The following is a 115343-nucleotide window of genomic DNA, read 5'->3' on the forward strand; positions in this document are numbered from 1 at the left end:
CTAGGTAAAATATTTTTCTTTAGGTTTAAACCGTTAATTTCGTCCCAAATGGTTGAAGCGGTTTGGATCGCCTCCTGTTCCGATAGTTTGGAATAATGATGGAAATAAGAATCTGGATCAGAAAACGCACTACGGCGGAACTTTAGAAAACGGTGGATATACCATTGTTTAAGCAAATCTTCATCTGCATCGACATAAATAGAAAAATCGACAAAGTCCGATACAAAAACATTATGCGGACTGGATGGATAATTCATTCCACTTTGTAGCACGTTTAAACCTTCTAAAATGACAATATCCGGTTGATCAACTACGTTATATTGATCGGGAATAATGTCATAGGTTAAATGTGAATAAATAGGAGATTTAATATGACGTTTGCCTGATTTAATATCAGATACGAATTGAATTAACCGATGAATGTCATAAGATTCCGGGAAGCCTTTACGCTTAAGCAAATCTTTTTCTTGTAATTTTGCCAAAGGGTATAAGAAACCGTCCGTTGTGATTAAATCGACTTTACGTTCATTTGGCCATTGTGAAAGTAGAGCTTGCAAAATACGTGCGGACGTACTTTTACCAACTGAAACACTACCGGCAATGCTGATAATATAAGGAACTTTAGGCGATTCTACGCCAAGGAAACGATGTAATACCGTCTGACGTTTAAGATTTTCTTCAATATAGTAGTTGATTAAACGTGCGAGCGGTAAATAAATGGTGCTGACTTCATCTAAAGAAAGATCTTCATTAAAACCGAGAAGCGGTTTTAAATCTTGTTCGGTTAATTTTAACGGCACTGATTTGCGTAATTCAGCCCATTTTTGACGATCAAAAGTTAAAAAAGGTGTGATTTTATTTGATTTTTTGAGGCTCATTGCCAAATTCTCTAATTTTCCGATGCAATAGTATGCTTTTCCTAGGGAAAGCGTATATGTAAATATACAATAGAAATCTAAAAATAGGGCGTTTTATCTGCTTAAAACCGGTAAAAACATATAAAAAACAATCGTTTTGTTTATTAAGCAAGCGAAAAAACAGATTTTTTAATTTTTTTGAAAAAAAACACTTGCACGGTTTTAAAATTTCCCTATAATGCACCTCACTTGCTTACGACAACGCAACGCCGACTTAGCTCAGTAGGTAGAGCAACTGACTTGTAATCAGTAGGTCACCAGTTCGATTCCGGTAGTCGGCACCATAACTGCAAATCGTGATTAAGTATTCAATTATCGTGGAGGGATTCCCGAGCGGCCAAAGGGGGCAGACTGTAAATCTGTTGGCTCAGCCTTCGAAGGTTCGAATCCTTCTCCCTCCACCATTTCTCTTAATTGAATCGCACATCGGACAGACGAATTTAGAACAGCGGGCATCGTATAATGGCTATTACCTTAGCCTTCCAAGCTAATGATGCGGGTTCGATTCCCGCTGCCCGCTCCAAGCGCTGATATAGCTCAGTTGGTAGAGCGCACCCTTGGTAAGGGTGAGGTCGGCGGTTCAAATCCGCCTATCAGCACCACTTACTCTTCTAAATTTCATCTTTTCAATGTTTTAAATTTATTAACAATTTCTACATTTGGTTAATGTGGTTATGTACCATTTGTAACCGTGTTTGTTTAAGAGGCTTTTAAAATGTCTAAAGAAAAATTTGAACGTACAAAACCGCACGTTAACGTGGGTACAATCGGCCACGTTGACCATGGTAAAACAACTTTAACAGCAGCGATCACAACTGTATTAGCGAAACACTTCGGTGGTGCAGCACGTGCATTCGACCAAATCGATAACGCGCCGGAAGAAAAAGCGCGTGGTATCACCATCAACACCTCACACGTTGAGTACGATACAGAAACTCGTCACTACGCACACGTAGACTGCCCAGGACACGCGGACTATGTTAAAAACATGATTACCGGTGCGGCGCAAATGGACGGTGCAATCTTAGTAGTAGCAGCGACAGACGGTCCTATGCCACAAACTCGTGAGCACATCTTATTAGGTCGCCAAGTAGGTGTACCATACATCATCGTATTCTTAAACAAATGCGACATGGTAGATGACGAAGAGTTATTAGAATTAGTAGAAATGGAAGTACGTGAACTTCTTTCTCAATATGACTTCCCAGGTGATGATACACCAATCGTACGTGGTTCAGCGTTACAAGCGTTAAACGGCGTAGCAGAGTGGGAAGAAAAAATTCTTGAGTTAGCACACCACTTAGATACTTACATTCCAGAGCCAGAGCGTGCGATTGATAAACCATTCTTATTACCAATCGAAGACGTATTCTCAATCTCAGGTCGTGGTACAGTAGTAACAGGTCGTGTAGAGCGTGGTATCATCAAATCAGGTGAAGAAGTTGAAATCGTAGGTATCAAAGAAACTACGAAAACAACGGTAACTGGTGTTGAGATGTTCCGTAAATTATTAGACGAAGGTCGTGCGGGTGAAAACGTTGGTGCATTATTACGTGGTACAAAACGTGAAGAAATCGAACGTGGTCAAGTATTAGCGAAACCAGGTACAATCACACCACACACAGACTTCGAATCAGAAGTGTACGTATTATCAAAAGAAGAAGGTGGTCGTCATACTCCATTCTTCAAAGGTTACCGTCCACAGTTCTACTTCCGTACAACAGACGTAACAGGTACAATCGAGTTACCAGAAGGTGTTGAGATGGTAATGCCAGGCGACAACATCAAAATGACAGTAAGCTTAATTCACCCAATCGCGATGGACGAAGGTTTACGTTTTGCGATTCGTGAAGGTGGTCGTACAGTAGGTGCGGGCGTTGTAGCGAAAATTGTTAAATAATTAGGTTTTGACTTAACTATTTAAGCAAGCGAAAAGCTGAGAAGGCGTGTCGAAAGACACGCCTTTTTGTTTTTGTTATTTTAGGAAGTATGAGTTCTTTTCCATAAGATACGACAAATAAAATCTCGCTTTTCTGGAAGAAAAAGAAATAAAAAGACCGCTTATTTTTAAGTAAGCGATCTTGTTTTAGGTGATTTTTACCGCTTTATATTGACTACGAGGTGTCAGAATAAGCTCTCTTGCGGCGATAATTTGCAGTTCATAAACACCCGAATTAGCCGTGACTTCCATTACGTCATTAACCGCATTTGCGGTATGTTCAAAGGCTTCGATATCCGACTTACCATTCAGTAAATTCGCTAAGAATAAGCCGGCAGTTAAATCACCTACACCTACCGGTTCTTTAGCAAATGGATATAATGGTCGGCTGATATGCCACATCCCTTCACTACTTGCAAAAAGCATCTCAAATTTATCCGCTTGTTTCCCGACTTTACTAAGATGTTTAACTAACACTTTCTTAGGGCCTTTGGTCAGAATAGCTTTGACAGCTTCAATCGCCTGCTCAAAATTTTCTACGGTTAAACCGGTTAATTCACGTAATTCAACTAAATTTGGGGTAATAATATCGGCATGAGCCATTGCTTGTTTGATTAAGCCTTCCTTTACACCGTCAGCCACAATACAGCCTTTATCCGGATGTCCCATTACTGGATCGCATAAATAAATTGCATTTGGATTACGACTTTTTACCGTATGAAAAGCATTAACAATTTCTGTTACTTGTTCAGCAGAGCCGATATAACCAGAAAGGACCGCATCACATTTTGCTAATTCGCCAATCTCATCAATCCCTTGAACAATTTCACCGATTTGCTCTTTTGGCATAATCAGACCTTTCCATTTGCCGTATTGGGTATGATTTGAAAATTGGACTGTATTCAATGCCCACACATCGACACCTAACAGTTGCATTGGAAAGGTGGCGGATTTATTGCCTGCATAACCATAAACCACGTGAGATTGAATAGATAGAATGTTTTTCATTCAATTAACTCCTTTTCTATTTTGAATGTCTAAAAATTTAACAGAATGGGCTTGTAACTTTAGTTAAAAAAACTATAATGACGCCTCTTTTCAAGATATGCCGACTTAGCTCAGTAGGTAGAGCAACTGACTTGTAATCAGTAGGTCACCAGTTCGATTCCGGTAGTCGGCACCATTCTTCTTTACTTCCGAATATTTCCTAAAATAGTCAATTTCAGATTTTTGTGTATAAAAAAGCGATCAAATATTCGCAAAAACTTGCAAAAATTTGACCGCTTATTTTTTGTTATTTACTAAACGTAGCCGTAGCTCATTAAACGTTGATAACGGCGATCTAATAACGCTTCTGTGCTTAATGGTGCTAAATCTTGTAAATCAGCAAGAATTTGTTGCTTAAGATTTTCTGCCATTTGTGCAACATCACGATGTGCACCACCTAATGGTTCAGCCACAATACCATCAATTAAATTTAACTCTTTTAAACGCTGTGCAGTTAAGCCCATAACTTCTGCCGCAGTTGAGGCTTTTTCAGCACTTTTCCACAGAATTGACGCACACCCTTCCGGCGAAATAACCGAATAAGTTGAGTATTGGAGCATATTCACTTTATCGCCTACGCCGATAGCTAAAGCACCACCAGAACCGCCTTCACCAATCACGGTACAGATAACCGGCACTTTTAATTGTGCCATTTCACGCAAGTTACGTGCAATTGCTTCTGCCTGACCACGTTCTTCCGCCCCAATTCCCGGATAAGCTCCTGGTGTGTCGATAAAGGTAATAATCGGCATATTAAAGCGATCAGCCATTTCCATTAAGCGTAATGCTTTACGATAACCTTCCGGTGCCGGCATGCCGAAGTTACGTTTAACTTTTTCTTTAGTGGTACGACCCTTTTGGTGACCGATGACCATCACCGGACGACCATCAAGGCGCGCAATACCGCCTACAATGGCTTTATCATCTGCAAATGCACGATCACCGGCAAGTTCGTCAAACTCGGTGAAAATATGTTCGATATAATCTAAAGTGTATGGACGATTCGGGTGGCGTGCCATACGAGAAACTTGCCACGCATCTAAGTTAGCAAAAGTTTTTTTAGTGAGTTCTTCGCTTTTTTTCTGTAAGCGTTTGATTTCGTCATCAAGGTCGATTTTACCGTCTTGCGCACTCACAGCTCGCAGCGATTCGATTTTCGCTTCTAATTCGGCAATCGGTAATTCAAAATCTAAATATTCTTGGCTCATTGTCTAAGTCCTATTTTCAGAAAATTCTATCTATTCTACCAGTGATAACCGCTAAATAGGTGTTTAAGCAGTTATTTTTTTCAATTTTTTGCAAATTTTGCGACAGATCGGACCGCTTATTCGCTAACAATAAATTGTCCCATTGCACCACGGTCACGTAATATAAAATCAGATACGCCGAAGGTAAAAGGTAATTGTGGGCTTGATAAGTGTTCAAAGCGTACTAAAAGAGTCACTTCTTGGTTTTTTTCCAACCAAACCGTATCGTGCCATGCAAGCTGTTTATGCGGAAGGCGTTGACGATTACGAGTTTCAATCAGGAATTTTGCACCTTGTAGGGTAAATCCGACCGCTTCATCACTAGTAATATACCAACGCTCAACGCTGCCTTGTTTTATATTAAAATCAATACGTTTAGGATCAAAACGTTGTTGATTGATTAAACGATCGAGCGGACGAATAAGAAGACGGCGTTCTTGTGCAATTTTTAATTGAAAGTCTTCCGTGTTAAACGGCGGTAAACTCGGTTTATTCGTGAATACTGCTGCCATGCCTTCCGGACGAAGTTCTAAAATAACATTATCAGTTAACTCATTATCATCACTAAATAGGCTTTTCGCTTGGTAAAAAATATCTCGTTTTTGACCGCTTATGAGGGAAACAGTTTTACCCTCATTGAGATCAACTAAGACTTCCACACGTTCAGAAGGGGCTAAATTTATACTTTCTAACGGTACGGGTTCGGCTAACATTCCGATACCGGTAGCAATCAGATGTAATGGCTGATCGTTGTCTAAACGCAATTGATAAGAGCGAGAGAGCGATGCATTGACGATGCGTAAACGAACCCAACCTCGAGCTACTTGATGATAAGCCGATTCTTGTCCATTAACGAACAGGCGTTTTCCAAAGAACTGCTTTTGGTTGGTATCCAATACCTGTACGCCCTGTTTGTTGAGTTGTTGGTCTTGTAAAATAAGTGGAATGTCATTTACGCCGTATTTATTCGGTAAATCCGCTTGTTTGCTTTGATTATCTTCAATAATCCAAAGTCCTGCCAGACCACGATAAAGTTGGTATGCTGAATTAAGCATTGTGTCGGCGTGATACCAACAGGTGCATGCCGGTTGATGGATGGAAATAATCGGTGACCAACTGCTTTTGGCTTCTAATTTTCGATGAACGGAGCCAATCATTTCGGTCGGTGCTAATAAACCTTGGATATTTATTGAAACGGCTTGTGGTAGATTATTCACATAGGTCAATTTAACAAAGTCATCGGATTTCACTCGCACGGTTGGGGCGAGGTATTGACCGTTTACCCCCCATACATCAACCAATTTACCTTTCTCAAATTGTGTTTGTGCCGCACGTAAATCCAAACGCACGGGACGACCTCGACCGACATCAATAATCGGTGGGATTTTTAATGGTTGGCGCTCCATAGACCATACGGTTTTAGGCACAGAAAGCATTGCCGCCGTAATCGCCGAGCGAGAAAGTAATTGTCTTCTAGTCAGATTCATCATCTTTAATTAGTTTGTTTTCGTACTTGCTTCTAATGTAGCCACTTCAGCATCTAACGCTTCGATTTTTGCCGCCATAATCGCATAACTTTTTTCGATTAACTCTTTAATATTGTCACGGTTATAACCACTAGTATCAATCGGCTCTAAGGTTTCACAAATGACAACACCATTGTTCCAGCGGTTTAGATCAACTTTGTTATGTAGTGAAGAACAAACAATCGGCACAATTGGTACACCGGCAGCAATCGCAGTATGGAACGCACCGGTTTTAAACGGTAATAAACCTCTGCCACGGCTACGTGTACCTTCCAGGAACATCCAAATTGAAATGTGGCGTCCACGAATAATTTCGCCAACTTTATTCATCGTGCTGATTGCACTACTGCGTTTTTCACGGTTAATAAAAATATTACCGGTCGCCCAGTAGACTAACCCAAAAAACGGAATCCAAATCAGACTTTTTTTGCCGATAGTCACCGTGCGAGGCGGAACCATACCGGCAATAGTCAGCATATCGTAATTATTTTGGTGGTTAGCGATATAAATTGCAGATTGGTTAAATTCCGGGCGAGGACGATAAATGACTTTTAGTCCGACTAAGTGGTGCATCATTGAGTACATTTTAGCGACGATACTCACAGAACTTGGATGACGTAAACGCACGAAAGCATAAAGAGTCCCAAAGAGAGAAATAAGAATCGCTAGTGTTGCGATCAGAATAATACGAAGGAGTTTCAACATAGGTAACCTTGACTGTGAATAAAGATTGTACTTCTTAAAAATTTACCGAAGTATAGCAAATTTTACTTATTTTATTAAAAGGTTTAAATGAGGAATAAAAGTCGTTATATTAATCAAAGTTCTAACAAGAGGATGTTTAAGATGAGTAATGTAACTTTAATGGGTAATCCGATCACGGTTGCCGGTAATTTCCCCCAAGTAGGCGATACAGTCGCTGATTTCAGCTTAGTCAATAACGGCTTAGAAAATGTTGCCTTAGCGAGTTTTGCCGGTCAACGTAAAGTATTAAATATTTTCCCAAGTATTGATACCGGCATATGTGCAACTTCTGTGCGAGTGTTTAACCAAAAAGCGGCTGACCTAGCGAATACTGTGGTACTTTGTATTTCTGCGGATTTACCTTTTGCACAAGCTCGTTTCTGTGGTGCGGAAGGTATTGAAAATGTTCAAACTCTTTCAACATTCCGTAACAAAGATGTACATAGTGCATTAGGTGTGGATATTCAAAGCGGTCCGCTTGCCGGTTTAACGTCACGTTCTGTTATTGTATTAGATGAAAACAATCGTGTGTTACACAGCGAATTGGTTTCTGAAATCAAACAAGAACCGAATTACGAAGCGGCATTGGCAGTTTTAGCTTAATCACTGCTCAATCATAAAATGGAGCCCCTCTCATTTTATGGTATGATAAGACAATGACAAGCGGTCTGATTTGCAAATCTTTTTGCAAAAAAGACCGCTTCTTTAATAAGAAGGGATATCCAATGAAAGATACGATTGTTGCTCAAGCCACTCCGATTGGTCGTGGGGGCGTGGGCATTTTACGCATTTCAGGACCATTAGCTCAGACTGTCGCAAAAGAAGTATTAGGTAAAGAGCTAAAACCTCGTCTAGCTAATTATTTGCCGTTTAAAGATCAAGACGGCACGGTGTTAGACCAAGGTATTGCATTGTTCTTTAAAGCACCAAATTCGTTTACCGGCGAAGACGTGTTAGAGCTACAAGGGCATGGCGGCCAAGTTATCTTAGATATTTTATTGAAACGGATTTTAGAGATCAAAGGTATACGCATTGCCCGTGCCGGTGAGTTTTCCGAGCAAGCGTTTTTAAACGATAAACTCGACCTTGCCCAAGCGGAAGCGATTGCCGATTTAATTGATGCGACCAGCGAGCAAGCGGCACGTTCGGCATTAAAATCGCTACAAGGTGAATTTTCCAATAAAATTAATCAGTTAGTTGATTCGGTCATTTATCTGCGTACCTATGTGGAAGCAGCGATTGATTTCCCTGATGAAGAAATAGACTTTTTAGCAGACGGTAAAATCGAAGGGCATTTAAACGATATTATTCGCCAGCTGAACGGCGTACGCAAAGAAGCGAAACAAGGTGCGATTTTACGTGAAGGGATGAAAGTAGTGATTGCCGGTCGCCCGAATGCTGGTAAATCGAGCCTGTTAAATGCTTTAGCGGGTAGAGAAGCGGCGATTGTGACCAATATTGCCGGCACTACCCGTGACGTATTGCGTGAGCATATTCATATAGACGGTATGCCGTTACATATTATTGATACCGCCGGTTTGCGTGAAGCGAGCGATGAAGTGGAACGTATCGGGATCCAACGTGCGTGGGATGAGATCGAGCAGGCGGATCATGTTTTATTGATGATCGACAGTACCGAACAAACAGCCGAAGCCTTTAAGACCGAATGGGCGGACTTTTTAGCTAAATTACCGCAAAACATTCCGGTTACCGTGATTCGTAATAAAGTGGATTTATCCGGTGAGGCTGAGGGCTTGCAAGAGTTGGACGGTTTTACTTTGATTCGTTTATCGGCACAAACCAAAGTGGGAGTGGATTTACTGCGTGAACACCTCAAAAAATCTATGGGTTACCAAAGCTCGACTGAAGGTGGCTTCTTAGCTCGCCGCCGTCACTTACAAGCATTGGAAACTGCCGCAGAGCATTTAGAACGCGGTCATATCCAATTAACCCAATTTTTTGCCGGTGAATTACTCGCAGAAGAATTACGTATGGTACAAAATGCGTTAAGCGAAATTACCGGTCAATTTACCTCGGATGATCTGTTGGGTAATATTTTCAGCTCATTCTGTATCGGTAAATAAACCTAAGATAGTCAGATATAAAAAACAAGCGGTCAATTTCTCAGGAGTTTTTGCAAAATTCCTACCGAAATTGACCGCTTTGTTATAAGTGCTAAGGCTAAATAGCCATTAGTTTTTCATTGATTGAACCGGTGCCGGAATACGTCCACCACGATTCACGAATACTTCGCATGAGCCTTCTTTAACCGGCATAATCGGTGCATAGCCGAGCAAGCCACCAAATTCCACGCTTTCACCGACATCTTTACCGGTTACCGGAATAATACGAACTGCTGTAGTTTTGCTGTTGATCATACCAATTGCCGCTTCATCGGCAATAATACCGGAAATGGTGTGTGCCGGTGTTTTACCCGGTACGGCGATCATATCTAAACCGACCGAACAAACGGCTGTCATCGCTTCCAGTTTATCTAAGGTTAAAATACCGCTCTCTGCGGCTGCAATCATCCCTTCATCTTCTGAAACCGGAATAAATGCACCGCTTAAACCGCCTACTGAGCTTGATGCCATCATACCGCCTTTTTTTACCGCATCGTTTAATAATGCTAATGCTGCAGTCGTACCGTGTGTACCACATACGCTTAAGCCCATCGCTTCTAAAATACGTGCAACGGAATCACCGATTGCCGGTGTTGGGGCAAGCGATAAGTCTAAGATACCAAACGGAATATTTAGCATTTTTGACGCTTCTTGACCGATTAATTCACCGACACGGGTGATTTTAAACGCGGTTTTCTTCACTACTTCCGCCACTTCGGTCAGTGTGGTGGCATTTGAATTTTCTAACGCTTCTTTCACCACACCCGGGCCGGAAACGCCCACGTTAATAATCGCATCCGCTTCGCCTGAACCGTGGAATGCACCTGCCATAAACGGATTATCTTCCACCGCATTACAGAACACTACGATTTTGGCACAGCCGAAACCCTCTGGGGTAATCTCGGCAGTACGTTTAATCGTTTCACCGGCAAGTTTTACCGCATCCATATTAATCCCGGCACGAGTTGAGCCGATATTGATCGAACTACACACAATATCGGTGGTTTTCATTGCTTCCGGAATTGAGCGAATTAAAACTTCATCAGAAGGCGACATCCCTTTTTGTACTAAGGCAGAAAAACCGCCGATAAAAGATACGCCGATCGCTTTTGCTGCTCGGTCGAGTGTTTGTGCAATAGAAACATAAGAATCCGCTTTAGTTGCTGCTGCAATTTGTGCGATAGGCGTGACGGAAATACGTTGGTTAACGATAGGTACGCCGTATTTGGCGGAAAGGATTTTGGCAGTTTCGACTAAGTCTTTGCCGATGGTAGTAATTTTTTGATAAATATTTTGGTTTAATTGATCAATATCAGCACTAATACAATCGTGCAGATCAATACCGATGGTAATGGTTCGAACATCAAAGTTTTGGTCAGCGACCATTTTTATCGTTTCAATAATTTCGCTAGATTGAATACTCATTTCGCCACTTCCTTAAATACGGTGCATTGCTTTGAAAATTTCTTCGTTTTGAATACGAATATCTAACGCTAATTTTTTACTTTCTTGTGTGAAAAACTCGGCTAATTGTGGGAATGATTTTTCACATTTTGTCGTATCCACCAAAATTACCATCGTGAAAAAGTCATCCATTAATTGTTGGCTAATATTTACGATATTAATTTGATTTTCCGCTAAGATTTTTGATACATCGTACACGATGCCGACACGATCTTTACCGATTACGGTAATTACTGAATTGCTCATTGTTGCTTCCTCGAGTTTGCATATTATTAAATAGGGGCAAAGAGTATAGCGTTGTTTTGCTTATTTGACTAGTTGAGCCACGCAAACGTTTGCGTATTTATGCAAAAAAACCACGGAATAAATCCGTGGTCTCTTTTAGACTAAATCAAATAATAAAAACTCAACATCGCTATCGGTTTGAATCGTAAGTAATTGCTCGGCACGAATACCTAACGCATCGCTGGTTTCAATCTTTGTACCGTTTACACTTAATTGACCTTTTACCACTTGCAGCCAATATGAACGGTTACTATCCAATTCAATTTGTGCATTTTTATTTGCAATATATTGATAACGCCATAATTTCATATCTTGATAAATTTTAAATGAACCTTGTTCGGCTGTCGGCGATAAAATTAATGTACCGCCTTCACGATCGGCAAATTTATCTTGGCTATAACGAGGCGTTACGTCCTTTTGATTCGGCATAATCCAGATTTGATAAAGATGTAGCATATCTTCTAAGTCCGGATTCATTTCCGAATGGAAAATGCCCGTACCTGCCGACATAATTTGAAATTCGCCCGCTTTAACCTCGGTTTGGTTCCCCATACTATCCTTGTGAGCGACACGCCCGTTAAGTACATAAGTGAGGATTTCCATATTGTCGTGCGGATGCATACCGAAACCACGTGCCGGTGCAATAAAATCTTCGTTAATCACACGTAGATGTGAAAAATGGATATGTTTCGGATCATAATAATTGGCAAAAGAGAATGTGTGATAACTTTCTAACCAATCGAATGAGCCGTCGCCTCGTTCACTTGCTTTTCTAACTTGTAACATTTTAAATTCCTTAAATTTTGTGATTTGATACGGTAATTTGACCGCTTGTTATGATGGGGGGATTGTAAGTGAAGGAAGTGAGTGGATAAATACTTGGCTTATTGAATAACTATTTACCATGAGTAAATAATAATCTTATTGCAAATGAATTTCAGAATCATTAATAGAAAATAGCTATCATATAACGAATCTTGATTAGTTTTAACTATTAAAACCAATCACACTTATCTGTGATAACAATTAGACAAATTAATCATTTTTACTCATAATTTGCCCAGTTAAATGATGAAAAATAAAACAATAGGAGTATATGTTATGACAACTAAAACAATCACATTTCCTGTATTAAAACTTGATACCGAAACAAAAGAATTAAGTGCCGATATCCATAAAAATGCAACACATACCGTTCCTGGTTTAACCGTTTCTACCGGTCATTTAATTGCGGATGCGTTACAAACACGTTTACAAGGTTTAAATGAATTATCGATGATCTTAAAACACGCGCACTGGAATGTTGTAGGTCCTAATTTCGTTGCGGTACACGAAATGTTAGACAGCCAAGTTGATGAAGTCCGTGATTTTGTGGATGAAATCGCAGAGCGTATGGCGGCATTAGGTGTTGCACCAAACGGTTTATCAGGTAATTTAGTAGCAACACGTCAAACACCGGAGTATCCGTTAGGTCGTGCAACGGCACAAGATCACTTAAAAATGATTGATTCATATTATTCGCACAATATTGAAGCACACCGTGTGGTACTTGAGCATAATGGTCATTTAGATCCGATTAGTGAAGATTTATTAGTGGCTCAAACTCGTGCATTAGAAAAATTACAATGGTTTATTCGTGCACATTTAGATAACGGTAGTGGTAATATCTAATTTTAACTTAATCTTAATCATTTCTCCCTTAATAAGCGGTTGGTTTTCTTGTAACTTTTGCAAGTGAATTGACCGCTTAAATTTTGGTAAAAAACAAGTTCTTTTTCTCATTTTTGCGATCTAGATCGCAAAAATAGTGATTTTGGCGTGCATTAGACATTATTATCCGATATGGTTGGCAACTGATTTTTAATTGATTGCAATTTATGTTGCAGTGTTCATATGAGGTCAAAATAATGAAAGAAAAAAAGTTAGGAGACATCCTCAAACAAAATAAACTTCACCACCTTCAATCCTTTGCCGATGAAACAACGATGTGCTTAGATTTGAAGTTAAGTCATTTACGTGAAGAGCTTAGAATTACCCAGCAAGAAATTGCGAGTAAGTTACAAATTAGTCAGCCATCCGTAGTTGCGTTGGAAAAAAGAGGTACAGATATAAAATTATCTTCCATACAGCGTTATATTGATGCGATTGGTGGTAAGTTACAAATTTCAGTTGCCTTGCCTTCTGGTAAATCAGTTATTTATCAGCTCTAAATATAAAAGAAGCGATCTATTGTTTAGCATAGATCGTTTCTTTTTTATCGGTAAATCGTTAACCTCTTTCTGTATAGCGTTGCTCTTTACCGACTAATTCTTGTAGTTGTGGTAATAACTGGATAATCATTCGTAGCTGCTGAACTAAAACAAGCGCTCGTTTATCATTATTGTCTTGATAAGTTTGCTCAAACTGACCTAGTGTGGTATCAATTTCGGTTAGTTGTAAAGGTAATTCACTATTTTTTAGCCCAGCGATTGCTTCTAAAATATCGACAACCTGTTTTCCTTTACTGAAGAATACTGCTGAAAAATCAATATTATGGTTCAATTCTGAACTTTCTACCCGATAAGCACCCAATGCAGAAATATAACCAAGTAAAGTATAAGTTATCCCTAATAATTTAGGTGCAAATTCTAAGGCTTCCTGATATTTTTTCGGCTCACTGTGCATATTTGAAATGACCGCACTTAATGCTGAGATATGGTTATGCACGTCACGGCGAGCAACACGGTAGGCTAATTGGTCGTTATAACCAAATTGTAATTGTGCCAAAATATGCCGTAAATATTGTCCGCTGGCAGCAAGTGTATTTTGTAAATTACGATGGAGATTAAGGTATTTCCAGTCCGGATAAATAAATGAAACTGCAAACCATGCCAACGCTGTACCGATGAGTGTATCGAATAAGCGAGGTAATAAAGCATTTTCTGCTCCTAATCCGGATACATCTAAGCTCACGAATACTAATAATGTGATAAAAAAGGTCGAAAAACCGTAATTACTGACTCGGAAAAAGTAATACAGGCTACCGGTGATGCTGATTAATCCAAGTTGTGCTTCTAGGCTAGGTGAGAAGTATTGGAACAGGAATCCGATAAATACACCTAATACCGTGCCGATAATTCGTTGGATTAAACGTTTTTTGGTTGCGGAATAATTCGGTTGGCAGACAAATACGGCAGTCAGTAAAATCCAGTAACCTTTACCATCCAGATTTAATAATTGTACGACTAAACTGCAAGCAAAGACCACGATAGATAAGCGAATTGCGTGGCGAAATAACTGCGAAGATAAGGTACATTGGCTACGGATCGCTTTAAACATATTGCGTATGCCGGACACATTTTCGGCAATTAAGCGAGTTGATTTTATGACCTCTTTACGTAAATTATCTACGCTGTTTTGTTGTTCGATTTGAGTTAATTGTCCTTCAATATTCCGTAAATTTTCTGCGATAGATTGCCAACGATGCGCAGATTTTAGCCCTCTTTCACAATGAAAATTAAGCGAATTGAGTAATCCCTGTAATGCTTTTTCGCCCCTTATACTATGCTGATAGCTTTCGCCATGACGTAAGGCGGAAGCAACACGCTGACAAGCAATCGCCTGTAATTCCATTAGTCGTTGGAAGCGAAACATCAGGTCACTATTTTTTAATTGTTGGAATAATTCGTGATATTGGTAATGACTTGAACTTGCCCGTTCCCAAATATCTTGAGCGGTAAAATAGTAACGTAACAAACGGTGAGTACGTGTGTGGCGATTATGTCCTTGTAAACGGTAGAACAGAGAAATACGAGTTTGGTCGAAAGTTTGGATAATTTGTTGATTGGCTTTCGCTAAGGCGAGTTGTTTGGCGGCAAGATCATCGTCATCAGGATCGAAATATTCCGATTTCGCTTGTAGATAAGCTCCCAACGCGTCATAAGCTTTTGCCAAATTTTCCTGTACGATACGGTTTGGGAAACATAAGTGGACAATCAATGCAACTACACCGTAAAGTAATGCACCGGATAAAATCATTAACATATTGCCGTACCAAATATGTTCCAGGGTATAAACTAAACTGGTATAAACCGCTACCACTAATGAACCAAATGCAATGGTACTATAACGTTGCCCAATCGCACCGAGCATCACTAAAATAAAGGTACTTAACATCGCAGCCGGTAAAAACAGCCAGCCAAAACTCAATGAAAATTGAGCACCTAACGATGAAATTGCAAAGGCAATAAGGCTTAAGATCAGATTTTTAATTCTGCCTGACGGGCTATTATCCAAATCGACCAAACCACCGGCAATGACCCCTAATATTAGCGACATTGCCAAATGTGACATTTGTAACTGCCATACGACAAACGAAACAAGATTAATCGAAATAAAGATTGGTAACGTTTTAATCATATTTTCTGACAACCAATCGAATCGAAGTTTTTTGAGGAAGTTTTTCATGATAAGAAGCGGTCGAATTTGGGATAAATTTTGCAAATTTTAAAGCAAATCAGACCGCTTGAACAAGCGAAAAGCGAGAAACTAGCCTAAACGTTCGGCAAGATAGCCGTCATAATCCGGCACGTTAATCTCGATGTCTTGATGGAATAACGAAGCATTGAGTAAGAAATTGGCACTGGTTTCATTAATTGCGACCGGAATATTCCAAACCGTGGCAATACGCATTAACGCTTTCACATCCGGATCGTGCGGTGCGGCGTTCATCGGATCCCAAAAGAAAATCAGCATATCAATTTTTTTCTCTGCGATTAATCCGCCTAATTGCTGATCACCGCCCATCGGTCCGCTTAATAATGCGTGTATATTTAAACCGCTTTCACGTGCTAATAAATGTCCGGTTGTGCCGGTAGCATATAGCGTATGCGGAGCTAAAACCGTTTTATGTTGTAACGTCCATTGAATCAGGCTTTGTTTACAACTGTCATGAGCAACTAAAGCGATATGCTTTTGTGCCGAGATTTTTCGAATTGTGGTTTTCATAGCGAGTTCCTTCTTGTAAGAATTTGTGCAAATAATACCGCTTATTTACGCCTTTTGCATTGACTAACGAACGATAATAGCTAGAATCAGAAAAATCACTCTCAACAATAAAGGACTTTTCCTAATGAATTTATACAACATCAAACACCCCGAAGAACAAGTTAATTTTGCACAAGGCGTTCGCCAAGGTTTAGGTAAAGATCAGGGCTTATTTTTCCCTGAAGTGTTGCCAAAATTTGACGATATTGATGCTTTACTGGATCTACCTTTAGTTGAGCGTAGCCAAAAAATTCTTGCTGCACTGATTGGTGACGAACTTCCGAAAGAAATGGTAAATGCAATGGTAAAAAATGCGTTTACTTTCCCAGCACCATTAGCAAAAGTGAATGACGACATTTACGCACTTGAACTGTTCCACGGACCAACATTAGCGTTTAAAGACTTTGGTGGTTGTTTTATGGCACAAGCACTGGCAAGCGTGCGTGGTGACGGCAAAATTACTATTTTAACTGCAACTTCAGGCGATACCGGTGCAGCGGTTGCTCATGCATTCTATGGTTTAGAAAATATCAATGTGGTGATCCTTTATCCGAAAGGCAAAATCAGCCCGTTACAAGAAAAATTATTCTGTACTTTAGGTGGCAACATTCGTACCGTTGCGATCGAATCGGACTTTGATGCTTGCCAAGCGTTAGTAAAACAAGCGTTTGACGATGCAGAATTACGCCAAGCGATCGGCTTAAATTCAGCAAACTCAATCAATATCAGCCGTTTATTAGCGCAAGTGTGTTATTACTTTGAAGCAGTAGCACAATTACCAAAAGCAAAACGTTCTGACGTAGTGGTTTCAGTACCAAGTGGTAACTTCGGTAACTTAACCGCAGGTTTAATCGCAAAAACGCTAGGTTTACCAATCAAACGTTTTATCGCATCAACCAATGCGAACGACACCGTGCCACGTTATTTAAAATCAGGTAAATGGGAGCCAAATGCAACGGTTGCAACGCTTTCAAACGCAATGGATGTAAGCCGTCCGAACAACTGGCCACGAGTGGAAGAATTATTTAAACGTAACGGATGGGCATTAACCGATTTAGGTTCAGCAGCCTTAAATGATGCGGAAACCGAAGCGGCATTAAAAGCACAATATGCGGAAGGCTATTTATGTGAACCGCACGGTGCAATCGCTTACCAAGTGTTAAAAGATCAGCTTCAAGCAGGCGAAACCGGTATTTTCCTCTGCACCGCTCACCCAGCGAAATTCAAAGAAAGCGTGGAACGTATTTTAGACATTGAATTACCACTACCAGAAGCGTTAGATAAACACAATAAAATGGAATTGTTATCTGACACAATGCCAGCAGATTTCGCAAAATTACGTGAATATTTGTTAGCAGGTAATTAATTTTATTGATCGCAAAAGGCACTCAGAGATGAGTGCTTTTTTGTGCAACTGATACATAATGCCGAAGAAAATATCCCTCTTTGGTAAAGAGGGGTATGTGAGATTTGTTGGTGTAAAACTTGCAAGTTTTATACCAAAATCAACCGCTTCTATTTTTTATTATCTCAATATTTCCCGACAATTTTGCTCAACTTTTTGTAAGATGTCAGCATAATCTGTACTTTTTAGTCCAATATCGCCAAAGTAATGGATTCTGATGTCTTCAATACCGCAAAACTGAAAGATGCCGTTTCCTAAGGTATCATCAAGCGATTTTAAAAAGCCTTTTTGTGCATATTTTTCATTGCTATTACCAAGCGTCACAAATTGTTGGATTTTTTTGCTTTTGAGTAAGCCGATACTTTCAATTTCACCATTTTGATAAGCAAATCCATAACTTAACACGCGGTCTAAGTAACCTTTTAATATTGCCGGAAAGCCCATCCACCATAGCGGATAAATGAGCGTTATCACATCAGCTTGTTGCCAATATTGATGTTCGGTTTGGATTTCTGCCGGATATTGGCTCGTGAAACTATTCTGAAGTTCTTGCCAAGTTAAGTTCGGATTAAAATCTAGTTGATACAAATCTCGTACGATAACTTGATGATCTTGGCTGGCTTGAATAGCTTGCGAAAGAATCGCATGGTTAAAACTTTGCGGATTCGGATGTGCATAAATAATCAGATGGTTCATCTTATTTCTCAGCTAAATAATAACGGTTCCTAATTATCGCTAAAATCTTGCTTTACATACAAAACTTCCTTTAATTATTCTTTGATAATAATCAATTTTTCCTGCCGTTCCTCTGTAAATACCTCCTTTGAGTAATAAAAGCAGACCAGTAAAAATCGGATAATGCCGACCATTTAATTAGACTTGTAGTGGGGATGTTTTGTCCGATTTTAGCCAACAATCTTTACCTAGACGTAGTTTTTTACGTGGTCATTTTTTAAATGTGTTACAAACGGAACAGGTAAAACAACAAGGACATCATGCGATTCGCCCACCTTGGACAAATTTTGCAGATTTTTATCAAAAATGCACCGCTTGTAATAACTGCATATCTGCTTGCGAAACTCAAATTATCATCAAAGGTGCCGGTGGTTATCCGGAAATAGATTTTACCCGTGGCGAATGTACTTTTTGCCAAGCCTGTGTGCAAAGCTGTGAAGCAGATGTATTTTTGCCGATCACAGCAGAGCCTTGGACGCATAAAGTGGAAGTGCAAGACAGTTGTTTATTAAAACAACGTGTTGAGTGTCGTTCTTGCGGTGATAGTTGTGAAAGCCGAGCCATTCGTTTTCGTCCAGCATTGGGCGGAATTGCAAATTTATTGCTGGATTTGACCGCTTGTAACGGTTGTGGTGCTTGCTTGAGTGTCTGTCCAACCAAAGCGATAAAAATTTTTAGCCCCCCTCTTTGAAAAAGAGGGGCTGGGGGAGATTTTAAGGATCTTCAATATCGTACAAATCTCCCCTAACTCCTCTTTACTAAAGAGGGGAATAATGTAGAGATAATATATGAGTAATTTTGATTTAGATAAAAACTGGTATGTTTGTAGCCTTGTTGTGCAAGCAAAACCAGCGAAACTAGAGCAAGTGAAAGCGGAGATTTTAACGATTCCTTATGCGGAAATTCACGGTGAAAAAGCTGAAGAAGGTAAATTAGTGGTCACGCTAGAAAGTGACAGACAGCTTGCACTTGCCGATTTAATCGATCAGGTAAAAGACATTAGTGGCGTGATTGTCGTATCACTGATTTCAAATTACCTTGATGAAAAGTAAATAGACTCTCCCTCTTTACTAAAGAGGGGAATAGATTTTTTAATTTAATCATAAATGTGGGACATTAAATTATGGAACTCAATCGTAGAGATTTTATGAAAGCAAATGCAGCCATTGCGGCTGCGGCTGCGGCAGGAATGACGATCCCTGTCAAAAATGTGTATGCGGCGGATGACGGTATTAAATGGGATAAAGCACCATGCCGTTTCTGCGGTACGGGTTGTAGTGTACTGGTCGGTACTAAAGACGGTCGTGTTGTCGCAACCCAAGGTGACCCGGATGCGGAAGTAAACCGTGGTTTAAACTGTATTAAAGGTTACTTCTTATCCAAAATTATGTACGGTGCAGACCGTGTACAAACACCTTTATTACGTATGAAAGACGGTAAATTCCATAAAGAAGGAGATTTCACACCTGTTTCTTGGGAGCAAGCTTTCAGCATTATGGCGGAAAAAGTTAAAGCGACGTTAAAAGCAAAAGGCGGTAATGCGGTAGGTATGTTCTCATCAGGTCAAACCACCATTTTTGAAGGTTATGCGAAAGTAAAACTTTGGAAAGGTGGTTTACGTTCTAACACAATCGACCCGAATGCACGTCACTGTATGGCGTCTGCAGCGGTAGCGTTTATGCGTACCTTTGGTATGGATGAGCCGATGGGTTGCTATAACGATATTGAGAAAACCGATGGTTTTGTGCTTTGGGGCTCAAATATGGCGGAAATGCACCCGATTTTATGGAGCCGTATTTCTGATCGCCGTTTATCTGACGATAAAGTAAAAGTGGTCGTTATGTCGACTTTTGAACATCGTTCGTTTGAACTTGCGGATACACCGATTATCTTCAAACCACATTCAGATTTAGCGATTCTTAACTATATTGCAAACTATATTATCCAAAACGATAAAGTTAACTGGGATTTCGTGAATAAACACACCAAATTCAAACGTGGTGAAACCGATATCGGTTACGGTTTACGTCCGGAGCATCCATTACAACAAGCGGCTAAAAATGCAAAAACCGCAGGTAAAATGCACGATTCCGATTTTGAAGAGTTTAAGAAAATCGTTGCACCTTATACATTAGAAAAAGCACACGAAATTTCAGGTGTGCCGAAAGATCAGCTAGAAACTTTAGCGAAAATGTATGCGGATCCGGAACAAAAACTGGTATCGTTCTGGACAATGGGCTTTAACCAACATACACGTGGTGTATGGGTTAACCATATGATTTATAACGTACATTTATTGACTGGTAAAATCTCAACACCGGGTTGTGGTCCATTTTCATTAACCGGTCAGCCGTCAGCTTGTGGTACGGCACGTGAAGTAGGTACTTTCGTACATCGTTTACCGGCAGACATGGTGGTAACCAATCCGAAACACGTTGAAATCGTAGAAAAAGCGTGGAAATTGCCAAAAGGCACAATTCCAACCGTACCGGGCTTCCCAGCTGTACAACAAAGCCGTGCATTAAAAGACGGTAAATTAAATTTCTTATGGCAACTTTGTACCAACAATATGCAAGGCGGCCCGAACATTAACGAAGAAATTTTCCCAGGCTGGCGTAATCCTGAAAACTTTATTGTGGTTTCAGATCCGTATCCATCTGTTTCAGCGGTAGCAGCGGACTTAATTCTTCCAACTTGTATGTGGGTGGAAAAAGAGGGGGCTTACGGTAATGCGGAACGTCGTACTCAGTTCTGGCGTCAACAAGTGAAAGGTCCGGGTGAATCTCGTTCAGACTTATGGCAAATTGTTGAGTTCTCAAAATACTTCAAAACCGATGAAGTTTGGGGTGAGGAACTTTTATCTCAAATGCCGGAATACCGTGGTAAAACCCTTTACGAAGTGCTGTATAAAAATGGTGCGGTGGATAAATTCAGTACACCGACTAATGTGCCGGGTTATATCAACGATGAAGCGGATCACTTTGGCTTCTATTTACAAAAAGGTTTATTTGAAGAGTATGCACAATTCGGTCGTGGTCACGGTCACGATTTAGCTGATTTTGATACTTATCACCAAGTACGTGGTTTACGTTGGCCGGTGGTTGATGGTAAAGAAACCTTATGGCGTTACCGTGAAGGCTTTGACCCGTATGTCAAAGCAGGCGAAGGTGTAGCGTTCTACGGTTATCCGGATAAGAAAGCGATTATCTTAGGTGTACCTTACGAAGCACCGGCAGAAAGTCCGGATGAAGAATACGATTTATGGCTATGTACCGGTCGTGTACTTGAACATTGGCATACCGGTACCATGACACGTCGTGTACCGGAATTACACCGTTCATTCCCGAATAACTTATGTTGGATGCACCCAACGGATGCGAAAAAACGTGGTTTACGTCACGGTGACAAAGTGAAATTAATTACCCGCCGTGGTGAGATGATTACCCACTTAGATACACGTGGTCGTAATAAATGTCCGGAAGGTTTAGTTTATACCACCTTCTTTGATGCCGGTCAGTTAGCCAATAAATTAACTTTAGATGCGACAGACCCGATTTCAGGCGAAACCGATTACAAAAAATGTGCGGTTAAAGTGGTTAAGGCGTAATTATAGCCCCCCTCTGTGAAAAAGAGGGGCTGGGGGAGATTTTAAAGGACTTAAATATCGTACAAATCTTCCCTAACCCCCTCTTTACTAAAGAGAGGGACGAGATAGGCGGAAAAGTTTTGCATATTTTGGAAAAATTTAACCGCTTGCAAAAGGAAACTATGATGAAACTTGACCCGAATCGCCGTCAATTTTTGAAAAATGCGACCAGAACGGCAGCCGGTATTTGTGGTGTCGGTGTAATTTTTGGCTTACAGCAACAACAGGCGAATGCTAAAGAGGGCGTAGCACTTCGCCCACCAGGTGCATTACCTGAAAAAGACTTTTTAGCGGCTTGTACTCGTTGTGGTCAATGTGTGCAGGCTTGTCCGTATGATATGTTGCATTTGGCTAGCCTGATTTCGCCGATGGAAGCTGGTACGCCTTATTTCGTGGCACGTGATAAGCCTTGTGAAATGTGTGTGGATATTCCTTGTATGAAGGCTTGTCCAAGCGGTGCATTAAGCGAGGAATTAACCGATATCAATGATGCTCGTATGGGATTAGCCGTATTACTTGACCACGAAACCTGTTTAAACTGGCAAGGTTTACGTTGCGATGTTTGTTATCGAGTTTGTCCATTAGTCGATAAAGCGATTACGTTAGAACGTATCCACAACGACAGAACAAATATTCACGCTAAATTAATTCCGACAGTCCATTCCGATGCTTGCACCGGTTGCGGTAAATGTGAGCAAGCGTGCGTGTTAGAAGAAGCGGCAATCAAAGTGTTACCGATGGATCTTGCTAAAGGGTTACTCGGCAGACATTACCGCTTAGGTTGGAAAGAAAAACAAAATGCCGGTAAAGCATTATTGGAAGAGAAACATCCGGACGGTTTACGTCCAGCATTAGATGCACGTATGCCGGAAGGAATGAATGAGCCGACTTACCAATTTATGCAGGTTCAGCCGAATCAGAAAGTCGCAACACCAAATCGTGCCACTTACGATTATGTACCGAAATCAACCACTGTGCCGGAAGCGGAACATTTCCCTAACTTAGATTTAAACATTAAGGGGGTAAAATAATGGCTGATGTAAAATACGTACCGAATAAACCTAAGGATGCAGGGCTTGAGGCTCGACAAAAATTAGGTTGGTGGCGAGCTTATCGCTTTCTCATTCTGCGTCGTTTGAGCCAATTAAGTATTATCTTAATGTTTTTAAGCGGACCGCTTTGGAACGTTTGGATCTTAAAAGGTAATTATAGCGGCAGTATGTTGTTTGATAGCGTACCAATGAGTGATCCGCTGATGACAGCAGAAAGTTTGGTAACCGGTTATCTACCAGAATGGACGACTATTTTAGGCGCTTTAATTATCGTGGCATTTTATGCAATTGTGGCAAGTAAAGCCTTTTGTAGTTGGGTTTGCCCAATGAATATGGTGACTGATACTGCTGCATGGCTAAGACGTAAATTAGGGATTCGCCAAAGTGCGAAAATCTCTCGCAATTTACGTTATGCGATTTTAGCGATGATTTTGGTCGGAAGTGCTATCTCGGGAACGTTATTGTGGGAGTGGATTAACCCGGTTGCTGCATTAGGACGAGTATTTGTTTACGGTTTAGGTGCAACAATATGGTTAGTCGCCGTTATTTTCCTATTTGACTTATTAGTAGTCGAACACGGTTGGTGCGGACATTTATGCCCAATCGGTGCAACTTATGCCTTGATTGGTGCGAAAAGTGTCGTAAAAGTAAATGTCGTAGATCGTAACCGTTGTGACCGCTGTATGGATTGTTACAACGTATGTCCGGAACCTCAAGTATTAAGAGTGCCGTTACACGGTAAACCGGAAGACAGCACCGTTGTACTCTCGAAAGACTGCATTAGTTGTGGACGTTGTATCGATGTATGTGCAGAGAAGGTCTTTGCTTTTGGTACACGTTTTCAAGGCAGTATTGATGTGAAAAATGTTTAACAAAACTCCCCTCTTTGAAAAAGAGGGGCAGGGGGAGATTTAAAAATCTCAAATTTACAAAAATTTGGCGGAAATTCACCGCTTGTAAAATCTCCCCTAACCTCTCTTTACTAAAGAGGGGGATTTATAACCCTTTTTAATTTTTAAAACGGAGTGATTTAATATGAGAAAATATCTCGCCCTCTTATTGACCGCTTTGGCGGGTTTCGCTGTAGCGGAAACGCAAGTGGCAAAAAGTATTGATAGCACGGTGGAAAGTGTTGCCCCTGCTTATACTAATGCACAAAAAGATGCAGGTAATATTCCTGTGACTTTCCCTCATCAACCACCGCTTGTTCCGCACAGTATTCGTGGTTTACAAGTAACAAAAAATGCTAACCAATGTTTAGGTTGTCACAGCCCTGAAGTTGCAGCGACAACCGGTGCGACACGTGTGCCGGCAAGCCACTTTATGGATCGTGACGGCAAGCCGACTGAAGGGACTTCACCACGTCGTTACTTCTGCCTACAGTGCCACGTACAACAAACGGACGTAAATCCGATTATTCAAAACAAATTTGACACTATCCGTCAAACACAAGCTAAATAAGGAGAACGGTGATGATTAAGAAATTTTGGAACTGGTTCCGTACACCGAGTAAAATGGCTGTTGGTACACTTATTCTCATTTCTGCGATTGGCGGTATTCTTGCGTGGGGTGGTTTTAATAAGGGTTTAGAATATACCAATACCGAACAATTCTGTTCAGACTGCCATATGAATGACGTAGTACCTGAATATCGTGCTTCGGCTCACTATTCAAACCGTAGTGGTGTAAAAGCAATCTGTTCAGACTGTCACGTACCACATGAGTTTCTTGATAAATGGAAACGTAAAATTATTGCTTCAAAAGAGGTGTATGCACACTTTACCGGTAAAGTGGATACCAAAGAAAAATTTGAAGCACACCGTTTAGAAATGGCGGAACGTGAATGGGCACGTATGAAAGCTAATAATTCTCAAGAGTGCCGTAACTGTCATAACTTTGAAGATATGGACTTTACTCAACAGAAAACCGTGGCACAACAAATGCACGCAATGGCACAAGAGCAAGGCAAAACCTGTATCGACTGTCATAAAGGTATTGCACACAACCTTCCGCATATGGAAAAAGTTCAAAAAAGCTTTATTCCTGAAGATATGTTGAAAAAAGAACAAAAAACCGAAGGTAAATAAATCTAAAACAAAGAGCTGAAGTAAATACTTCAGCTCTTTTTTTATCTAAAGATCGAATTACCTAACAGCCATTTGGAATAAAACCACTTCCGCCTGACAACTAAATTCAATCTGCATTTGCATTAAAAAACCGTCTTCAATCGGGCTAATACTGTGCTGAATTGTACAGGCTTCAGTTTCCACCGATTTTGCTTTTTCCGTGAAAAATTTGACCGCTTGTTGTGCTTGATCTTCGCTGTCGTAGACTGCCTCAAAAGCAATTTGGCGATCGCTATTATCTAGCATTGAATCGCCTTTCAGTTTACACATATTATGGGCTTCTGCCGCTTTTTGTTGCATCGTTTTGTGCATAAATATCTCTCTATTGTTATCTATCTAACGGTTGCCAATCTTGACCTTTTACCGGTGGTAACCAAGCGCCACCTTGTACAGATAAATCCCATAAAATACCGTGGATACCATATTGATCCGCTTTATTCGGATCTAATTCGGTTACGATTTCCGCTTCACGGCCCTGTTTGATTAAAGTGGCAATAGCTGGGTTAATCATTACGGTTTTACCCAATGCAATAAATTCTGCCCAACCGGTATTAAACGCTTGTGCAATTTGCTCCGCAGAGAATAAGTTACCGACACCGATAAGTGGTAATTTACCGGCGATACGTTCGTGAATTAATTGCATACGGCTAAGATTCATATCAGCACCACGGCGTGCGTGTTTATAGAAATCCCATAATGAGATATGTAAATATTGCAATGGTTTGGCTGTAAGTGCATCAATTAACGCAAGAGTATCTTCCATCGTTAGACCTAACTCTTCCGGTTCTTCCGGCGAGAAGCGATAACCGATAATAAAATCCGATTTTGCCGCTTTTTGTTTTTCAGCAACCACTGCATCTACCACCGCTAATGGGAAACGCATACGTTTTTCACGTGAACCGCCCCATTCATCTTCACGACGATTAGAATGACCGGAATAGAACTGCTGAATTAAATAGTTATTCGCACCGTGAATTTCCACTCCATCAAAACCTGCTTCAATCGCTAATGCGGTGGCATTGGCAAACGCAGCAATTAATGATTCGATTTCAGCCACGGTTGCCGCACGTGTACCGGTTTCTTCATCGGCACTTGCTGAGATTTTATCTTTACCGTTCAGTAGCTCGGTTAATGCTAATTTACCGCCATGATGAATTTGTAGAATTGCCTTCGCACCTTGTGCTTTAATCAGATCGGCGGTTTTTTTCAAACTTGGTAATTGATCGGTATGAATTGCTTCCGGCTGACCGTGGAATGCTTTACCACCGTCTTGTACCAAGGTAGCGGCTAAAATAAACATCCCGATATCACCGGCACGGTTTTCGATAAATTTCTGTTCATTTTGACCTAAAGTCCCATCTGGATTTGAACCGAAGTGTGTCATCGGCGCAACGACTAAACGGTTTTTAATCTCAACGCCGTTATTTAATTGATAGCTTTCAAATAATGGGGAAAATTTAGGATTCATTTTGCTTTCCTTCTAGTTAATAAAATGGAATTAATAAAGTTTGTGTAAAAAATAGATCATAGTCCAAATAGGAGTAAAATCCAAATAACGAATGAAACTTACCCATAAGGAGTGAATATGCAACACGTTAATCTCAGCCCGACACTGACCTTTAGTCGTCTTATCCAAGGCTTTTGGCGTTTGGATAAATGGCAGCAGACACCACAACAAACTTTAGCCTTTATGGAACAATTATTGGAACTTGGTATTGATACCTTTGATCATGCGGCTTGTTACGGCGGTTTTACGACCGAGGAATCTTTCGGTAAAGCCTTAGCGTTAAAAAAATCGTTACGTGACAAAATGACCTTAGTGACCAAATGCGGTATTTTGTACCCTAATAAAGTCCTACCGGAAATGAAAAGTCACCATTACGATAACAGCTATCGGCATATTATTTGGTCAGCGGAACGTTCTCTGCAAAAATTACATACGGAACAACTTGATTTATTATTGATTCACCGCCTTTCGCCTTGTGCTGATCCGGAGCAAATTGCGAAAGCGTTTGAACAACTTTATCAGGAAGGTAAAGTGAAGCATTTCGGGGTATCCAATTATACGCCGGCTAAATTCTCAATGTTGCAATCTTATGTTAATCAACCGTTAGTGACCAACCAAATCGAAATTTCACCGTTACATTTAAAACCATTTGATGACGGTAGTTTAGATTTCTTGCTAGAAAAACGGATTAAACCGATGGCATGGTCACCGTTTGCTGGTGGACGTTTATTTGATCCGTTAGACGAAAGAGGCGTAAGAGTTTCGCAAGCCTTACTGGAAATCGGCGAACAAAAAGGCGAAAGCCGTTTAGAAGTATTGGCATTGGCTTGGTTATTGGCACATCCGGCAAAAATTATGCCGATTTTAGGTTCGGGTAAAATTGAACGAGTACGTAGTGCAAGCGATGCGTTGCAGCTTTCGTTTAGTGAAGAAGAGTGGATTAAAGTTTATGTCGCCGCCCAAGGCTTTGATATTCCGTAGATAAGCAAGCGGTCGGATTTTGTGAATTTTTAGCAAAATCCGACCGCTTGAAATTATTTATACATCGATTCAATCTGCTTACGATAACGTTCTAAAATCACTTTTCGGCGTAATTTTAACGTCGGTGTAATTTCTTCCATTTTTACACTGAATGCTTGCGGTAGCAGGGTAAATTTCTTGATTTGTTCAAAGTGTGCCAACTCTTTTTGTAATTCATTGATACGCTTTTCAAATAACTGCACAATTTCCGAATGTTTAACCAATTCCATCCGGTCTTGATATTTAATATTTAGCTGTTTAGCGTATTCTTCGAGGCTTTCAAAACACGGTACGATTAAAGCGGACACATATTTTTTCGCATCGGCAATAATCGCAATTTGCTCGATAAATTTATCTTTACCGATTTTGCCTTCGATATATTGTGGTGCAATATATTTGCCGTTTGAAGTTTTCATTAGTTCTTTGATTCGGTCAGTAATATATAAATTACCTTGTGCATCAAATTCGCCGGCATCACCAGTTTTTAAGAAGCCGTCTTCGGTAAAGGCAAGTGCAGTTTCTTCCGGGCGTTTATAGTAGCCTCGCATCACCATTCCGCCACGGACGAGAATCTCATTATTTTCACCGATTTTTACTTCAGCATTTGGCATTAAACGACCGATTGAGTTTGGTTCAAATTGGTCATCCGCCCAACAAGAAACGGTGGCAGTCGTCTCAGTCATACCATAACCCAATTTGATATTCACACCGATAGCTTGGAAAAATTTCCCAATGGTAGGTTCTAATTTTGCACCACCACACGGCATCATACGGATTCGTCCGCCTAATAAGGCACGTAATTTATTTAATACCAATTTATCTGCTAATTTATAAGATAACGTATTTTTCTGTTTTTTCTCACCAACGGAAATCGCCCATTTGAATAATGATCGGCGGTGAATCGGAGCTTTATTCACTTTATCCCAAATCGCACTATACATTTTTTCATATAAACGAGGCACGGCACACATTAAAGTCGGTTTTACTTCATTTAACGCATTACGTACTTCATTGGTATCTTCCAAATAACACACCGTTGCACCACGATAAAGGACATAAGCCACCCAAGCTCGTTCAAAAATATGTGAAAACGGCAGGAAAGATAACGATACATCATTTTCATCAATTTGTGGCAAGGCTAAATCGTGGGCGTGTAGCTGATGTGCAATATTGGCATAATCCAACATTACCCCTTTAGGCTCACCGGTCGTTCCGGAGGTATAAATGAGAGTAAATAAATCTGATAGATTTTTATCAGCAAGACGTTGATTTAGTTCCGCTTGCTTGTCTTGAGCAGCATAGGCAAGAAAATCCTGCCAGTTCTCGACTTTGGTATGTGCAAGCGATCGAATTTGATCAATTTCTTGCGATTTCATACAGACAATTTTTTCAAGCAATGGACAGTTATCCGCGACTTCTAATGCCGCTTCCAGCTGTTCGTGATCCCCCACAAATAGAATACGAATATCCGCATGATTAAGGATAAATTCCGCTTGTTTAGCCGTATTGGTTGCATAAATCGGCACGGTTACCGCTCGGATTTGCAATGTACCAAAATCGGCAATGGTCCATTGCGGCATATTATGTGAAAAAATGGCTATTTTTTGTTGTACATCAATACCGTGTGCTAATAAAGCCAATGAGAATTGATCGACAGATTGTTGAAAAGATTGCCACGAAATATCTTGCCAAATGTTTTGTGATTTATAACGTAAAGCGGTATTAGGAGCTAACTGTTCAGCACGTTGGCGTACTTGGTCAATAAGGTGGTAGTTTGGTTGATGAGTCATATTAAGTTATTCATTATTATTTCAGCTTACAACTGTTCGCTAATATAAAATGGAATACGTAAAAATGCCAGTAATTTGTGTACAGTTGTACGCTGAAATAGAGCGTTTGCTCAAAAATAAAGCGGTCAAAATTAAATGGAAATTTGCAATTTTTCCAACTATTTTGACCGCTATTTGATTAGTTGGAGAGAGCCAATGTGTTATCTACCGTTTGTTTTATCTCAGCATATAATTCCGGCTCGTTACGTAACGATTTTCCGTAAGATGGAAGCATTTGGCTGAGTTTTGTTTGCCATTGAGGAAGCTCGTCCGCAAAACAAGATAGCAAGACATCCAACATTGCTTTTACTGAAGTTGACGCACCAGGAGAAGCACCGAGTAATGCAGCAAGTGAACCGTCTTCCGCACGAATAATTTCTGTTCCGAAACGCATTTCACCGCTTTTAATCACTTGTACCCTTTGTCCAGCAACTAATAAATCCCAATCTTCGTCTTTCGCATTCGGCACAAATTCTCGTAAATCCGCCATACGCTGTGATTTGGTTAACATTGCTTGCTTCATTAAATAATGAGCAAGTGGTAAGTTTTTGATACCAGCTTTTGTCACGGAATAAAAATTGCTCGGTTTAACCGAAGTTGGAAGATCTAAAATACTGCCTTGTTTGAGGAATTTTAACGTAAAACCGGCAAAAGGTCCGAATAACAGCGTTTTTTTACCTTCGATAAAACGAGTATCCAAATGGGGAACGGACATAGGCGGAGCGCCTAATTTAGCTTTACCGTAAACTTTCGCATTATGCTTGGCGATCACATCAGGATTCTTACAGACCATAAATAAACCGCTGACCGGAAAACCGCCAACATTTTTGCCGTCTGTAATACCGGATTTTTGTAAGAGAGGCAAAGCACCTCCGCCACAGCCGATAAAAATAAATTTACTGCGATGAATACGCTGTTGACCGTTTGGATCAACGACGGTTAATTGCCATTCATTGTTATGCAAACGCTGAATATTTTTAACTGTATGATTTAAGTTCAGTTCTGCTTGATGATCAACAAGATAATTAAATAATTTTCGAGTAAGTTCGCCAAAGTTCACATCTGTACCATATGGAATATAACTTGCTGCGAGTTTTTCATCGGCAGAGCGATTTTGCATCATTAAGGGAATCCAGCGTGCAAGTTGCTGATGATCTTGACTGAATTGCATATCGGCAAATAAATGATTTTGAGATAAGTTTTGATAGCGTTTTTGTAAAAACGAAATATTTTGCTCGCCTTGTACAAAGCTGATATGCGGAATACGATGAATAAATGCTTGCGGATTCTCGATTTTGCCCGTATTGACTAAATAGCTCCATAATTGTAATGAAAGCTGAAAATCTTCACAGATCTTAATCGCACGCTCAACCGAAACTTCGCCGTTGGCTTTTTGTTCGGTATAGTTTAATTCACATAATGCAGAATGACCCGTGCCGGCATTATTCCATTCATTTGAACTCTCTAAGCCGACCGCAGAGAGTTTTTCAAAAATCGTAAGACTTTTTTGAGGGGCTAATTCGGTTAAAAATGCCCCTAAAGTGCCACTCATAATCCCTGCACCAATTAGTGTTACATCTGAATAACTTTCTAAAGCAGAGCCTGATTTTTGCATATCATTACCTTTTATTCATTTGTTAATTTTTTGTGAAATTATACCGTGAATAAGGTAACTGTAATGTGAACTAGATCACATTTCTTTAATGATTAGCAAATTTGAGTCTATTTGTAACGCCCTTTAAAAGCATTGATGGCAGCTAGCAGGAAGAATAGACCGAATAAGAAATCGCCGAAACCGTAGCTGGCGAAGAAACTAAACATAATCATGGATTGCCCGGCTAAAATATCTAATTTCTCTGGGGTAGTAGCAAGCCAATAGAGCCATGCAGCGGCATAAAGCATTTTTTCGATAAAAAAGACAATGACTAAATAAGGCACTTTCCAAAAGGATCTCGCAACAGATAAATAAGCAAGTCCCCATAAAATAATGGCAATTTGTCCTAACCACGAAAATACGACGGGGTCATTTTCCATTAACGTTGGATCGGTAAAAAATTGGGTAAAGCCTAAAATACCGACTAAGTTATATATACCGGCTAAAATAAATCCTTGTGTCGAAGATCGTTGGTTTAACATTAAAATTTCTCCATAAAATAGTTTATTTTATTCAGTATAATCTATTTTTTATTAAAAAGTTATACACTTATCCTTAAGTGAATATGAATTAGGTAGGATTGTCATTATGCCAATGAGCCGTTTAGAACGTATTTTCCACGCATCATTATTTGAAAGTTTTGCGATTCTTTTTACCGTAATTGGGATGAGTTTGTTTACTTCGCATCAAATGACTTTGCTTACCGGTACGATTGTTTCAATCTCTGTTGTGGCAGTGTGTTGGAATATGTTTTTTAATGCAATCTTTGATCGGCTTTTTACTGCACCGAGAGAAACAAGAGGAGTGATATTACGTATTTGCCATACTTTGGCTTTTGAGGGCGGTTTGCTTATTTTTACGATTCCTTTAGTCGCATATCTGTTAAATGTAGATTGGTGGACGGCGTTTGTGATGGATATTGGTATGACGCTATTTGTGGTGGTTTATACCTTCTTTTTTAATCTAGTTTATGATCATATTAGAGCTTGGATAATTGCTCGCAAAGCGATTTAAATAGTAAAAAAGCGGTACGATTTGCAAAAAATCTTGCAAAAAGCACCGCTTGGACAAGGACAATCTTTATTTTTTCTTCGCGTATTTGAGCGAGTCAATTGCTACTGCAAGCACGATAATGCCGCCTTTAATAATGTATTGCCAGTATGGGTTTACACCGATATAAGTTAAACCATAGTTGATAACAGTAAAGATAATTACCCCAGTAACTACGCCAATAATCGTACCGACGCCACCGGCGAATGAAACACCACCCACTACACAAGCTGCAATCGCATCCATTTCATACATAAAACCGAGGTTATTGGTTGCTGAGCCGATACGACCTGCTTCTAACATACCACCGAACGCATAGAACACACCGGATAACATATAAATACCCATTAAGTTAAGCGGTACATTTACCCCTGAAACACGTGCCGCTTCTGGGTTACCACCGATGGCAAAAATGTTTTTACCGAAACGGGTTTTATTCCAAAGTGTCCACATAATTAGGGTGGCAATCACAGCATAAATTGTAATGTAAGAGAGTTTAAAATCGCCTAAGCGGAAGAATCCCTGAGCAAAAGTAGAGAAGCTATCACTAAAACCAGCAATAGGTGAACCACCTACTGCGTCATAATAAAGTGAGTTAATACCATAAACGATGATCATTGTACCCATGGTGGCGATAAAGGGTGTAACGTTTAAATAGGCAATGACAAAACCGTTTAATAAGCCGATAACCGCACCTATTGCACATACGGCAAGAATAACTACTGGAATCGGAATTTCAGCTAAGTTTGGGAAAACGCGATTCATATTTTCCATGGATTGCATTAAGGTTGCAGTAATGACCGCTGCTAGCCCTACCTGACGACCAGCAGATAAGTCAGTACCTTGCGTTACAATTAGACCCGCAACCCCTAATGCGATAATTAAACGCACAGAAGATTGCGATAAAATATTACTGAAGTTACGTAAACTTAAGAAACTTGGATCTTGTGCAATAATGACAATTAAAAGAATTAATAATACAAAGTAAATCGCATTTTGCTTAAAAAAATCCATGGTGCGATTTTGTTTTAAAGCGGACATACATCACTCCTTGCTTTTATAAATATTTTGCAGCGAGCTGCAAGATTTCTTCTTGAGAAGTTTTAGCGGTTTCAACAATGCCCGCCACTTTCCCGTTACTCATGACTAAAATTCGGTCAGTTACCCCTAATAATTCCGGCATTTCTGACGAAATCATTATGATGCCTTTATCTTTATTGGCTAAATCGAGAATTAATTGGTAGATCTCAAATTTTGCACCAATATCAATGCCTCGAGTCGGTTCGTCCAACATCAAGATTTCCGGCTGGGTTAATAGCCAACGGCCGATAATTACTTTTTGTTGGTTACCGCCGGAAAGTGAACCGATACTGGTTTGATGAGATGGCGTTTTCACATTCATCGAATCAATTACCCATTGGGTATCACTTTTCATTTTTTTATTGCTGAGTAAGCCAAATTTACCTAAGTAAGATTTCATATTTGAAATCAATGAGTTAAATTCGATACTGAGATTTGCATAAATACCGGTTGAACGGCGTTCTTCAGTCACTAATGCAAAACCATTATTGATTGCTTCAAATGCATTACGGTTGTTTACCACTTTACCGTTTAAGGTAATAGTGCCGCTGGATTTTTCACGCACGCCAAAAATGGTTTCGACAATATCGGTACGTTTCGCACCAACTAATCCGGCAATCCCTAACACTTCACCTTTCCGTAGTTCAAAACTCACATCTTGAATAGACGGCTGATTTTTGGCGGTTAAATGTTCTACCACGAGTACGGTTTCTTTCGGTATGTTAGTTTTTTCTGGGAAACGTTGAGTCAGTTCACGACCTACCATCATTGAAACGATTTGTTCCATTGAGGTATCTTTAATTGCAACGGTGTTTACCCATTTACCGTCACGCAAGATAGTAATTTCGTCACAAATTTTGAAAATTTCGTCCATTTTGTGCGAAATATAAATAATACCGCATCCACGATCTTTTAATTTTTGGATGATTTTAAATAAATGTTCGACCTCTTTTTCAGAAAGCGAAGAAGTTGGCTCATCCATAATCACAATTTTTGCGTTGTACGAGAAGGCTTTGGCGATTTCAATCATCTGCATTTGAGATACAGATAATCTCGCCACTTTATCACGCGGATCAACATCAATATCTAATTCATCAAAAATCGCTTTAGTATCACGATACATTTTATCGTGATCGACAAACGGCCCTTTTAATGGATAACGACCAAGCCAAAGATTATCCATTACACTCACTTGTTTTACGAGATTTAACTCTTGGTGAACCATCGAAATCCCGTTTTCAAGTGCTTCTTTTGAGGTTTTAAAGTTAACCGGTTTGCCTAAAAATAAAATTTCGCCTTCATCCTTGGCATAAATCCCAAATAAACATTTGAGCAAGGTAGATTTACCCGCACCATTTTCACCCATTAAGGCATGTACGCTATGGGATTTTACGGTTAAGTTAGCTTTATCCAATGCTTTTACGCCAGGAAAGGATTTACTAACATTTGTCATTGTGAGCAGTACTTCACTTGTCATATCTCACTCCATAATACCGATAAAAAAGGCACGAGTAGCCTGCTCGTGCCTGATCGAGTTACTTATTTTAAGAATTTATCTAAATTATCTTTATCTACGCCAACATAAGGAATACGTACGACACGTTCCTCAATTTTCCAGTTTGTACCTTCGTTAGCAGCCTTACCGTCTGCAAGGTTTGCGGCTAATTGCACCACAGCTTGACCTTGACCAGCTGCATCGTTAAGTACTGTACCAGCTAATTCACCTTTTTTAATTAGCTGTAATGCTTCAGGTAATGCGTCCACACCAAAGATTGGTAATTTACGACCATGTGCTTTAGTTGCTTCTAATGCACCTAATGCCATACCGTCGTTATTTGAGATAATCATTTCAATATCTTTGGCTTTACCGCTTGATAACCAAGCATCCACTTTATCTTTTGCTTGTGCTGCATCCCACAATGCCGCATCCATAAAGATTTGTTCGCTTTGGATACCTTGTGATGCTAAACCTTCTACTACGTATTTAGTACGAGCTTCCGCATCAGGGTGACCCGGTTCGCCTTTTAATAACGCATATTGTACTTTACCGTCTTTATTTAAATCTAATGCCGGATTTGCTTTCCATTGTTTTGCAATTAAGTCGCCTTGGATTAAACCGGATTCTTTCGGATCAGTACCTACGTAATAGGCCTTGTCATAGCTTGCAATCGCTTTTGCTCCCGGGTCTTTATTAAAGAATACGATTGGTAAATCTTCACCTTTTGCTTTGTCGATAATAGTTTTTGATGCTGAAGGGTCAACTAAGTTAATTGCTAATGCTTTTACGCCTTTAGAGAGTAATACGTCAACTTGGTCATTTTGAATAGATTGGGTATTTTGTGAGTCATTCATTAATAACTTCACATCTTTTAATTGGTTTGCTTCTTTATCGATTTCTTTACGCATTAACGCCATAAAGTTATCGTCATATTTATAGATAGTCACACCAATACGTGTTTCAGCTTGCGCTGTACTGATACCTGCACCTAACGCAATCGCTAATGCTAACGTGCTTAATACGGTTTTTTTCATAGAATTGCCCTCGTTATCGAAATGATTAGAGATTCACTTAAAATAAGTGATTTCATAATAAGGATACAAAATTTCTTAATAAAATACTGTGATCGTTTTCACAATTCTGAAAAAATGAAGTGAATAAATCAAAAGAAATAAAGTAATTATGGAATTTTGCTTCGAATGGAGAAAGGGATATAAAAAAGCCGAACACTATAAAAATAGCGTTCGGCTTTCTTTTAGATCATAAAGTTCTAAAACTGACTATATTACATAGTTACGTTTTTAGCACCTTGTACTTGAACTTCAACACGACGGTCAGGTGCTAAGCAAGCGATTAATGCTTTACGACCTTTAACTGCGTCACATGTAGCACCAGTTACAGGGTTTGCTTCGCCGTAACCTACTGCAGTTACGTTAGCCGCGTTTTGACCTTTAGACACTAAGTAGTTAGCTACTGTTTCTGCACGACGTTGTGAAAGTTTTAAGTTTGAAGCTTCTTTACCGATACGGTCTGTATAACCGTTAACTTGGATAGCTGGAGTTGCTAAGCCTAAGTTAGCGATTTCAGTGTTAGCTGCATCTAAAGCTGTTGCTGCAGCAGGTTTTAAGCTTGATTTACCAAAATCAAATAAAACGTCTGAACTGAATGCGAAGTTTTTAGTTACCATTTCAGGCGCTGCTGCAACTGGAGCTGCACCTTGACCGAAACGATAGCTTAAACCTGCAGATACAGAGTGGATATCTGGGCTATATTGGTAGTTAGTACCTGGAAGATCTGTTGTTTTACGAACAGCTTTATCTAAGTTACCAACACGGTTTAAGTATTGGTATTCAACACGTGCTGCTAATTCAGGCGTGATTGCATACTCAAGACCTGCACCTAATAATAGAGATGGTTTTAAGTTGTGTGCTTTGATACGAGAATCTTTAGCTACATTTTGTTGTACATAGTAGTCGCTACGTACTAAAGCCACACCAGCTTTACCGTAAACATCTAAGTTTGGAGCAACTTCGTAGCTTGGTTTTAATGAAAGATGTGCACCGTGAGCAGAGTGTTTTGCAGCACGTTTATCTTTATTTTCGCCTGCAAAAGTTGTGTTACCACGTACACGACCAAAATAGTCGTAGCCTAATTCAGCGGCTAAACCAAAATTATTTTGGTTTAAAATTTGGTAACCACCGAATACACCGTAAGTTACTGAGTTACGGTTGATACCATAGCCATTACCATTATTGTCTTTCGCATCAAATTGGGTTAAACCGTCATGGAATGATGCCCAACCTGCTTTTGCACCTGCGTAGAAAGTGTTTTCTTGTGGAGCTGCTTGAGCTACTGAAGCTAATGCTAAGCCAGATACTGCTAATGCAATTACTGTTTTTTTCATTTTGATGATCCTCTGATTGCCATCGGTTAAATTTAAATTACTTTAATATCACTTACACTAAAGTATTGTTCTATTCCTTATAGTCATTGATAAAGAGATATGAATATAAGCAAGAATGGTTGATATTATCTAGGTTAGAAATGATAAAATCAAGCTCCATATTTATACAAAAACCATCATATTGTTTGTTTTTTAATCTTAAATATAATATGTATGATATAAATTTTCATTTTTAGCTTTCATTTTCAACTCTTGCTAAATATTGATAATATCGTTAGATGTGAATTTACTTACTTTCTAAGAACAATTAAATATGCTACCACAACTCTCAAAAATCCCTGATTTGAATCCAACGGTTATTCATTTTCTGGCGGAACTCAAACAACAACATTTTAGCGGTGATATTGCTTCTAATTATGCTGATCGCCTTTCTTTAGCCACCGATAACAGCGTTTATCAACAGTTACCTCAAGCGATTTTATTTCCTAAATCGGTTTCGGATGTGGTGATTTTAACGAAATTGGCACAACGTCCGCATTTTCAACATCTCACTTTTACCCCTCGTGGCGGTGGTACCGGCACGAACGGGCAATCGTTGAATAACAATATTATTGTTGATCTCTCTCGCCATCTGAATCAAATTCTCGAATTAAATGTAGAAGAACGTTGGGTGCGGGTGCAAGCTGGTGTGGTTAAAGATCAACTTAACCAATTTCTAAAACCGCACGGTTTATTTTTCTCTCCGGAGCTCTCCACCAGTAACCGTGCAACACTGGGTGGTATGATCAATACGGATGCTTCCGGGCAAGGTTCACTGCAATATGGTAAAACCTCCGATCATATTTTAGAGATCAAATCGGTATTGATGAACGGCGAAGTGTTGGAAACACAAGCGGTCAAATCTGACAATTTTTTTGCAGAAATTGACCGCTTAGGCTTAACTGCTACTGGTAAACAGCTCCACCGTGAAATTTTTAGCCGTTGTCGTGAGTTACGTCCGACCGTTCTTGCCGAGTTGCCGCAACTCAATCGCTTTTTAACCGGCTACGATTTAAAAAATGTATTTAATGCAGACGAGAGCGAATTCAATCTGACTCGTATTTTAACCGGCTCGGAAGGTTCGCTTGCTTTTATTTGTGAGGCGAAGCTCAATTTATTGCCGCTGCCGAAATTCCGTACCTTAATTAACATTAAATATAATTCGTTTGATGCGGCATTGCGTTCTGCGCCGTTTATGCTGAAAGCCAATGCACTGTCGGTTGAAACGGTCGATTCTAAAGTGCTGAATTTGGCGAAACAGGACATTATTTGGCATTCGGTGTCCGATTTATTAACTGAAGATCCGAATAACCCGATTCTTGGCATTAATATTGTGGAATATGCCGGCAGCGATCAGACACTAATAGAACAACAAGTCGCAGACCTCATTAAAGCGTTAGATAAAAAACTGGCGGATTCAACCAATGGTATTATTGGCTATCAAATTTGCAACGATATTGCCTCGATCGAAAAAATTTATGCAATGCGTAAAAAAGCGGTTGGCCTATTGGGAAATGCTAAAGGTTGGGCGAAGCCGATTGCGTTTGTGGAAGATACTTGCGTTCCCCCTGAAAATCTTGCCGATTACATCGCTGAGTTCCGCCAATTATTAGATGATCACGGTTTGGAATACGGTATGTTCGGTCACGTAGATGCCGGTGTGCTGCACGTTCGCCCCGCATTAGATTTAACCGACCGTACGCAAGTGCAAAAATTTAAAGCGATTTCCGATCAAGTGGTCGAGCTTACCGCAAAATATGGCGGTTTGATTTGGGGTGAACACGGTAAGGGTATGCGTTCGGTGTATGGCGAGAAATTCTTTGGCGAAACATTATGGCGAGAATTACGTTATATCAAACAGTTGTTTGATCCGCAAAACCGCTTGAATCCGGGTAAAATCTGTACACCGTTGGAAAGCAATGCGGCACTTTACCCGATCGACTCGTCAATGCGTGCCGATTTTGATCGCCAAATTCCAATTCAAGTGCGTGAAGAATTTAAAGGGGCGATGAACTGTAACGGCAACGGGCTGTGCTTTAACTTTGATGTACATAGTACGATGTGTCCGTCAATGAAAGTATCAGGCAATCGCCTTTATTCACCGAAAGGGCGTGCGACTTTGATTCGAGAATGGCTCAGATTGCTTGCTGAACAAAACGTATCACCGGACGATTTGATCTTCAAACCGGGTAAACAAGCGGTCAAATTAACCGATTTTGTGGCAAAAATTCGCAATACGCTGAATAAACAGAAAGAATACGATTTTTCGCACGAAGTAAAAGCGGCAATGGATACTTGCCTTGCTTGTAAAGCCTGTGCCAGCCAATGTCCGATCAAAATTGACGTACCGACATTTAGATCGCAGTTTAATGAGCTGTACCATAGCCGTTATTTGCGTCCGGCAAAAGATTATCTGGTTTCCAATCTTGAATTTGTTGCACCGATGATGGCGAAAGCACCAAAGTTTTTTAACTTTTTCAGTCGCTCAAAATTAGCGGAAACGCTGGCGAACAAAACGATCGGCATGACTTATTTACCGGCACTTTCTGTACCGAATTTACAACAACAGTTGGTAGAAATCGGCTATCAGGGCGTGACCTTAGAGGCTTTAGAATCACAAGCAAGCGGTCAAAAATCAGCGGAATTTTGCAAAACCGTACTGGTGGTGCAAGACCCGTTCACTTCGTTCTATGATGCAAAAGTGGTGGCGGATTTTGTTCGATTGCTACAAAAACTCGGTTTTCGTCCGGTCGTGTTACCGTTTAAACCGAGCGGTAAGGCACAACATATCAAGGGGTTTTTAAGCAAGTTTGCTAAAACTGCACGCAATCAGGCGGAATTTCTCAACCGTGTTGCTCAACTCGGCTTACCGATGGTGGCGGTTGATCCTGCTCTGACCTTAGTTTACCGTGACGAATATCGTGATATCTTAAAAGCAGTACGTGGCGATTTCAAAGTGCAACTGGCTCACGAATGGCTACGAGATGTGATTCAAGCTGGTGAACTGGAGCATTGCAAAAAATCAGTAAATTCCGACCGCTTGAGCTGGCATTTATTTGCACACTGTACCGAAGCGACCGAATTGCCGAATGCACCGAAAGAGTGGCAAGCGATTTTTGCCCATTTCGGTGAACAGTTGGTGAATGAAAATGTCGGTTGTTGCGGTATGGCGGGTACATTTGGACATGAAACCAAGCACCTTGAAATGTCGACGGCGATTTATCAGCAATCGTGGCAAATTAAATTGAAAAATAAACCGCTTGAGCGTTGCTTAGCGACCGGCTATTCCTGCCGTTCGCAAGTAAAACGTTTTGAGCATTATTCGGTTAAACACCCGATTCAGGCATTGCTTGAGGTGGTGTAGTACTCCCTAACCCCTCTTTACTAAAGAGGGGGATCTATATTGAAGGCAATAGAGATCGCGACTTTTTATTCATATCTTCTTTTATAAAGAAGACTAAAGATTTTTCATAAAGGAAACATAATGACTATTTGGAAGCAAACTGCAACTTGTGAACAATTAAACGCACTTAGCCAAAAATCGGCGGTAGCGCATTTAGGTATCGAATTTACCGCAATCGGTGAAGATTGGATTGAAGCACAGCTTATGGTGGACGAACGTACTCAACAACCGTTTGGTGTATTGCACGGCGGCGTGTCGGCGGCTTTAGCGGAAACTACTGCCAATGCCGGTGCGTTAATGGTGTGTGAATCGCATCAAATTGCGGTCGGAATGGAATTAAATATCAGCCATTTAAAATCAGTGCCGGCAGGTACAAAAGCGATTGCCCGTGCCAATCCGCTTAAATTAGGACGTGAAGTGCAGGTGTGGAATATCGAGATTAAAGACGAACAAGGCAATCTGTGTGCGGTGGCTCGTCTTTCGACTAAAACCTTAGATAAACGTTAGTTTCTTATCAACGACAAGCGGTCAAATTCTCCGAAAATTTTGCAAAAAATCTGGAAAATTTGCCCGCTTGTTCATTTAGGCATTTATTCAGCCGTTTGTCGGTTACTTTGGTAGATAAAATAGAGTGCAATACCTAGACAAATCACCGCTAATAGACGAGGGATTGAAAACGCAATCGCTTCATTATGAAACCAACCGAAGGTATCAATCAGTAAGCTCATTGCTAATTGCCCGAAAATCACGGCGACCGTTGCCACAGCCGTGCCGATTTTACCCACCGCAAGTACCATAATCACGATATAAGGTACACCAAGCAATGCACCCATAAGTTGCCATTTTGGCACGTCAAATAGGGTTAATTCGTGCTTTGGTTCAAAGAAAAACACCAATAAACCGGTCACTAAGGCGCCAATAGAAAAGGTTAAAAACGCACATTTAAATACGCCTACTTGTTCGCCTAATTTGCCGTTTACGCTTGCTTGAATGGCTAATGCAACACCACCAAGTAAGGCTAAACATAACATCACAAAAACCATTACATCTCTCCCCAAATAATAAAGCCCAACGCTAACACGATAAAACCGAGTGCAATTAAACGGTGTTTATTGATCTTATGATGTTGTGATCCGAATAACGCAAAATGGTCATTTAATAAACTTTGAAAAATTTGTCCGACCAAGACACCAATCATGGTCATTGCTACACCAATTACCGGTGTTGCAAGCGTTAAGATCACCACATAAACCGGCCCTAGGATACCGCCGGTTAATTGCCAACCGGGTAGTGAAAAATAAGACGGCGTATTGCGTGGCGAGAAAAATAACATCAGTAAAAAGGTTAAACAGGCTCCGACACCAAAAATACTCAAAGTTGCCCAAAGTTTGCCGACTTGTTGCCCTAATGGCCCAAGTAAACCGGCTTCCACTGATAATCCGGCACCGGCAAGAATGGTCGCTAAAATTAAAATGATTTGCATAATATTCTCAGTTGATAAAAAAGAGAGCATTATATTTGTACAAATTACCTTATCAATAGGTAAAATATGGCAATACTATCCATAAAACGGAATAATCAAATGAATCATATTCAAGCAATGCGAGCTTTTGTACGAGTAGTTGAAAGCCTTTCTTTCCATAAATCCGCCGAACAACTTGGGATTCCTCGTTCTACATTAAGCAAATGGATCAGCGATTTAGAGCAGCATTATACGGTGAAATTGTTGCATCGTTCGACCAGAACCGTGATGCCTACTGCTGAGGGGCAAGCGTATTATTTACAAGCGGTCCGATTATTAGCGGAATTTGACGAGTTAGAGCAGCAGATGCACGATAAGCATTGTTTGGTGCAAGGGCATTTACGGGTGGATATGCCGATGTTGTTTGCCGAGCAACTGTTTATTCCTAAATTACCTGATTTTTATCAGCGTTATCCGCAAATTAAACTGACATTAGGCATTAGCGATCGGGCGGTAAATATCGCTCAAGACGGGGTGGATTGTGTGATTCGGATTGGTGAAGTTCATGATCAAACATTGATCGGACGAAAATTTACCGATTTTGACTTTGTCACTTGTGCTTCACCGGCCTATCTAGCCGAATATGGAGTACCACAAACACCGAGTGAATTGGAAGATCATCGCCTAATCGGGTATTTTTCCGATATAAACGGCACGCGACCTTTATGTTTTCCGCAAATGGAAATAAATCAATTTCACTATTCAGCAAATGGAGCGAACGGGATTGTCGCAATGTTAAAAGCTGGTTTGGGTATCGGACAACCGTTACGTGCTTTGGTACAAACTTGGCTGGATAACGGTGAATTGGTTGAAATTTTAACCGATTACCCACGCCCGAGTTTGCCGGCTTATTTATTGACGCACGAACGTAAACAAAGTGCAAGATTACATGCATTTAGCGATTGGGTATGGGAACAGTTTGCTCATTCGTCATAAGCGGTCGACTTTGATCAACTTTTTACAAAATTCTTGCTAAATCCGACCGCTATTCGCAAAAGGCGGTTGGATCTAGTGCCAACCTATTATAAAATGCCTTTCTTTTTATCCATTTCATTCCTAACCAAGAGAATTTTCAAATGAATTCAAACCGTAGTTTATTGGTACTAGGGCTGTTATTGGTGTCTTTCCTCGTGTTCACTCAGTGGAAACAGGATTTTGACCCTGAAATTCAGGCGCAAAAACAGGCTCAACAGCAGGCTCAACAACAATCAGATGTTCCGGCAGCATCAAATTCAGCAACGACTATTGCAGATAGTGCGACAAAAGGTAAAACAATCACCATTCAAAGTGATGTATTACGTTTAACTATCGACACTTTAGGCGGTGATGTTATTGCTTCGGATTTACTTGCTCATCAAGCAGAATTAAATTCAGCAACACCGTTTAAATTATTAAAAACGGATGGTACGACTTATGTCGCTCAAAGTGGCTTAGTTGGTAAAAACGGAATTGATACCAATGCCGGTCGTCCTCAATATCAAGTAGCACAAGATTCATTCGTATTAGCTGACGGTCAAAATGAAATCAGCGTGCCGATGACGTTTGAAAAGGACGGCGTGCTTTACACGAAAACATTCGTATTAAAACGTGGTAGCTATGATGTGGCGGTTAACTTTAATGTTAAAAACCAAACATCAGCAGCCGTTGAAGTTCAACCTTATGGTCAAATTAAACATACTTTAGTTGAAAGCTCAGGCAGCTTAACTATGCCGACTTATACCGGCGGTGCGTATTCTTCATCGGAAACCAACTATAAAAAATATAGTTTTGATGAGATGGCAAAAGCGAACTTAGACATCAACACTAAAGCAGGTTGGGTTGCATTATTACAACACTACTTCGTTTCTGCGTGGGTTCCTAACCAAGATGCGGAGAATACGCTTTATTCACGTACTAATAATGGTATCGCAACCATCGGTTATCGTGGTCCGGTAACAAATGTTGCACCGAATAGCGAAGCAACAATTACTAGCCAATTATGGACTGGTCCAAAAGATCAAAAAGAGATGGAAGCAACCGCAGCAAACCTTGATTTAACCGTAGATTACGGTTGGGCGTGGTTTATTGCGAAACCGTTATTTGCATTACTCACTTTCATTCAAAGCATTGTGAGCAACTGGGGCTTAGCAATTATTGGTGTAACGATTGTTGTAAAAACCATTCTTTACCCATTAACAAAAGCACAATACACCTCAATGGCAAAAATGCGTATGTTACAGCCGAAAATTACGGAAATGCGTGAGCGTTTCGGTGATGATCGCCAACGTATGAGCCAAGAGATGATGAAACTTTATAAAGAAGAGAAAGTAAACCCAATGGGTGGTTGTTTACCGATTCTTATCCAAATGCCGATTTTTATCGCATTATATTGGACCTTTATGGAAGCGGTAGAATTACGTCACGCACCATTCTTCGGCTGGATTCAAGACTTATCAGCACAAGACCCATACTACATTTTCCCACTCTTAATGGGTGCGTCAATGTTCTTGCTACAGAAAATGTCGCCAAGTCCGGTGACTGACCCTGTACAACAAAAAGTGATGACGTTTATGCCGGTAATATTTACCGTATTCTTCTTATGGTTCCCATCAGGCTTAGTGCTTTACTGGTTAACCTCAAACATTATTACGATCGTTCAACAATGGTTAATCTATCGTAATCTTGAGAAGAAAGGTTTACATTCTCGTCATAAATAAGTGATAAGTCTAAGATAGTAAAAGGGGCAACAAATGTTGCCCCTTATTTTTTGGTTTATGATTTAACCACAGAAAACATAGACTGTACGGAATATGTTTCGTAATAATGAGTTCCTGTATAATCGGTATATTCCGTGGTTAGAAATAATTTAGCCTTTAAACATTGGTAACATTTCGTACATTGAAAGGAAATGGAACACGGCAGTACATACACCAAATAAAAATACCAACCCAATCATGAGTAGATTACCTTTTTTCGCTTTATAAGCTAATAACGCCGGAATCATACAAGTCCAAAGGGTTGCTACCGCACCAGCATATCCAATTGCTTTTAAAAAACCGAGTGGAGAAAGTAACGAGAAGATAAGCGGAGGTAAGAAGGTTACTGCCCATGCTTTTGTTCTGCCTGATTTACTCTCATCAAATTTAAAGAAATCCGCTAAGAAATCAAATGTGCCTAATCCAACTCCGATAAAAGACGACAGAATTGCTGCCATAGAAAACGCATTAATCGCTTGTTTCACATATGGAGATTGCACCACTTCACCAATCGTATTGAGTAATACGTCCAAATCACCGTTACTTGCAATAACTGGTGCAAATTGCATACGTGGTAAATTACCAAAAATGCTGATTACCCAAAGTAAATAAAGTACTAAAGCAATGAGTGTTCCGCCAGCAATGGCATATTTGGCTTTTTTTACTTCACCATAATAGGCACGCATTGAAGATACTGAGTGATGGTAGCCAAAAGAGGTTAACGCAATCGGCAACATCGCTAACGCATATTTGGCGTATTCACCGCTATCGTTTTGCTGATCGAATAAGATAGTGCTATCAATATGGCTGACTAATCCCGAAATACTGAATGTAAACGACAATGCCATAAAAATAATTAATAACACTGAAATACGATCAACTAGTCGAGTAGAGTGCCATACAAAGAATGAGAAAATCAGTACGAATAGTGTAGACCAAATACGAGATCCAAATTCACCGAAATCAATTGCTGACTTGGTTAGGTTTTCTAAAATTCCACCAGAAGCAGTGGTATAAGCATAAAGTAAAATGCCACCGACAAAATAAACTGCTACATTATTTAATACGTTAATCTTATTACCTAATAGGTCTTTAGTAACGGTATTGAAAGATGCACGCAAATCATAGTCTTTATAGACATCAAGAAGTAGCCAACCTGAAAACGTCATCACAAGCATAGTAAAAGCTAAAGCAAGTATTGACCAAATCGTCCAAGCTCCAGCACCAGAAGTTGGAAGCCCAAGCATACCTGCTCCTACGCAAACGCCTGCGATAATACAAGCACCACCAAAAAGTGTCGGCTGTTTCTTCATAAATCATCCTATTGAAGTAGTACATTAAAGTGATAGTATTGTGCCATAAACTAACTTATTAAAAAATAGTTTTATAGCTAAAAGTTGTATTCTATATTATAGAACATCATTTTTATCTAAATAGTGAATACTAAAACTTTACGCTTTTGAATAGATTGTCTAAAATAGATCCAAAATTAGATCTAAAGGAACTTATTATGTTGAAGATGAATGATCTTTCCAAATTAACCAATACACCTAAATCAACCATTCTTTATTACATTAAAGAGGGATTGTTACCGGAACCTTTGAAAGATAAACCGAACTTTCATTTATATGATGAAAGTAATATTCAATTAATTGAATTTATCAAATATCTTCAAACGAATTTCAATGCCAGTATTTCTCAGATTAAAAGTGTATTTGCTCAACCAGATTTTGAGCTGAATAACCCTTATAAAAGTTTAATGGGATCACTCGATATTTTAAATGGTATGGAAGATGCTCATTTACTGGCAAGTGAGATTTGTTCGGAGTTTGGTATTACAGAAGTTGAACTGGATGAATTTGTGGAAATGGGCTTAATGAATCCAACGAATGGAAAGTTTAGTGAGAAAGATCGTGATATGTTGGCAATTTTGAGCCGTTGTGATGCTCAGGAATTTCAATTATTAGAAAGCTATGCAGAAGTCGCAAAAAATTTGGCTCGTCAAGAAATGGCAATCGGTGGAGAAATTCTGATGCAAGAAGCAGAGCAAGAAGAACGTTTGAAACACTTTTTCAATATTTTATTGCTATTAAAGCCGTATATCTTAAACTCTCAATTAGTAAAGTATTAACTTTTACTTTTCACTATTTAGTGATGTTTTTCATATTACAAGCGGTCAAATTCGCAAAATTTTCTGCAAATTTGACCGCTTGATTTTTGATTAAGGCAGTTCAGGGAACAGCATTTTTAACACCGCTTTGGTTAAGCGACGAGATTTTCCTTGGTAAGGGAAAATATGCATCATCATCATCGGATTAAAGTTTGCTTCAATAACCCCCCATGAACGTAGAGACGGTTCAGCAGCTTTAGTTAAATCTGGAATGATTAAATCCACACCGCAGACTTTTGCCCCCATTGCTTTAGCAATACCGACAGCTAATTGTTTATAGCTGTCGTGCATTTGATCGGTCATATCGATTGAATCACCACCGGTACTAATATTAGAGTTGGCACGTAATTGTACGATTTGTCCTTCAGCTGGAATTGAATCAGGCGTTAAACCTTGCTCTTTGAGTTGAAGCAATTCAATGTCACTGAGGGCGATTTTTTTCAATGGCGAACGAGAGCCGTCTCCTCGTAGCGGATCGCTGTTTTTCGCTTCCACTAATTCACGCACTGTATGCGTACCATCACCTTTTACATTTGCCGGTACACGTAACAATACCGCTAGTGTTTCATCTCCTAACACAAAGAAACGATATTCAGTGCCGACTAAATAGTCTTCCACCATTACTTCTTTATCTTCACGGAAGGCAATTTCAATCGCTTTGGCAAAATCGGCTTTATCCGTCACGCCTTGTTGGAAAATCGTAATGCCCAAACCGTAATTGGTCGATTTCGGCTTAATCACCACCGCTTTACCTTCAAATAACGGATAGTGCGCCACTGCCTGTTCTACCGAGGTAAATTCAACGCTTTTCGGCACATTAAAACCGGCTTTTGCTAACACTTTTTTGGTCACAACTTTATTTTCCATAATTAATGGAGAAATATACTGATCGTGACTGGTCATATTGCCGTTTTTCACATATTCAAGGTGATCACCGAATTTGAGTGCGAGGAACTGATCGTTTTCATCCAGCAATTCGATCTGCAATCCTTGTTGGATCGCATCAAATAATAAAGCCTGTGTAGAAAGCTCCATATTATCGAAAGCGGAAATCGCATAAAAACGATCGAATGCTTGTGCTTTATATTGTTGTGCAAGTTTTGCACCGAGTGCTTTATAATTGCCGGCTTGTTCAATTGCAGATAATAAACGACCGTTTACTGTTTGGCTCGGATCGGCAAATTGTGCCAGTTTTTGTTGTAATAAATCTTTCTCGCGTTGTGGCGCTGAAAGATCTTCTAACATTGCCAGCATTAGGTTAAGAATAGCTTCACCCTCTGCTTGGAACGCAGTATGTGAGCGAGGATCTTCTAATGCAACTTGGTATAGTTTTTGTGTGCCAATTTCAACTTCTTTTTGACCGCTTGTTTCATCTATCCATAGCATAGCGAGTAAGAATAGATGAATAAATTTGGCATCGGCGAGCTCGATACCGTAAGGCGAGAACGGGTTGAGATCAAATAAACGGAATTCCGCATATTTAACCCCTTTCTCAAGCAATTCGCGTGCTTTTTTCGCACCACGTAAACGAACGTTTGAATAGAATTCTTTTTCTGCCAATAAATCACCAGTTGCAACAAAATGTTCTAAGGATTCGACATATTGTTGCAAGCTGTCGTGATTGATCACAATATGTGGTGCATTTACATAACCATAAGGGCCAGAACGTAAACTACGTACTAATTGCCCCTCTGCAAGAGGTGAATTTTTACCGAAATATTGCGATTCTACGGTTGGCGTTGCCGCAAGCAAATAGACCAGAATCCATTGATAACGTAAAAAGTTATTGGCTAATTTCATATATAATGCATTACGGAACGCAATTTTATCGTTGTATTCTGTTTGTAATGCAAATGCACTCTCGACAAACTCGTCAGAAATTTGGAAATTGTAGTGAATACCGCTTACCATCTGTTTGTATTTGCCATAAATCGCAGAAAGGTGTTCACGATATTTCACGTCCCATTCGTTATCTAATTGTGCTTCTTTGATCTCGGATTCCGGTGGTAAACCGGCAGGCATACTGAATGGGAAAATATATTCATCGTTAGGCAACGAGCGTAACGTTACCTCGTGAATAGCCGATAGCCAACGATATGTGTCTTCCAATTTATCGTTTGGCGGCGTGATTAATTCCAGTTGGCTTTCTGCGAAATCAGTTTGAATATATGGATGATAACTGCGATTACCAAAAACGGCTGGATGTGTAGTGGTAACAATATTTCCTTTATGATCAATACGTTGGCTTTCTTTCTCAATACCGAATTTGCCTTGTTGAAATAGTAAGCCAAGTTGATGTGTTTTAATAAGTTGTTGTAATTTCATTGTTTTCCCTTTCGCGATAAATGCGTTAGACGAAGTTTTGCTCCTAAAATAACATACTTTTTTGATTGGGTTTATAGCTGATTAGTAAGATAGTAGATGATTTGGTTATAAAAAAGCACGATGATTAGAATCGTGCTTCATTTATTTGGAATAGAATTATTTAATAATTTTCGCTAAACGTTCGCCCATTCGAGTTTCTACGCCAGCTTGTAGGTGTGCTGCTAATTCAACACAGTCTTTCGGGAAGAGATTAATCACGGTTGAACCTAAGCGGAAAGCACCCATTTCCTGACCTTTTTTCAGGTGTACGGCAGTTTCGCCGGTGGTCTCATAGTGATATACCACAACCTCTTTCGCACGAGGTGGATTAATCACGCCAGCCCAAACGGTACTCATACTTGCCGTAATAGTTGCACCGACAAGGATTTGTACCATCGGTCCAAATTCAGTTTCAAATTCACAGATAACGCGTTCGTTACGTGCAAATAAATTTGGTACGTGTTCAGCTAAGAACGGATTTACCGAGAATAATTCGCCCGGCACATAAATCATTTTAGTTAATGTCGCATCACACGGCATATGTACACGGTGATAATCACGCGGCGATAAATAAGTGGTAATAAAATGGCCGTCTTTAAATTTATTCGCCATGTCTTGATCATTTGCTAATAAAGTTTCAAGGGTGAAAAAATGACCTTTAGCTTGGAGTAAACGATCGTCTTCAATTTTACCTGATTCGCTCACTTTACCGTCTGCCGGTAAGCAAAGCGCTTGCGCGTCTTGGTTAATCGGACGAGCATTTTCTTTTAATGGACGAATAAAAAACTCATTAAAGGTTGCGTAGTCAGAGGCATTGCTTTTTTGTGCTTCCGATAAGTTCACATTATATTGTTTAGCAAATGCACGAATAATAAAGTGGGTCACGACACCCCATTTTTGTTCTGCCAGCCAACCCGCTAACTGCGTGACAGGTAATTGTGGGAAAATATACTGAAATGCGACTTTTACACGTTGCCAATAGGTAGGCATAGAGTATGGTTTTAAAGACATTAAATTGTATCCTTTTTGTTCAATTGCATAAATAGTGGCGAAGTATAACAGAAAGGAAAGTGAATTGCCTAATGTTATAAAGAATGCCGAACCGACATACGTGGAGATGATAGAGGAATTAGTTGTATGTTATTCGGTTCGGCAAATTTTAGTATGTTATTCTAATGTGATACGTTCACGATTTTTATCCAATGTTGCTTTACCGATACCGGATACTTCCGTGAGTTGTTCTATATTTACAAATGGGCCATTTTTCGTTCGATATTCGACAATAGCAAGTGCTTTTTTCTCTCCGATGCCAATCAGTTTGTCTTGAATTTCAGCCGAACTGGCAGTATTGATATTTACTTGATATTGATTAACGGCAGTATTTGTATGTTCTGTTGTCAGGTTTTGTATCACTGGCGTAGCTTCCATTGCCGTTGAATCGGTTTCAGCTATAACTGTATTCGTCGTAAATAAGCCTAGTAAGAAGCTAAAACTCATTTTTACAATTGTTCTCATAGCTACTTTTTCCATAGTACGTTTCTCCTTCTATTTAAGTTTAGTCGTTATTTTTTTACTTTACTTGAGTGGGTGGTCATAACACAATTTTTCAAATATATTTTTGCGATCTTGATCGAGAAATAAATAAAATTTGTTGTCATAAGCTCCTAGATATTGAGAGGAAATGGAACTTTTGTTGTAAAAATAGATGTATTTACTAGAAATTTTCCGAAAAAGCGTGTGCCGATCGAGTAGAAATACTTTAAAATATGAATAATTCATTTTGTTTTTATTCTAATTATTTGGATACTTTAAATGTCACATAACAATCTTCGTAAAGAGCCAACGTTTGGCGAGCCTTTAGAAATTAATAATCCCCCTCAGTCTGCAGAACAGGCTGCGGAAAAACTTAATTCGGAAACGACAAAAGTTATTAATAATCTTTCAGTATCATTACATTCAAACAAGGTGCCAGGCCATACATTCACTCCAATGATGAAACGTCCGGTAGATACAACGACTCCATTAAAATCAATCGAGGAAACTCAACAAGTGAAAACAGAAATCAATTCAACAGAATTAGTAAAGCAGCCATCTGTAGTGACTGAAAACACTGCAGAAGCCGAGTCTATAAAGCCTAAGTTGACGGCAGAACCTGAGCATATTAAATCAACGGCTAAAAGTGCTGGTTTTGCGTTCTCTCCGGTTACAGAAGCCGAAAATCTAGAAAAAAATGAATCGGTAAAAGAAGAAAAAACAGGAGCAGAGGAAAAACCTAAAATGAATACGAATGAGATGGAACGCGTAGTGCCTAGTTTAAATGCAACTAAGCCTGAAACTGTAGCGATAAAAGCAAAATCATCTTCTAAATATCAACGTTTAGGTTTAGTTGCTGCATTGGCGGCTATCTTAGCGGGCATCTTCTTTTGGTTAAAACCAAATGCACCCGAAACTGTGGAAGAATTGCAAGCTCAGCAAGGTGGCTCATTGCCGATTGAGTTCCGTCCGGTAGATGAAGAAGAAGCGAAACGTGCTGAAGCACAAGCTAAAGCCGAACAAGAAGCATTAGCTCAACAGCAGGCTCAAACCCAATCGGTAAATGGTGAAGTTGCAGCTACAGCTGTAACACCAGAACCATCTGCGACAACAGATATGGCTCAGAGTACGCCAACAACAGTATCGAGCGAGAATACATTGCCGGCAGTAAATGAGTCTACTATTCCTACAACGCAACCAGCTTCAAATACGGTTGTTGCTCCAGTTGTGAATAAGCCTGTTGTTAATAAACCGGTTGTTAATAAACCAGTTGTTCAGCCTCAAGTATCTAAACCTAAAACACAGGGCAGTGTTATTCATCAAGCTGAAACGAAAAAAGCTGAAATTAAGAAAGCTGAAGCTAAAGTAGAGAAAGTAAAAGCAATAACAGCTGATGAATTTAATGCGAAAAAAGCCAAAAATGCACAACTTGATCAGTTAGTAAAAAATGTAGAAACGGGTAAACCTGTTGTTACAGAAAAAGTGGTCGCAAAACCGGCAGAAAAACCAGCAGCTACAGTGGCTAGCAGCGGTGTGGTTGGTAGTAAAACTTTAACTGTGCCGAAAAGTACGTCTTTAATGCAAGTATTCCGTAATAACCAATTAAATATTTCGGATGTAAATGCAATGAGCAAAGTGAATAATGTCGTTAGTAACTTAAAAGTCGGTGAGCGCGTTACGGTTCGTTTAGATAAAAATAATCGTGTTGTAGAGATGAGTATCGGTTCTGGTGGGAAATTTACTCGTCAAGCCGATGGCAGTTATAGCTTTAAATAATGTTATATCAGTAGAGCAACGTGTGGTCGTTGCTCTTTTTTTCTCATTAGGTTGAGAAATAAAGGGGAGAGATTCAAATGGATTTAGCGAAAAAAAGCAAGCTGATTCTACCGATAAGTCTATTAATGCTTACTGCTTGTAAGCCTTTGGAAGCACCGATTGAACAGGTACAGAAAGCATTACCGTCTGAAAATACGAACGAGAAAATAAGTATCGTAAAAGGTCAAACGGCAACAGAGTTTATTTGTAAAGGCGATATTGCAATTAAAGTACAACGTTATCAACCTAAAAAAAATGACAATCCGAAGCCTAGGATATCTGGCACTCAGGCAATCTCGGTCACTTACGGGAATACCAAGCATACACTTTCACCGGTTGTGACGAAAAACGGTAATAAGTATAGTAATATTCGATGGATATGGTTTGAAGGATTGGACGGCATAGCCGTGCTTTCGGATAACAGCGGCAACGTGTTGGCAAGTGACTGTAAAGCTAAATAACAGTAAGCGGTTAAATTTACTTAGATTTTTGCAAGTTTCGAAGTAAAAATAACCGCTTGTTATTTTAGGGAAAAAGACTAATGAATATTTTAATTATTGGCCCGTCTTGGGTCGGCGATATGATGATGTCGCACGCACTGTATCAACAACTCAAAATTCAATATCCGAATTGCCAAATTGATGTGATGGCGCCGGATTGGTGTCGTCCGTTGCTCGCTCGAATGCCGGAAGTTCGAAAAGCGATTTCGATGCCGATCGGGCATGGTTCGTTCCGCCTGTGTGAGCGTTATCAATTAGGAAAATCGCTGCGAAATCAATATGATATGGCGATTGTTTTACCTAATTCGCTAAAATCAGCATTTATTCCACTTTTTGCCAAAATTGCGGTACGCCGAGGCTGGAAAGGCGAAAGTCGCTATTTCTTTTTAAATGATTTGCGTAATAACAAGCAAGATTACCCGATGATGGTACAGCGTTATGTTGTGCTGGCTTTTGATAAAAATGCCGTGTCGGATGCTAAAGCATTGCCAATGCCAGTCCCTTATTTACAAACGCAGACGGCTGAGATCACTGCAACCAAAGCGAAATTTGCCAAACAGTTTGAATATGCTGAACAGCGTCCGGCAATTGGTTTTTGCCCTGGGGCAGAATTTGGACCGGCAAAACGTTGGCCGCATTATCATTATGCTAAATTGGCGGAAATGTTGATCGAAAAAGGCTATTCGGTACATTTGTTTGGCTCAAATAAAGATAAAGAAGTCGGTGAACAAATTCGTGCAAGTCTAGCGGAGAATTTGCAGCGTTATTGTGTCAATTTAGCCGGGCAAACTGACTTGAATGAGGCAGTTGATTTAATTGCTGATTGTCGTGCGGTTGTTAGCAATGATTCCGGATTAATGCATATCGCAGCAGCACTTGGTAAACCGCTGGTGGCACTTTACGGACCAACTAGCCCACAATACACACCGCCACTTTCCGATAAAGCAGTGATTATTCGTTTAATTGAAGGCGGTTTGATTAAGATTCGTAAAGGCGAAGCCGCCGAAGGCTATCATCAGAGCCTGGTTGATATTGAGCCGAAAATGGTCATTGAGAAATTAGAGACACTATTAGGCTAATTGCAAGCGGTCATTTTTGGCAAAAATTTTGCAGATTTCGACCGCTTGTTCATATTCATCATGAAAGATAAAGAAATGAAAGTTTTAGTTGTAAAAACGTCCTCGATGGGGGACGTGATTCATACTTTGCCTGCGTTGACGGATGCTAAAAAAGCAATTCCAAATATTCAATTCGATTGGGTGGTGGAAGAAAATTTTAGTGAAATTCCGCATTGGCACTCGGCAGTAGATAAGGTTATCCCGCTAGCGATTCGTCGTTGGCGTAAGAACTTGTGTCAGCGTCAAACTTGGCTGGAATGGCAACATTACCTGAAACAACTTCGCTCTGAGGAATATGATGCGGTGATTGATGCACAAGGCTTAATTAAAAGTGCGGTATTAGTTACTAAGCAGGCAAAAGGAACAAAATACGGCTATGATAAATTTTCGGCACGAGAAGGGTTAAGTAGTCTGTTTTATGATCACAAGTTTAATATCACTTATCAGCAACACGCAGTAGAACGGATTCGTAAGTTATTTGCGATGTCACTGAATTACACGGTTCCTGAGAGATTGGGTGATTATGGAATTGTTTCGCATTTTGCAAAAAAATCTGAAAATTCAACCGCTTATCTGCTTGTGATTCATGCGACCACTCGGGCGGATAAACATTGGAAAGAAGACTATTGGCGAGAAGTGATTCGAGAGTTAAGCGTACAAGGTATTGAGGTACGTTTACCTTGGGGTAATCAACAAGAAAAAGAGCGAGCGATGCGTTTAGCGGAAGTGAATACCAATGTGACAGTATTACCGAGATTATCCCTAACTGAATTAGCTGAACAAATTGCCGGTGCTAAGGCTGTTTTATCGGTGGATACCGGTTTGAGCCATTTAGCTGCCGCATTAGATAAACAAAATGTGATTTTATATGGTGCAACTGATCCGAAATTAATCGGTGCTTACGGCAAAAATCAACATTATCTGACCGGAAACGGTATGGCAAATATTTTACCTTATCGTGTCTTGCAAACTTTAGAAATATTGATCACAGAATAATCAATTTATACTGTGTCGAATACTTGACTTTTAGTCTATATAACACTAGAATTTACCGTCCTTTCGTCTTTGAAAGGGTGTTTTTTTAATTTTATTTTTAATAATTTTAACTGGAGCTTTTAAATGGCAACTATCAACCAATTAGTACGCAAACCGCGTGTGAAAAAGGTTGTAAAAAGCAACGTTCCTGCATTAGAGGCTTGCCCGCAGAAACGTGGCGTGTGTACTCGTGTATACACTACTACACCTAAGAAACCGAACTCAGCATTACGTAAAGTGTGCCGTATTCGTTTAACAAATGGCTTTGAAGTAACTTCATACATCGGTGGTGAAGGTCATAACTTACAAGAACACAGTGTTGTATTAATCCGTGGTGGTCGTGTTAAAGACTTACCAGGTGTGCGTTATCACACTGTACGTGGTGCACTTGACTGTGCAGGCGTTAAAGACCGTAAACAAGGTCGTTCTAAATACGGCGTTAAACGTCCTAAAGCTTAATGGATCTCCGTTAAGTAAGGCCAAACGTCTAAATTAATCAAAAATTTAAACCATAAACTCCAGTCAATCGTGATGTGTTACACACACAATAGATGAGTTTTGGATTATCCTGAATATATAAACGGAGTATTTGCAATGCCACGTCGTCGTAGTGTTGAACCTCGCAAAATTCTTCCAGATCCGAAGTTCGGTTCAGAATTACTTGCAAAATTTATTAATGTTTTAATGGTAGATGGTAAAAAATCTACTGCAGAATCAATTATTTACGGTGCTTTAGAAACTTTAGCACAACGTACTGGTAAAGAAGCGTTAGAAGCTTTCGAAGCGGCGTTAGAAAACGTTCGCCCAACAGTAGAGGTTAAATCTCGTCGTGTTGGTGGTTCTACTTACCAAGTACCAGTTGAAGTTCGTCCAGCTCGTCGTAATGCATTAGCTATGCGTTGGATTGTTGAAGCAGCTCGTAAACGTGGTGACAAATCAATGGCATTACGTTTAGCTAACGAACTTTCAGATGCAGCAGATAACAAAGGTTCAGCTGTTAAGAAACGTGAAGACGTTCACCGTATGGCTGAAGCAAACAAAGCGTTTGCTCACTACCGTTGGTAATCGCTTAGCTTTATATCTTAAAGGCTTCATCCAAATGTGTGGTGAAGCCTTACCCTTATTAAGAATTTTAATTTAAATCCCCAAACAAGGTAATAAATAAAAAATGGCTCGTATAACTCCTATTGAGCAATATCGTAACATCGGTATTAGTGCTCACATTGATGCAGGTAAAACAACTACCTCTGAGCGTATTTTGTTCTATACAGGCGTAAGTCACAAAATCGGTGAAGTTCACGATGGTGCAGCAACAATGGACTGGATGGAACAAGAACAAGAGCGTGGTATCACGATCACATCTGCTGCAACGACAGCATTCTGGTCTGGTATGTCACAACAATACAAACAGCACCGTATCAACGTTATCGATACTCCGGGACACGTAGACTTTACTATCGAAGTAGAACGTTCAATGCGTGTTCTTGACGGTGCGGTAATGGTTTACTGTGCGGTAGGTGGTGTTCAGCCTCAATCTGAAACTGTATGGCGTCAAGCAAATAAATACCAAGTTCCACGTATTGCGTTCGTAAATAAAATGGACCGTACAGGTGCGAACTTCTTACGTGTTGTTGAGCAAATCAAAACTCGTTTAGGTGGTAACTCTGTAGCATTACAACTTCCTATCGGTGCGGAAGATAGCTTCAAAGGTGTAGTTGACTTAATCAAAATGAAAGCAATCAACTGGAATGAAGCTGACCAAGGTATGACTTTCACATACGAAGATATCCCAGCGGATATGCTTGAAGCATGTGAAGAACGTCGTGCAATGTTAGTTGAAGCTGCAGCTGAAGCATCAGAAGAGTTAATGGAAAAATTCTTTAGTGGTGAAGAGTTAACCGAAGAAGAAATCAAAACAGCATTACGTCAACGTGTATTAGCAGGCGAAATCATCCCTGTTTGCTGTGGTTCTGCATTCAAAAACAAAGGTGTTCAAGCAATGCTTGATGCGGTAATCGATTATTTACCGGCACCGACTGATATCCCAGCAATCAAAGGTATCAACGAAGATGAAACTGAAGGTGAGCGTCACGCAAGCGATGATGAACCATTTGCAGCATTAGCATTCAAAATTGCAACTGACCCATTCGTAGGTAACTTAACATTCTTCCGTGTTTACTCTGGTGTAATTAACTCTGGTGATACAGTTTACAACTCAGTAAAACAAAAACGTGAACGTTTCGGTCGTATCGTACAGATGCACGCTAACAAACGTGAAGAAATCAAAGAAGTTCGTGCAGGTGATATCGCAGCAGCAATCGGCTTAAAAGATGTTGGTACAGGTGATACATTATGTGCACAAGATGCACCAATCATCCTTGAGCGTATGGAATTCCCAGAGCCGGTAATCTCTGTAGCGGTAGAACCAAAAACTAAAGCTGACCAAGAGAAAATGGGCTTAGCGTTAGGTCGTCTTGCACAAGAAGACCCTTCATTCCGTGTTCACACAGATGAAGAATCAGGTGAAACTATCATCTCAGGTATGGGTGAATTACACTTAGATATCATCGTTGACCGTATGCGTCGTGAATTCAAAGTTGAAGCGAACATCGGTAAACCACAAGTATCTTACCGTGAAACTATCCGTACACGTGTTAACGATGTTGAAGGTAAACACGCAAAACAATCTGGTGGTCGCGGTCAATACGGTCACGTTGTAATCGACTTATACCCATTAGACCCAGAAGGTCCTGGTTACGAGTTCGTGAACGAGATCAAAGGTGGTGTGATTCCTGGTGAATTTATCCCAGCAGTTGATAAAGGTATCCAAGAACAACTTAAATCTGGTCCATTAGCGGGTTACCCAGTAGAAGACATCGGTGTACGTTTACACTTCGGTTCATACCACGATGTTGACTCATCTGAGTTAGCGTTCAAACTTGCAGCGTCATTAGCATTTAAAGCGGCGTTCGCAAAAGCTAACCCAGTATTACTTGAGCCAATTATGAAAGTTGAAGTGGAAACTCCACCAGACTACGTTGGTGATGTAATCGGTGACTTAAGCCGTCGTCGTGCAATGGTTAACGGTCAAGAAGCGACAGAGTTCGTTGTTAAGATCAATGCAGAAGTTCCATTATCAGAAATGTTTGGTTATGCAACAGACTTACGTTCACAAACTCAAGGTCGTGCATCTTACTCAATGGAACCATTAAAATACGCTGAAGCGCCAACAAGCGTTGCAGCAGCAATTATTGAAGCTCGTAAAGCTAAATAATTTATTTTTAACCTGAGCCATAGCAATAGGGTTATGGCTCCTTTTTTAGGAAGCTATCAAAGTGTCTAAAGAAAAATTTGAACGTACAAAACCCCATGTAAACGTGGGTACAATCGGTCACGTTGACCATGGTAAAACAACTTTAACAGCAGCGATCACAACTGTATTAGCGAAACACTTCGGTGGTGCAGCACGTGCATTCGACCAAATCGATAACGCGCCGGAAGAAAAAGCGCGTGGTATCACCATCAACACCTCACACGTTGAGTACGATACAGAAACTCGTCACTACGCACACGTAGACTGCCCGGGACACGCGGACTATGTTAAAAACATGATTACCGGTGCGGCGCAAATGGACGGTGCAATCTTAGTAGTAGCAGCGACAGACGGTCCTATGCCACAAACTCGTGAGCACATCTTATTAGGTCGCCAAGTAGGTGTACCATACATCATCGTATTCTTAAACAAATGCGACATGGTAGATGACGAAGAGTTATTAGAATTAGTAGAAATGGAAGTACGTGAACTTCTTTCTCAATATGACTTCCCAGGTGATGATACACCAATCGTACGTGGTTCAGCGTTACAAGCGTTAAACGGCGTAGCAGAGTGGGAAGAAAAAATTCTTGAGTTAGCACACCACTTAGATACTTACATTCCAGAGCCAGAGCGTGCGATTGATAAACCATTCTTATTACCAATCGAAGACGTATTCTCAATCTCAGGTCGTGGTACAGTAGTAACAGGTCGTGTAGAGCGTGGTATCATCAAATCAGGTGAAGAAGTTGAAATCGTAGGTATCAAAGAAACTACGAAAACAACGGTAACTGGTGTTGAGATGTTCCGTAAATTATTAGACGAAGGTCGTGCGGGTGAAAACGTTGGTGCATTATTACGTGGTACAAAACGTGAAGAAATCGAACGTGGTCAAGTATTAGCGAAACCAGGTACAATCACACCACACACAGACTTCGAATCAGAAGTGTACGTATTATCAAAAGAAGAAGGTGGTCGTCATACTCCATTCTTCAAAGGTTACCGTCCACAGTTCTACTTCCGTACAACAGACGTAACAGGTACAATCGAGTTACCAGAAGGTGTTGAGATGGTAATGCCAGGCGACAACATCAAAATGACAGTAAGCTTAATTCACCCAATCGCGATGGACGAAGGTTTACGTTTTGCGATTCGTGAAGGTGGTCGTACAGTAGGTGCGGGCGTTGTAGCGAAAATTGTTAAATAATTAGGTTTTGACTTAACTATTTAAGCAAGCGAAAAGCTGAGAAGGCGTGTCGAAAGACACGCCTTTTTTGTTTGAAGTAAGCGTAATTTATCGTATGAACTTTTAGGATAACTTGCCTAGCTTTCTTCTCATCTCATCTATTATCTATCTCAAGTAAGTATATTTTATGATTTCTGCCGAACTTGCCATCAAACCGATCGGAATTGTTTATAGTCCTTATGATGAAAAATTTTCTGTACCGCGTCAGCCAAATTTAGTTAATGAAGGAAAAGGTATATTAAAGTTACTACCGCCTTATAATTCGCCGGATGCCGTGAGAGGTATTGAGCAATTTAGCCATTTGTGGTTAATTTTCCAATTTCATCAAATCCATGAGAGAGAATGGCATGCAACGGTACGTCCGCCTCGTTTAGGTGGGAATGAACGGATAGGTGTGTTTGCTAGTCGAGCGACACATCGTCCAAATCCGATTGGTTTATCTAAAGTGGCATTAGAAGGTGTTGAAATTAATAATGGGGAAGTGTTGCTAAAACTGGGAAGTGTGGATTTAGTTAACGGTACGCCAATTCTAGATATTAAACCTTATATTGCATATGCTGATAGTGAACCCAAAGCTCTTTCAGGTTTTGCACAAGATAAACCACAAGTAAAGTTAGAGGTTGAGTTTTCTGAATTAGCATTACAAGCGGTGGAGTCTTGTACAAATTTTGCAAAATTCGGAATTGAGCAACCTATTAACTTTATTCGTAATGTGATTGAACAAGATCCTCGTCCGGCTTACCAACAAGGCAAAATATCCGATCGAATTTATGGAATGAGTCTTGCTGGCTATAATATTCGTTGGCAAATTTGCACACAAAATATTAATAAGGTGATTGTAGTTAGCATTGAAAATGAACTTAGTCGTGGAATCGTTCTCTAAGCTAACATTCAAATAATGATCCTTAACCGAGAAAATAGAATGAAATTCTTAAAAACCTTGCTCATCTTGCCTGTGATGTTTACCAATTCAGTTATTGCTTCAGAAGTTATATCTGATAAGGACTTAACAGCCGGTACACATTTTGAATTTTCAACCGAAGTGCGTCGAGAGGTTGATAAAGATATGATGCAAGTGAGTTTATTTAGTCGTAAAACAGGTAAATCTTTACCTGAATTAAAAAAAGCAGTTTCAGCTAATTTAAATCAAGTGCTTGAGAGTGCCAAGCAGTACTCTACGATTCAAATAGAAGCTGATGGAATCAGAAATTTAGTGAATTATACTCATGACGGTAAGGTCAATGGTTGGCTTGCTGAAGGTAGAATTTATTTAAAAAGTAAAGATTTTGATAGCATGGCAAAAATATTGGAGAACTTAGGGACAGATATTGCGATCGATAATATTTATTTTAGTGTTTCTCCTGAAAAAATGGCTTCTTTAGAAGATGAAATGACTTTAGAAATTATTAAGCAATTTCAGCATAAAGCTTCAGTAATTCAAAAAGGATTAAATCTTAAAAGTTACCGTTTAACTAATGTGAAACTGGATACGCCAAATGGTGAGGAACCCTATTTGCAAGCCAGACCTTTAGTCGCAATGGCAAAATCAGCGGAATCATTAGATCAAGCCCCCCTTGCTCTTGAAGCTGGGAAAGCAACGATTTCTGCTCGTGCAAGCGGTCAAATAACATTTGAATAATACAATTATTCATACAGCGATTCTAAAAGCATACATATTTAACGTGTTCACGCTATTAGGTATGTTTGGAGATAAGCTATCGTAAGATAGTGATTGGAAAGTACAGACACATCTGTGTCATTTTATTTTTAAGGAAAATATAATGAAAAAATATTTCGCCGAGTTTTTCGGTACATTTTGGTTAGTATTTGGTGGCTGCGGTAGTGCAGTTTTAGCAGCAGGTATTCCGGAGTTAGGTATTGGTTATGCAGGCGTATCACTGGCATTTGGTTTAACCGTATTAACCATGGCTTATGCAGTAGGTCATATTTCGGGCGGTCACTTTAACCCGGCAGTTTCGATTGGCTTATTAGTCGGTGGTCGTTTTAATGCAAAAGATTTAGTGCCTTATATTGTGGCACAAGTTGTCGGTGCGATTGCGGCAGCTACAGTATTATATACGGTGGCTTCGGGTGCGGTAGGTTTTGATGCCACGGCAGGTTTTGCAAGTAACGGTTTTGCGGAACATTCTCCTCACGGTTATTCAATGGTGGCGGCATTTGTGATTGAAGTGGTATTAACTGCATTCTTCTTAATTATCATTATGGGGGCAACCGACAAACGTGCTCCGGCAGGTTTTGCACCAATTGCGATTGGTTTAGCTTTAACTTTAATTCACTTAATTTCAATTCCGGTAACGAATACTTCGGTAAACCCGGCCCGTTCAACCGGTGTTGCGTTATTCCAAGGTTCTTGGGCGATTGAACAACTATGGTTATTCTGGATTGCGCCAATTTTAGGGGCAATTATCGGTGCATTAGCGTACCGCTTTATTGCTGAAGAAAAATAGGCTTTAGTATCGTATAATTATGCAGTGTTATTTCGGTAGCACTGCATTTTGTTTGTAAGAGAGATAGGATAAGTATGAAATCGTTCTTAAAAATTATAGTAATTGCTGTGGGTTGTAGTGCATTAAGTGGCTGTTTAGTTACTTCTGTGGTGAGCGGTGTTGTTGGAACGGCTGTTGATGTAGTTGATACGGTTACACCAGATATTACCGATTAGTTTGTAAATTTTGGATAAATTCAGACCGCTTATGTTAATCAAGCGGTCATTTTACTTCTATTCTTTGCAAATTAGCGATAAACCGCTACAATGAATCACATTTTTACCTAAATAGAAAAAGGAATCCTTAATGAAAATCGCAAAAAATGTTGTTCCAAGCATTGCTTATCAAGTTCGTACGCAAGACGGCGTGTTAGTTGATGAAGCACCGGTAAACCAACCGTTAGAATATTTACACGGTCATAATAATCTGGTTGAAGGTTTAGAAAAAGCACTTGAAGGCAAAGCAGTAGGTGATGTTTTTGAAGTGCGTGTTAAACCGGAAGAAGGTTACGGCGAATACAACGAAAATATGGTTCAACGTGTACCAAAAGATGTATTTATGGGCGTTGATGAGTTAGAAGTCGGTATGCGTTTTATTGCAGATACGGATTTAGGCCCATTACCAGTCGTTATTACTGAAGTTGATGGTGATGAAGTTGTGGTTGACGGTAATCATATGTTAGCCGGTCAAGAGTTACTTTTCTCTGTTGAAGTAGTTGCGACACGTGAAGCAACGTTAGAAGAAATCGCACATGGTCATATCCATTCAGGTCACGAACACGGCGGTTGCTGTGGTGGTCACGGTGAAGAAGGCGGTTGCGGATGTGGTGGTCACGATCATGATCACGAACATCACCACCATCATGATCACGGTGGTTGTGGCTGCGGCGGTCACCACTAATTTAATTAATTTCTTATTGGCGCAAGCGGTTATCGCTTGTGCCTTTTTAGTTTTTTTAAATCAAACTGACGTACCTCTCAATACGCCGATAGTCAAAATATAATAAAATACAGAGCAGTGTTATGAGTAATCTAACCATTCAATCCGGCACCGATTATCTTCGTGCTATCCTCAGTTCAAATATCTACGACCTGGCACAAGTGACGCCACTCCAAAAAATGGAAAAACTTTCCGAGCGTCTAGGCAATCAAATTCTTATCAAACGTGAAGATCGACAACCCGTACACAGTTTCAAACTGCGTGGTGCGTTTGCGATGATCTCAAATCTTTCAGCTAGCCAAAAAGCGGCGGGCGTTATTACCGCGTCAGCAGGAAATCACGCTCAAGGTGTTGCACTTTCGGCAAAACATTTAGGACTTCGTGCCTTGATTGTAATGCCACAAAATACACCGGCAATTAAAGTGGATGCAGTAAGAGGATTCGGTGGTGAGGCGTTATTATTTGGTGCTAATTTTGATGAAGCAAAAGCGAAAGCGTTGGAGCTTGCCGAAGAACTTGGTATGACTTTTGTACCACCTTTTGATCACCCGATGGTAATTGCCGGACAAGGCACGATTGGTATGGAATTAGTTCAGCAACGTTCCGATTTAGATTATGTGTTTGTACCGGTCGGCGGTGGTGGTTTAGCTGCTGGTATTGCGGTATTGATCAAACAAGTTTTACCGAATGTGAAAGTGATTGCGGTTGAGTCAAAAGATTCTGCTTGTTTACAACATGCTTTAAAAGTCGGTAAACCGGATAATTTAGAACGTGTCGGCTTATTTGCAGATGGGATTGCGGTTAGACGTATCGGCGATGAAACTTTCCGCTTATGTCAGCAGTATATTGATGAAGTGGTGTTGGTCGATAATGATCAAATTTGTGCGGCAATGAAAGATATTTTTGAGAACGTACGTGCGGTGGCAGAGCCTTCCGGTGCAACTTCATTAGCTGGCTTAAAAAAATATGTTAAAGAACATCAGCTTGAAGGTAAAAACTTAGCTTGCGTGCTTTCCGGTGCGAATTTGAATTTCCATACGTTACGTTATGTTTCGGAACGTTGCGAAATCGGTGAAAAACATGAAGCTTTATTAGCGGTAACCATTCCGGAGCAAAAAGGCAGTTTCTTAAAATTCTGTGAAATTTTAGGTAATCGAGCAGTAACCGAATTTAATTATCGTCATTCTGATGATCATAAAGCGTGTATTTTTGTCGGCGTTCGTATTAGCGGTAGTGCGGAAAAGGCAGAGATTATTCGAGATTTACAGCAACATGGTTATGATGTCACCGATCTTTCCGATGATGATATTGCAAAAACACATATTCGCTATATGGTAGGTGGTCGTCCATCAACTGTTCGCCACGAGCAACTTTATAGTTTTGAGTTCCCTGAACAAAAAGGGGCATTATTAAAATTCTTACAAACATTAACCGATTGGGATATTTCTTTATTCCATTATCGTGCACATGGTGCTGACTATGGCGATATTCTTGCAGCATTTACACTATCTGAAAATGATGTATCTCGTCTTAATCAACATTTAGATCACTTGGGCTATCGTTATCAAAATGTAACGGATAGCCCGGCATATCAATATTTTCTAAAATAGTAGTCAGAATTATTGATTAGAATGACTGCTTCGTTGGCAGTTTTCATTTTTCTTTTAAAGGATATAAAACAATGGCAGAGCGTAAATATTTTGGTACGGACGGAGTCCGTGGTAAAGTCGGTCAATTCCCTATCACACCTGATTTTGCCTTAAAATTAGGTTGGGCAGCAGGTAAAATTCTTGCAACACAGGGGACTAAACAAGTTTTAATCGGTAAAGATACACGTATTTCCGGTTATATGTTGGAATCCGCATTAGAAGCAGGTCTTGCGGCGGCTGGTTTGTCAGCTGCATTTGTCGGTCCAATGCCAACGCCTGCAATTGCTTATCTTACCCGTACTTTCCGTGCTGAAGCAGGTATTGTGATTTCTGCATCACATAACCCATATTACGATAACGGTATTAAATTCTTCTCAAATGTTGGGGAAAAATTACCGGATGAAGTTGAAGAAGCGATTGAAGCACTTTTAGATCAACCGATGGATTGCGTTGAATCGGCACAATTAGGTAAAGCGACTCGAATCAATGATGCAGCCGGTCGTTATATCGAATTCTGTAAAGGCACATTCCCAGCAAATGCGAGTTTAAAAGGCTATAAAATCGTAGTGGATTGTGCAAACGGTGCAACTTATCACATCGCACCTAATGTAATGCGTGAACTGGGTGCTGAAGTGATTGAAATCGGCACGAAGCCAGACGGTTTAAATATCAATGAAAAATGTGGTGCAACCGATATTAAAGCGTTACAAAAAGTCGTGGTTGAATCAGGTGCGGATGTTGGCCTTGCTTATGACGGTGATGGCGACCGTATTATGATGGTGGACCATTTAGGGAATAAAGTAGATGGCGACCAAATTCTGTTTATTATTGCCCGTGAAGCATTACGTTCAGGCAAATTACACGGCGGTGTAGTCGGTACGTTAATGAGTAATATGGGCTTAGAAGTGGCATTAAAACACTTAGCGATTCCATTTACTCGTGCGAATGTTGGTGACCGTTATGTCCTTGAACAATTAAAAGAAAAAGGCTGGAAATTAGGCGGCGAAAACTCAGGCCATATTATCGTGTTAGATAAAAATACGACTGGTGACGGTATTATCGCTTCACTTGAAGTGCTTGCTGCGATGGAAGCGCATAAAATGAGTTTAAATGATTTAGCACGTGCCGTGCCATTGTTCCCACAGGTACTCATTAATGTACGCTTTGAAGGCGGTAAAAATCCATTAGAGAGTGATGCGGTAAAAGCGGTGGCGGCAGACGTGGAAAAACGTTTAGCCGGCAAAGGACGTATTCTGTTACGTAAATCTGGTACAGAGCCATTAATTCGTGTAATGGTGGAATGTGAAGACGGTGTGTTAGCACAAAGTTGTGCTGAAGAAATCGTTGAAGCGGTTAAAAATAACTAACTAATGACAAGCGGTTGAATTTTTGCAAAAATTTGCGGAAACTCGACCGCTTTTCTTATAATGGTTTCTGTGGTATTACTTGCCGGAAAGCCTGTATAGCGTCTTATTCTTATCTGAATATAATACTTATAAAAAGGATTCACTATGAACCAACAAGAAATGAAAAAAATTGCTGCTCAAGCTGCACTTCAGTTTGTCAAACCGGATACTATCGTAGGTGTCGGCAGTGGTTCGACTGTAAACTGTTTTATTGATGCGTTAGCTTCAATGAAAGATGATATTAAAGGTGCGGTAGCAGCTTCAAAGGCTTCGGAAGAACGTTTACGTGCGATTGGGATTGAAGTCTTTAATGCAAATGAAGTGACCGAATTAGATGTATATATTGACGGTGCTGATGAAATAACCCCTCAAGGTGCAATGATTAAAGGTGGTGGTGCAGCTTTAACCCGTGAGAAAATCGTTAGCTCGCTGGCGAAAAAATTTGTTTGTATCGTAGATAGCTCAAAACAAGTGGATGTACTAGGCACAACCTTCCCATTACCGGTGGAAGTGATTCCAATGGCTCGTTCTTATGTCGCGCGTCAATTAGTTGCGTTAGGCGGTTCACCGGAATATCGTGAAGGTGTTGTTACGGATAATGGTAACGTGATTTTAGACGTACATAATTTCCAAATTCTTGAGCCATTAAAAATGGAACATACCATTAATAATATCGCCGGTGTTGTCACAAATGGGATTTTTGCTCAACGTTATGCCAATGTCACGATTGTCGGCACACCTGAAGGTGCTAAAATTATTGAATAATCGTATTCTTTAACACACGGAATAGCATAACAAAACTTATAATAATAAGTTCTGTTAAATTAAAAAATATTCCGTGTGTTTAGTTAGGCGATGTGATAAAAGTAAAAGCAAACACAACACATAAGGACCTAAAATGACAACTTCTATCGATAAATCTCAAATAAAATTTCTCTTACTTGAAGGTGTACATCAAAATGCGTTAGATGTATTACAAGCGGCAGGTTATACCAATATTGAATATCATAAAAAAGCGTTAGACGGCGATGACTTAATTAATGCGATTAAAGATGCGCATTTTGTCGGATTACGTTCTCGTACTTATCTGACTAAAGAAGTCCTTTCACACGCAAAAAATCTAGTTTCAATCGGCTGTTTCTGTATCGGGACTAACCAAGTTGATTTAAAAGAAGCAAAACGTCTTGGTATCCCGGTGTTTAATGCACCGTTCTCAAATACTCGTTCAGTCGCAGAATTAGTGTTAGCGGAAATTATTCTCTTAATGCGCCAAGTACCGAAAGCGAATGCGGAAGTACATCGTGGCGTATGGAATAAATCGGCAGCCGGTTCAAATGAAGTACGAGGTAAAAAATTAGGGATTGTAGGTTACGGTCATATCGGTTCGCAATTAAGCGTAATGGCGGAATCTATCGGTATGCAGGTTTATTTCTATGATATTGAAAATAAACTGCCGCTAGGTAATGCACAACAAATTGCAAGCTTAGATGAATTGCTTGCTAGTTGTGATGCAATTTCGTTACATGTACCGGAAAACGCTTCAACTAAAAATTTAATGAATGTGGCTCGTATTGCGCAATTAAAAGAAGATTCAGTGTTGATCAATGCGGCGCGTGGTACGGTGGTTGATATTGACGCTTTAGCGGCACGTTTAGCGCAAGGTACTTTACGTGGGGCAGCGATTGACGTATTCCCAGAAGAGCCGGCTTCAGTTAATGATCCGTTTGAATCACCGCTATGCCAATTCGATAATGTGATTTTAACTCCGCATATCGGTGGATCAACCGCAGAAGCACAAGCGAATATCGGTACGGAAGTGGCAAGTAAATTTGTGAAATATGCGGATAATGGTTCAACTCTTTCAGCGGTTAACTTCCCTGAAGTATCATTACCGATTTTGCATAGCGATGCGAAACGTTTGTTACATATTCACGAAAACCGCCCTGGTATTCTAAATAAGATCAACCAAGTGTTCGTAGATGGTAACGTGAATATCGCCGGTCAGTATCTACAAACTGATCCAAATATCGGTTATGTGGTTATTGATGTGGAATTAGATGATGCGAGCGAAGCACTTGAACGCTTACAGCAAATTGACGGCACAATTAAAGCCCGTGTGATTTCATAATATTTATATCAAATGAAAAGCGGTGGAATTTGCAGAAAATTTTGCAAATTCTACCGCTTATTTTTTTATCTTTCACTTATTTCAAACATTGACTAAATTCATCGGCAATCGCTTGTAAGAATTGCGGATAAGCGGTTTGGCTTAATTCGATTTTTGCACCAAGCGGATCTAATTGTCCCACTTTAACTTGCGTACCTTTGCTGAGGCTTTCAATCACTTTCGGTGTGAATTGAGGTTCGGCAAATAAACATTGTGCTTTGTGTTCAGCGATATTGTTCTTAATCACGCTTAATGTTTTCGCACCTGGTGCTACACTTGGGTTAATCGTAAATGAACCTAATGAATTTAAGCCGTAAGCACGTTCAAAATAGCCGTAAGCATCATGGAAAGTATAATAACCTTTACCTTTTACTTGTGACAATTGATTACGGATTTGTTCGTTTTTAGCGGTTAAATTTGCTTTAAATGTTGCAAGATTTTCTGCAATTTTCGCTTTTTGCTCCGGTAATTGTACGCTTAGGCGTGCTGCGATCTGTTCTGCTGCGGCAAGGCTTGCTTCAGGCGAGAACCAAATGTGCCAGTCTTTATCATGGCTGTGACCTTCGTGATCGTGTTCGTGATGCTCATGCTTATGGTAGTGATCATGTTCATGTTTTTCATCGTCATCATGATCATCATCATCATGTTTTTTAGTCGCATCAACAATCGCTTTAATTGCCGGTACATCATCTAAACTAAGCACTTTCTCTTTCGGTAATTTGTCGATACTTTTTTCTAAAAACGTTTCTAAATCTTCACCGACCCACACCACAAGTTGCGCAGATTTTAACTGTTCTACATCAGACGGTTTTAAGCTGTAATCGTGCGGAGATGCGGTCACAGGCAATAATACCTTGCTCTCTGTCACGCCTTCTGTGATTGCACTTGCGATAAAGCCTAATGGTTTGACGGTAGTAAGTACATCTGCATTTGCGACTGCGGTTGTGCCTAGCATAGCGAATGCTAAAGCGGTTTTCTTAAACATAATATTCTCCTTTGAGATTAAAGTTAGGAAATTCTATCAAACTTCCTTAAGTTTTCATAATTTTTTTATGGGTATTTTTCGTTTGCCGTTTTCTATATACTAGCGGTTAGATTTTTCTAATTTTTTACCAATATGAAATATAAAGATTTACGTGAATTTTTAACGCTATTGGAAAGTCAAGGTGAATTAGTGCGAGTTAAGCAAGAGATCGATCCTTATCTTGAAATGGCGGAAATTTCCGATCGCACGTTACGCAAGGGCGGACCGGCGATTTTATTTGAAAACCCAAAAGGCTACCAAATGCCGGTACTGTGTAATTTGTTCGGCACACCGAAACGTGTTGCGTTAGGTATGGGGCAAGAAGATACACACGCCTTGCGAGAGCTGGGGAAATTATTGGCGTTTCTCAAAGAGCCAGAGCCGCCGAAAGGTTTTAAAGAGCTGATTGGGCAATTACCGCAATGGAAACAAGTGTTGAATATGCCGAGCAAAGTTTTGGGTAAAGCGGATTGTCAACAAGTGGTATTGAGCGGCGATGAGGTTGATTTGTATAAATTACCGATTATGCATTGTCACGAAGGGGATGTGGCACCGCTTGTTACTTGGGGATTAACTATTACCCAAGGACCTTATAAAAAACGCCAAAATCTTGGGATTTATCGCCAACAGCTGATCGGCAAGAACAAGCTGATTATGCGTTGGTTATCGCATCGTGGCGGTGCGTTGGATTTTCACGAATGGAAGGAAGCTAATCCGGATAAACCGTTTCCGGTTTCGGTGGCTATCGGTGCTGATCCGGCAACCATTTTAGCCGCGGTTACACCGATTCCCGATACCTTATCGGAATATGCGTTCGCCGGTTTATTACGCGGTCAGAAAACCGAGGTAACTAAGTCCATTAGTAATGATTTAGAAGTGCCGGCAAGTGCAGAAATTGTGTTGGAGGGTTATATTGACCCGAATGAAACGGCATTGGAAGGCCCGTATGGCGATCATACCGGCTATTACAATGAACAAGAGTATTTTCCGGTATTTACTGTTACGCATATCACCATGTGTCGTGATGCGATTTATCACTCGACTTACACCGGTCGTCCGCCGGATGAACCGGCAGTTCTCGGTGAAGCATTAAACGAAGTGTTTATTCCGATTTTGCAAAAGCAATTTCCGGAAATCGTGGACTTCTATCTACCGCCGGAAGGATGTTCTTATCGCCTTGCGGTGGTAACGATTAAAAAACAATACGCCGGCCATGCAAAACGGGTAATGATGGGCGTTTGGTCGTTCCTCCGTCAATTTATGTACACCAAATTTGTGATTGTCTGTGATGACGATGTAAACGCAAGAGATTGGAAAGACGTGATTTGGGCGATTACTACACGTTGTGACCCGAGCCGAGATACGACTTTAATCGATCATACACCGATTGATTATCTGGATTTCGCTTCACCGATTGCGGGCTTAGGCTCAAAAATGGGGATTGATGCCACCAATAAATGGCCGGGCGAAACTAATCGAGAATGGGGAACACCGATTAAAAAAGATCCGAATGTTGTGAAACGTGTTGATGAAATTTGGGATCAATTAGGGCTATAAATTTAACAATACGGTGAAAAGTTTGCTGAAAATCACAAGAGCAAGCGGTTAAATTCCCTTAAAAATTTACCGAATAAAAACAGCTTATTTCAGCAGCTTTTGCCGTGTTTGATTTTTTATTTTCTATTACCATTTATTAAAGGAGAACTTATGTTACTGGTAAATCTTACATTTATTAGCTTTTTTATTGTTCGTTTGTATAGTTTGAGCATTTCGATTAGAAATGAGAAAGCGCTTATCCAAAAAGGTGCTACGCAACACGGCAGTAAAAATTCAAAACTATTATCTATTGTGCATGTCCTGTTCTATTTTTCGGCATTATTTGAAGCGAATTATTTTGCCCATCATTGGGACTATCTCAGCACGATCGGCACAATTACCTTGTTTTTCGCTTATATTGCACTCTTTTGGGTGATCAATGAATTAAAAGAAATTTGGACGGTGAAACTCTATATTTTACCGAACCATAAAATTAACACTTCAACCTTATTCAGAACGATTAAACACCCTAACTATTTCCTCAATATCATTCCGGAATTAATTGGCGTGGTGTTACTGTGCCATGCGTGGAACACATTGATGTATTTATTCCCTATTTACCTCGTTGTATTAGGTATTCGCATTTATCAAGAAGAAAAAGTGATGAAGCCGTTATTTGAGCAAGTTAAATAAGTAAGGGGACTATATGTTCCCTTACTTATCACGCTTTATTATTTATATGCAATAAGCGATTACTTAGTTCATTTTTTTCTTCAAGTAATAAATTACGGATAAAACGTACGAGAAACTCCGTGTTTTCATAGATGCCTTTAGCGAGATTATTATAGTTTGCTCTTACCAAGGCATTACGGAAATACCACGCATTTTCGGCAAAAATATCATTAGTTGCATTGAAGCCCAAAGTGTGAAGGTATTTGATAAAGAATACGGCGGTAGTTCTAGTATTTCCTTCTTCAAAGCAGTGAATTTGCCATAATTGTGCGATAAATTGTGTTAAATGTTCGATAACTTGGTCGATTGATAGCCCTTTATAGCTGAATTTACGTTCTTGAACTAAATCGTATTCTAAGGTTGTCAACAATTCGGAAGCCATCCCATAAGTTACTGTTGCGCCGTCTAATACCCACTCTTTTTTCGTGATGTTATAAGTTCGCAATTGTCCGGCATGTGGATAAATACCCTGAAACAGATATTTGTGAATAGCTAAATATTGATTCGTATTAAATGAGAAAGCTGGTTCTGAGAGTAATTTGGCAATACGTACCGAAACTTTATCCGCTTCTTCAGTACGATTTTCAATTTCTTTTGTCGGATTTGCTTGGTAATAACCTTCGATCCACTGTTCTGCCATTTCAAACGAGATTTCGCCTTCAATATGTTTAATTGCCGTTTCTCGTAAATAAGAAGAAGGCTTTAGTCCGTCGACATCTTGTAAACCGATAGCGGTTTGCCAAGCATAGCTTTTCTCTCGTTTGGACGGTTCAAGATGGCGGATATATTCAGCGAAGGGATCTTTGGTCATATCAGATTCTCATAGGTTTGAATAACGATATTTTAATTGGAATAAGAGTAAAGACAAGCGGTGAAATTTGCAAAATTTTCTGCCAATTTCACCGCTTGTTTGTGTAGCTTAGTTACTCATTTTCCGCTTGGATATGATCCGGAGCTAAATCATAACCATCTTTCGGTTTACGTTGATATTCCGGATTGAGTAACTGATTAATTTCGTACCAAGGTACGGTAAGGCTAATTTCCCCTTCAGCGAATGGACCTAACGCATACGGTGGGTAGACGAATTTCACGCCCTCATCAGTAAATAGAAATTCTTCCGAGATATAAAAATCAGGTTTCGCTGTAAAAGTTTCACGCTTACCGTTTACATCCGGTTCGCTACGCTGTTCGTAATAGCTCCATAAAATAGCGGATAGCTCCACTTGTTTGGCTGCTGAGAATAGATCATCAATTAAGATAATCCGTTTTTTATTCACATCAATATTAAAATATTGCGTATAGTAATTATTATGTGCACCACCGGTATAACTATCATAGTTTTGGAAAAAGGTTACGATATTATGGCGTTGTCCTAAATAAATTGTTTCTGCCGTTTGGGTAATACCTAAGGTTTCCCCTTCTTTTAAAGTTGCCAAATTTTCCTGATAATCTTGTTCCAATACAGTTTTTAATTGGCTTAATTCATTGCCGGTAATGGCATTGCGATCAATTTTACTATTAGCATCGGCAGTTACTGCTTGATAATTAATGAGTATTTGCTTCGCCAATAAATGATCCAACCAATCAAAACCAGTTTTTGCCAAGCTAACAAAATAGTATTGTTCTGCCGACATAATCGCTTGTTCCTGATCGGCTTGCGGCTTAAATTTGATGCGTTCTTGTTTGGCAAAAAACGGATAAATTTCAACATTGAGGGCAGGAATCGTTTGAGAGGTGATCGTTTTTTCCGCTACAGTTTGCTGTAAAGCGGTCAATTTTTGTTGAGAATCTGCAAGTTGCTGATTTAATTGCGTAATAGTTTGATCCGCTTGTTGCAATTTTTCGGTTAACACTTGGTTGTTTTTATCATCGCAAGCTGTAAGCATTAATGTTGCGGCAATTAATAGGCTAAGTGCTGTTTTATTCATAAAAGTGCCTTGATAAGAGAGAGAAAATTATAGCTAAAAATAGCAAAATCAGTATAAATTGCAATCCATTTCAGATTTTTTATCTTGCATAGGTTATGATATTTGCCTTGCCTATAACAGTATGAAAATGCGATAATAAAACGCTTTTTTGTCCGGCAAAATTGCCAGTTTATTTGTAACAAATAAGCAAAAAAGTACCGCTTGTTGATAATCTAAATTGCAAGCCTAAGTGATTGATTTTGCGGTTAATTCGAGACAAGAAGATGCAACGTAAGACAAAAACATCGCTGTTTACACCCTCCGATTTTAATTTGCTTTAGACAGTCGGGAGACTGCCCCTAATCCGTTAAGGAATACAAAGGTATTCCGTTTTATATAAAGGATTTCATTTAGTCGTGTAATTTACACCCAAAAGTAAATTGAATCGGGCGGTAATTTAAAAGTAAAAAATGAATAATGAGAAAACACAATGAAAAGAATGTTAATCAATGCGACTCAAAAAGAAGAGTTGCGAGTTGCACTCGTTGATGGGCAACGTTTGTTCGATTTAGATATCGAAAGCCCAGGACACGAGCAAAAAAAATCGAATATCTACAAGGGGAAAATCACCCGTGTTGAGCCAAGTCTTGAAGCCGCTTTCGTTGATTACGGTGCAGAGCGTCACGGTTTCCTTCCTTTAAAAGAAATTTCACGTGAATACTTTCCTGCGGATTATGTATTCAACGGTCGCCCGAATATCAAAGATATTATCAAAGAAGGGCAAGAAGTTATTGTCCAAGTGAATAAAGAAGAGCGTGGTAACAAAGGTGCGGCATTGACCACTTTTATCTCACTAGCTGGTAGTTATTTAGTTTTAATGCCAAATAATCCACGTGCCGGTGGGATTTCTCGCCGTATTGAAGGTGATGAGCGCTTAGAGTTAAAAGAAGCGTTAGATTGTCTAGATGTACCGGAAGACGTAGGTTTAATCGTGCGTACTGCTGGTGTAGGCAAATCGCCAGAAGAGCTTCAATGGGACTTAAAAGTGTTGTTACACCATTGGGAGGCAATTAAAAAAGCTGCGGAATCTCGTCCGGCTCCATTCCTTATCCATCAAGAAAGTGATGTGATTGTTCGTGCGATCCGTGATTATCTCCGCCGTGATATCGGTGAAATCTTAATTGATAACAAAAAAATCTTCGAAAAAGCGAAAAACCATATTCGTCTAGTGCGTCCAGATTTCATCAATCGAGTACGTCTATATGAAGGTGAAGTGCCGTTATTCAGCCATTATCAAATCGAATCACAAATCGAATCGGCGTTCCAACGTGAAGTGCGTTTACCGTCAGGCGGTTCAATCGTGATTGACGTAACTGAAGCATTAACGGCGATTGATATTAACTCATCACGCTCAACCCGTGGAGGTGATATCGAAGAGACTGCGTTAAATACCAACTTAGAAGCGGCGGACGAGATTGCTCGTCAATTACGTTTACGTGACTTAGGTGGTTTGATTGTCATCGACTTTATCGATATGACTCCGGTGCGCCACCAACGTGAAGTGGAAAACCGTATCCGTGAAGCGACACGCCAAGACCGTGCGCGTATTCAGTTCGGTCGTATTTCACGTTTCGGTTTATTAGAAATGAGCCGTCAGCGTTTAAGTCCATCACTCAGCGAAGCATCAAGCCACGTTTGCCCTCGCTGTCAAGGTACGGGTAAAGTGCGTGATAACGAATCGATTGCACTTTCCATTTTACGTTTATTAGAAGAGGAAGCGATTAAAGAAAATACTGCACAAGTTCATACTATCGTGCCGGTGCAAATTGCGTCTTATTTACTCAATGAAAAACGTAAAGCAATTTCAAGCATCGAAAAACGTCACGATGTACAAGTGATTGTTGTACCAACCGAGAGTATGGAAACACCACATTTCAGCGTATACCGTTTACGTGAAAATGAAGTATTACCGACACTTAGCTACGATTTAGCGAAGCACTATCATACTCACGAAGAAGATGCTCAAATGAATATTCATACGGTTTCAGAAGAAGCATTAGTGACACGTAATGAACCGGTAATTACCGTTGAATCTGTATTACAAAGTAGCGAGCTAAATCTTCAACCGGCGCCGACACCGGTGGAGCCGGCTAAACCGTCATTACTTAGCCGTTTGATTGAGAAGGTGAAAAGTTTCTTTGCATCAGAAGAACAAGTTGAAGAGAAACCGAAGCCGAAATCTCGTAACCAACGTGATCGCCGAAATCGTCGCGAACGAGCAAATCGTGCGGAACGCCAAGAGCGTAAACAGACACAGCAACAACAGGAAGAGCAAAAAGCACAACGTCAGGAACGTAATCAAGAACGTGTGGAAGCGAAAAAAGCTCGTCGCCAAGTAGTTGAAGAAGTGGCTGGTGGGCAAGAGGCTCAAGCGGAATCACGTTCAAACAATAAAGAAACCGCAGTGACGGAGCGTCGCCAGCGTCGTGATTTACGTAAAAAAGTGCGTGTGGACAACGTGGAAAATACGGCTGTTACTGCTCAAGTCGTGGAAGAAAAAGTTCAAACTGTAGAGCAAATTCAACCGCTTATTACACAATCTGAACAACCGTTAGTGGCTGAAGATCGCCAAGACGTACGTGAAAACGGGCGTCAACGTCGTCTTCCTCGTCATCTTCGTGTTGGTAACCAACGTCGCCGTGAAAACAATAATCGTAAAGAGAACGCGGTTGCGGCAATGCCTTTAGCGGCAGCTGTTGCTTCTCCGGAAATGGCAAGCGGTAAGATTTGGGTGAAATTTAGCGAACCAGCATCAACTAGCAAATCGAATAGCAAAGCGGAAGAAAAACTGCGTTTCTTATCGGTAGATGAAATGCTCGAACAACAAACTAGCGAGGCGGTAACTGAACCTGCTATCGAAATGAATATTGAGGATAATGCAAGTTCTGTTGCACCGATTGTCGGCTTTATTAAACAATCTTCCGATCGTGATTTAGTGAAAGAAAATAAAGAGCGTTTACATCATCACGCTGAAGAAAGTGAACAAGCGGATGAGCAATTAGTCGAAAAAGCAATGGCAAAACATGTTGCTCCGCTAGGTGGCTTTGTGTCACAACATTCTGATCGTGATCTTGTTAAAGAAAAGAATGAACGAGTACAAAAATACCAAGCTAAAGCGACACCAGCTCCTGCTGTTGAAGGTATTAATGTAGAAGTAATTAAAGTGCCGGTATCGAATTACCAAAGTGAGTACAGTTTTAATGGTAATTTAGGTACATTTTCTCGTGTAGCACATACTAAGTCAGCAATGACGGTCGCTTCTGCACCGGATAGAGTGTTAGAAATGGCAACGGTAACAGAATGGACACAATCCAAATATTATTTCTATGGAAAAGGGTTTGGCGGGCATTCTAGTGCAGTGAGCCATGTTCATTCAGCTCCACGTGTTGCAAGTATAGATAATGAATAACGTTTAATATTTTGAATCGAAAGCCAATTGATGTTTCAATTGGCTTTTTTTTAATCAAAAAGAAATATTTTTGGAAACTTATTTAATAAAGCATACTCTAAAGAATATATGTTTGCTTAATTAAAAGCAGACATCATTTATTTTTTACATAAGGAAACACAAATGAAAAAATCTCTATTAGCGTTAGTATTAGGTGCAACATTAACTTTAGCTGCTTGTGATCAAGCAAACCAAGCAAAAGATGCAGTAGCAGCTAAAGCTCAAGAAGCAAAAACTGCAACACAAGATGCAGCGAAAGCGGTAGCAGACAAAGCAACTGAAGCAAAAGATGCAGTAGCAACTAAAGCGACAGAAATGAAAGATGCAGCAGCGGCTAAAGCTGAAGCAGCAAAAACTGCAACACAAGATGCAGCGAAAGCAGTAGCGGACAAAGCAACTGAAGCAAAAGATGCAGTAGCAACTAAAGCGGTAGAAATGAAAGATGCAGCAGTGGCTAAAGTTGAAGCAGCAAAAACTGCAACACAAGATGCAGCGAAAGCAGTAGCGGACAAAGCAACTGAAGCAAAAGATGCAGTAGCAACTAAAGCGACAGAAATGAAAGATGCAGCAGCAGCAAAAGTTGAAGAAGCAAAGACTGCAACACAAGATGCAGCGAAAGCAGTAGCGGATAAAGCAACTGAAGCAAAAGATGCTGCAGCAACTAAGGCGACAGAAATAAAAGATGCAGCAACAACTAAAGTTGAATCAGCAGCCGAAGCTGTAAAAGAAAAAGCAACTGAAGTAAAACAAGCAGTTGAAACTAAATAATTCTTGCTAAGGTATCTCCGAACCAAAGTAAAACGCCCGCAGTTCGAATTGCGGGCTTTCTTTTTAGGTAATGGATGTAATCCGATAAAAAAGCGGTCAAATTTGACCGCTTTTTTACTACTTACTTCGATTAAAGATTTTCAATCGCTTGGTATTGCGTTTGAAGTTTCTCTAAACCATTTTGGTACTCTTGCATTTTTTCACGTTCTTTAGTGATTACCGCTTCCGGTGCTTTTGCCACAAAGGCTTCGTTGCTGAGTTTGTTTTCAATGCGAGTGATTTCACCACGCATTTTCTCGATCTCTTTGGTTAATCGAGCTAACTCTGCTTCTTTGTTGATAAAGCCAGCCATTGGGATTAGCACTTCCACGTTACCCACTAATTTCGCTACTGAAAGTGGTGCAGTTTCGTCCGTACTTAGTACTTGTACGCTATCTAATTTCGCCATTGCTTTTAACAAGCGGTCGTTTTCCGCAAGAATTTTGCGTTGCTCGTCAGATACGTTGCGAACAAGGAATTCTAAGCCTTTGCTCGGTGCAATATTGCTTTCCGCACGAATGTTACGCACAGCGATGATTAACTCTTTAATCCAGCCGATTTGCATTTCTGCAACTTCGTCTAACTCGCTTTCCACCACTTTCGGGAACGGTTGTAACATAATCGTATCCGCATTAATACCTGCAAAGCCTTTTACTTTCTGCCAAATTTCTTCGGTAATGAACGGCATAATTGGGTGAGCTAAACGTAATAATTTTTCAAGCACACGCACAAGCGTTTGGCTTGTGCCACGTTTTTGCGCTTCGGTACCATTTGCAAATACTGGTTTGGTTAATTCTAAATACCAGTCGCAGAACTCGTTCCACGTGAAGTCGTAAATTGCATTTGCTGCTAAGTCGAAACGATATTGGCTTAATGCCTCACGGAATGTACCAACTGTGCGATTAAATGCTGATTCAATCCAGCGATCCGCCAAACTGTATTCCACTTCGCCTGCTGATAAATCTAATTTATCATTAGTTAATACGAAACGACTTGCATTCCATAATTTATTACAGAAGTTGCGGTAGCCCTCTAAACGTTTCATATCCCAGTTGATATCACGACCGTTACTTGCTAATGCAGCTAAAGTGAAACGTAATGCGTCCGTACCGTGTGCAGCGATGCCGTTTTCAAACTCTTTGCGAGTTGCTTTAGCAATTTTCTCTGCAAGTTGTGGTTGCATCATATTGCCAGTACGTTTTTCGAGTAAATCTTCAAGTGAGATACCGTCAATCATATCGATCGGGTCAAGTACGTTACCCTTCGATTTCGACATTTTTTGACCTTGCTCATCACGAATCAAACCGGTTACATATACGGTTTTGAACGGAACTTGCGGTTTGCCGTTTTCATCTTTCACAAAGTGCATTGTGAACATAATCATACGAGCAACCCAGAAGAAGATAATGTCGAAACCTGTAATTAACACATCGGTCGGGTGGAACATTTTCAGCTCTTTGGTTTGCTCTGGCCAGCCTAAAGTTGAGAACGTCCATAAACCTGATGAGAACCAAGTATCTAACACGTCTTCGTCTTGGCGTAATGCAAGATCTGCTGGTAAGTTGTGTTTTTGACGCACTTCTTCTTCGTTGCGTGCTACATACACATTACCTGCTTCGTCATACCATGCAGGAATACGATGTCCCCACCATAATTGACGAGAGATACACCAGTCTTGAATATCACGCATCCAAGAGAAGTAAAGGTTTTCGTATTGTTTCGGTACGAATTGGATTTCGCCATCTTCTACCGCTTTAGTTGCTACTTCCGCAAGTGGTTTCACGCTCACATACCATTGGTCGGTCAGCATTGGCTCGATTGGCACACCACCACGATCGCCGTAAGGCACTTTCAAATCGTGCGGTTTGATTTCATCTAATAAACCTAACGCTTCAAAATCCACCACCACTTTTTTACGTGCAGCGAAACGCTCTAAACCTTGATAGTCCGCAGGGATTGTCGCTTCGTAAGTCGTTAGTGGTTTACCGTCAGTACCGATAATTTCCGCTTCCGCACGAATATCCGCATTCATCGTCATCACGTTTACCATTGGCAAGCTGTGACGTTTACCTACTTCGTAGTCGTTGAAATCGTGTGCTGGGGTAATTTTTACTACACCCGTACCAAATTCACGATCAACGTAATCGTCCGCCACGATTGGGATTTCACGGTTTGCAAGCGGTAATACCACCGTTTTACCGATTAATGATTGATAACGCTCGTCTTCAGGGTGAACCGCCACCGCCGTATCACCTAGCACGGTTTCAGGACGAGTAGTTGCTACCACTAAATAATCTTTACCGTCTGTAGTTTTCGCACCGTTTGCTAACGGATAGCGGAAATGCCAAAGCGAGCCTTTGCTCTCTTTGTTTTCCACCTCTAAATCTGAAATCGCGGTGTGAAGTTTTGGATCCCAGTTTACAAGGCGTTTACCACGATAAATTAAGCCTTCTTCGTGTAAACGAACGAACACTTCTTTTACCGCATTCGATAAACCTTCGTCCATGGTGAAACGTTCACGATCCCAGTCGATTGAGTTACCTAAACGGCGCATTTGTTGGCTGATTGTGCCGCCTGAATACGCTTTCCAATCCCAAATTTTATTAATGAAAGCTTCACGTCCATAATCGTGGCGAGTTTTGCCTTCTTCCGCTGCGATTTTACGCTCTACCACCATTTGGGTTGCAATACCCGCATGGTCTGTACCGGTTTGCCAAAGGGTGTTATTACCTTCCATACGGTTAAAACGGATTAAAGTATCCATTAACGTTTGTTGGAAAGCGTGCCCCATATGCAATGAACCGGTTACATTCGGCGGTGGAATTGCGATACAGTAACTTGGAACGTTAGGATTCTCAGTCGGCTTAAAATAGCCCTGTTCTTCCCAGTGTTTATAAAGTGCTTGTTCTACTGCAGACGCATCGAAACGGTCTGCCATTTGGAGGTTTTGGGTCATTGTTTTACTCTTATTTAATATGATAGTTTTTGTTGTACATTACTAATTCTGTTTCTTAACTCTATACACAAATTAGAATTAACCTGATAACTAGAGTTACAGCTATTATTGTCGTATTTATTTTGCCAATACTTGATTTCCCTTGATATGTTAGTTTGTCCCTGCATTGCTCTTATCGACTGCTGATTTTCTTTAATTACATTTTTGATATCTAATATATTTGTATCTAACTTTGATTGTAAATTATTAGTTACACTAGTGAGCTCTGATTTTAAAGCATATTTAGAAGTATTGTTTTGCAAATTTTCCAAGTCTTTTTTATATAATTCTAAAGTGTTTTTAACTTCTTGTATTGGCGTTATAATCTTTACTCCTGATGATTGTGAGAAATTATATAGCCAATTTTTAGGTTCGATTAAACCAAAGTGAGAACATAATAAAAAAATTAATGCTGCAGAATTAAAGTAAGATAAAAGAGATGGTTTATTCATATAATTCTCCGATAGACTCTATGTTACCTCTTATTTATTGAAACTCCGATAGTACCCATCAGGAGACGAGCGTTAGCATTTGGAATTGCAAATTTTTGCAGAAATCCAACCGCTCGTAATCCACGCACGGCAAGCCGTACGTGGTTACGATCAGCCTTTGGCTGAATGAGCTACTCTGTAGCTCGGTTTTCAAATCTCCCCCAACCCCTCTTTGCTAAAGAGGGGAGTTGCCTTGTGGCAATGTGGAGATCGCTATTCTTTCTCTAAACTAGTCCCCCTCTTTAGTAAAGAGGGGATAGGGGAGATTTGTCCAACACCATATTCCAATGAGGTATGCTGTTTTTCCAGTAAATCGCCGAAACAGCTTAAAATTCTCAGCCCTAGCGGGGCTGAACTATGCTTAACTCTTAGTACATGCTAGGACTTTCCAATGCTGTTTTGACTTCTTCACACCACTTCGGCAATTCATCAACCCATTGCGTTAATTCATTTTCACTAAGGTGAAAAACTAGGTTCGGAGCTTCTCCTGAATTATCGTAGATAAACACTTCATCGCAAAGCGGTACGATTTTGGTTAAATTCTGTAAGCTGATGTTGTATCGATTTCGGATAGTTTCCTCATCAATAAAATGCCCGCCACTTGCAACTCTCGCTTTTACTCTCTTGATGTTAATAGAAACACCATCAACACCAACATAATTTAACCGCACAAAAAAACCGTTTTCTTTCGCAGTTTTGATTCGTTGCAAAATGGAATTACCTGATAGGGTAGATTCCATAGAAAACGAAATTTGCTGACTAATCGCAAACTTAAATAACTCAATCGCTTTCCTACCAGCTTGGCTATCCACTGCACGGGGATTTTCAGGGCTAATTTGCATTGCGATATGGTCTGAATCAATTACAATTTGTACGGTATCTTTGTTAAAACCACGCAAGGTTGTTTTGCCAGCTCCATTTGTACCGCAATAAAAAATCGCTAGATTATTTTGCTTTTGCATATTCAATGACTATTTCTGTACCGTCTGGATAATGATCAACGATATCACCATTTGGACGTTTAAATGTTAGCACCTCACGCTTTTTCTTATCATCCATCCACGCTTTAAATTGAATTTGCAGTTGGCGTTGTTGTTCTCTAATTTGTTCAATTTTGGTCATTTTCTTTCTCCAAAATTTGTAGATTTTTGCGGAAATCTGACCGCTTGTACCCCGAAATCTAGCTCGCTATTTTAATTGCAGTAATGAACTATATTCCTCTTGCTCTGTTATGGTTTGTTGATAGAACCTTTGAATTTGTTCGGTCAGTTTATCCGAGAGTAAGATTTCTTGTTGTATATCGAGATATTTACGTTTGTCAGCATTGAGGTAGCAAGTAATCACCACGACATCACATTCAACTTTTGCACTCAACTGTAAGTTTTTATACACAATTCGCTGTTCGTTTAGGCGTTTTTGTATATATTGTTCTAAATATTCACTCAGCTGTCGGCTAAATTGCTCAAACAGTTGGTAGTGATTAATATAATCGTGATAATTAATCTCGAAAATAGCTTCACCATCAAAACGAAAATACATTTTTTCTTTGTCTGTATAGCGATATACACAGACTATAGCGACTAATAGCAGTATAACGGTAAGAAAGTAAAAAATATCCATTTTAACAACAAACCAACTGCATATCTAAATGTGGAATACCGTCTTCTAAGTATATATCCGAGATAGCTATAAAACCGAGCGATTCATAAAAAGATTGTAAATATGCCTGTGCCTGAATTTTGATTGGCTGATCATATGAGCTAGCAATTTCGACCGCTTGTAACATCAATTCACGAGCTAAACCTGAACCACGGTATTCTTTTGCTACCAAAACTCGACCGATTTGGACATAATCTTGATTAGGAATAATACGGGCATAAGCGGTTAGATTTTCACAATTTTTTGCAAACAAATGTGTAGCGATCAGATCTAAATTATCCACTTCCTGATAAGGACAATTTTGTTCTACCACAAAAACTTCAGTACGCAGTTTATAAATTTCAAATAATTCAAGCGTTGATAAGTCTGTAAATGTTTTATTAATCCACATTTATGCCTGTTCCGTTGTTAATTGCCAGCCTAGTTGACGATATTGCTTATAACGTTCTCGAGCTTGGGCTTTTTCTGCTTCATCTGATGGTACAAAATCAATAATCTGATTAAAACTATTGATAAAATCCGGCACAGTTGTTTGTAAGGAAATTAATAAATCTCGTCGTTGTGCATTGCGTTTTCCTTTCCAAGCAATTTCTATCGGCGTGGCATATTGCGTCACTTCGCCGGATAGATTATGTGGCACAAATGAGTCCGGATCTCTTGCCCATAAGGCTTCGTCAATATTCAAGGCCTGCTGTTCGGTTTCACAAGCAATAAGTACCCGTTTTCCTAAACGCCACGCATTAGCGGCTAAATCGCACGCCATTGCTTCAGTAGCGGAAAGAGTTTCCTGCCCTGTCTGACTCAATAGGTAAAATTTAACTTGTTTCATTGACTAGCCTTGAAGAGAGAAGAATACAAAAAGGTTAAGATTTTATCTGAAAATGAAGAAAATTTGAAATGTAAGCGGTCAGTTTTATTTATTTTTTTACATATTCAGTCAAAATAATGCTGATTTTTATCATTCCTGAGAATTGAACTTATTTTTTCAATGTATATCTAACGCAACGATTCGGCTATTTCAATCATCAGACAATGATGTAAAATATAGCTTTTATTAGACCTAATTTTTAGAGGACTTTACTATGGGTTTATTTGATTTTGCAGCGAATATCGGCAAAAAACTTTTTAACAAAGAAGAAGAGGCATCACAAGCCGTAACGGAACATTTAAACGAAGATAATCCGGGCGTTGAAAATGTACAAGTAACCGTTGAAAACGGTGTAGCGAATTTAACCGGTATTGCAGCAACAGCAGCAGCGGTAGAAAAAGCGGTATTAATGGCAGGTAATATCGAAGGGATTTCAGAAGTGAAAATCGACGGTGTTGAGATTGCTAACGGTGAACAAATTGCCGGCGATGATGAGTTTTATGTGATTGAAAAAGGCGATACTTTATGGGAAATCGCAACTAAAGCATACGGTAACGGTGCGAAATATAAAGCAATCGTTGAAGCAAATAAAGAAGTGATCAAAGACGAAAACAAAATCTTCCCAGGTCAAAAAATCCGTATTCCAAAAGGTTTATAATCTTTTAGAAAAGAAAGCGTGACGCTCGTTATTATAAAAAATCAGTAAAATCGCACCGTTTGTTCGGTAAATTTTGCTGATTTTTTCATTTGTTCGCCATCATTTGGCGATGTTCCGCTCAATATTCCTCGACAGCCCATTGACATAACGTTACAATGGAAGTCTATTTTTATATCTTTTATATACCCCCAACTTGAGGTTTAAGAATGTCAATTTCTATTGAAACTTTAGAAGGCTTACAACGCCGCGTAACTATTACTGTAGCTGCAGATAAAATCGAAGCAGCTTATAAAGAGCAATTAAAAGGCTATGCGAAAAATGCTCGTGTAGATGGTTTCCGTAAAGGTAAAGTACCACACGCAATTATCGAACAACGTTTCGGTTTAGCGGCTCGCCAAGATGTATTATCTGATGAAATGCAACGTGCATTCTTTGATGCAGTAATCGCTGAGAAAATCAATCTTGCAGGTCGTCCTACATTTACACCTAACAACTACCAACCAGGCCAAGAATTTAGCTTTACTGCAACTTTTGAAGTGTTCCCGGAAGTTGAATTAAAAGGCTTAGAAAACATCGAAGTTGAAAAACCGGTTGTAGAAATCACAGAAGCTGATTTAGACAAAATGATCGATGTTTTACGTAAACAACAAGCAACTTGGACGGAATCACAAGAAGCTGCACAAGCGGAAGACCGTGTTGTAATCGACTTCGTTGGTTCTGTTGACGGTGAAGAGTTTGAAGGCGGTAAAGCGACAGACTTCACTTTAGCAATGGGTCAAGGTCGTATGATCCCTGGTTTTGAAGAAGGTATCGTTGGTCACAAAGCTGGCGAACAATTCGATATCGATGTTACTTTCCCTGAAGAATATCACGCTGAAAACTTAAAAGGTAAAGCGGCGAAATTCGCAATCACACTTAAGAAAGTAGAAAACATCGTATTACCTGAATTAACTGAAGAATTTGTGAAAAAATTCGGTTCAGCAAAAACGGTAGAAGATTTACGTGCAGAAATTAAGAAAAATATGCAACGTGAACTTAAAAATGCGGTAACTGCACGTGTTAAAAACCAAGTAATCAACGGTTTAATCGCACAAAACGAAATTGAAGTGCCAGCTGCAGCGGTAGCGGAAGAAGTTGATGTATTACGCCGTCAAGCGGTTCAACGTTTCGGTGGTAAACCTGAAATGGCTGCACAATTACCGGCTGAATTATTTGAAGCAGATGCAAAACGTCGTGTTCAAGTAGGTTTATTACTTTCAACTGTAATCGGTACTAACGAATTAAAAGTTGATGAAAAACGTGTTGAAGAAACGATCGCAGAAATCGCTTCAGCTTACGAACAACCGGCAGAAGTTGTTGCTCACTACGCGAAAAACCGTCAATTAACCGAAAATATCCGTAACGTGGTATTAGAAGAACAAGCTGTTGAAGCAGTACTTGCAAAAGCGAAAGTCACTGAAAAAGCAACTTCTTTCGATGAAGTAATGGCTCAACAAGCTCAGGGCTAATTCTCAAATCTAAAGCTCTCTGTTTCGGGGAGCTTTTCATTAGCATTTTATAAGCGGTTGATTTTAGGAATAAGTTTGCAAAAATTTCTCTAAAAATAACCGCTTTTATTTTAATTTAAAGAGAATTTAGTTATGGATTTAACCTTTACTCAACAACTTCAACAATTTGTTAGCGCTCACCCGATTCTGATTTTTGCATGGATTGCGGTGTTTGTTGCAGTATTATTTAGCCTCTATAAAGGCGCTACCAGTAAATTTAAAACAATTGAACACGCACAGGCTACTCACCTTGTAAATAAAGAAGACGGTGTATTCCTAGATTTACGTTCAGAAGATGAGTTCTACTCGGGTCATATTGTAGATAGCCACCATATTTTACCTAGCGAAATTAAAGCTAAAAATATTCATACTATCGATAAATATAAAGATCGTCCGGTCATTTTAGTCGATAGCAATGGTTTCTCTGCCGGTTCAAGTGCGGATTTACTTGCCAAACAAGGTTTTAGTAAAGTTTATGTACTAAAAGAAGGTATTTTAGGCTGGCGTTCGGCAAATCTTCCAACCGTTAAGAAACACAAATAATTAGGTCAATTAAAGGAAATATTATGGCTGAAGAAAATCAAGCAGTAGCTCAAGAAGAAGAGCAATCACAATTTGAACTTCAAATTCAACGTATTTATATCAAAGATGTTTCGTTTGAAGCACCGAATTTACCAACTATTTTTCATCAAGAGTGGAAACCGCAGTTAGGCTTCGAGCTTGATACTGAAACTAAACAATTAGATGAAGATCTTTATGAAGTAGTCTTACATATTAATGTTTCAACTACATTAGAAGACAGCGGTGATACCGCATTTATTTGCGAAGTAAAACAAGCGGGTGTCTTCACTATCAAAGGTTTAGAAGGTATTCAATTAGCACATTGTTTAGCATCACAATGTCCTAATGTGCTTTATCCTTACGCTCGTGAGTTAATCGCTAGCTTAGTGAACCGTGGTACATTCCCAGCATTGAATTTATCACCAGTAAACTTCGATGCCTTGTTTATGGATTACTTACAACGCCAAGAAGCAGAGCAAAACGCAGAAGCACCAACAGTAAACTAATCTTTTTAAAGGTATGCGAGATCTGATCTGCATACCTTTTCTTTTTATTTCCTTTCAAACTAAAATTTGCATAGCTGAATGAGCCGCAATTGACGGATTTATATCAAGTGGTATATTGAGCCTTTCTATTTTTATCAGCCGATTGAATACCAATCTTAAAATCTTTCATCTTAAAGGATAATACTATTAATGAGTGAAATGTATTCCGCCCCCGTTACGGTTTTAGGTGCAGGTTCTTATGGTACGGCACTTGCAATTGCACTTGCCCGTAATGGTCATAAAACCTATTTATGGGGACATCAGCCGGATAAAATGGCAGTTTTAGCGACTGAGCGTATGAATAATGCCTTTTTACCGGGTATTGAATTTCCTGAAGCCTTAGACATTGAAAGTGATTTGACAGAGGCTCTAGCAAAAGCACAGGATATCTTAATTGTAGTGCCAAGCCATGTATTTGCTGATGTATTAATGCAAATTCGTCCCTTATTGAATGCCCATCATCGCATTATGTGGGCAACAAAAGGGCTGGAACGTAATACCGGAAGATTATTACAAACGGTCGCTGAAGAAATTCTTGGCACTCAATATCCGCTAGCGGTGCTTTCCGGCCCGACTTTTGCAAAAGAGTTAGCACAAGGTTTACCGACAGCAATCACTTTAGCTTCAAATGACCACCAATTTTCTGATGAAATGCAGCAGCGTATCCATTGTTCTAAGGCTTTCCGTGTTTATTTGAATAGCGATATGATTGGCGTACAATTAGGCGGTGCGATTAAGAATGTAATTGCCATTGGAGCTGGTATTTCTGATGGAATGGGCTTCGGTGCAAATGCACGCACAGCACTTATCACCCGTGGTGTAGCTGAAATTAGCCGTTTAGGTGCATCATTGGGTGCAAATGCCAATACTTTTATGGGAATGGCTGGACTAGGCGATTTAGTGTTAACCTGTACTGATAATCAATCGCGTAACCGCCGTTTCGGTCTAATGCTCGGGCAAGGAAAATCTGCTGAGGAAGCCATGGCGGAGATCGGGCAAGTGGTAGAAGGTTTTTACAATACCAAAGAGGCGTATTTACTGGCTCAAACCCAAGGGGTTGAAATGCCTATTGTCGAACAGATCTACCAAATGCTATTCTGTGGTAAAAATGCACATGATGTTGTTGCAACCTTATTAGGGCGTGAACGCAAAGGCGAATAAAGAGGTTTTATATGAACGAAAGCGAACTTAATCAAATTTGGCAGAATATCCGAGAAGAAGCACAGGAATTGGTTGATAGTGAGCCGATGCTTGCCAGCTTTTTCCATGCGACTATTTTAAAGCATAGTAATTTAGGGGGCTCACTGAGTTATATCTTAGCCAATAAACTGGCTAACCCAATTATGCCAGCGATTGCGTTAAAAGAAATTATTGAAGAAGCCTACCAGGCTAATCCTCAAATTATTGCTAGTGCTGCCTGTGATATTGATGCGGTTCGTACTCGAGATCCTGCTGTAGATAAATGGACAACTCCGCTGTTATATTTAAAAGGATACCATGCTATCCAAAGTTATCGTGTGACACATTATCTTTGGCAACAAGGTCGTAAGGCTTTGGCAATTTACCTACAAAATGAAATCTCAGTAGCGTTTGATGTGGATATTCACCCGGCAGCAAGATTAGGCTGCGGCATTATGTTTGACCACGCAACTGGTATTGTAGTTGGTGAAACGGCAGTAATTGAAAATGATGTATCAATTTTACAAGGCGTAACGCTTGGTGGTACGGGTAAAGAACACGGTGATCGTCACCCGAAAATCCGTGAAGGGGTGATGATTGGCGCCGGTGCAAAAATCTTAGGTAATATTGAGATTGGACGTTATTCGAAAATCGGGGCGAATTCGGTTGTGTTACAACCGGTACCGGATCACGCAACCGCTGCAGGTGTGCCAGCTCGTATTATCGGACAATCTTCCGTACAAAAACCGGCTTTTGATATGAACCAATATTTTGAAGATATAGAAGGGACTTATGGTGATGGGATCTAAAATTTGAAGAGTGACCAGTTAAATTAATAGGATAAGGATTAAGCGTAATCTAGATGTTAGGCTTAATCCTTTTAATTTTTATCAAACTTACGGTGGTTAAGATCTAATCCTTAGGTTCTCCATACGCAGAATAACAAAGGATTGTGGTAAAATTTATATGACACACACTTTTATCTAAGAGTATTGGGTATAGTAAAAAATTTAAATTTTTAGTTAAAACAGGAAGAGATTAATTAATGGATAAACATTCCGCTTTTTCGATTTGGTTCATCACTGCACGACCGAGAACATTACCTTTAGCTTTAGCTTCTATTATTGTTGGTTCGGCATTGGCATACTGGGCTGGGCATTTCGATTTGATTACTACATTGCTTGCCTTTATTACCACCATTTTATTACAAATTTTATCTAATTTTGCGAATGATTATGGCGATCACGTGAAAGGATCTGATACTAAAGAACGAATTGGGCCGCTGCGTGCGATTCAACATGGTGCAATTACGGGTAGTCAGTTAAAAAATGCGGTTATTTTACTCAGTATTTTATCTTTTATTGCCGGTGTAGGACTGACGGTTTATGCCTATCAATCTATTCAAGATCTGGTTGTGTTTATTAGCTTAGGTGTTATTTCGATCGTGGCAGCAATTACTTATACGGTCGGCAAAAAAGCCTATGGTTATTTAGGTTTAGGCGATTTATTCGTACTGATTTTCTTTGGTTTTGTGGCAATAATCGGTACATTCTACTTACAAGCCCATAGTATTCCAGCGATGATTTTTGTTCCTGCCTTTGGATGCGGTTTATTATCGGTTGCCGTCTTAAATATCAATAATTTACGTGATATTAATCAAGACAAACAAGCTGGGAAAAATACCTTAATTGTACGTATCGGCAGTCAAAACGGACGAATTTATCACGTGATGCTATTGGTACTCGCGGTCGTTTCTTATCTGATTTTTGCAATGAGTGAATTTCAGCATTGGTATAGCTACTTATTTTTACTTGCCGTCCCATTACTTGCTAAACACGGCCTATTTGTCTATTGCCACAAAGACCCGATTGAACTACGTCCGATTTTAGGACAAATGGCAGGATTGGCTTTGATTACCAATTTATTATTCAGTTTAGGGATTTTCTTAGGATAGGGTAAATTCTAAATAAAAAAAGACCGCTTGTTGGATGAAACATCGCAAACAAGCGGTCTTTTTTACAAAAATCTTTCAAATACTGAAAGAGGAACCACAGCCACAAGTTGAACTTGCATTCGGATTTTGTACTACGAAACGGGAACCGTCCAAACCTTCGGTATAATCTACAGTACCACCGATTAAGTATTGTAAACTCATCGGGTCAACCACTAAACCAACGTTTTGGTTCTCAATCGTTAAATCACCTTCATTTACTTGGTCATCAAAGGTAAATCCATATTGGAAACCACTACAACCGCCCCCCGTAATATACACTCGTAAACGAAGATTCGGGTTATCTTCGCCCTCAATTAAACTCTTAACTTTTTTCGCCGCAGCATCAGTAAAGATAAGAGGGATTTGAATATCGTTCATTTTTTATTCTCAGTTTGAATCTAAAAATTCTGAGTATTATCCCCCAATATTAGCTTTGCATCAATAACATTCTTTGCTTAAGCATAGGCTTTTTCATATAATATACAGTTAATATTAGCTATTATTTTGAGAAAACTTCATGGAAACATTTAAACAAAAGGCACACCAAATTAATGAGGAAATTGATCTTATTGAATTAGTTCGTGTGCTTTGGAAGAAAAAATTACTCATTGCTGTTGTTACCTTTATTTTTACAGCATTGGCTGCAGTTTATTCTTTTACGGCGAAAGAAAAATGGACCTCCCAAGCAGAGGTAATTACCCCTAGAGTGACGGATATCTCTGAATATTTATCGTTACGAAAAGAATATAATTTAATTATGGGTTCGGAGTTTAAAGAGAATGATATTCGTAATGAACTTAGTGATCTTTTTGGTCGTTACGTGCTTTCTTATGATGAGGCAATCTCTTTTTTTAAAACAACGGATACTTATAAAAAACTTTCAGAAACGGAAAGTGAAGCGACTTCACAAAGAGCGATTTCTGAATTTGCAACAGAATCGCTGAAAGTGACAAAGCCGGATGTTAAGAAAGACCCAAATGCTTTAGGTAGTAAGATTGCGATTTCGTCTGATACAGCATTATCTGCACAAACTACATTGAATGACTTCATTCGTCATATTAGTGATACTTCTTTTAATTTCAGTAAAAATGAATTTATTTACTGGATAAAAGAGAGCATATCTAGCCTAAATTATGAGAAAGAAAGGATAGAGCAAGATCAGCGTATTCAACGAAAAGTTCAGATTCAAAACTTAGAAACTGCACTTGAAATGGCAAAAAAAGCAGGTATTAAAGAGTATAGTTCTGCATTGTCATCAAATAGTTCTGTCGCTAATTTAGCGGTAAGTGATACAAAAATTCTGTTATCAGACTCTAAATTAGCAGATGGAACCTATTTGTTTATGCTTGGTGAGAAAAATCTGCAAGCACAATTAGATATTGCGAAAACTAAAGAAATTGTATATTCGCCAAGATATTATCAAATTCAGGAGCAACTTTTAAAGTTAAATACTTTATTGCCTAAAGTAGAGAAAGTAGTAGGACAAACTTATAGTTATGTCTCATCTCCGACATATCCTGTTATCAAAGATGCGCCTAAAAAAGGAATTATTTTAGTTATAGGTTTCTTGGTAGGATTGTTGCTGAGTTTATTCACTGTTTTGATTTCTGTATTAGTGAGAAATAAGAAGAGCTAATTATGAGGTATGAAGAGGAATATTAACCTCTTTATGTGCCTTTTGATGATCCAATTTACTGAAGTGCTTAGACTATTCAGGTAATAAAATATAGGGATAATAATGAAGCATAAGATATTACATTTTAGTCAGGTTCTTGGCGGTGTCGGTCGATATTTAGAGTTATATGATAAGTACATCGATAAAGATTCATTTGAAAATATATATATCTTACCTATAGGTGCTTGGGAGGTGGCGGAAGCTCAAGATAAACGGTATATATTAAATATTGAACAATCATTTTCACCAATTAAATTGATCTCTAATGTTATAAAAATTAGAAATATCTTAAAAAAAGAAAGACCGGATATTTTTTATTTACATAGTTCATTTGCTGGTGTTATTGGACGTTTAGCTGCCATTGGAATGAGATGTAAAGTAATTTATAACCCTCATGGTTGGTCATTTAAGATGAATGTATCTAAGCTAAAGAAAACTTTTTATAAGATTATCGAAGGTGGTTTAGCTTTCTTAACCGATAAGTTTGTTCTAATTTCAAAATCGGAGTATGAGGCAGCACGTTCAATCGGTATTTCAGAGAAGAAATGTTGTCTTATATATAACGGTATTGAAACGACAAGAAAAACAGATATAGCAACAATACCTAGTTTAGATAATAAATATGTCATCGGAATGATTGGGCGTATAAGTGAACAAAAAAATCCAATGTTTTTTGCTCAGTTTGCAAAAGAGATTCTTAAACAACATCCGAATACTTATTTTATTTTAGTTGGTGACGGCGAACAGCGAAAGCAGTTAGAAGAGTATTTAGAACGTAATAACTTGAATGATGCTTTCTATATTACGGGTTGGGTAACTAATCCTGAAAGTTACTTAAATTTATTTGACCAAGCGGTATTATTTTCAAAATGGGAAGGACTATGTCTTTCAGTCTGTGAGTATATGTTATATGAAAAACCTACATTAGTAAGTAATATTGGTGGTATTAACGATCTTATTCAGAATGAAGTTAATGGCTTTACTATTGTTGAAGGCGATCTTAAGGAGGCGGTTAATAAGTCTAATAGATTAAGAAATGAGCCTAAAACTGTAGCTAAGTTTATTGAAGCCTCAAACATACTTATTCAAGAGAAATTTAATGCTCAAAAAATGGTAAATAGTTTAGAAAAACTTTTTATCAAATTATCAGAGAATAAATAATGAAAGAAAAATTTAGTTGCATTGTTGTTTGTTATAACCCCGATAATTCGGTGCTTGACAATCTCAAAAGCTATATTAGTTATGTGGGAAAAGTGATTGTAGTTGATAATTCAAATGTAGATAATTCTCAATTATTTTCTTCCCTTTCAGAAGACTTAATTTATATACCATTGTATAAAAATACGGGTATTGCCTATGCACTAAATATAGGAGTAGAAAAGTCCAAAGAATTAGGATATGAATATATCATTACTATGGATCAAGATAGTTCTTTTGCTACTAATCTAGTGGATGTATATTCACATTATATAAGTAATTATCCTATAGATCAGATAGGAGCATTATCCCCAGTTTATATTACAGACAGGGGATTTAATCGAACAAGTAAAGAAGAATTTGAACAAATAAAAATTACTATGCAATCAGGTTCTATGTTCTTTGCTGATAAATTTGATGTAATTGGTTTTTTTGATAATGATCTGTTCTTAGATGTGGTTGATTGGGAATATTTCTTTAGAATTTATACATTAGGATATAAAACGATTCAATGTAATAAAGCAATACTGAAACATGCTCCAGCGGAAACGCTAACGTTATTTAAAATAAAAGGAAAAACAATTGGCGTTGGAGTAGCTTCTCCAGTAAGGTATTACTATCAAATTAGAAATCTGCTTTGGTGTGTTTTACATAAAAAGAGTTTTTTTATGGTAAAAACAATAGCTTATAAATTTATTAAAATTCTATGTTTATTTAATAATAAAAAGCAATATTTATCATTTGCTTATATGGCTATTAAAGACGCCTTTAATAATCGTTTAGGGGCATATGATACACTTTATTTAGAGAAATCTCGTAATGAAAAATGATTTACCATTAATTAGTATTATTATTCCTATCTATAATGTTAAGCCTTATCTTGAAAAATGTATAAATAGTGTCTTAGAACAATCATATTCTAATCTTGAGATTATTTTAGTTGATGATGGTGCAACTGATGGGTCTTCGCAAGTGTGTGATGAGTTTTCCGAGAAGTATGAAAATATTCAGGTAATTCATAAACAAAATGGTGGGCTATCCTCAGCAAGAAATGCTGGAATTGAAGTTATGAAGGGAGAATATGTATTTTTCTTAGATAGTGATGACTGGATTGCTCATGATATAATTTCTCAATTATATAACGATATGATTGAATATCATGCAGATATAACAGGAACTAGTTGTTATCAAGCATTTTCAAATGGTAACTTAGTATTAAATACAAACCTTGCTGAAAGACAAATTCTTTCAAAAAAAGATGCCTTACGTAGTTTCCTCTTTAATAATTATCTTACTCCTTGTGCATGGGGAAAATTGTATAAAACGAGTTTGTGGAAAGATGTAAGATTTCCAGAAGGTCGTTTATTTGAAGATCAACTTACTATTTATAAAGTTATCGAATTAGCAGAAACTATTATTTTTAATCCTATTCCAAAATATTTTTATTTTAAAAGGGCAGGCTCTATTGGCCATTCAGCTTTCTCTAAAAAAACCTATGACCTTTATGAGGCTATTAATGAACAATATGATGAAATAACTAAGCATCATCCTGATATTGAATCTGATTTGGCGGTTGCTAAAATTACTTGGGAAATTGTATTTATTAATATGATGCTCAATTCAAATTATTCAGATCAAACGATAGTTGATAAAACACGAGCTTTTGCAAGAAAGCGTATTTTAGATGTAATGAAATGTGAGTTTATCCCTAATTTACGAAAATTTCAGATTACTTTATTTGCATATAATTTTAGTTTATATAAAGTTTTATATGCAAGATATAAAAAGAAAAATCCATTATCTTAATTATTGATTTTAGCGGTTGTTACAATGATACCTAAAAAAATTCATTATTGTTGGTTTGGTGGAAATCCATTGCCTAAAAGTGTGAAAAAATGTATTGAATCTTGGAAAAAATATTGTCCAGATTACGAGATTATCGAGTGGAATGAATCTAATTACAATGTGCATAAGAACCTTTTTATAAAAGAAGCTTATGAGAAAAAAAAGTTTGCATTTGTTTCAGATTATGCTCGTTTAGATGTGGTTTATTCTGAAGGTGGGATTTATTTAGATACTGATGTTGAGTTGATAAAACCTATAGATGATTTATTAGCTCATAGTTGTTTTTTAGCATCTGAATCCATTGATGATGTTGCTACAGGATTAGGTTTTGGAGCAGAAAAAGGACATTGGTTTATTGCAGAAAATATGAGTGTCTATGAAAATATGCACTTTAATATGGAAAATATTATTACCTGTGTAGAGATTACTACTAAATTATTAATAGAAAAAGGTTTTTCTTCTAGTGACGAAGTCCAACAAATAAATGATATTGTAATTTACCCAACAGAGTATTTTTGTCCATTAAATTATAAGACTCATGAATTGCATATAAAACAGAATACTTATTCTATACACCATTACGATGCAACTTGGCAAAGCCCTCTTATGAAATTTAAAACAAAAATTAAGTATATATTGTGTTTAGCCGGAATAATAAAATGAACTCCTTAGTATATAGAATAGATATTAGAACACTTATTTTTTCTATTTTTTATTTTACTTTTTTAGTATCAGATTTTTTATTATTAGCTCAAGATGGCACTATTACAAAAGATATCATCAAATGGGTTAAATTATTCTCATTATTGCCATTGTTCTTATTAATATTTAAATTGCCTTTGAATCTCTTGATTTTAGGTTTTTTTACTATAATGATAAGTGCTTTTTATTCTATTTATACAGGAGATTCGTTTTTATTATATATATGTTTGCTGATGTCTTTTTCTTATAAAGTTAATTTTAACTTTTTATTCAAGATAGGATTATATCTTACTTCAATTCTAGTTGTTCTAATACTAACTTATTTCTTTTTTGAATATTTTCTGATTGGTGACAGTCATTTTGTATATGATGCGACCTATTGGTTTAAACGTTATACATTTAATTTTGATAATCCTAATGCATTTCCTATGAGAATATTCATTTTTTTTATATTTTATATATTGCATGTAGGTAAGCTACGACTTTTTGATACATTTCTATTTGTTATACTATTTGGAATAGTTTTCTATTTTTCAAATTCTAGAACTGCATTTTATATTTTTATTTTATGTGTCCTTACTATTCATTTTAACCAAGTTTTTAATGTGCTAAATAATACTTTTATTAAATTACTAATTAATAATTCAATTATATTTATAACTATTTTTTCAATTTGGTCGGCTATATATTATCAAGATTATTATTCCTATTTAGAACCGATTAACCAAGTTTTATCTAAAAGAATATACTTTGCTAATGAGGCTTATAAGAGTTTAGGATTTGAATTTTACCCTAGGAATATTAAATGGTGGATAGAAGAATCTGATTGGCATATTATAGATAATGGATATGTATATTTATTTATTTCTGGTGGTCTTTTAGTAGGAAATTTATTTATATTTTCCATAACTTGGCTTATGTATAGACTAAATAAACTTAACCTAAGTAATGAGGTAATATTATTAATGTTTTCTATGTTATATCTTTTATCTGAGAGTCATTTTATAAATATATTTTACAATATACCTATTTTATTATTAGCTATTTTTATTAATAAAACTAATATTGTACGCTATTTGGAATGTAAAAAATGAATAAAAACCTTGTAAATAATAGTATTATGAGTTTTTTGCTTACAATATCTAATTTTATTTTTCCATTAATTACTTTTACTTATGCAGCAAGAATTTTGCAACCTGATAATATGGGAAAGTTTGCATTTTCTCTATCGGTTGTAGATTATCTATCTCTATTTGCTACATTTGGTGTTGTAGGTTATGGTGTTAGAGCTTGTGCAGAAGTAAGAAACAATAAAGAAGAACTAACTAAAACGGTACAAGAAATTTTATTTATTAATATTTTTTTAGCTATTATTGCCTATCTTGTGATATTTCTTCTAATTAGCTATCAGCATGAATTTAGAGAAGATATTTTGTTATTCTTAATTATGTCTTCTTGTATTATCTTTAATGTGATAGGAATAGAATGGTTATATAAAAGTCTCGATGAATATAGATACATTACAGTAAGAAGTATTCTATTAAAAATAATTTCATTAATAATGGTTTTATGTTTTGTTAAAGAAAAGGATGATTATCTACTTTTCGCATTGTTTTTTGTTCTACCAATTTGTCTATCTTCATTGTTAAATATTATAAATTCAAGAAAAATATTGCTTTTTAAATTATTTAAACTTGATTTATTAAAGCATATAAAGCCGATGTTTATTTTATTTTTAGTGACATTGTCTTATACATTATATGCTAATGTTAATGATGTACTATTAGCTACTGTAACTAATACAGAACAAGTTGGTTACTATAGTGTTGCTTTTAAAATAAAAGGTGCATTATTAGCTTTCATTACTAGTGCAAGTATGGTGTTTTTGCCACGATTAACAGAATATATTAAAAATAATCAAGATGCTGAATTTGTTAGTTTATTGAGAAAGTCTTTTGATCTAATCTTTTTTCTAGCTGTACCAATAACATTATTTTTCTTCTTATATGCTAGAGAAACAATGTTTTTATTATTTGGTGAAAAATATAACGCTTCAATTCTATTGTTAAAAGTTATGATATGGTCGGTATTCTTTGGTAGTTTAAATAGCATATTAAGTGTTCAAATCTTATTACCTTTAAAAAAAGACAAACAGTATTTATTTTCCATACTAAGTGGTGGGTGTATATCATTATTAATAAATTTTGTTTTTTTAGAAGAGCTTCAATCATTGAGTGCTTCTATCGCTGTTTTAGCCGCAGAAGTAACTATTTTAATTATTCAAATAATTATTTTGAGAGAATATTTTATAAAAATTTTTAGTGTTCTAAATTATTTGAAGGTGATTGTATCTGCGTTATTTGCTATTTGTTTTGTTGATTGGATATCTGTTAATTTTATTACTGAAGTTAATTTTTTGATAGGTTATATTATGTCTATTTTGCTATTTTCTATTCTTTATTTAGCTTTTCTTTTTTTGAGCAAAGAACGATTTTTTAATGAAGTTGTTTTGTATCTAAAAAGTAGATTTGTTTAATATAGTAAAGTGTTTTTATTTGACTCTCTCGATAATTTATCTAATGTTTTTAAAATTAGACAGAAGATTTGGGGTTGTTATCTGTCTAAGAGTTAGAAGATAGTATTTATTTACATAATGTTGATAAATATCTTAATAGATTTAAATTGTAAGGTTGATTTTTAGTCTAGGATTTTAGTATGAGTAAGAAAAATATAGTTGCACAAACTTTGTTACTTAGCTTAGATTTGTTGCTAATTAGTATGGCAATTCTTTTATCTGTATTTATTCGAAATAATATTCTACCGAATATTATGTTATTTGATTCTGTATCATATATAGAATATCTGACATATCCATTCCCTTATGTAGTTATTGTTGTATTGTTTATGTGGTTTGGTTTATATACAAGAAGATATGATTTATGGCAAGAATCATTATTTATTATTAAAATATGTTTTATCTCTTTTATTATTATTTTTGCAACCTTGGCATTAGGTAAGAATATAGAATATTATTCTAGAGCAGTATTATTGTTTTCTCTATTTTTATCGGCAATATTTTTACCTTTGGGTCGTTATTTTCTTAAAAAAACGTTATTTAAATTAGGATTTTGGAGAAAAAAAGTTAAGTTTATTGGTAATCTAAATGATAGTGAATTTGCACTTTTTAATTCGTCTCATATAGGATATGTTTTATCTGAAGATGATAAATATGATGTCGTATTTCTATCAAGTAATGATAAAAATGTTGCAGAGTTAAATGAATTAATTGAAAGTAATAAATTATTAAATCGTGAAATTCTATTTATTCCTGTTTTGAATCAATATGATTTCACTCAATCAGTTTTATATAATAACTTTGATACAAGAGTAAATTTATTTACACTTGAGAATAAATTGCTTGGAAGAAAAAGTAAGGTTTTAAAGCATTTATTGGATTATGCTTTAGTATTATCTACTTTGCCTTTTTGGGGGATGTTAATTTTAGTTGTTAGTATAAAATTAAAATTAGAAGAACCTACAGGAAAGATATTTTTTTTACAAAAGCGTTTAGGTAAAAATGGCAAGGTGTTCCATTGCTATAAATTTAGAACAATGGTTTCAGATCAAAGTTTTATGGAACAATGGCTTATTGATAATCCTGAAGAAAAAACATATTACTCTGTGTATCATAAGTACATTAATGATCCTAGAATTACTAGATTAGGGCACTTTTTGCGAAGAACATCTTTGGATGAGTTACCCCAATTATTTAATGTACTTAAAGGGGATATGAGTTTAGTTGGAAATAGACCTTATATGCTTGAGGAACAACAAAAAATGAAAGATGCTGCCAGTATTATTTTGATGTCAAAACCAGGAGTAACAGGTTTATGGCAAGTAAGTGGGCGGAGTGACGTTTCATTTGAAGAACGTTTACAGATTGATTCTTGGTATATTAAAAATTGGTCTATTTGGAATGACATCGTTATCTTATTCAAGACAATTGGTGTTGTATTAAGAAAAGATGGAGCATCTTAGTAATAATGGGTCATGATAATGTAATTAGATTAGCTATGTTATAGGTAGAGGTCATTAATGAAAAAAATTTTAGTTACTGGCGGTGCAGGTTTTATTGGTTCTGCAGTGGTACGTCATATTATAAATAATACTCAAGATAGCGTAGTAAACGTGGATAAATTGACTTATGCAGGGAATTTAGAGTCTTTGCAAATGGTAGAAAATAATTCTCGCTATGTTTTTGAACAGGTGGATGTTTGTAATCGTGCGGGACTTGATCGCGTATTTACCCAACATCAGCCTGATGCAGTTATGCACTTAGCCGCAGAAAGCCACGTAGACCGTTCAATCGATGGACCGGCTGCTTTTATCGAAACAAATATTGTCGGTACTTACACTTTGCTCGAAGCTGCTCGGCATTATTGGAATAGTTTAGATGCTGATAAAAAATCATTATTCCGTTTTCATCATATTTCTACGGATGAGGTATATGGTGATTTAGAAGGTACAGAAGATTTGTTTACGGAAACGACGCCGTATTCTCCGTCTAGCCCATATTCTGCCTCTAAAGCGTCAAGTGATCATTTAGTCCGTGCTTGGCTTCGTACTTATGGATTACCTACGATTGTGACCAATTGTTCGAATAACTATGGTCCGTTCCATTTTCCTGAAAAATTAATTCCTTTAATGATTTTAAATGCTTTAGAGGGCAAACCATTACCAGTTTATGGTAATGGCCAACAAATCCGTGACTGGTTATTTGTGGAAGATCATGCGAGAGCGTTGTACAAAGTTGTAACGGAAGGTAAAGTTGGAGAAACCTATAATATAGGCGGACATAATGAAAAAGCGAATATTGATGTTGTTCGTACTATTTGTAGTCTATTAGAAGAACTTGTACCAAATAAACCAGTTGGCGTGAAAAAATATGAAGATTTAATTACCTATGTGACGGATCGCCCAGGCCATGATGTTCGTTATGCAATTGACGCTACAAAGATCGGACGTGAATTAGGCTGGAAACCAGAAGAAACATTTGAAACCGGTATTCGTAAAACGGTTGAATGGTATTTGGATAATAAAGTGTGGTGGAGTCGTGTGTTAGATGGTTCTTATAATAGAGAGCGCTTAGGCTCTAATTAAGACGTTTACAAGCGGGTCAATTTTTTAAAAGGTTTACAAAATGAAAGGTATTATTCTTGCGGGTGGTTCAGGTACTCGCCTTTATCCTATTACTCGAGGCGTATCAAAACAGCTCTTACCGGTATACGATAAGCCAATGATTTATTATCCCCTATCAGTGCTGATGCTTGCGGGTATCCGAGAGGTATTAATTATCACAACGCCTGAGGATAATGAGAGTTTTAAACGTTTATTAGGGGATGGTTCGGATTTTGGTATCCAGCTTTCTTATGCCGTTCAGCCTAGCCCAGATGGTTTAGCACAAGCCTTTTTAATCGGTGAGAAATTTATTGGCAACGATAGTGTGTGTTTAGTACTTGGCGACAATATTTTCTACGGACAGCATTTTACCCAATCTCTCCAAGAGGCAGCAAAATCGGTAGAAACGAAAGGTGCAACCGTATTTGGTTATCAAGTAAAAGATCCGGAACGTTTTGGTGTTGTAGAATTTGATGAGCATTTCCGTGCATTATCTATTGAGGAAAAACCGGCTAAACCTAAATCAAATTGGTCGGTAACGGGCTTATATTTCTATGATAACCGAGTAGTAGAATTTGCTAAACAGGTTAAACCATCAGCACGTGGCGAGTTAGAGATTACTACACTCAATGAAATGTATCTAAATGATGGTTCGCTCAATGTACAATTATTAGGGCGAGGCTTTGCTTGGCTAGATACCGGTACACATGACAGCTTACATGATGCGGCTGCATTTGTGAAAACAGTACAAAATCTACAGAATTTACAGGTAGCGTGCTTAGAAGAAATTGCTTATCACAATGGCTGGTTATCACTTGAACAACTTGAAGCATTAGCAAAACCGATGGCGAAAAATGAATATGGTCAATATTTGTTACGTTTAGCAAAAGGAACAAAATAATGGCTCGTTTTTTAATTACCGGTGCAAAAGGGCAAGTTGGGGATTGTCTAACTAAGCAATTGCAAGGAAAAGTGGATATTTTAGCGGTGGATCGTGATGAGCTTGATATAACAAATCGTGATGCAGTATTTAAAATCGTTAGAGAGTTTAATCCCGATGTTATTATTAATGCTGCAGCACATACTGCGGTGGATCGTGCTGAGAGTGAAATCGAACTCTCGGAAGTGATTAACGTGAAAGGTCCACAATATCTTGCAGAAGTAGCCAATGAGATTGATGCAATCATTTTACATATTTCAACGGATTATGTCTTTGAGGGGACAGGTTCTGGAGAATATAAAGAAAATGATGAACCTAATCCACAAGGCGTATACGGCAAAACAAAACTTGCTGGAGAGATAGCAGTTCAACAGGCTAATAAAAAGCACATTATCCTACGTACGGCTTGGGTATTTGGCGAACATGGTAATAATTTTGTTAAAACAATGCTCCGTTTAGGAAAAGAAAGGGAATCTTTAGGGATCGTAAGCGATCAATTTGGTGGACCGACTTATGCAGGAGACATTGCTAAAGCACTGATTCAGATTGCTAATGCCATTATGTGTGGTAGAACGGATGTATTTGGGATTTATCATTTTACGGGTAAACCCTATGTAAGTTGGGCTGATTTTGCCAATGCAATTTTTGATGAAGCCGTATTGCAAAAAGTATTAGAAAAAGCACCGCTTGTTAATTTTATTTCGACGAGTGATTATCCAACACCAGCAAAACGACCAGCAAATTCCCGTTTAGATTTAACTAAAATTGATGCGGTTTTTGGTATTAAGCCAAGTGATTGGCAACAAGCATTAAAAAATATTAAGGCATATGCGTAATGAAAATTATTGAAACAAATATTCCCGATGTAAAACTCTTAGAACCTCAAGTGTTTGGTGATGAACGTGGTTTCTTTATGGAAACTTTTCGAGATGAATGGTTTAAACAAAATGTTGCTGATCGTACTTTTGTGCAAGAAAATCATTCAAAATCTATTAAGGGTGTTTTGAGAGGTTTACATTATCAAACGGAAAATACACAAGGTAAGTTAGTGCGTGTAGTACAGGGTGCAGTATTTGATGTAGCGGTAGATTTACGTAAAAGTTCTCCAACTTTTGGGCAATGGGTTGGTGAAGTATTATCTGCAGAAAATAAACGACAGTTATGGGTACCGGAAGGCTTTGCCCATGGCTTTTATGTATTAACAGAAACCGCTGAATTTACCTATAAATGTACAGATTACTATAATCCAAAAGCGGAACATTCTTTGCTTTGGAATGATCCGACAGTAGCGATTGATTGGAATCTTGATGGTGAGCCGAGTCTATCTGCGAAGGATTTAGCTGGTAAAGTGTTAAATGAAGCTGTTTTATTTGAATAGTAAATTCTCTATTTACTTTTTATCTTGACTACGATAGAATTAGACACCTTTTTTTAGTTCTATGTCGCCAAAAATTGTGTGCGACTTTATTTAAACATATATTTCCTGAGGTGATGGCATATGCCAGTAATTAAAGTTCGTGAAAATGAATCATTTGACGTTGCATTACGTCGTTTCAAACGCTCTTGCGAAAAAGCAGGTTTATTAGCAGAAGTTCGCGCTCGTGAATTCTATGAAAAACCAACTACAATTCGTAAACGTGAAAAAGCATCTTTAGCTAAACGTCACGCTAAACGTAATGCACGTGAAAATGCACGTAACACTCGTTTATACTAATTAGCAGTCTTGCTATTTAGCTTAAATTAACTAAAACCGTGAAACCTTTTGGAATCACGGTTTTAGTGTTTCTAGTGAACCCTCTATCTAACCTATAGTAAATAAGCGGTTAAATTTTGATGATTTGTTGCAAAATTTAGTGTAAATCTTACCGCTTGCCATTATGACAAGGAGAATCAATGAAAGGCTCAATTCCTCGTTCGTTTATTGATGATCTTGTTGCACGTACCGATATCGTTGAGCTTATTAATAGCAGAGTTAAACTTAAAAAAGCTGGGCGAGATTATCAAGCCTGCTGTCCATTTCATCATGAAAAAAGTCCTTCATTTACTGTAAGTCAATCTAAACAGTTTTATCACTGTTTCGGCTGTGGAGCACATGGTAATGCGATTAGCTTTTTGATGGATTATGATAAATTAGAATTTCCGGAAGCGATTGAAGAATTGGCGGCGATGCAAGGTTTGGAAGTGCCTCGCGAGAATGTGATAAATCGTGATGGTAAGCCTCAGGCAAGTTATAAAACTAAACGTAATTTATATGAGCTGTTAGAAGCAATTAGTCACTTTTATCAACAAAACTTAACCCAAGATATTCCTAGTCAAAGCTACTTGCAGAGTCGTGGTCTTTCGCCGGAAATTATCGAGCGCTTTGAGATTGGTTTTTCACATAATTCAATGGATTCAGTGCTACGTAAATTTGGTACGAATCGTGAGGAAGTGCAGAAGTTACTTGATACGGGTATGGTTACGCAAAATGATAGCGGTCGAGTTTACGATAAATTTCGCAACCGTGTGATGTTTCCGATTCGTGATAAGCGTGGACGTGTGATTGCTTTTGGTGGACGAGTAATGGGCGATGAGCGTCCGAAATATATGAATTCACCGGAATCGGTAACTTATCATAAAGGCAGTGAGTTATACGGCTTATTCCAAGTTTTAAAGCAAAATGAAAGCCCGGAATCTTTAGTTGTGGTTGAGGGCTATATGGATGTTGTGGCTCTTGCTCAATTTAGTGTAGATAATGCGGTTGCGTCATTAGGTACAGCAACTACTGGAGAGCAAATTCAACAAATGTTCCGTGTTACCGAACAAGTGATTTGTTGCTATGACGGTGATAGAGCTGGACGTGAAGCAGCGTGGCGAGCTTTTGAAAATGCGTTACCTTATTTACACGATGGTCGTCAGTTGAAATTTATTTTCTTACCGGATAGTGAAGATCCGGACAGTTTTGTCCGTGTTCATGGTAAGCAAGGCTTTGAGGCATATTTGCAAAATGCAATGTCACTCAGCGATTTTCTATTTGATTCTTTAATGGCACAAGTCGATCTTTCTAGTAAGGAAGGAAAATCAAAATTAGCGGCATTAGCGATACCATTGATTAATCGTATTCCTGGAGAGATGTTACGAGTATATTTACGTAATATTTTAGGACAAAAGTTAGGGATTTTAGATCCAGCACAGCTAGAAGCAATGTTACCAAGTAGTGTGTCAACATCACAAAACACTGTGCTAAAAACGCCACAAATTAAGCGTACGCCAATGCGATTATTAGTCGCTTTATTATTGCAAAATCCGGCGTTAGTCAAATTTGTGCCGGATATTTCCGCTTTGAAAACACTTGATGAGCCGGGATTTGAATTGCTAATTGAATTGGTTGATGTTTGTCGACAAAAAGTAGGCATTTCAATGGGGGCGTTACTAGAACATTGGCGAGATAGAGCGGATTTTCGTACGCTGGAGCTGTTAGCCAATTGGGATCATTTAGTTATTCCCGAAAATATTGAAAGCACTTTTATTGAAACGCTCGATTTTCTTTATGCTAAATTAGTGGAAAAGCGAATTGAAACATTGATTGCTAAAGAGCGGACAATGGGGCTTAATACAGAGGAAAAACAAGAATTAGTGATGTTGATTGCACAGTAATTAAGCGGTCATTTTTAAGAAATTTCTTGCAAAACTATCAAGAAAATTGCAATTAATGGTATAATCCAACACTATTTTTGCTCGCACAAAACGGAAACGAATTATGGAACAACAATTAGAACAGCAATCCCAATTAGAACTTCTGATTGCCCAAGGGCGTGAACAGGGGTATTTAACGATTTCGGAAGTACACGACCACTTACCGGAAGAGTTGGTTGATGCGGAGCAGATTGAAGATATTATTCAAATGATCAACGATATGGGGATCAAGGTTTTAGAAACTGCCCCAGATACCGATGATCTGATGCTTGCAGAAAATATCGCAGATGAAGACGTGGTTGAAGAAGCAACAAAAGTGCTTTCGACAGTTGAATCGGAATTAGGACGAACAACTGATCCGGTACGTATGTATATGCGTGAAATGGGAACAGTCGAATTACTTACCCGTGAAGGCGAGATTGATATTGCAAAACGTATTGAAGAGGGTATTAACGAAGTACAGTGTGCCGTTGCAGAATATCCAGAAGCCTTGACCGATTTAATCGGTTTCTACGCTCAAGTGGAAGAAGGTACAATGCGTTTATCAGATCTTGTAACAGCTTTCGTGGATCCAAACGTTCAAGCGGATGAAATGTTAGCAGACTTAGATGTCGATTTAGATGATGAAGAAGCTGAAGATGTTGCTGATGTTGATGATGAGAACGAAGAGGAAGAAGGCGATAGCAGTGCGGATACAGGTGATGATAACTCTATTGACCCTGAGCTTGCACGTGAAAAATTCTATGCGTTACGTGAACAGCATGAAAAAGCGTTACAAGCGATTCAAAAACACGGTCGTAGTCATAAAAAATCAAGAGAACATATCCAAGCACTTTCAGATATTTTCCGTGAGTTCCGTTTAGTACCGAAGCAGTTTGATTTACTTGTTGAATCTATGCAAAAAATGATGAAACAAGTGCGTGCGGAAGAACGCCAAATTCAACGTTATGCGGTGGAATATGCACAAATGAAGAAAGCGGATTTCTTGAAATTGTTCCAAGGTAATGAAACCTCGGAAGAATGGATTGAAAAAGCAATCAATGCGAAAAAAGGTGCTGCACCAAAACTAGCGAACTATATTGACCAAATTCGAGTTAATATCGCTAATTTACAACGTATGGAGCAAAATACCGGTTTAACGATCGCACAAATTCGTGAAATCGGCGGCCGTATTGCAAATGGTGAGTTAAAAGCTCGCCGTGCTAAAAAAGAGATGGTGGAAGCAAACTTACGTTTAGTAATCTCGATTGCGAAGAAATATACCAACCGTGGTTTGCAATTCTTAGATTTGATTCAGGAAGGTAATATCGGTTTGATGAAAGCGGTAGATAAGTTTGAATATCGCCGTGGTTATAAATTCTCTACTTATGCGACATGGTGGATTCGTCAGGCGATTACTCGCTCAATTGCTGACCAAGCTCGTACGATTCGTATTCCTGTACATATGATCGAAACGATTAATAAACTGAATCGTATTTCTCGTCAATGTTTACAAGAAATGGGACGTGAGGCAACGCCGGAAGAGTTAGCAGAGCGTATGGGCATGCCGGAAGATAAGATTCGTAAAGTATTGAAGATTGCGAAAGAACCAATTTCAATGGAAACCCCGATTGGTGATGATGATGATTCACATTTAGGTGACTTTATTCAAGATGAAAGCCTTGAATTACCGTTAGATTCAGCAACCGCAGAAAGTTTACGTATCGCAACCAATGAAGTGTTAGAAGGTTTAACACCTCGTGAAGCAAAAGTTTTACGTATGCGTTTCGGGATTGATATGAATACTGACCATACCCTTGAGGAAGTCGGTAAACAATTTGATGTAACACGTGAGCGTATTCGTCAGATTGAAGCGAAAGCGTTACGCAAACTTCGTCATCCGAGCCGTTCGGAAACGTTACGTAGTTTCTTAGATGACTAGCGATTAGATAAAAATGCCCAAGTGAGTTTAATCCTTGGGCATTTTTTTATCTATAACAAGCAGTCGCATTTGCAATAAATTCACAAATTTGACCGCTTGTTCAGAACATAAAAAAAGGAAGCATGAGCTTCCTTTTCGTTTATATCAGGCTTATTTAACCGTTACACGAGCAAATTTACGTTTACCAACTTGATAAACAAATGTACCTTGTTGTGCATTTTGACGAACATCTTCCACTTTTTCGCCATCAATTTTTACGCCGCCTTGCTGTGCTGAACGAATCGCTTCAGAAGTTGACGCAACTAAACCAGCTTCTTTTAATAAAGTTGCTAAGCCAATTTCGCCTTCAAAAGTAAATTCCGGCATCTCATCCGGGATTGCACCTTTTTGGAAACGGTTGATGAACTCTTGTTCCGCTGCATCTGCCGCCGCTTGATCGTGGAAACGAGCAATTAACTCTTTCGCTAAAAGAATTTTCACATCACGTGGATTTTTACCAGCTGCAACGTCCGCTTTTAATTGTGCAATTTCATCTAATGGGCGGAATGAAAGTAAATTATACCAATCCCACATTAATTCGTCTGAAATCGACATCACTTTACCGAACATATCGCTTGGTGCATCAGTCACACCGATATAGTTACCAAGTGATTTTGACATTTTTTTCTCGCCGTCTAAGCCGACAAGTAGAGGCAATGTCATTGCCACCTGCGGTTTTTGACCCGCTGATTTTTGTAATTCACGTCCCACTAATAAGTTAAAGGTTTGGTCTGTACCGCCTAATTCCACATCCGCTTCTAAAGCGACTGAGTCGTGTCCTTGGAGTAACGGATAAATAAATTCGTGGATTGCGATAGATTGATTATTAGTAAAACGTTTTTTGAAATCGTCACGTTCAAGCATACGAGCGACTGTATAGTTTGACGCTAGACGAATCATCCCTTCTGTACCTAATTTACCCAACCACTCAGAGTTGAATACCACACGGGTTTTATGCGGATCTAAGATTTTGAATAATTGTTGTTTGTAGGTTTCCGCATTGCGTAATACATCTTCACGTGTTAACGGTGGGCGTGTTGAGTTCTTGCCAGACGGATCACCGACCATACCGGTAAAATCCCCGATTAAGAAGATCACTTCGTGACCTAGTTGTTGAAATTGGCGAAGTTTATTTAAAACAACCGTATGACCTAAGTGAATATCCAGGGCTGTCGGATCCGCACCTAATTTAATACGTAACGGACGATTTTCTTTTAACTTTTCAATTAAATCTTCTTCAGAATAAATGTTTTCGACACCGCGTTTCAGTTCGGCTAAGGTTGCTTCAATAGATTGAGCCATTTGCTGATTCCTTATATCTTGTTTTAAATATGAAAATAAAATCTATTATAGCGGTATATGCTGAAATTGATAGGACTTAATCGGCGATAGGCGAAAAAAAACGCCTCATTTTGTGGGGGAATGAGGCGTAAGAGTTGGAGTGATTACCTATTATTTTTGAAGTAATTTGATGATAATAATTCTCATTAATATAAGCAATAATCTTTACAAATACTTACAAATAAGAATCCATCTCATTTACTACAATAAATAATAAGTTTGTATTCCAATCTCTTTAAGTTTAGGCTTCTCTACAATTTAACCAAGGAATACGAGTACCATTGATATTTCTATAATAAATCGAGCTTTGTTCACCGGCAATTAAATCAATGTAACTGCCTTGAATCGGATTGTATGAGCGATAGCTCACTTCAAAACGTGTACCTCTCGCATTAAGTGTTTTATTTTCGAGATGATCAAATGCTTCGACTTTACCACCGTCTAACTGAAAGTAAAAACCGAAATTATCTTTCATACGGCTTTCTCTGGAGAGTGGAAAATAGCTCGCTAAATAAGCACTATCACCGGTTGCAAGATTACGGCAGGTATAATAATAACGTTTATAGTTTGCCGGATTGTGTAATTCGACTTGGCTAATATTCGCCTTTAAATAACCGCCTTTGGCATTTTTCGATGTTTGTGACGGCGTACACGCAAACAATGCGGTCAGTGTTGAAGTTAATAAAATAAGTTTAAGTGTGTTCATATCCATAAATTCCGATAAAAATCGCCTAGCTCTGTGGCTAGGCAATCATAGTTTAAACGGATAAAGCAGTAAGCGGTAGAATTTGTAAGAAATTTTGCAAATTTGACTGCTTGCTCACTATTTCTTACGTTGGGCTTTTTCTGTTTTATGCCTCAATGGACGCCAAGCATGGCGTCCCTACAATAACTGTCGAATTTCGTTCTGATTTTGTATAACGTGATCAGTAGGGACACGATGCTTCGTGTCCTATTTCAATCAACCAAACTTTCCTTTATTTCTTCGCGTTACCAGCGGTCGGTTTTTTCGCTCTTTTTGTAGATTTTGCTTTGGGCTTGTCGCCTTTTTTGCCTTTTGCTTTCACTGTTTTTGGTTCTTTGAAAACCGGTTTTTCGCCAGCATTTTTCTTGGCTTTCTGCTTGGCGGTTTTACCCACCGCAATCCCTTTACGAAGATTATCAATTAATGCAAAGTCGATTTTCTTATCATCTAAACTCACATTGATCACTTTCACTTTGAGCGGATCACCTAAGCGATAAATAATACCACTACCGCCGACTAAACGTTGGCGGTCTGCGTCATAGTGGTAATAATCGTTATCTAATGTTGAAATATGTACTAAACCGTCAATTAGTAACTCATTGATTTTAACGAATAAACCGAAACCGGTAACGCTTGAAATCACACCTTCGAACGTTTCACCGAGATGATCTTGCATAAATTCACATTTCAGCCAATCTGCCACTTCACGGGTTGCCTCGTCCGCACGACGTTCAGTTGCTGAACATTTATCGCCAAATTGGTCGATGTCATCCAATTTATAGTGATAACCGCCCCCGTCCGTATAATTGCGAGTATTCCCTTTTTCTTTTTCAATTAAGTATTTAATTGCACGGTGCAGCAGTAAATCCGGATAACGGCGAATTGGCGAGGTAAAGTGAGCGTACTCGGTTAATGCTAATCCGAAATGCCCTACGTTATCCGCCGCATATACCGCCTGTTTAAGTGAGCGGAGTAGCATAGTTTGAATTAACTCACGATCCGGACGATCAGCTAATTGTTCAATTAATTCAGAATAATCTTTCGGTTCAGGATCTAAACCTACATTCCATGTCAGTCCACATTCTTTGATAAAGGATTTAAAACTGGTCAGTTTTTCTTCGCTTGGTTTATCGTGAATACGGAATAATGCCGGCTCATTTGCTTTTTCAACAAAACGAGCCGAAGCGATATTGGCTAAAATCATACATTCTTCGATAATTTTATGTGCATCGTTACGAATCAGCGGTTCAATCCGTTCGATTCTACCTTGCGGATTGAAAATAAATTGGTTTTCAACGGTTTCAAATTCGATTGCACCACGGTTTTGACGAGCTTTGACTAACACTTGGAACATTTCATTCAAGGTTTCCAAATGTGGTACGATAGGTGCGTAACGCTCACGTAATGTTTCATCGCCTTCTAACATTTTCCACACTTTGGTATAGGTTAAACGGGCGTGTGAGTTCATTACCGCTTCATAAAATTGATAGCCGGTCAGTTCGCCTTTTTGCGATACAGTCATCTCCGCTACCAAGCATAAGCGGTCAACTTGCGGATTCAGTGAACATAAACCATTTGATAAAATCTCCGGTAACATTGGAATCACTCGATTTGGGAAGTAAACCGAGTTACCACGGTTTGCTGCTTCTAAATCCAGTGCAGTTTTCGGGCGAACGTAATAGCTCACATCGGCAATCGCTACCCATAAACGCCAGCCGTCAGCTTCTTTTCTGGCAAAAACAGCATCATCAAAATCTCTGGCACTTTCACCATCAATCGTGACTAATGGTAAGTCACGTAGATCCACTCGACCGAGTTTAGCTTCTTCCGGTACTTCTTCATTAAATTGGCGGATCTGTTTTTCTACACCTTCCGGCCAAACGTGCGGAATATCGTGATTACGCAGTGCAATTTCGATTTCCATACCCGGTGCGAGGTTATCACCTAAGATTTCGGTAATAAATCCCACAGGGCGATTGAAACTCGCTTTGCGTTCTTGCAGTTCCACTACAACCACTTGCCCCATTCTTGCCCCCATACGTTGATCGTCAGGGATTAAAATATCTTGAGTAAGGCGGCTGTCGTCTGGCACAACAAAACCGATGCCACTTTCAAGGAAGAAACGGCCGACAATTTGTTTTTTACGTGCTTCTAACACACGTACAATACGTACCTCACGACGACCCTGGCGATCGGTTCCGTTTGGCTGAGCAAGTATAAAATCACCGTGCATCACACGTGTCATTTGGTTATGCGGAATAAACCAATCATCGCCTTTTTCTCCGCCTTCTACTTGCAGAAAGCCGTAGCCGTCACGGTGACCGATCACCGTACCTTTAACCAAGTCCATTTTTTCCGGTAGGGCATAACGTTTGCGTTTGGTAAAAATTAATTGCCCGTCATTTTCCATCGCACGTAAGCGGCGGCGAACACCTTCGATACGTTCTTCGTCATAAATATGAAAGGCCTCAAGCAATTCTTCACGGCTCATCGGCGCATCAAATTCTCGAATGGTGTTTAAAATAAATTCCCGACTCGGTACGGGATTCTCGTATTTCTCGAGTTCTTGTTGGTAATTAGGATCGACTATCATAATGTTCTCTATATGTTAAAGCGGTCTGATTTGCAGAAAAATTGACAAATCAGACCGCTTGAATTTTAAGTTAGGCTACTCAGCCATAAACGGACTTTAAGTCCCCAATAGCTTGTTAGCCCTGTTGTATGCTGTACCACCTTGCCGTCTTTTATGATTAAAATCGTTGGTGTGGCTTGGATGTCCCAGCTTTTAGATATTTCGCCATCAGGATCATTGATGACAGGGAAATGGTAATTCTCTTGTTGTAAATAATTAGCCACTTGTTGCGGATCTCCGGACTTAAGTGCAACGCTTAACACCGGGATCTTTTCATCGGCAAGTTGCTGAATCGCCGGCGAAGTAAATTTACAATAACCACACCAACTGCCCCAAAAGTAGAGCAACATGGGTTGCTGATGACTTAATTGTGCAATCACTTTCGGCTGTTGCTGTAAATCGTATAACACCTGCTGGGCAAATTCATTCGGCTCACTTGGTTTTCGATACCAGTCAACCGCAATACTTAATACGATAAACATTAAACCGTATAGAAAAATATTTTTACCAAAACGTAATAAAAATATACTTTTCTTTGGCATTATTGGTGATCCTTATCGTGGCTATAAGTATAAGAAGCCGCACCACGGGCTAACATTCTTAATTGCATAATCACACGTTGTTTAAGTTTCTCTCGCTCTTGTGTGTTCATATCAAGTGCATAAGAACCGGCTGTAAAAACGATAGTCACTAATCCTTCCGATTGGATATAAGCGATTTCTCGGCTACTGTTCGGATCTTTTGAAACGATATAATCGGTTAATTCGGCAATAAAATGTTGGATTTCACGTGACGCCGCAGTACGAAATGCTTGCGATGTGCCTGAACTTTCTCGTAATAATAAGCGAAACACATTTGGACGATCCGCAATTAATTCAAAAAATGTTTCGGTTGATACGGCAACTACGCTTCCGCCGGTCGCAATACGCTTACGAGCTTGTCGCATCAGTTGGCGTAATACTAAGCCGGATTCATCCACCATAGCTAAACCTAATTCGTCCATATCTTTGAAATGGCGATAGAATGAGGTCGGAGCAATGCCGGCTTCTCTTGCTACCTCGCGTAAGCTCAGGTTAGAAAAACTCTTTTCGGCACTTAATTGATTAAATGCCGCATCCACTAAGGCTCGACGTGTTTTTTCTTTTTGTTGCGCTCTAATACCGATATTACGCATGTTTGCTCTCTTGCTTCATAATATTTGAGATTTCTTTCGCAAGACGTTCATAACGAATACGTAGTGGTGAACCAGGACGATAAATTAAACCAATGGCACGATAAGGTTTCGGCTCACTAAAGGTTAAGTAATTTAATCCTTCGGTTGGTGTGGAAGCAAATTCAGGCATCAAAGAAATACCTACATTTGCTGCCACCATATTACGTAATGTTTCCAGATTGGTTGCTTTAAAGTGTGTACTTTCTTTCGCTCCGACTGATAAACAATAATCTAATGTTTGAGTACGTAAACAATGGCCATCGTCTAGAAAGAGTAATTCTTTATCTTTTAATAAATGAATATCTAAATTATTGCTGTTCGCCCATTCGTGTTGAGTCGATACAGCTAATAACATTTGCTCATTAAACAATGGTACTTCGATAAATGGTTCACTTTCTTTTACAAATGCCAAAATACCACAATCAAGTTGTCCGGATTCAAGTTGATCGACTAATTGTGTCGTTTGTAATTCATAGACATAAAGTTCTAATTCTGGAAACTGTGACTTTAGTATAGGTAACATAAGCGGTAAGAGATATGGACCCAATGTTGGAATAATGCCGAGATGAAGTGGACCAGACATTTCTTTGCCTTGATTGCTCGCCATTTCTTTTAATACTTTTACCTCTCGTAATACAGCTTTTGCTTGCTCTACAAGTGTTAGACCTGCTTGAGTAAATAAGACTTTGCGACTGGTGCGTTCAAGTAAGACAGTACCTAATTCATCTTCTAATTTACGAATTTGACCGCTTAATGTCGGCTGACTCACATTACAAGCATCCGCGGCACGACGGAAATGTTTATAGTCTGCTAAAGCGATTAAATATTCTAAATCTCTAATATTCACAACGACTCCTACATTAGCTTAAAGCATACACTTTTATTATCCATTAAGAAAATAGCCTGAATTATGGCACATTTAAGTGTAGAATGTATGATGTTTTTGAAAACATTATGTAAAACAGGAGAATATTTATGTCATTTAAAGATATGACAGGGCAAAAAGTGCCTAACGTAACCTTTCCAACGCGTAAAGAAGGCGAATGGGTTAATGTGACTACTGCAGATTTATTCGATAACAAAACTGTTGTCGTTTTCTCTCTACCAGGAGCATTCACGCCAACTTGTTCGTCAACTCACTTACCGCGTTACAATGAATTAGCGAATGAGTTCAAAAAATTAGGTGTGGATTCAATCATATGTATCTCGGTAAATGATACTTTTGTAATGAACGCATGGGCGAAAGACCAAGATGCGGAAAACGTAATCTTATTAGCAGACGGCAATGGTGAATTTACGGAAGGTATGGGGCGCTTAGTTGATAAAGCGAGCCTAGGATTTGGTAAACGTTCTTGGCGTTATTCTATGCTCGTGAAAAACGGCGAAGTAGTGAAAATGTTTGACGAGCCGGAAAAAGACGGCGACCCGTTTGAAGTATCTGATGCA

The 115343-nt window shown here is 38.9% G+C and carries 107 protein-coding genes and 5 tRNA genes (2 of these 112 only partly in view); 69 read left to right on the forward strand and 43 right to left on the reverse strand.

Features of this window, described 5'->3' with window-relative positions; genetic code table 11:
• Positions 1 to 878 carry the 5' portion of a type I pantothenate kinase gene (gene coaA / locus NYR60_RS08370; RefSeq protein WP_279466678.1) on the reverse strand. Its footprint begins 73 nt before the window's first position, so only the first 878 of its 951 coding nucleotides appear in the window; it begins with the start codon at positions 876 to 878; its stop codon lies beyond the left edge, outside the window.
• Positions 879 to 1125: 247 nt separating this feature from the next.
• On the opposite strand from coaA, the gene NYR60_RS08375 reads away from it, so the two are divergent.
• From NYR60_RS08375 to tuf (NYR60_RS08395), 5 genes are all read left to right on the forward strand, one after another.
• Positions 1126 to 1201: transfer RNA gene (locus tag NYR60_RS08375), tRNA-Thr, on the forward strand.
• Positions 1202 to 1236: 35 nt separating this feature from the next.
• Positions 1237 to 1321 (forward strand) — tRNA-Tyr (locus tag NYR60_RS08380).
• A 44-nt stretch (positions 1322 to 1365) separates the two neighbouring features.
• A tRNA-Gly gene (locus NYR60_RS08385) sits at positions 1366 to 1440 on the forward strand.
• A 3-nt stretch (positions 1441 to 1443) separates the two neighbouring features.
• A tRNA-Thr gene (locus NYR60_RS08390) sits at positions 1444 to 1519 on the forward strand.
• 113 nt (positions 1520 to 1632) lie between these two features.
• Positions 1633 to 2817, forward strand: a complete 1185-nt coding sequence (gene tuf, locus NYR60_RS08395) for an elongation factor Tu (RefSeq protein WP_279466680.1) — start codon at positions 1633 to 1635, stop codon at positions 2815 to 2817.
• Positions 2818 to 3003: 186 nt separating this feature from the next.
• Here the strand turns inward: tuf (NYR60_RS08395) and pdxY are convergent, their stop codons facing one another.
• Positions 3004 to 3864: a pyridoxal kinase PdxY gene (gene pdxY, locus NYR60_RS08400; protein WP_279466683.1), complete on the reverse strand. Its 861-nt coding sequence runs from the start codon at positions 3862 to 3864 to the stop codon at positions 3004 to 3006.
• Between the two features lie 99 nt (positions 3865 to 3963).
• On the opposite strand from pdxY, the gene NYR60_RS08405 reads away from it, so the two are divergent.
• Positions 3964 to 4039 (forward strand) — tRNA-Thr (locus NYR60_RS08405).
• A gap of 118 nt (positions 4040 to 4157) precedes the next feature.
• Here the strand turns inward: NYR60_RS08405 and accA are convergent.
• The 3 genes from accA to NYR60_RS08420 form a co-directional block, all read right to left on the reverse strand.
• Positions 4158 to 5111, reverse strand: a complete 954-nt coding sequence (accA, locus tag NYR60_RS08410; RefSeq protein WP_279445650.1) for an acetyl-CoA carboxylase carboxyl transferase subunit alpha — start codon at positions 5109 to 5111, stop codon at positions 4158 to 4160.
• Positions 5112 to 5227: 116 nt separating this feature from the next.
• A complete protein-coding gene (locus NYR60_RS08415) occupies positions 5228 to 6640 on the reverse strand; it encodes a multicopper oxidase domain-containing protein (protein ID WP_279466685.1) in 1413 nt (470 codons plus the stop codon).
• A 6-nt stretch (positions 6641 to 6646) separates the two neighbouring features.
• Positions 6647 to 7381, reverse strand: coding sequence for a 1-acylglycerol-3-phosphate O-acyltransferase (locus NYR60_RS08420; RefSeq protein ID WP_279466687.1), 735 nt, complete (start codon positions 7379 to 7381; stop codon positions 6647 to 6649).
• A gap of 141 nt (positions 7382 to 7522) precedes the next feature.
• Here NYR60_RS08420 and tpx point away from each other — a divergent pair, with 141 nt between their 5' ends.
• Entirely contained in the window at positions 7523 to 8023 is a 501-nt protein-coding gene (gene tpx / locus NYR60_RS08425; protein ID WP_279466689.1) for a thiol peroxidase, read from the forward strand.
• 122 nt (positions 8024 to 8145) lie between these two features.
• The gene (mnmE, locus tag NYR60_RS08430; protein ID WP_279466690.1) at positions 8146 to 9504 is read left to right on the forward strand and encodes a tRNA uridine-5-carboxymethylaminomethyl(34) synthesis GTPase MnmE; all 1359 of its coding nucleotides are present in this window, start codon (positions 8146 to 8148) and stop codon (positions 9502 to 9504) included.
• Positions 9505 to 9612: 108 nt separating this feature from the next.
• Here mnmE and NYR60_RS08435 read toward each other — a convergent pair whose 3' ends face one another.
• From NYR60_RS08435 to NYR60_RS08445, 3 genes are all read right to left on the reverse strand, one after another.
• The gene (locus tag NYR60_RS08435) at positions 9613 to 10968 is read right to left on the reverse strand and encodes a PFL family protein (protein ID WP_279466692.1); all 1356 of its coding nucleotides are present in this window, start codon (positions 10966 to 10968) and stop codon (positions 9613 to 9615) included.
• Between the two features lie 12 nt (positions 10969 to 10980).
• On the reverse strand, positions 10981 to 11253 hold the full coding sequence (locus NYR60_RS08440; protein ID WP_015674133.1) for an ACT domain-containing protein: 273 nt from the start codon (positions 11251 to 11253) through the stop codon (positions 10981 to 10983).
• A 135-nt stretch (positions 11254 to 11388) separates the two neighbouring features.
• Positions 11389 to 12078: a pirin family protein gene (locus NYR60_RS08445; RefSeq protein WP_279466694.1), complete on the reverse strand. Its 690-nt coding sequence runs from the start codon at positions 12076 to 12078 to the stop codon at positions 11389 to 11391.
• 315 nt (positions 12079 to 12393) lie between these two features.
• Between NYR60_RS08445 and NYR60_RS08450 the strand changes: the two genes are divergently transcribed.
• Both NYR60_RS08450 and NYR60_RS08455 read left to right on the forward strand, forming a co-directional pair.
• Complete coding sequence (locus NYR60_RS08450; RefSeq protein WP_279466695.1) at positions 12394 to 12963, forward strand: Dps family protein; 570 nt, start codon at positions 12394 to 12396, stop codon at positions 12961 to 12963.
• Positions 12964 to 13199: 236 nt separating this feature from the next.
• Entirely contained in the window at positions 13200 to 13502 is a 303-nt protein-coding gene (locus tag NYR60_RS08455) for a helix-turn-helix domain-containing protein (protein WP_279445659.1), read from the forward strand.
• A gap of 58 nt (positions 13503 to 13560) precedes the next feature.
• Here NYR60_RS08455 and yccS read toward each other — a convergent pair whose 3' ends face one another.
• Positions 13561 to 15738 carry a YccS family putative transporter gene (gene yccS / locus NYR60_RS08460; protein WP_279466696.1) on the reverse strand — a complete coding sequence of 726 codons (2178 nt, stop codon included), beginning with the start codon at positions 15736 to 15738 and terminating at the stop codon, positions 13561 to 13563.
• Between the two features lie 81 nt (positions 15739 to 15819).
• On the reverse strand, positions 15820 to 16278 hold the full coding sequence (gene mgsA, locus NYR60_RS08465) for a methylglyoxal synthase (RefSeq protein WP_279466699.1): 459 nt from the start codon (positions 16276 to 16278) through the stop codon (positions 15820 to 15822).
• A gap of 124 nt (positions 16279 to 16402) precedes the next feature.
• Here mgsA and thrC point away from each other — a divergent pair, with 124 nt between their 5' ends.
• On the forward strand, positions 16403 to 17683 hold the full coding sequence (gene thrC, locus NYR60_RS08470) for a threonine synthase (protein WP_279466701.1): 1281 nt from the start codon (positions 16403 to 16405) through the stop codon (positions 17681 to 17683).
• A gap of 159 nt (positions 17684 to 17842) precedes the next feature.
• Here the strand turns inward: thrC and NYR60_RS08475 are convergent, their stop codons facing one another.
• Positions 17843 to 18418 (reverse strand): NAD(P)H-dependent oxidoreductase, encoded by a 576-nt coding sequence (locus NYR60_RS08475; RefSeq protein WP_279466702.1) that lies wholly within the window; start codon positions 18416 to 18418, stop codon positions 17843 to 17845.
• 199 nt (positions 18419 to 18617) lie between these two features.
• Here NYR60_RS08475 and napF point away from each other — a divergent pair, with 199 nt between their 5' ends.
• The 7 genes from napF to NYR60_RS08510 all read left to right on the forward strand — a co-directional run bounded on the left by napF (position 18618) and on the right by NYR60_RS08510 (position 25242).
• A complete protein-coding gene (napF, locus tag NYR60_RS08480) occupies positions 18618 to 19148 on the forward strand; it encodes a ferredoxin-type protein NapF (RefSeq protein WP_279466704.1) in 531 nt (176 codons plus the stop codon).
• Positions 19149 to 19245: 97 nt separating this feature from the next.
• A complete protein-coding gene (locus NYR60_RS08485; RefSeq protein ID WP_279466707.1) occupies positions 19246 to 19509 on the forward strand; it encodes a chaperone NapD in 264 nt (87 codons plus the stop codon).
• Positions 19510 to 19580: 71 nt separating this feature from the next.
• Positions 19581 to 22064, forward strand: coding sequence for a nitrate reductase catalytic subunit NapA (napA, locus tag NYR60_RS08490; protein WP_279466708.1), 2484 nt, complete (start codon positions 19581 to 19583; stop codon positions 22062 to 22064).
• 164 nt (positions 22065 to 22228) lie between these two features.
• Entirely contained in the window at positions 22229 to 23134 is a 906-nt protein-coding gene (gene napG, locus NYR60_RS08495) for a ferredoxin-type protein NapG (RefSeq protein WP_279467979.1), read from the forward strand.
• The gene (gene napH / locus NYR60_RS08500; RefSeq protein ID WP_279466710.1) at positions 23134 to 24027 is read left to right on the forward strand and encodes a quinol dehydrogenase ferredoxin subunit NapH; all 894 of its coding nucleotides are present in this window, start codon (positions 23134 to 23136) and stop codon (positions 24025 to 24027) included. Before napG ends, napH begins: the two co-directional genes overlap by 1 nt.
• A gap of 163 nt (positions 24028 to 24190) precedes the next feature.
• Entirely contained in the window at positions 24191 to 24616 is a 426-nt protein-coding gene (locus tag NYR60_RS08505) for a nitrate reductase cytochrome c-type subunit (RefSeq protein WP_279466712.1), read from the forward strand.
• Between the two features lie 11 nt (positions 24617 to 24627).
• A complete protein-coding gene (locus tag NYR60_RS08510; protein ID WP_279466713.1) occupies positions 24628 to 25242 on the forward strand; it encodes a cytochrome c3 family protein in 615 nt (204 codons plus the stop codon).
• 57 nt (positions 25243 to 25299) lie between these two features.
• Here the strand turns inward: NYR60_RS08510 and NYR60_RS08515 are convergent, their stop codons facing one another.
• Together NYR60_RS08515 and NYR60_RS08520 are read right to left on the reverse strand one after the other, a co-directional pair.
• On the reverse strand, positions 25300 to 25593 hold the full coding sequence (locus tag NYR60_RS08515) for a YfcZ/YiiS family protein (protein WP_279466714.1): 294 nt from the start codon (positions 25591 to 25593) through the stop codon (positions 25300 to 25302).
• 16 nt (positions 25594 to 25609) lie between these two features.
• The gene (locus tag NYR60_RS08520) at positions 25610 to 26749 is read right to left on the reverse strand and encodes an NADH-dependent flavin oxidoreductase (RefSeq protein ID WP_279466716.1); all 1140 of its coding nucleotides are present in this window, start codon (positions 26747 to 26749) and stop codon (positions 25610 to 25612) included.
• A 117-nt stretch (positions 26750 to 26866) separates the two neighbouring features.
• Here NYR60_RS08520 and NYR60_RS08525 point away from each other — a divergent pair, with 117 nt between their 5' ends.
• Positions 26867 to 27769: an aldo/keto reductase gene (locus NYR60_RS08525; protein WP_279466717.1), complete on the forward strand. Its 903-nt coding sequence runs from the start codon at positions 26867 to 26869 to the stop codon at positions 27767 to 27769.
• Between the two features lie 53 nt (positions 27770 to 27822).
• On the opposite strand, the gene NYR60_RS08530 is transcribed toward NYR60_RS08525, so the two are convergent.
• The 3 genes from NYR60_RS08530 to NYR60_RS08540 all read right to left on the reverse strand — a co-directional run bounded on the left by NYR60_RS08530 (position 27823) and on the right by NYR60_RS08540 (position 31773).
• Positions 27823 to 29598, reverse strand: a complete 1776-nt coding sequence (locus NYR60_RS08530) for an AMP-dependent synthetase/ligase (protein ID WP_279466718.1) — start codon at positions 29596 to 29598, stop codon at positions 27823 to 27825.
• A gap of 178 nt (positions 29599 to 29776) precedes the next feature.
• Entirely contained in the window at positions 29777 to 31252 is a 1476-nt protein-coding gene (gene mqo, locus NYR60_RS08535; RefSeq protein WP_279466719.1) for a malate dehydrogenase (quinone), read from the reverse strand.
• A 107-nt stretch (positions 31253 to 31359) separates the two neighbouring features.
• Positions 31360 to 31773, reverse strand: coding sequence for a hypothetical protein (locus tag NYR60_RS08540; protein ID WP_279466722.1), 414 nt, complete (start codon positions 31771 to 31773; stop codon positions 31360 to 31362).
• Positions 31774 to 31879: 106 nt separating this feature from the next.
• Here NYR60_RS08540 and NYR60_RS08545 point away from each other — a divergent pair, with 106 nt between their 5' ends.
• Positions 31880 to 32305, forward strand: coding sequence for a PACE efflux transporter (locus NYR60_RS08545; protein WP_279466724.1), 426 nt, complete (start codon positions 31880 to 31882; stop codon positions 32303 to 32305).
• Positions 32306 to 32371: 66 nt separating this feature from the next.
• Here the strand turns inward: NYR60_RS08545 and mglC are convergent, their stop codons facing one another.
• The 4 genes from mglC to ompA all read right to left on the reverse strand — a co-directional run bounded on the left by mglC (position 32372) and on the right by ompA (position 37323).
• Positions 32372 to 33382 (reverse strand): galactose/methyl galactoside ABC transporter permease MglC, encoded by a 1011-nt coding sequence (gene mglC / locus NYR60_RS08550; RefSeq protein ID WP_279466726.1) that lies wholly within the window; start codon positions 33380 to 33382, stop codon positions 32372 to 32374.
• 16 nt (positions 33383 to 33398) lie between these two features.
• Complete coding sequence (gene mglA / locus NYR60_RS08555; protein WP_279466728.1) at positions 33399 to 34898, reverse strand: galactose/methyl galactoside ABC transporter ATP-binding protein MglA; 1500 nt, start codon at positions 34896 to 34898, stop codon at positions 33399 to 33401.
• Between the two features lie 62 nt (positions 34899 to 34960).
• Entirely contained in the window at positions 34961 to 35953 is a 993-nt protein-coding gene (gene mglB / locus NYR60_RS08560; RefSeq protein WP_279466729.1) for a galactose/glucose ABC transporter substrate-binding protein MglB, read from the reverse strand.
• Between the two features lie 251 nt (positions 35954 to 36204).
• The gene (gene ompA / locus NYR60_RS08565; RefSeq protein WP_279466731.1) at positions 36205 to 37323 is read right to left on the reverse strand and encodes a porin OmpA; all 1119 of its coding nucleotides are present in this window, start codon (positions 37321 to 37323) and stop codon (positions 36205 to 36207) included.
• 313 nt (positions 37324 to 37636) lie between these two features.
• On the opposite strand from ompA, the gene ydiJ reads away from it, so the two are divergent.
• Together ydiJ and NYR60_RS08575 are read left to right on the forward strand one after the other, a co-directional pair.
• Positions 37637 to 40726 (forward strand): D-2-hydroxyglutarate dehydrogenase YdiJ, encoded by a 3090-nt coding sequence (gene ydiJ, locus NYR60_RS08570; RefSeq protein ID WP_279466733.1) that lies wholly within the window; start codon positions 37637 to 37639, stop codon positions 40724 to 40726.
• Positions 40727 to 40846: 120 nt separating this feature from the next.
• Positions 40847 to 41272: a hotdog fold thioesterase gene (locus NYR60_RS08575; RefSeq protein WP_005625263.1), complete on the forward strand. Its 426-nt coding sequence runs from the start codon at positions 40847 to 40849 to the stop codon at positions 41270 to 41272.
• Positions 41273 to 41355: 83 nt separating this feature from the next.
• Here the strand turns inward: NYR60_RS08575 and NYR60_RS08580 are convergent, their stop codons facing one another.
• Together NYR60_RS08580 and NYR60_RS08585 are read right to left on the reverse strand one after the other, a co-directional pair.
• A complete protein-coding gene (locus NYR60_RS08580) occupies positions 41356 to 41808 on the reverse strand; it encodes a DMT family transporter (protein WP_279466735.1) in 453 nt (150 codons plus the stop codon).
• Positions 41808 to 42248, reverse strand: coding sequence for a DMT family transporter (locus tag NYR60_RS08585; protein ID WP_015674289.1), 441 nt, complete (start codon positions 42246 to 42248; stop codon positions 41808 to 41810). The genes NYR60_RS08580 and NYR60_RS08585 overlap by 1 nt, the downstream gene beginning before the upstream one ends.
• A 99-nt stretch (positions 42249 to 42347) precedes the next feature.
• Here NYR60_RS08585 and NYR60_RS08590 point away from each other — a divergent pair, with 99 nt between their 5' ends.
• Positions 42348 to 43223 (forward strand): LysR substrate-binding domain-containing protein, encoded by an 876-nt coding sequence (locus tag NYR60_RS08590; protein WP_279466736.1) that lies wholly within the window; start codon positions 42348 to 42350, stop codon positions 43221 to 43223.
• Positions 43224 to 43363: 140 nt separating this feature from the next.
• Positions 43364 to 44983: a membrane protein insertase YidC gene (yidC, locus tag NYR60_RS08595; protein ID WP_279466737.1), complete on the forward strand. Its 1620-nt coding sequence runs from the start codon at positions 43364 to 43366 to the stop codon at positions 44981 to 44983.
• Positions 44984 to 45132: 149 nt separating this feature from the next.
• Here yidC and NYR60_RS08600 read toward each other — a convergent pair whose 3' ends face one another.
• Positions 45133 to 46335: an aromatic amino acid transporter gene (locus NYR60_RS08600; RefSeq protein ID WP_279466738.1), complete on the reverse strand. Its 1203-nt coding sequence runs from the start codon at positions 46333 to 46335 to the stop codon at positions 45133 to 45135.
• Between the two features lie 197 nt (positions 46336 to 46532).
• On the opposite strand from NYR60_RS08600, the gene NYR60_RS08605 reads away from it, so the two are divergent.
• Entirely contained in the window at positions 46533 to 47153 is a 621-nt protein-coding gene (locus tag NYR60_RS08605) for a MerR family transcriptional regulator (protein WP_279466739.1), read from the forward strand.
• A 90-nt stretch (positions 47154 to 47243) separates the two neighbouring features.
• Here NYR60_RS08605 and gshAB read toward each other — a convergent pair whose 3' ends face one another.
• From gshAB to NYR60_RS08620, 3 genes are all read right to left on the reverse strand, one after another.
• Entirely contained in the window at positions 47244 to 49517 is a 2274-nt protein-coding gene (gene gshAB / locus NYR60_RS08610) for a bifunctional glutamate--cysteine ligase GshA/glutathione synthetase GshB (RefSeq protein ID WP_279466741.1), read from the reverse strand.
• 156 nt (positions 49518 to 49673) lie between these two features.
• Positions 49674 to 50567: an archaetidylserine decarboxylase gene (gene asd / locus NYR60_RS08615; RefSeq protein WP_279466743.1), complete on the reverse strand. Its 894-nt coding sequence runs from the start codon at positions 50565 to 50567 to the stop codon at positions 49674 to 49676.
• Between the two features lie 156 nt (positions 50568 to 50723).
• Complete coding sequence (locus NYR60_RS08620) at positions 50724 to 51071, reverse strand: ComEA family DNA-binding protein (RefSeq protein WP_279467980.1); 348 nt, start codon at positions 51069 to 51071, stop codon at positions 50724 to 50726.
• A gap of 297 nt (positions 51072 to 51368) precedes the next feature.
• Between NYR60_RS08620 and NYR60_RS08625 the strand changes: the two genes are divergently transcribed.
• From NYR60_RS08625 to serA, 17 genes are all read left to right on the forward strand, one after another.
• On the forward strand, positions 51369 to 52865 hold the full coding sequence (locus NYR60_RS08625; protein WP_279466746.1) for a LysM-like peptidoglycan-binding domain-containing protein: 1497 nt from the start codon (positions 51369 to 51371) through the stop codon (positions 52863 to 52865).
• Positions 52866 to 52942: 77 nt separating this feature from the next.
• Positions 52943 to 53365, forward strand: a complete 423-nt coding sequence (locus NYR60_RS08630) for a GlcNAc transferase (protein ID WP_279466747.1) — start codon at positions 52943 to 52945, stop codon at positions 53363 to 53365.
• Between the two features lie 80 nt (positions 53366 to 53445).
• Positions 53446 to 54483, forward strand: a complete 1038-nt coding sequence (gene waaF, locus NYR60_RS08635; protein WP_279466748.1) for a lipopolysaccharide heptosyltransferase II — start codon at positions 53446 to 53448, stop codon at positions 54481 to 54483.
• A 75-nt stretch (positions 54484 to 54558) separates the two neighbouring features.
• Positions 54559 to 55518: a lipopolysaccharide heptosyltransferase RfaC gene (gene rfaC, locus NYR60_RS08640; RefSeq protein ID WP_279466750.1), complete on the forward strand. Its 960-nt coding sequence runs from the start codon at positions 54559 to 54561 to the stop codon at positions 55516 to 55518.
• Positions 55519 to 55641: 123 nt separating this feature from the next.
• Positions 55642 to 56016, forward strand: coding sequence for a 30S ribosomal protein S12 (gene rpsL / locus NYR60_RS08645; protein WP_005543325.1), 375 nt, complete (start codon positions 55642 to 55644; stop codon positions 56014 to 56016).
• A gap of 135 nt (positions 56017 to 56151) precedes the next feature.
• Positions 56152 to 56622 carry a 30S ribosomal protein S7 gene (rpsG, locus tag NYR60_RS08650; protein WP_015674362.1) on the forward strand — a complete coding sequence of 157 codons (471 nt, stop codon included), beginning with the start codon at positions 56152 to 56154 and terminating at the stop codon, positions 56620 to 56622.
• Between the two features lie 103 nt (positions 56623 to 56725).
• Positions 56726 to 58831: an elongation factor G gene (gene fusA / locus NYR60_RS08655; RefSeq protein ID WP_279466752.1), complete on the forward strand. Its 2106-nt coding sequence runs from the start codon at positions 56726 to 56728 to the stop codon at positions 58829 to 58831.
• Positions 58832 to 58892: 61 nt separating this feature from the next.
• On the forward strand, positions 58893 to 60077 hold the full coding sequence (tuf, locus tag NYR60_RS08660; RefSeq protein WP_279466680.1) for an elongation factor Tu: 1185 nt from the start codon (positions 58893 to 58895) through the stop codon (positions 60075 to 60077).
• 166 nt (positions 60078 to 60243) lie between these two features.
• On the forward strand, positions 60244 to 60999 hold the full coding sequence (tsaA, locus tag NYR60_RS08665) for a tRNA (N6-threonylcarbamoyladenosine(37)-N6)-methyltransferase TrmO (RefSeq protein ID WP_279466754.1): 756 nt from the start codon (positions 60244 to 60246) through the stop codon (positions 60997 to 60999).
• Positions 61000 to 61038: 39 nt separating this feature from the next.
• Positions 61039 to 61755 (forward strand): SIMPL domain-containing protein, encoded by a 717-nt coding sequence (locus NYR60_RS08670; protein WP_279466756.1) that lies wholly within the window; start codon positions 61039 to 61041, stop codon positions 61753 to 61755.
• 142 nt (positions 61756 to 61897) lie between these two features.
• On the forward strand, positions 61898 to 62584 hold the full coding sequence (aqpZ, locus tag NYR60_RS08675) for an aquaporin Z (protein WP_279466757.1): 687 nt from the start codon (positions 61898 to 61900) through the stop codon (positions 62582 to 62584).
• Positions 62585 to 62658: 74 nt separating this feature from the next.
• Entirely contained in the window at positions 62659 to 62799 is a 141-nt protein-coding gene (locus NYR60_RS08680) for a hypothetical protein (RefSeq protein ID WP_279466759.1), read from the forward strand.
• A gap of 130 nt (positions 62800 to 62929) precedes the next feature.
• A complete protein-coding gene (gene slyD / locus NYR60_RS08685) occupies positions 62930 to 63523 on the forward strand; it encodes a peptidylprolyl isomerase (RefSeq protein ID WP_279466760.1) in 594 nt (197 codons plus the stop codon).
• A gap of 122 nt (positions 63524 to 63645) precedes the next feature.
• A complete protein-coding gene (ilvA, locus tag NYR60_RS08690) occupies positions 63646 to 65172 on the forward strand; it encodes a threonine ammonia-lyase, biosynthetic (RefSeq protein ID WP_279466762.1) in 1527 nt (508 codons plus the stop codon).
• Between the two features lie 71 nt (positions 65173 to 65243).
• Positions 65244 to 66578, forward strand: a complete 1335-nt coding sequence (gene glmM, locus NYR60_RS08695) for a phosphoglucosamine mutase (RefSeq protein ID WP_279466763.1) — start codon at positions 65244 to 65246, stop codon at positions 66576 to 66578.
• Positions 66579 to 66722: 144 nt separating this feature from the next.
• Positions 66723 to 67382 carry a ribose-5-phosphate isomerase RpiA gene (rpiA, locus tag NYR60_RS08700; protein ID WP_279466765.1) on the forward strand — a complete coding sequence of 220 codons (660 nt, stop codon included), beginning with the start codon at positions 66723 to 66725 and terminating at the stop codon, positions 67380 to 67382.
• Positions 67383 to 67515: 133 nt separating this feature from the next.
• A complete protein-coding gene (serA, locus tag NYR60_RS08705; RefSeq protein ID WP_279466767.1) occupies positions 67516 to 68745 on the forward strand; it encodes a phosphoglycerate dehydrogenase in 1230 nt (409 codons plus the stop codon).
• 76 nt (positions 68746 to 68821) lie between these two features.
• Here serA and znuA read toward each other — a convergent pair whose 3' ends face one another.
• Entirely contained in the window at positions 68822 to 69769 is a 948-nt protein-coding gene (gene znuA / locus NYR60_RS08710; protein ID WP_279466768.1) for a zinc ABC transporter substrate-binding protein ZnuA, read from the reverse strand.
• Between the two features lie 132 nt (positions 69770 to 69901).
• Here znuA and ubiD point away from each other — a divergent pair, with 132 nt between their 5' ends.
• Together ubiD and NYR60_RS08720 are read left to right on the forward strand one after the other, a co-directional pair.
• On the forward strand, positions 69902 to 71365 hold the full coding sequence (gene ubiD, locus NYR60_RS08715) for a 4-hydroxy-3-polyprenylbenzoate decarboxylase (protein WP_279466771.1): 1464 nt from the start codon (positions 69902 to 69904) through the stop codon (positions 71363 to 71365).
• Positions 71366 to 71515: 150 nt separating this feature from the next.
• Positions 71516 to 72037: an isoprenylcysteine carboxyl methyltransferase family protein gene (locus tag NYR60_RS08720; protein WP_279466773.1), complete on the forward strand. Its 522-nt coding sequence runs from the start codon at positions 71516 to 71518 to the stop codon at positions 72035 to 72037.
• Between the two features lie 28 nt (positions 72038 to 72065).
• Here NYR60_RS08720 and NYR60_RS08725 read toward each other — a convergent pair whose 3' ends face one another.
• Together NYR60_RS08725 and NYR60_RS08730 are read right to left on the reverse strand one after the other, a co-directional pair.
• The gene (locus NYR60_RS08725) at positions 72066 to 72887 is read right to left on the reverse strand and encodes a Fic family protein (protein WP_279466774.1); all 822 of its coding nucleotides are present in this window, start codon (positions 72885 to 72887) and stop codon (positions 72066 to 72068) included.
• Between the two features lie 112 nt (positions 72888 to 72999).
• The gene (locus tag NYR60_RS08730) at positions 73000 to 74004 is read right to left on the reverse strand and encodes an RsiV family protein (protein ID WP_279466777.1); all 1005 of its coding nucleotides are present in this window, start codon (positions 74002 to 74004) and stop codon (positions 73000 to 73002) included.
• A gap of 469 nt (positions 74005 to 74473) precedes the next feature.
• On the opposite strand from NYR60_RS08730, the gene rne reads away from it, so the two are divergent.
• Entirely contained in the window at positions 74474 to 77452 is a 2979-nt protein-coding gene (gene rne / locus NYR60_RS08735; RefSeq protein WP_279466780.1) for a ribonuclease E, read from the forward strand.
• A gap of 162 nt (positions 77453 to 77614) precedes the next feature.
• Positions 77615 to 78259 carry a histone H1 family protein gene (locus NYR60_RS08740; protein ID WP_279466782.1) on the forward strand — a complete coding sequence of 215 codons (645 nt, stop codon included), beginning with the start codon at positions 77615 to 77617 and terminating at the stop codon, positions 78257 to 78259.
• Between the two features lie 130 nt (positions 78260 to 78389).
• On the opposite strand, the gene NYR60_RS08745 is transcribed toward NYR60_RS08740, so the two are convergent.
• From NYR60_RS08745 to NYR60_RS08775, 7 genes are all read right to left on the reverse strand, one after another.
• A complete protein-coding gene (locus tag NYR60_RS08745) occupies positions 78390 to 81254 on the reverse strand; it encodes a valine--tRNA ligase (RefSeq protein ID WP_279466784.1) in 2865 nt (954 codons plus the stop codon).
• Positions 81255 to 81268: 14 nt separating this feature from the next.
• The gene (locus tag NYR60_RS08750; RefSeq protein WP_005619261.1) at positions 81269 to 81745 is read right to left on the reverse strand and encodes a hypothetical protein; all 477 of its coding nucleotides are present in this window, start codon (positions 81743 to 81745) and stop codon (positions 81269 to 81271) included.
• 407 nt (positions 81746 to 82152) lie between these two features.
• Positions 82153 to 82746: a zeta toxin family protein gene (locus tag NYR60_RS08755; protein ID WP_279466787.1), complete on the reverse strand. Its 594-nt coding sequence runs from the start codon at positions 82744 to 82746 to the stop codon at positions 82153 to 82155.
• A complete protein-coding gene (locus NYR60_RS08760; RefSeq protein ID WP_279466788.1) occupies positions 82730 to 82906 on the reverse strand; it encodes a hypothetical protein in 177 nt (58 codons plus the stop codon). Before NYR60_RS08760 ends, NYR60_RS08755 begins: the two co-directional genes overlap by 17 nt.
• Before the next feature lie 66 nt (positions 82907 to 82972).
• The gene (locus tag NYR60_RS08765) at positions 82973 to 83323 is read right to left on the reverse strand and encodes a hypothetical protein (protein WP_279466789.1); all 351 of its coding nucleotides are present in this window, start codon (positions 83321 to 83323) and stop codon (positions 82973 to 82975) included.
• An 82-nt stretch (positions 83324 to 83405) separates the two neighbouring features.
• Positions 83406 to 83834, reverse strand: a complete 429-nt coding sequence (locus NYR60_RS08770; protein ID WP_279466791.1) for a GNAT family N-acetyltransferase — start codon at positions 83832 to 83834, stop codon at positions 83406 to 83408.
• The gene (locus NYR60_RS08775) at positions 83835 to 84272 is read right to left on the reverse strand and encodes a DNA polymerase III subunit chi (protein ID WP_279466792.1); all 438 of its coding nucleotides are present in this window, start codon (positions 84270 to 84272) and stop codon (positions 83835 to 83837) included.
• 253 nt (positions 84273 to 84525) lie between these two features.
• Between NYR60_RS08775 and lysM the strand changes: the two genes are divergently transcribed.
• The 7 genes from lysM to NYR60_RS08810 all read left to right on the forward strand — a co-directional run bounded on the left by lysM (position 84526) and on the right by NYR60_RS08810 (position 90755).
• On the forward strand, positions 84526 to 84969 hold the full coding sequence (gene lysM, locus NYR60_RS08780) for a peptidoglycan-binding protein LysM (RefSeq protein WP_279445715.1): 444 nt from the start codon (positions 84526 to 84528) through the stop codon (positions 84967 to 84969).
• A gap of 206 nt (positions 84970 to 85175) precedes the next feature.
• Positions 85176 to 86477, forward strand: a complete 1302-nt coding sequence (gene tig, locus NYR60_RS08785) for a trigger factor (RefSeq protein ID WP_279466793.1) — start codon at positions 85176 to 85178, stop codon at positions 86475 to 86477.
• 132 nt (positions 86478 to 86609) lie between these two features.
• The gene (locus tag NYR60_RS08790) at positions 86610 to 87059 is read left to right on the forward strand and encodes a rhodanese-like domain-containing protein (RefSeq protein WP_279466794.1); all 450 of its coding nucleotides are present in this window, start codon (positions 86610 to 86612) and stop codon (positions 87057 to 87059) included.
• 23 nt (positions 87060 to 87082) lie between these two features.
• Complete coding sequence (secB, locus tag NYR60_RS08795; protein ID WP_279466797.1) at positions 87083 to 87583, forward strand: protein-export chaperone SecB; 501 nt, start codon at positions 87083 to 87085, stop codon at positions 87581 to 87583.
• Positions 87584 to 87772: 189 nt separating this feature from the next.
• A complete protein-coding gene (gpsA, locus tag NYR60_RS08800; RefSeq protein WP_279466799.1) occupies positions 87773 to 88783 on the forward strand; it encodes an NAD(P)H-dependent glycerol-3-phosphate dehydrogenase in 1011 nt (336 codons plus the stop codon).
• An 11-nt stretch (positions 88784 to 88794) separates the two neighbouring features.
• Positions 88795 to 89610, forward strand: coding sequence for a serine O-acetyltransferase (gene cysE, locus NYR60_RS08805; RefSeq protein ID WP_039195600.1), 816 nt, complete (start codon positions 88795 to 88797; stop codon positions 89608 to 89610).
• A 236-nt stretch (positions 89611 to 89846) separates the two neighbouring features.
• Positions 89847 to 90755: a 1,4-dihydroxy-2-naphthoate polyprenyltransferase gene (locus tag NYR60_RS08810; RefSeq protein ID WP_279466801.1), complete on the forward strand. Its 909-nt coding sequence runs from the start codon at positions 89847 to 89849 to the stop codon at positions 90753 to 90755.
• A gap of 75 nt (positions 90756 to 90830) precedes the next feature.
• Here NYR60_RS08810 and erpA read toward each other — a convergent pair whose 3' ends face one another.
• Positions 90831 to 91172, reverse strand: coding sequence for an iron-sulfur cluster insertion protein ErpA (gene erpA, locus NYR60_RS08815; protein ID WP_279441991.1), 342 nt, complete (start codon positions 91170 to 91172; stop codon positions 90831 to 90833).
• A 139-nt stretch (positions 91173 to 91311) separates the two neighbouring features.
• On the opposite strand from erpA, the gene NYR60_RS08820 reads away from it, so the two are divergent.
• The 15 genes from NYR60_RS08820 (at position 91312) to rpoD (ending at position 107927) form a co-directional block, all read left to right on the forward strand.
• Complete coding sequence (locus NYR60_RS08820) at positions 91312 to 92430, forward strand: LPS O-antigen chain length determinant protein WzzB (protein ID WP_279466803.1); 1119 nt, start codon at positions 91312 to 91314, stop codon at positions 92428 to 92430.
• A gap of 102 nt (positions 92431 to 92532) precedes the next feature.
• Positions 92533 to 93630 carry a glycosyltransferase gene (locus NYR60_RS08825; protein ID WP_279466804.1) on the forward strand — a complete coding sequence of 366 codons (1098 nt, stop codon included), beginning with the start codon at positions 92533 to 92535 and terminating at the stop codon, positions 93628 to 93630.
• Positions 93630 to 94496, forward strand: a complete 867-nt coding sequence (locus NYR60_RS08830) for a glycosyltransferase (protein WP_279466805.1) — start codon at positions 93630 to 93632, stop codon at positions 94494 to 94496. Before NYR60_RS08825 ends, NYR60_RS08830 begins: the two co-directional genes overlap by 1 nt.
• Positions 94486 to 95472: a glycosyltransferase family 2 protein gene (locus tag NYR60_RS08835; protein ID WP_279466807.1), complete on the forward strand. Its 987-nt coding sequence runs from the start codon at positions 94486 to 94488 to the stop codon at positions 95470 to 95472. Before NYR60_RS08830 ends, NYR60_RS08835 begins: the two co-directional genes overlap by 11 nt.
• A 24-nt stretch (positions 95473 to 95496) precedes the next feature.
• Positions 95497 to 96174: a glycosyltransferase family 32 protein gene (locus tag NYR60_RS08840; protein WP_279466808.1), complete on the forward strand. Its 678-nt coding sequence runs from the start codon at positions 95497 to 95499 to the stop codon at positions 96172 to 96174.
• On the forward strand, positions 96171 to 97307 hold the full coding sequence (locus NYR60_RS08845) for a hypothetical protein (RefSeq protein ID WP_279466810.1): 1137 nt from the start codon (positions 96171 to 96173) through the stop codon (positions 97305 to 97307). Before NYR60_RS08840 ends, NYR60_RS08845 begins: the two co-directional genes overlap by 4 nt.
• Positions 97304 to 98749, forward strand: coding sequence for an oligosaccharide flippase family protein (locus tag NYR60_RS08850; RefSeq protein ID WP_279466812.1), 1446 nt, complete (start codon positions 97304 to 97306; stop codon positions 98747 to 98749). The genes NYR60_RS08845 and NYR60_RS08850 overlap by 4 nt, the downstream gene beginning before the upstream one ends.
• A 179-nt stretch (positions 98750 to 98928) precedes the next feature.
• Positions 98929 to 100251, forward strand: a complete 1323-nt coding sequence (locus NYR60_RS08855) for a sugar transferase (protein WP_279466813.1) — start codon at positions 98929 to 98931, stop codon at positions 100249 to 100251.
• 57 nt (positions 100252 to 100308) lie between these two features.
• A complete protein-coding gene (gene rffG, locus NYR60_RS08860; protein WP_279466814.1) occupies positions 100309 to 101373 on the forward strand; it encodes a dTDP-glucose 4,6-dehydratase in 1065 nt (354 codons plus the stop codon).
• Positions 101374 to 101413: 40 nt separating this feature from the next.
• Positions 101414 to 102292, forward strand: a complete 879-nt coding sequence (gene rfbA / locus NYR60_RS08865) for a glucose-1-phosphate thymidylyltransferase RfbA (RefSeq protein WP_279466815.1) — start codon at positions 101414 to 101416, stop codon at positions 102290 to 102292.
• Positions 102292 to 103167 carry a dTDP-4-dehydrorhamnose reductase gene (gene rfbD, locus NYR60_RS08870; protein ID WP_279466816.1) on the forward strand — a complete coding sequence of 292 codons (876 nt, stop codon included), beginning with the start codon at positions 102292 to 102294 and terminating at the stop codon, positions 103165 to 103167. The genes rfbA and rfbD overlap by 1 nt, the downstream gene beginning before the upstream one ends.
• Positions 103167 to 103709: a dTDP-4-dehydrorhamnose 3,5-epimerase gene (rfbC, locus tag NYR60_RS08875; protein WP_279466817.1), complete on the forward strand. Its 543-nt coding sequence runs from the start codon at positions 103167 to 103169 to the stop codon at positions 103707 to 103709. The genes rfbD and rfbC overlap by 1 nt, the downstream gene beginning before the upstream one ends.
• 120 nt (positions 103710 to 103829) lie before the next feature.
• Entirely contained in the window at positions 103830 to 104045 is a 216-nt protein-coding gene (gene rpsU, locus NYR60_RS08880; protein ID WP_005598703.1) for a 30S ribosomal protein S21, read from the forward strand.
• Positions 104046 to 104224: 179 nt separating this feature from the next.
• Complete coding sequence (dnaG, locus tag NYR60_RS08885; protein ID WP_279466819.1) at positions 104225 to 105967, forward strand: DNA primase; 1743 nt, start codon at positions 104225 to 104227, stop codon at positions 105965 to 105967.
• Between the two features lie 73 nt (positions 105968 to 106040).
• On the forward strand, positions 106041 to 107927 hold the full coding sequence (gene rpoD, locus NYR60_RS08890) for an RNA polymerase sigma factor RpoD (RefSeq protein WP_431831755.1): 1887 nt from the start codon (positions 106041 to 106043) through the stop codon (positions 107925 to 107927).
• 150 nt (positions 107928 to 108077) lie between these two features.
• Here rpoD and tyrS read toward each other — a convergent pair whose 3' ends face one another.
• From tyrS to oxyR, 6 genes are all read right to left on the reverse strand, one after another.
• Positions 108078 to 109268 (reverse strand): tyrosine--tRNA ligase, encoded by a 1191-nt coding sequence (gene tyrS, locus NYR60_RS08895; RefSeq protein WP_279466823.1) that lies wholly within the window; start codon positions 109266 to 109268, stop codon positions 108078 to 108080.
• Positions 109269 to 109548: 280 nt separating this feature from the next.
• Positions 109549 to 110013 (reverse strand): hypothetical protein, encoded by a 465-nt coding sequence (locus NYR60_RS08900; RefSeq protein ID WP_279466825.1) that lies wholly within the window; start codon positions 110011 to 110013, stop codon positions 109549 to 109551.
• A gap of 271 nt (positions 110014 to 110284) precedes the next feature.
• The gene (rnr, locus tag NYR60_RS08905) at positions 110285 to 112645 is read right to left on the reverse strand and encodes a ribonuclease R (RefSeq protein ID WP_279466827.1); all 2361 of its coding nucleotides are present in this window, start codon (positions 112643 to 112645) and stop codon (positions 110285 to 110287) included.
• Positions 112646 to 112710: 65 nt separating this feature from the next.
• The gene (locus tag NYR60_RS08910; RefSeq protein WP_279466828.1) at positions 112711 to 113226 is read right to left on the reverse strand and encodes a protein disulfide oxidoreductase; all 516 of its coding nucleotides are present in this window, start codon (positions 113224 to 113226) and stop codon (positions 112711 to 112713) included.
• Positions 113226 to 113858, reverse strand: a complete 633-nt coding sequence (gene fabR / locus NYR60_RS08915) for an HTH-type transcriptional repressor FabR (protein WP_279466829.1) — start codon at positions 113856 to 113858, stop codon at positions 113226 to 113228. The genes NYR60_RS08910 and fabR overlap by 1 nt, the downstream gene beginning before the upstream one ends.
• A complete protein-coding gene (gene oxyR / locus NYR60_RS08920; protein WP_279466832.1) occupies positions 113851 to 114744 on the reverse strand; it encodes a DNA-binding transcriptional regulator OxyR in 894 nt (297 codons plus the stop codon). The genes fabR and oxyR overlap by 8 nt, the downstream gene beginning before the upstream one ends.
• Positions 114745 to 114872: 128 nt before the next feature.
• On the opposite strand from oxyR, the gene NYR60_RS08925 reads away from it, so the two are divergent.
• A protein-coding gene (locus NYR60_RS08925) for a glutathione peroxidase (RefSeq protein ID WP_279466834.1) crosses the window boundary here: on the forward strand, positions 114873 to 115343 show its 5' portion. Its footprint extends 267 nt past the window's final position; 471 of the gene's 738 nt are visible here — the first part of the coding sequence; the start codon lies at positions 114873 to 114875; its stop codon lies beyond the right edge, outside the window.

The sequence above is a fragment of the Actinobacillus genomosp. 2 genome, assembly GCF_029773605.1.
Classification (GTDB): domain Bacteria; phylum Pseudomonadota; class Gammaproteobacteria; order Enterobacterales; family Pasteurellaceae; genus Actinobacillus.

Coding starts and splice junctions, on each gene's coding strand:
- NYR60_RS08580 (WP_279466735.1), bottom strand. CDS start 41,808: ATGGTTTTTGTGATGTTATGTTTAGCCTTACTTGGTGGTGTTGCATTA.
- glmM (WP_279466763.1), top strand. CDS start 65,244: ATGGCAGAGCGTAAATATTTTGGTACGGACGGAGTCCGTGGTAAAGTC.
- rfbA (WP_279466815.1), top strand. CDS start 101,414: ATGAAAGGTATTATTCTTGCGGGTGGTTCAGGTACTCGCCTTTATCCT.
- mglB (WP_279466729.1), bottom strand. CDS start 35,953: ATGAAAAAAACCGTATTAAGCACGTTAGCATTAGCGATTGCGTTAGGT.
- mqo (WP_279466719.1), bottom strand. CDS start 31,252: ATGCAAAAATCAGGCTCTGCTTTAGAAAGTTATTCAGATGTAACACTA.
- rpsL (WP_005543325.1), top strand. CDS start 55,642: ATGGCAACTATCAACCAATTAGTACGCAAACCGCGTGTGAAAAAGGTT.
- rnr (WP_279466827.1), bottom strand. CDS start 112,645: ATGATAGTCGATCCTAATTACCAACAAGAACTCGAGAAATACGAGAAT.
- NYR60_RS08450 (WP_279466695.1), top strand. CDS start 12,394: ATGACAACTAAAACAATCACATTTCCTGTATTAAAACTTGATACCGAA.
- gpsA (WP_279466799.1), top strand. CDS start 87,773: ATGAGTGAAATGTATTCCGCCCCCGTTACGGTTTTAGGTGCAGGTTCT.
- aqpZ (WP_279466757.1), top strand. CDS start 61,898: ATGAAAAAATATTTCGCCGAGTTTTTCGGTACATTTTGGTTAGTATTT.
- NYR60_RS08440 (WP_015674133.1), bottom strand. CDS start 11,253: ATGAGCAATTCAGTAATTACCGTAATCGGTAAAGATCGTGTCGGCATC.
- NYR60_RS08760 (WP_279466788.1), bottom strand. CDS start 82,906: ATGACCAAAATTGAACAAATTAGAGAACAACAACGCCAACTGCAAATT.
- fusA (WP_279466752.1), top strand. CDS start 56,726: ATGGCTCGTATAACTCCTATTGAGCAATATCGTAACATCGGTATTAGT.
- lysM (WP_279445715.1), top strand. CDS start 84,526: ATGGGTTTATTTGATTTTGCAGCGAATATCGGCAAAAAACTTTTTAAC.
- NYR60_RS08910 (WP_279466828.1), bottom strand. CDS start 113,226: ATGCCAAAGAAAAGTATATTTTTATTACGTTTTGGTAAAAATATTTTT.
- NYR60_RS08625 (WP_279466746.1), top strand. CDS start 51,369: ATGTCACATAACAATCTTCGTAAAGAGCCAACGTTTGGCGAGCCTTTA.
- NYR60_RS08810 (WP_279466801.1), top strand. CDS start 89,847: ATGGATAAACATTCCGCTTTTTCGATTTGGTTCATCACTGCACGACCG.
- serA (WP_279466767.1), top strand. CDS start 67,516: ATGACAACTTCTATCGATAAATCTCAAATAAAATTTCTCTTACTTGAA.
- NYR60_RS08520 (WP_279466716.1), bottom strand. CDS start 26,749: ATGAATCCTAAATTTTCCCCATTATTTGAAAGCTATCAATTAAATAAC.
- NYR60_RS08435 (WP_279466692.1), bottom strand. CDS start 10,968: ATGAGTATTCAATCTAGCGAAATTATTGAAACGATAAAAATGGTCGCT.
- ilvA (WP_279466762.1), top strand. CDS start 63,646: ATGAGTAATCTAACCATTCAATCCGGCACCGATTATCTTCGTGCTATC.
- rfbD (WP_279466816.1), top strand. CDS start 102,292: ATGGCTCGTTTTTTAATTACCGGTGCAAAAGGGCAAGTTGGGGATTGT.
- NYR60_RS08745 (WP_279466784.1), bottom strand. CDS start 81,254: ATGACCCAAAACCTCCAAATGGCAGACCGTTTCGATGCGTCTGCAGTA.
- rpiA (WP_279466765.1), top strand. CDS start 66,723: ATGAACCAACAAGAAATGAAAAAAATTGCTGCTCAAGCTGCACTTCAG.
- accA (WP_279445650.1), bottom strand. CDS start 5,111: ATGAGCCAAGAATATTTAGATTTTGAATTACCGATTGCCGAATTAGAA.
- rpsG (WP_015674362.1), top strand. CDS start 56,152: ATGCCACGTCGTCGTAGTGTTGAACCTCGCAAAATTCTTCCAGATCCG.
- znuA (WP_279466768.1), bottom strand. CDS start 69,769: ATGTTTAAGAAAACCGCTTTAGCATTCGCTATGCTAGGCACAACCGCA.
- NYR60_RS08835 (WP_279466807.1), top strand. CDS start 94,486: ATGAAAAATGATTTACCATTAATTAGTATTATTATTCCTATCTATAAT.
- NYR60_RS08585 (WP_015674289.1), bottom strand. CDS start 42,248: ATGCAAATCATTTTAATTTTAGCGACCATTCTTGCCGGTGCCGGATTA.
- NYR60_RS08750 (WP_005619261.1), bottom strand. CDS start 81,745: ATGAATAAACCATCTCTTTTATCTTACTTTAATTCTGCAGCATTAATT.
- NYR60_RS08515 (WP_279466714.1), bottom strand. CDS start 25,593: ATGCACAAAACGATGCAACAAAAAGCGGCAGAAGCCCATAATATGTGT.
- asd (WP_279466743.1), bottom strand. CDS start 50,567: ATGTCTTTAAAACCATACTCTATGCCTACCTATTGGCAACGTGTAAAA.
- napH (WP_279466710.1), top strand. CDS start 23,134: ATGGCTGATGTAAAATACGTACCGAATAAACCTAAGGATGCAGGGCTT.
- NYR60_RS08850 (WP_279466812.1), top strand. CDS start 97,304: ATGAATAAAAACCTTGTAAATAATAGTATTATGAGTTTTTTGCTTACA.
- rpsU (WP_005598703.1), top strand. CDS start 103,830: ATGCCAGTAATTAAAGTTCGTGAAAATGAATCATTTGACGTTGCATTA.
- NYR60_RS08505 (WP_279466712.1), top strand. CDS start 24,191: ATGAGAAAATATCTCGCCCTCTTATTGACCGCTTTGGCGGGTTTCGCT.
- fabR (WP_279466829.1), bottom strand. CDS start 113,858: ATGCGTAATATCGGTATTAGAGCGCAACAAAAAGAAAAAACACGTCGA.
- mnmE (WP_279466690.1), top strand. CDS start 8,146: ATGAAAGATACGATTGTTGCTCAAGCCACTCCGATTGGTCGTGGGGGC.
- ubiD (WP_279466771.1), top strand. CDS start 69,902: ATGAAATATAAAGATTTACGTGAATTTTTAACGCTATTGGAAAGTCAA.
- NYR60_RS08545 (WP_279466724.1), top strand. CDS start 31,880: ATGCCAATGAGCCGTTTAGAACGTATTTTCCACGCATCATTATTTGAA.
- rffG (WP_279466814.1), top strand. CDS start 100,309: ATGAAAAAAATTTTAGTTACTGGCGGTGCAGGTTTTATTGGTTCTGCA.
- NYR60_RS08820 (WP_279466803.1), top strand. CDS start 91,312: ATGGAAACATTTAAACAAAAGGCACACCAAATTAATGAGGAAATTGAT.
- secB (WP_279466797.1), top strand. CDS start 87,083: ATGGCTGAAGAAAATCAAGCAGTAGCTCAAGAAGAAGAGCAATCACAA.
- gshAB (WP_279466741.1), bottom strand. CDS start 49,517: ATGAAATTACAACAACTTATTAAAACACATCAACTTGGCTTACTATTT.
- NYR60_RS08680 (WP_279466759.1), top strand. CDS start 62,659: ATGAAATCGTTCTTAAAAATTATAGTAATTGCTGTGGGTTGTAGTGCA.
- NYR60_RS08525 (WP_279466717.1), top strand. CDS start 26,867: ATGCAACACGTTAATCTCAGCCCGACACTGACCTTTAGTCGTCTTATC.
- NYR60_RS08770 (WP_279466791.1), bottom strand. CDS start 83,834: ATGTGGATTAATAAAACATTTACAGACTTATCAACGCTTGAATTATTT.
- NYR60_RS08855 (WP_279466813.1), top strand. CDS start 98,929: ATGAGTAAGAAAAATATAGTTGCACAAACTTTGTTACTTAGCTTAGAT.
- tyrS (WP_279466823.1), bottom strand. CDS start 109,268: ATGGCTCAATCTATTGAAGCAACCTTAGCCGAACTGAAACGCGGTGTC.
- NYR60_RS08420 (WP_279466687.1), bottom strand. CDS start 7,381: ATGTTGAAACTCCTTCGTATTATTCTGATCGCAACACTAGCGATTCTT.
- tig (WP_279466793.1), top strand. CDS start 85,176: ATGTCAATTTCTATTGAAACTTTAGAAGGCTTACAACGCCGCGTAACT.
- NYR60_RS08740 (WP_279466782.1), top strand. CDS start 77,615: ATGAAAAAATCTCTATTAGCGTTAGTATTAGGTGCAACATTAACTTTA.
- rne (WP_279466780.1), top strand. CDS start 74,474: ATGAAAAGAATGTTAATCAATGCGACTCAAAAAGAAGAGTTGCGAGTT.
- NYR60_RS08590 (WP_279466736.1), top strand. CDS start 42,348: ATGAATCATATTCAAGCAATGCGAGCTTTTGTACGAGTAGTTGAAAGC.
- NYR60_RS08575 (WP_005625263.1), top strand. CDS start 40,847: ATGACTATTTGGAAGCAAACTGCAACTTGTGAACAATTAAACGCACTT.
- thrC (WP_279466701.1), top strand. CDS start 16,403: ATGAATTTATACAACATCAAACACCCCGAAGAACAAGTTAATTTTGCA.
- yidC (WP_279466737.1), top strand. CDS start 43,364: ATGAATTCAAACCGTAGTTTATTGGTACTAGGGCTGTTATTGGTGTCT.
- NYR60_RS08630 (WP_279466747.1), top strand. CDS start 52,943: ATGGATTTAGCGAAAAAAAGCAAGCTGATTCTACCGATAAGTCTATTA.
- NYR60_RS08730 (WP_279466777.1), bottom strand. CDS start 74,004: ATGAATAAAACAGCACTTAGCCTATTAATTGCCGCAACATTAATGCTT.
- rfaC (WP_279466750.1), top strand. CDS start 54,559: ATGAAAGTTTTAGTTGTAAAAACGTCCTCGATGGGGGACGTGATTCAT.
- tpx (WP_279466689.1), top strand. CDS start 7,523: ATGAGTAATGTAACTTTAATGGGTAATCCGATCACGGTTGCCGGTAAT.
- NYR60_RS08765 (WP_279466789.1), bottom strand. CDS start 83,323: ATGTATTTTCGTTTTGATGGTGAAGCTATTTTCGAGATTAATTATCAC.
- NYR60_RS08825 (WP_279466804.1), top strand. CDS start 92,533: ATGAAGCATAAGATATTACATTTTAGTCAGGTTCTTGGCGGTGTCGGT.
- mgsA (WP_279466699.1), bottom strand. CDS start 16,278: ATGAAAACCACAATTCGAAAAATCTCGGCACAAAAGCATATCGCTTTA.
- napA (WP_279466708.1), top strand. CDS start 19,581: ATGGAACTCAATCGTAGAGATTTTATGAAAGCAAATGCAGCCATTGCG.
- napG (WP_279467979.1), top strand. CDS start 22,229: ATGAAACTTGACCCGAATCGCCGTCAATTTTTGAAAAATGCGACCAGA.
- NYR60_RS08830 (WP_279466805.1), top strand. CDS start 93,630: ATGAAAGAAAAATTTAGTTGCATTGTTGTTTGTTATAACCCCGATAAT.
- rfbC (WP_279466817.1), top strand. CDS start 103,167: ATGAAAATTATTGAAACAAATATTCCCGATGTAAAACTCTTAGAACCT.
- NYR60_RS08600 (WP_279466738.1), bottom strand. CDS start 46,335: ATGAAGAAACAGCCGACACTTTTTGGTGGTGCTTGTATTATCGCAGGC.
- pdxY (WP_279466683.1), bottom strand. CDS start 3,864: ATGAAAAACATTCTATCTATTCAATCTCACGTGGTTTATGGTTATGCA.
- NYR60_RS08540 (WP_279466722.1), bottom strand. CDS start 31,773: ATGTTAAACCAACGATCTTCGACACAAGGATTTATTTTAGCCGGTATA.
- cysE (WP_039195600.1), top strand. CDS start 88,795: ATGAACGAAAGCGAACTTAATCAAATTTGGCAGAATATCCGAGAAGAA.
- NYR60_RS08840 (WP_279466808.1), top strand. CDS start 95,497: ATGATACCTAAAAAAATTCATTATTGTTGGTTTGGTGGAAATCCATTG.
- mglC (WP_279466726.1), bottom strand. CDS start 33,382: ATGTCCGCTTTAAAACAAAATCGCACCATGGATTTTTTTAAGCAAAAT.
- NYR60_RS08900 (WP_279466825.1), bottom strand. CDS start 110,013: ATGAACACACTTAAACTTATTTTATTAACTTCAACACTGACCGCATTG.
- ompA (WP_279466731.1), bottom strand. CDS start 37,323: ATGAAAAAAACAGTAATTGCATTAGCAGTATCTGGCTTAGCATTAGCT.
- NYR60_RS08415 (WP_279466685.1), bottom strand. CDS start 6,640: ATGATGAATCTGACTAGAAGACAATTACTTTCTCGCTCGGCGATTACG.
- NYR60_RS08510 (WP_279466713.1), top strand. CDS start 24,628: ATGATTAAGAAATTTTGGAACTGGTTCCGTACACCGAGTAAAATGGCT.
- erpA (WP_279441991.1), bottom strand. CDS start 91,172: ATGAACGATATTCAAATCCCTCTTATCTTTACTGATGCTGCGGCGAAA.
- tuf (WP_279466680.1), top strand. CDS start 1,633: ATGTCTAAAGAAAAATTTGAACGTACAAAACCGCACGTTAACGTGGGT.
- yccS (WP_279466696.1), bottom strand. CDS start 15,738: ATGAAAAACTTCCTCAAAAAACTTCGATTCGATTGGTTGTCAGAAAAT.
- NYR60_RS08620 (WP_279467980.1), bottom strand. CDS start 51,071: ATGAGAACAATTGTAAAAATGAGTTTTAGCTTCTTACTAGGCTTATTT.
- NYR60_RS08775 (WP_279466792.1), bottom strand. CDS start 84,272: ATGAAACAAGTTAAATTTTACCTATTGAGTCAGACAGGGCAGGAAACT.
- NYR60_RS08790 (WP_279466794.1), top strand. CDS start 86,610: ATGGATTTAACCTTTACTCAACAACTTCAACAATTTGTTAGCGCTCAC.
- NYR60_RS08475 (WP_279466702.1), bottom strand. CDS start 18,418: ATGAACCATCTGATTATTTATGCACATCCGAATCCGCAAAGTTTTAAC.
- slyD (WP_279466760.1), top strand. CDS start 62,930: ATGAAAATCGCAAAAAATGTTGTTCCAAGCATTGCTTATCAAGTTCGT.
- NYR60_RS08755 (WP_279466787.1), bottom strand. CDS start 82,746: ATGCAAAAGCAAAATAATCTAGCGATTTTTTATTGCGGTACAAATGGA.
- NYR60_RS08455 (WP_279445659.1), top strand. CDS start 13,200: ATGAAAGAAAAAAAGTTAGGAGACATCCTCAAACAAAATAAACTTCAC.
- tsaA (WP_279466754.1), top strand. CDS start 60,244: ATGATTTCTGCCGAACTTGCCATCAAACCGATCGGAATTGTTTATAGT.
- NYR60_RS08845 (WP_279466810.1), top strand. CDS start 96,171: ATGAACTCCTTAGTATATAGAATAGATATTAGAACACTTATTTTTTCT.
- NYR60_RS08485 (WP_279466707.1), top strand. CDS start 19,246: ATGAGTAATTTTGATTTAGATAAAAACTGGTATGTTTGTAGCCTTGTT.
- NYR60_RS08445 (WP_279466694.1), bottom strand. CDS start 12,078: ATGTTACAAGTTAGAAAAGCAAGTGAACGAGGCGACGGCTCATTCGAT.
- NYR60_RS08605 (WP_279466739.1), top strand. CDS start 46,533: ATGTTGAAGATGAATGATCTTTCCAAATTAACCAATACACCTAAATCA.
- ydiJ (WP_279466733.1), top strand. CDS start 37,637: ATGCTACCACAACTCTCAAAAATCCCTGATTTGAATCCAACGGTTATT.
- dnaG (WP_279466819.1), top strand. CDS start 104,225: ATGAAAGGCTCAATTCCTCGTTCGTTTATTGATGATCTTGTTGCACGT.
- NYR60_RS08725 (WP_279466774.1), bottom strand. CDS start 72,887: ATGACCAAAGATCCCTTCGCTGAATATATCCGCCATCTTGAACCGTCC.
- NYR60_RS08670 (WP_279466756.1), top strand. CDS start 61,039: ATGAAATTCTTAAAAACCTTGCTCATCTTGCCTGTGATGTTTACCAAT.
- waaF (WP_279466748.1), top strand. CDS start 53,446: ATGAATATTTTAATTATTGGCCCGTCTTGGGTCGGCGATATGATGATG.
- NYR60_RS08720 (WP_279466773.1), top strand. CDS start 71,516: ATGTTACTGGTAAATCTTACATTTATTAGCTTTTTTATTGTTCGTTTG.
- NYR60_RS08530 (WP_279466718.1), bottom strand. CDS start 29,598: ATGACTCATCAACCAAACTACCACCTTATTGACCAAGTACGCCAACGT.
- mglA (WP_279466728.1), bottom strand. CDS start 34,898: ATGACAAGTGAAGTACTGCTCACAATGACAAATGTTAGTAAATCCTTT.